Genomic DNA, 113,979 nt, shown 5'->3' on the forward strand with positions numbered 1-113,979 from the left:
TTGGATGAGCTGTATATTCGCATTCAGATCGTTAATGTTGAGGTTGCTCTCCCCTTCAACGATGCGTGTCTTGTTCACGATCAATTTGGTCGACGCTTCGTAATGCGGAACGAGAATGGCATAGCTGTAATAGGCTGATGCAAGAATCGCAATAAGCGCAACCGCCATAATGAATATCTTTCTCTTCCACAATGTACGAAGTATATGCTTCATATCCAGCTCCATTGTTCCATCCTCCTCGTAGTCTGCTGTTCATCGCTTTACAGGGCTACACCGTTGGCACTGGGGTTATCGGTTCATCATGAATGAGGCGCACCGCATTTTCTTGCATCTCTTGAACAAATGATGAACCATACGATTTCTATAGCAGCTCATAATCCTGCTTCCATTCAAAGCCTCTGCGATGTACATGTGCGCATCCGATGCCTGCTACATAGTGGTCAAGTCGAGCGCCTCTGCATCATGTCTTGATCCATCGTCTACTCGGGGCAGCAAATGGCAGTATATATCAATCAAAAAATTATTCCTCCGATTCGGATCTAGGACTAATTTCATAAGTGCGCAATACTCCGAGATATAGTAAAATATGAGAACGGATGTCATTGTGACGATTTGGTGATTATTTTTAAAGTCTGATCGCTTCGTTTTGTTTCGAGGAAACAATGCTTCCATTTTCAGATTTTTTGTTCTAATCAGTATGTAAGTTGAAATATAAGGAATTGACTACAAATTGCATGATTGATACACTTTGTCATAACTCCCTACGGAAAAAGATACATTTTGTATCAAAACTCCATTTTAAACTTACGATACATTTCGTATCATGTCAACTCATAATTCGGATTATTTTTGTGTCTATGTGACATTTTATTTCATCCAAGTTAGCATCGCGGAATTAGAAGGGGGCTCCATTAGCATGAATACGGGAAATCGAATATCGGATTTACGCGAGCAGAAGGGATGGACGCAGGAGGAATTAGCAGAAAAGCTGGGGATTACTCGGGCCGCGCTCTCTCATTATGAAAAAAATCGCAGAAAGCCTGATTTTGAAACCTTGACTACATTAGCTGATTTGTTCGAAGTGTCTATAGATTTTTTGGTTGGTCGCATAGCTGTTCCTGACCTGACACCTCGTGTACGGGAATTTGCAGATTCCTTGGAATTATCGGATGATGCGCTGCTCCAAAAATTCCGGCTTACGATCGATGGAAGAGAACTTACAGATGATGAAGCGCGTCGGTTCATTGCCTTTGTCCGCGCCGAGAGGGCGATGAGATAGCGAGTTCAGACCATCCTATTACAATCGAACATTCCTAGCGCAGGCTAGCTGTCATACAACCAAAACATCCCCCTAGAACGCTCAGGGTTCCAGGAGGATGTTTTTCATTTCTATATTTCTATTCTTCCATGTTTGCATTTTGCATTGCTTGTTCGATTCTATATGAAGAGATCAAGACTGCAGCCTCCTCACCTCTTGAAACCAGACAGTCTCGTTAATACCCAGTTGCTTCAACACGTCAATCACATCAAGCACCATCTTATCAACTGCCGTGGCTGGAGCATCCTCACATCTCTTTATACAGTCCAGCTTCTCTTTCTCCACCTTCTCCATCATTCACGGTCCCTCACTTCTATTATGATGCAAGCTGGCATGTCTTCGCATATTATGGATCATTATAGTCCAGATTGCTAAGGGATGCTGTCGGATATTGGAGCGTTAGTTTAAATATGCTGGTTCTATTTTTGTCGATATAAGGGTTTACGATATTGACTCTGTCGACGAGTACATTTTGCTCCCTGTTTGCTTGGTATCCTGCTTCTGAAGCCATGCATGGATGATGAAACTAATGACCGATAAAATAGCAATGACCATGGAAATGATGGCTACGCCAATAAGTCCGCTCTGATCGTAGGTAACGCCTAGCAAGTATGGCCCTATCATTCTTCCAATGGAGCTGATTCCGCCTGCAACCCCCATATAAAATGGCGCTTCACGCCCAGCCCTGGCTGACAGGAATGCTGGAACAGCAGGAGATACAAGCATTTCTCCGAGGGTTGCGAGCGCCATGCCGAGCACGAAGCCGGCATAATTCGGTACAATCCAGATGATAATGTAAGCTGCGCCATAGAAGATGCCGCTCCAAGTCAGCTGATCCGTAATCCGCTTCGCCACTGTGCGCTTCATCCATGTTGTAATCGGCTGTGCCGCAAAAATGAGTACGCCATTCAGCGTCCACAGCAAGCTGTACATGGAGAATCCCATACCTTGATCAGCTATATGCGGTGCAATGCCGCTTCCCCACAATGAGTTCGCCAGCCAAATGAACATAGCCCCCAAGGACATGAACAAATATATGCGGTAAGCAGCGAGTTTATTCCATATCGTCTGCTCCGGAAGAACCCCTGCTGCCGGCTGTGGTCTGCTGCTTGCATCTACCGCTGAAATTATATCCAACTGATCCGGCACACCGCTTGTCTTCTCGTCCGCAGTTACATCCCTTTCTTCCTTCATTCCCTGCAAGAAACGGTAGAAGAAGAACGCAAAGCCAGCTGACGTGACCCCGTTCAGCAGGAAGGTCAAATTAAATGAGATATCAGCCAGTACACCGCTGAGTGCAGTCCCCAGTGCAACTCCGATGTTGTTCGCGACATAGATGACATTGAACAATTCATCCCGCCGGTCAGACCAGCGGAAGCCAATGAACGATTGGATCGCAGGCATCGATACGGAATTCGTAAGCCCAATGACTCCCATTGTAATAACATAGCCCCACCAGCTCGCATATGCCGTGAATACAAGCGAGCACTGCAAAACAGAGGTAATCGCAAGCGCCCATACAAGCAAGCGCCGAACCCCAACCCGATAGTACAATCCGCCGCCAAGGAACTGTCCAAATACTCCACCAAGCATTTGCATGAGAATGACGAACCCTGCATCAGCCAAGGAACGATTTAACTGCGTGTGAACAAATAGCGTCGTGAGCGGCCACATCAATGCGCCGCCTGTTGAGTTAATCATGCTAGCCCAAATAAAAACATTCATCTCCCGCGTATAATTCCGGAACGCTCCTTTAGGCGAAAGCTTCATTGTATCACCAACAATTTCAGTAGAAGTTGTACAAAGCAAAAAAGCCATGGCCTGAGCCCGGATATTCCAAGCTGCAGACCATAGCTATCATACCATAATTTAGTTTCCGCTAGCACGTGACAAATCACGCATGTTCGCTTCAAATGCCGCAAGCAGCGCCGCTTCTCCGGTCATGCCTTGTGCCTCGACCTTTGCAATTTGCTGCATCATTCGTTTATAGTCCTTCGGAATAACACGGACGAAGCGCCCGCGCGCTCCATTATCCCATTGCTGCAAGATGCGGCCGCCAATTGCGCTGCCTGTCGCTTGCACATGACGTTCAATCATCTCATGAACCTGATGCGCCTCTGCTCCTTCGAGCGGTTCCAACAGCACCATTTCCAAGTTGCAGCGGTTCACGAATGTCTGATCCTCATCCCATACGTAAGCAATGCCTCCCGACATCCCTGCTGCGAAGTTGCGGCCTGTCTTGCCGAGTACGACTACACGGCCTCCGGTCATGTATTCACAGCCGTGATCGCCTACGCCTTCAACGACCACATGTACGCCTGAATTGCGGACGGCGAAGCGCTCGCCTGCTATGCCCCGGATGTAAGCCTCACCGCCAGTAGCTCCATAGAATGCCGTGTTGCCGATAATGACATTCTTTTCTGCCGCGAAGGTTGCAATTGCAGACGGCTTCACGATAATTTTGCCGCCTGAGAGCCCTTTCCCAACATAATCATTGCTGTCGCCTTCAACCGTTAACGTGATGCCGCGTGGAACAAATGCGCCGAAGCTCTGTCCAGCTGACCCAATAAACGTATAGCGAATCGTATCCTCCGGCAATCCTGCCGCTCCATATCGTCTCGTTACTTCACTGCCCAAAATCGTCCCCGTTGCACGGTTTACGTTGCTTATCGGGTAGGTTCCCTCAACAGGCGTTCCCGCTTCCAGCGCTGCTCGAGCTGCAGGAACGAGAGTCTTCATGTCCAGCGTCTCTTCTAGGCCATGATTCTGTTCGCGAACTTGAATACGCGAGGAGCCTTCCGGCATCTCCGGCTGATGCAGCAACGAAGACAGATCGAGATGCTTCGCCTTCCAGTGTTCAATCGCATTCTTCATATCCAAGCATTCTGTACGTCCGATCATGTCATTCAGCGTGCGGAACCCTAGCTCCGCCATCCATTCGCGAAGCTCTTCCGCAATGAACCGCATTAAATTTACAACATGCTGTGGATCGCCTGTGAAGTTTTTGCGCAGTTCTGGATTCTGTGTTGCCACACCGACAGGACATGTATCAAGCTGGCACACCCGCATCATGATACAGCCGACGGCTACAAGCGGCGCTGTGGAGAAACCATATTCCTCTGCACCGAGCAGGGTGGCGATGGCTAGATCGCGTCCTGTCATCATCTTCCCGTCCGTCTCTAAGACAATGCGGTCACGCAAATTGTTCAGGATCAGCGTCTGATGCGTCTCCGCCAATCCAAGCTCCCACGGCAGACCTGCATGGCGGATCGAGCCTTGCGGAGAAGCCCCCGTGCCTCCATCATAACCACTGACGAGGATTACATCTGCACGTCCCTTGGCAACACCGGCGGCAATGGTTCCGACACCGACTTCCGAGACGAGCTTCACGTTGATGCGCGCACGTGGATTCGCATTCTTCAAATCATAGATCAGTTCTGCCAAATCCTCGATTGAGTAAATATCATGGTGCGGTGGCGGCGAAATCAGTCCCACCCCAGGTGTTGAGCCGCGCACTTCAGCGACCCACGGATATACCTTGCGCCCAGGCAACTGTCCGCCTTCTCCCGGCTTCGCTCCCTGCGCCATCTTAATTTGGATCTCATCCGCATTGATTAGATAGTCTGATGTTACACCGAAGCGACCGGAAGCAACCTGCTTAATTGCGCTCCGTCTAGAATCGCCGTTCGCATCCTTCACATAGCGAGCCGGGTTCTCTCCGCCTTCACCGGAATTCGACTTGCCGCCGATGCGGTTCATCGCTATTGCCAAGCTCTCATGCGCTTCTTTCGAAATCGAGCCGAACGACATTGCTCCCGTCTTGAATCGCTTTACAATCGAGTCCACGGATTCTACTTCTTCAAGCGGAACCGCTGGCCCTATGGGTTTTAAGACGAATAAGGAGCGAAGCGTGCGGCTGCTATTGTATTCGCCCTGCACGAGCTTGGAATACTTCTTGAACAGTCGATAATCGTTCGTGCGCACCGCATGCTGGAGCGTATGAATCGTTTGCGGATTGAACAGATGTTCTTCCCCGTCATTGCGCCATTGATATTCGCCCCCGGAATCAAGCTCTGCGTCTCTTCCCGGCTGTGCGGAAAAGCCACGATAATGATGAGACAACGCCTCCTGCGCGACTTCCTCCAATCCAATGCCGCCAATTCGAGACGGCGTCCATGTAAAGTATTGATCGACAAAGTCCTGCTTCAATCCGATGGCTTCAAATATTTGAGCGCCACGGTACGACTGTACTGTGGATATACCCATTTTTGATAGTATTTTCACGACGCCCTTGGTCGCCGCCTTCATATAGTTCTTAACAGCCTTCTCATGGGTAATGCCATGCAATATGCCTTGGCGAATCATATCATCGAGCGTTTCGAATACAACGTACGGGTTCACCACACTGACGCCATAGCCGAGCAGCAGCGCATAATGATGAACCTCGCGCGGCTCGCCCGATTCCAGCAGCAGACTTACCTTCGTACGCGTGCCTTGACGAATTAGATGATGGTGAAGGCATGATACCGCGAGCAGCGCCGGGATTGCAGCCTGTTCCTCCTCTACGCCGCGGTCAGATAAGATAATCAAGTTATGTCCCTTGCCGATGACCCGATCAGCAGCCTCACACATCGTCTTTAAGGCAGCTTCAAGACCTGCCGCTCCCTCAGATGCCGTGAATAGAATCGGTATCGTAATCGATTTGAATCCCGGCCGGCGAATGTGGCGCAGCTTAGCGAAATCCTCATTTGAAAGCACCGGCGAATCCAACTTAATTTGTCGGCAGCTCTCCGGCTCGGGAAGTAGAAGATTTCGTTCAGGTCCAATCGTCGTGCTCGTCGCGGTCACGATTTCTTCCCGAATGGCGTCGATAGGCGGATTCGTAACTTGGGCGAATAATTGCTTGAAATAGTTGTACAGCCGCTGCGGGCGTTCGGATAGAACAGCCAGCGGCGCATCGTACCCCATTGATCCCAGCGGCTCTACACCTGTAGCCGCCATAGGCTCGATAATTTTGCGCAGCTCCTCGTACGTATAGCCGAACGCCTGCTGGCGTTGCTGCACATTTTCATGCTTCGGCTCCGGTACTTCCGGTGCATCCGGCAAATCTTCAAGCCCTACTAAATGCTCATCGAGCCAGGACTGATACGGGTTCTCTTCCGCAATCTGCGCCTTCACTTCCTCATCCGAAATGATGCAGCCCTTCTCCGTATCAACGACAAGCATCCGTCCCGGGCGCAGCCGATCCTTATATGCGATCTGCTCAGGTGGAATATCTAGCACGCCCGCTTCTGAACTGAGCACGATCATATTGTCCTTCGTCACATAATAACGGGATGGGCGCAATCCGTTCCGATCCAAGGTGGCGACAATTTGCACGCCGTCCGTGAACGCCATGGCGGCAGGACCATCCCAAGGCTCCATGAGACAGCTGTGGTATTCATAAAAAGCTCTCTTCGCAGGATCCATGCTGTCATGGTTGTTCCATGGCTCCGGCACCATCATCATAGCAACATGCGACAACGGGCGGCCCGCTAAATACAGAAATTCAAAGGTGTTGTCGAACATGCCTGTATCCGAGCCATCATCATTGATGACCGGTTTCACCTTCTCCAAATCAGCGCCGAAAACATCAGATGCGAACAGTGTCTGGCGGGCATGCATCCAGTTCACGTTGCCGCGCAGCGTGTTGATCTCACCGTTGTGGATCATATAACGATACGGATGTGCACGCTCCCAGCTCGGAAATGTATTTGTGCTGAAGCGCGAATGTATAAGAGCTATTGCTGATTCGAGCGAGTCATGCTGCAAATCGAGATAAAATTGACCGACTTGCTCGGTCGTCAGCATTCCTTTGTATACGACTTTCCGGCACGACATGCTCGAAATATAGAACGTACCCGCTTCTTCTTCGCCAGTATACCGAATTTCCTGCTCTGCCCGCTTGCGAATCATATACAGTTTACGCTCAAAGGCAAGCTCATTCTCGATATTTTCGCTCCGTGCAATGAACATCTGGCGTACATAAGGCTGGACGGCTTTCGCTGATTGACCAAGGCCCTCTCCATTCGTCGGAACGGTGCGGAACCCGAGCAAGGTCTGCCCCTCCTCCTCAACAATGCGGCGAAGACGAGCTTCATGCGCTTCACGCACGCGCTCATTTTGTGTCAGGAACAGCATGCCTACGCCATATAGACCTGCATCAGGAAGTGCAATTCCTTGCTGTTCCATCTCTCTGACAAAGAAACGATGCGGGATTTGCAGCATGATCCCTGCTCCATCCCCTGTATTCGGCTCGCTTCCCTGACCGCCGCGATGCTCCATATTTACCAGCATCTGCAGCGCCTGACGTACAATATCGTGAGACTTTTCCCCTTTAATATGAGCGATAAAGCCCATACCGCACGCATCTTTTTCATACCTTGGATCATATAATCCTTGCTTGGGAGGTAATCCGTTCAGTTTCATACGAAGCAACCTTTCTATAATAAAGTGATCGACATACGCTACATAGATTCGACAACATTTCACACGTCCACATGATGAATTCATAATTATTCATTTGTATTGATTCATTATTTTAACATCGTGCCAACTTGATGGCAATTTAATATTTTTATGCCCTTGATAAGATATAATAGTCGGTAATTTCTTTGTATAGAGCCAATAGAACCTATTCCCACCCCGTGCATAAATCATTATAAATGTTTATAAATTCTTGTTCTTTTTTGCATTTTTCGACACACATAATCCAATTTCTTCTTAAAAAAAGTATAGGTTGAACGAGTTTATATGTATTTATATTCATTGTATCGCATATTCATATAATTTATGGAACATTCATATGGACAGTACCGCACAGTCATTTGTCATATTTACAAATCTATAAATATAGATATAATAAAGCGTATGGATCCTTTACTCATTTGCAAAGCATTATCCAATGATACACGCCTCAATATTTTACAGTGGTTAAAGCACCCAGAGGAGCATTTCGACGAAGAGAAATATATTCAGTATGGAATTTCTTTTGCTACAGGCGTATGCGTTGGCGATATTCAGAAAAAAACAGGGCTTGCGCAATCGGTCATCTCAAGCTATCTGCTCTCCATGCAGCAGGCTGGATTATTGGAGTCTGAACGAGTCGGCAAATGGACGTACTATCGCCGTAATGAACAAACAATACGAGAATACGCCGAGTATGTTACCCATCATTTATAGGAAAGGAGGAAGTTCTTCTTTTTTTGTATCTTCAAATCTACATATATAGATATTTATTTATTAGGATTAGATTGAACATGCTTGAATCATTATGAGATGAAATGGAGTCACCTTGAAAATGAGTAAAACAAACCCTTTACTGCTTCTTATCCTGTCACTTGGAGTATTTGGCATTATTACGACGGAAATGGGTATTGTAGGCGTGCTGCCTCAAATTTCACAGAAATTTCAGATCACCGCTTCTGAAGCTGGATGGCTCGTAAGTTTATTTGCACTGATTGTAGCCATCAGCGGCCCGTTCCTAACCTTGATTGCTTCCCGATTTAATCGTAAGAGCGTTCTGCTCACGGCAATTTCCATGTTCGTGCTGTCTAATATCGTCTATGCTTTCACCTCGCATTTTGAGATTATGCTGCTCTTTCGGATATTGCCTGCTTTGTTCCATCCTGTATTCTTCTCCATTGCGCTCGTAGCTGCTGCAAGCCTGGTTCCCCCGGAACAAAGCGGCAAGGCAGTCGTACGCGTATTTGCTGGGATCACTGTAGGATTTGCATTCGGAGTGCCAATTACATCCTATTTAGCGGAGCGCATTTCGTTATCGGCCTCTTTCTTATTTGGAGCAGTGGTGAATGCTATCGCATTGATTGGTTTGCTCATTTGGCTGCCATCGATGCCAGTCAAGGAGAAAATGTCTTACGGCAAGCAGCTTGGCATTTTGCGCAAGCCAGGACTTTGGCTTAACATTGCAGCCGTTATCTTTATCTTCGCAGCTATGTTCTCCGTGTATAGTTATTTTGCCGAATATACGAGCCAGATTACTCGGATGAACGGCTCACTCATCAGTATTATGCTTATGGTATTCGGACTTGTCATGATAATCGGGAATTTTCTGTTCGGAACCTTACTGCAAAAGAATACAACAAAAACGATTTTGCTGTTCCCTCTTCTGTATTCGTTCGTGTATTTGCTTGTCTATTATGCAGGAACCTGTCTGTTTCTTATGATTGGGATGATATTCATTTGGGGAACCGTGCATTCTGGAGGGCTGATTGTCAGCCAAACCTGGTTGACGTCAGAAGCCAAGGAAGCACCTGAATTCGGCAACAGTCTATTCGTATCCTTCTCTAACTTGGGGATTACCATTGGTACTGCAGTTGCAGGCTTCATGATTTCCCAGCTCGGCATGCATCAGCTTATCTGGTGCGGAATCGGATTCTCTCTGCTCGCATTTGCCACGATTACAATCAAAATGAAGCTATTCAGTGCTGCTGCCCCAGAAGGTGCAAGTGCCTAGCGTGTAACCCTATTGCGAATTATCTGAACATTGATATCAAAAAAAGGGACTGCCCCAGCAGTCCCTTTTTACAGGCTGTCGTTCACCATATTCCACGAAAGTTGATTATTTCGCACTTACACGCATCGAAGTACTCTTTCCATCGAAGGTAAACTTCAGGGTTGCACTGCCCTTGGCAGCGGCCTGTACCGTACCTCTTGCTGCTTTGATCTTCAAGTTGGAAGGAACGAATGTCACGGAAGAAGTCACATCTACAACTTCACCCGTATCATAAATCGCTTGCACCTTCCACGAAGCAGACTGACCGATGCCCAGCTTTACACTCGTCGGATTCGACTCAAGCTTCAGCAAGCGAGGCTTGACATGTACGACCACTTCGAGCTTTCTGCCTTGATACTCTCCGACCAGCTTCGTGCTGCCGATCGCTACACCCTTCACTGTAGCGCCGCGCACGGTCGCTACCTTTTCATTCTCAACCGTCCACTTAATGCGTGAACCAAGAGCAATTGTCTTGCCATTTCTATATGTCCCTGTCACCTTAACAGATTGGGACTTATTCACGTTCGTGCGAACCTCGGAAGGTACGATAGCGTACTTCACGATTTCCTCTTCAACTGTCACCTTAATTGACAGTTTCACATTCGAGAACGTACCTGTCAGCGTTACACGCCCAGCAATAAGCCCCTTCATCTTCCCGTCGCGAACGAGCAGATTTGGAGAACTTGACTCCCATTTTACTTGAGTCGTTACATTCTCTTCTGTTCCATCTGCATAAATGACATTCACTTCAGGCAATGGCTGCTCGCGGCCGGTCACGACGCTAACATCCGTGTTGTTTGCCTGCAATAGGAGCGCCTTGCGCTGAACGGTTACTTCTAATAGAAGTGATTGATTGCGAACATTCGCAGTCAGAGTTGCCGTTCCCGCTGCTACTGCCTTCATTTTGCCGTCCTTAATGGAGACAACACTTTCATTCGAGGACGTCCAGTGCACCAATTCCGATACATCCAGCGTATTGCCGCTCAGAGCAACACCGCTGATTTTAGGCATAGGCTTCACATCTTCCAAGATCAAGTTCTGCTTGCGATTATCGCCTGGCTTCGCATCCTTATCTTCTTCTGTCCACTTTAGCTTCTCGATCGTTGGATATACCGTAATTTCAACGGATTTAGTCAAGCCTTTGTAAGAAGCAGTTATCGTTGCTGTGCCCTCACTCTTCGCATACACCTTGCCGTGATCTACAGTTGCAGCCATCAGGTTGCTGGAAGTCCATTCCGCAAGGTCTGTCACTTCCTGCTGATTGTCCGCAGAGTTAAGCACGAAGGTCTGCACTTGAAGCGTTCCATCCCCAAGCATAACATGCTGCTTCTGATCCGGTGTAATGCGCATTGCTTGGTAAGAAGCGCGCACGACTACTGTAATGGACTGCGAGGAGCCCAAGTAGCTAGCGGTTACGGTTGCTGTTCCCACATTAATTGGCTTGACGACCCCGTTTTTCACTTCAGCGATATTCGCATCGCTCGTTGTCCAATCCGCCTTATCAGTTACATCTTCAAGCTTTCCATCTGTTGTCTTCGCCTTAGCTGTTACCGTTTGGGACGCCGCGCCATATTCAAATTCAATCAGCTTCTCCGGCGACAGTTCCAGCTTGTCATAAGGCTGTTCGACCTTCAGCTCGATTTTTTTGCTCAAGCCTTTATGCTTGATGGTAATGTCCGTCTTCCCTTTAGACTTCAGTGTGATTACACCTTTATTCACGTCAGCAACATCCGTACTGGAGGAAGTCCAGGAAGCCTCCGACGTGACATCATTATTCGTACTCGTCGACTGGTCGAGGGCGAATACCTTCCAAGTGAGCTTATCTCCAAGCTTAGCTGACACTTCATTCCCAACTTCTTGAGAAGTGTCTCCTACTTTAACAACCAATTGATCAAATAAATATTCAGATACAACCGTTTTCTTCAACGTATATCCTTGGTACTTAACTGTAATTTCTGAAGTGCCCTTGCCTACACCACTCACCCAACCTGCATCCACCTTAACCGCACTTGGATTCGATGTGGTCCATGTAGCCAAGCTTGTAACATCCTTCTTGTCAGTCTTGCCGCTGACTGTGCCCAGCACCTTCAGCTGCACGGAGGATCCCTCTACCGTGACGTATACAGGGGATACATTTGATTCAAAAGCAATACCTGTAATCGTATCTTCCGCATTTGCGATGCCTTGCAGCGGCAGCATGCCAATGAGCAGCGCCAATACAAGCGTTAGGCTGAGCCATGTCGATTTTCTTCTTGATGGGTACACCTTATCTTCTCCCTTCCCGTTCTGCTCGTATGAGTTCCCATAGGAACAAAAAAGTACATATCTACTATAACGGTAAAATGGAGAAAAATTATTATCTTATGCGGATAACTTCTTGTCAGAGGAAGCCATTTTGATACTATAGTCCTATTTCTTACGAGATTGAAAGAGTGCTGTCATCTAAACCAATGGCAACGATATCTGCCCTCCTGTATCGTTAACGATGTAATCATTACTACTGGCAATTGAGGTGCATCGAATGAAAAAGAAACTTGGAATATTGGCAACAATGATGCTTGTACTTGTTATGGCAACAGGATGCAGTCTATTTGGAACGAAGGCAAACGGACTGATTATGTATGGCTCGGAGGAGCAAATCAAGAAAGCGCTTGAAAACACAAAGAATGATGTCACGAAGACAGAGGATTTTGTGTTGAAGTACGATGCAAAACAGGCGGATGACCGCGTCATTGCCATCAGCAAGACAACCGCGCAGGGCTTGTTCAATGATGGACTGCTTCAGCAAGTGAAGGATAAAGATACAACCGAAATCATTTCCAAATTACCTGAAGTGACAGGTGATCAAGCAGTTATTTTTGCGAAGACGAGTAAAACAGTGGCAGAGCTGAAGAGCGTGAAGTTAGCTGGGCAATACGGCGGTGATATTGTGATTGGAGAATCGCGCGGATTTGCCAAAACGATTGTACTGTTGGATGATGCAGCGTGGGAGAAGCTGAAGGCAGACAAGCTTGGCTTGACGGTTGCTCATTTCAGCAAGGATCCGAAGCATAACATAGCGGCTTTATCTGAAATCCTAGAAAAGGCTCAGATGGTCGTAATTAAAAAATAAATCACAAATATGAAGATACACCCTTCCGCAGTCTGCTTCATTTCAGTCTGCCAGAAGGGTGTTGCTCTATCTGTATCGTCCTCGCTTACTAAGTCTCCCGTATCGTTAAGCCTTCCATAAAGTGAAGACGAAAATAAGATTTGATGGCTTCCTTATCGAGCGGCTCATTCAGCTTGTTCCATTCGGTCGTAAGAGCCTTATACAATTGCAGCATAACAAAGCTGACTACCTTCGGGTCGCCTTGCTTCACCTCACCACGCTCCATAGCGACGCGAACTTCACGCTCTATGTATTCAAGCAATTCTTGCTCCATCTTGGCGAGCGCTTCCTTCGCCATTGGGGTACCGAAGTCGCGCAGTTCTTGAGACAGCTTCATTGCCAGCTCGTGGCGGCTTCGATAATCAAGTACGCGATCCAGTACGCGGTACAGTTTATCAATAAACGGTCTGTCCTCGGCAATTTCCCGATCCGCGATCTCCTTCATCTCATGAATGAGCTGCTGTAAAATCTCATCGAACAGCTCTTCTTTATTCGTAAAGAACGTGTAAATCGTCCCCTTGCCTACCTTGGCAATCTTCGCTACTTGATCCATCGTTGTCGCTTTGTACCCGAACAAAGCAAAGGATTGCGCTGCCGCTTCTACGATTTGTTTTCGGCGGTCAATGGTCATTCCCCCGCCTCCTTTCTCCTGGCACACATTTGACTGAATGACCAATTAAAGATTATAGTCATATGCCGTTATTTGAACCATATCATACCTGCCCTTGAAATTCAACTAAACTGAAGGAAAATGACCGCCTAGTTTCGTCGTATTTGGCTGATGCTTCCTTTCACGATTCCGGTTATAATGATTGTGGGTGAGAACATGCGAAAAAAGAGAATTATCCTTCTCTCGGAAGGATTCGGTACAGGCCATACGCAAGCGGCCTATGCCTTGTCGGATGGAATGCGGCAATTGGAGCCCGATGTGCAAACCCGCGTCCTTGAGCTGGGTAAATTCCTGAATCCGACGGTCGGCCCGCTGATCTTCGCTGCTTATCGCAAGACGGTAAGCACGCAGCCAAAGCTAGTTGGACTCTTGTATCGAAAAAAGTACAAAAAATCGCTGAACCGTGTCACGCAGCTCGCACTGCATCGCATTTTCTACACACAAGCTTCTCACGTGCTCGAACAATTGCGCCCTGATGCGATTGTGTGTACCCATCCGTTTCCGAATATCATCGTATCGCGCTTGAAGCGTTCCGGACTTCATCTTCCTTTATATACATTGATTACGGACTACGATGCGCACGGCACATGGATTAACCCAGAAGTTACGAAATACCTCGTTTCCGCTCCAGAAGTACGTGGCAAGCTGCTGGAACGCGGAATTGATGATAGCCGCATCGTCGTTACTGGCATTCCCGTTCACCCGAAGTTCTGGGAGCGCTGTCCGCAATCGGAAGCGCAGCATGAGCTCGGATTGCGTCCACTCCCGACTGTGATGGTAATGGGCGGCGGCTGGGGATTGTCACTGAATGAGGAGCTGCTCCAATACATGACGACCTGGCGCGATCACATTCAGCTTCTGTTCTGCATGGGGAGCAATCAGAAGGCGATCGCACGCATGGAACAGGATCCACTGTTCCAGCATCCGAACATACATATATTCGGCTATACGCAAGAAGTGTCGCGTCTAATGGATGCTTCCGATTTATTGGTAACGAAACCTGGGGGAATGACTTGTACAGAAGGAATGATGAAGGGCATCCCGATGCTCTTCTATGATCCGATACCTGGACAAGAAGAAGAGAACTGCGAATATTTCACAGAGCATGGCATGGGTGAAAAAATTGAATCGCCCGAGACCATTACACGTTGGTTCAACGAATTGAAGCATCACTATGACAGGCTGCGCGAGAAGCGGCAGCTTGGCGCTCTTGCAATGACGGATCCAGAGGCCTGTGCCCGTACCGTGTTGCAATTGCTGACGTAATCATCTACGATTAGGATCTTAGCCAAGGAGTTGAGTGCAACATGTTGTTTACTGGAGTAGGCTTCGTCGGATACGCCCTAATCACGCTTGCTCTTCTCATGAGAGCTCTCGGCTGGATTAGCGGCACATTCCTGTTCGCTGCCATTATTGTTGCCGGGTTTTTCTGCTTCGGTATCGTTGAGAATCGCCTAGGCATCAGACATCGAATGGTTCGATATGTAGATTATGCGCCGCTTATGGTGCTTGTCATTGCTTACGTGCTGTATCAGGATAATACCGTACGCTACACTACAACTGCCCTGCTGCTTCCATTAAGCTTGCTTAGCTCATGGATCGCAGTTGCTATGGCGAAGACGAAGAGGTATCGTACAAGGCCGAAGATCGATGAGCAGCAAGGGCCTCCCAAATATCAATAATGAGGAACTTACATGTTCCACAACATATGGATGAGTACGGTGACCATGCGTGAGTATGTTTATTGCATTCTCATTCCTATGCAAAAAAGAAAGGGCTATCTCTCAGCAGCCTCGCTGCATGATGGATAGCCCTTTTCGTAGCTTTCAGCACCTATTTTCAGCAATGGGTACTCTCTATTTCACTACACTTCCACCAAACAGGAAGCGATATTCCCAGCTCGTATTGCGAATATCATCAACTCGAACGCCACCGGAATCTTTCGAGTACGTATGAATGATTTTGCCATTGCCCAAGTACATGCCGACATGCGTAATTCGCTCTTTTGATTTATCTACATTTTTATAACTGGACGCGCTCGATCCCTTATAAGTCATAAAGAACAGCAAATCCCCGCGCTCCAACTGGCTTATGCTCTTTTTCACGCCGCCTTGATCCTGAATATAAGCGCCCTGCTTGCGAGAATCTGCAGGCAGTACGATGCCTAGCGCTTCCTTATAAACATGACGTACAAAATCGGAGCAATCGAATGTTTTGGTAGAGTTCCGATCGGAACCGAATTCATAAGGAGTGCCCATGTATTTCTTCGCTACGCTTTCCACTTTGTCCATCTTTTCAGACTTGCTGGGGGAGGTCGATGAGGAATCATTGCTGCTGTTCGAATTTCCCGGGCTATTCGAGCCGGATGAAGCATTTCCTACTCGTATATATTTGCTCTGAGAGCTTATATACCCCGTGTTGCCTTTGGTATCCTTCACCTTGTACCAACTGCTGTTGGGCTTGTCCAAAATCGTAACGGATTCGCCTGTCTTCACCAATCGTATGATTGAGGATGAAGTGCTCGGCTTCGTTCTCAAATTAACAGATTGCACAATCTCTCCTTTATTCTGATTAGAGCTTGCTGTAGATGCGGCCTGCACCGCATTGCTTGCAGGCGCAGCTTGCAGTGACGGCACTATCATTTGACCTGCCATTGTGAACATCATTACGCCTAACAGTAATTTCTTCTTCATAGGAAAATCCTCCTCTAAGTTGTTGGTCATTACTGTAATCGCGAACCGAATGTTGAGTCGATGTTCATATGAACAAGATGTCAATTTTTTCTATTTTTAATTTTAAATTCTATATTTGTAATGACATCCCATTTCCCCTACGCCATAATTATATAGAGTCTTCTTTGCCGGTTACTATCGGTCTATTCTCTTAAAAAAGACAAATTTGTAACCTTTTAATAGGACTATTTGCCTAACACTTTCCAGTAATAGCAAAACTTTTTACAATATTTAGATAACCCTTATACTAGTTCTGCATCACCAATGCTTGAAGCCCGCTCCCCTTCTCTCTTGTTTATATAAAGAAAACACAAAAAAACGTGCCCTTGAGGACGACCATATCGCCACTCTTGGACACGTTTTTGTTTTCTATCATATGTTTTACACCAATTGCTGCTGTGCTGCGCTACTCGATTCAGCATCCATAGGCTCCACATGCACATGTACATGGGTAATATTATGCTTTCGCTTCATTCGATGCTCTATGTCATCACAAATATGGTGCCCCTCAATCAGACTTAGCTTCGGATCAACCTGTACAACAACATCAACAAGCACTAAGCTCCCGTGGAGGCGGGCCTTCACTTCCTTAATCATGCGTACGCCTTCCGTGCTTTCCACCGTCTTGCGCAGACGTTCCAACTGCGCCTCATCAAACCCATCCGTCAATGTATGGGTTGCATCCCGGAAGATGCCCCATGCTGTCTTGCATATAATGAAGCCAACCGTTAATGCGGCAAGCGGATCGAGCCAGCTAAGACCTAGCTGAGCGCCAAAAATACCAACGGCTGCGCCAATACTTACAAACGCATCGGAACGGTTGTCCTGTGCTGCCGCCATAAGCGCTTGATTGCGAATGCGCTCGGCCAGCCGCTTGTTATATAAATACACTACGTACATGACGATCGCGCAGCTTAGCGCCACCCATCCCGTGAGTGGGTTCGGCGTTGTGGATTCGCCATTGAACAAGGATTGTACTGTGGATAGGATCACTTGAATCCCGACAGTCGCCATAATAAAAGATGCAATTAAGGCAGCGATTGTCTCCGCCCGCAGGTGACCATAGGGATGGTCGCGATCCGGCGGCTTCTGCGAAATGCGCAGTCCGATAAGAACGGCAAGCGAGGCGACGATATCCGTTAAGTTGTTCCATCCATCTGCTTGCAGCGCCTTCGATTGGTAGAATAAGCCAATAGCTAGCTTGAATGCGGATAAGGCGATATAGGCAGCAATGCTAATCCATGCACCTTTTTCCCCTTGTTTCATATCTGCATATATGTCCGCGCTCACGCTGACCCCTCCCTGACTCCTTATTCCGAGGCATATTTTGGAATATGCCGTTCCAACCCGGAATCCTATCTTACCTCAACGATCCCGTGTGGGTCTATAGAAACAGTGTTGCCTCTTTTTACAACAATTGAACCGGCAACAACCTGTTGGAACCGGTAAGAAAAGTTGTACTCATTAAGGAAAGTTGTTCACGAGCAACAATGTCACATTATGTTAGAATGTGCAGTCAGATGGAAAAGTATTCTTTTCTGGCAGGCTAGAGCATGGACAGGCTTTTATAGCAATAGCTTTAACCGAAAATATGGTGGATGGACCGGATACAAAACAGGATCACGAGGCAGGATCTTCTCTAATCTGGGCTGGTCCGACATTAGAGGCTAAGCTCATGCCAGTCGCCTCATTCTATTTGCTGCTTGCGTTTGCGTGAACGACAACCTGCCTCTTCGCCGCTTCCCATTGCACGCGCAGTCCGCTGTGTTTCGCAACCTCGCGTACCGGGACATAGACCTTGTTGTCAATCAAGAAGCCTTGCGAGTTCTCTCCCATTGCGCCTTCCCAAATGACCTTTACCCGCTCAGCACGCAGTTGCTGTTCAGAATTCGGATCTGAAGCCGAATTCGTTGGCGGCTTCGTTTCACTGGGGGCACCTGACATTGCTTCTTTTGCCTGCGCCACCATCTCTATAAATTGCTGCCAATGCGGCAGCAGTCGGGATGGACAAGCCTTCCCGCTCCAATGGCGATGCGGCACGATGCGCTCAGGCGCAATGCTGTGCCGGATTGACAGCGTGGCCAGCAGTTCAGCTGCATTGCGCCATGCAACCTGCTCGTCGATTCCTGCGTACATGCACACCTCTACTCCAATGGACAAGGCATTCCCAGGGCCTGTCCCATCCCCTGCATGCCATCCCTGCTCATTATCTCGCAAATGTTGATAAACACCCTTATCGTCCACCGTGTAATGCCAGCTCTTCTTCGCACCTCCGCTGCCATTCAGCAAATATCTCGAATGCGCTTCTGCTGTTGCTCCGGCATCCGTATTGTCCGTATTGTGCACGGTAAGATACATCGGCTTCATGGCAAGGTTCGGCTTATTCCCTCTTCCATCTGGAAGTAAGCGCTGCTTAATGTCGATGCTCATCATGAATTCCCCCTTTTCCCTTCAGCACTTCCACCGCCTGCTTAATAACCGGCGGCAGCGGCACGCCTAGGCGCCCGCCATTTTCAATGATCGACAGCAATTCGTTCGCCATATAAAAAAAGACCGTCGCATCCCTTAATAGATGCTGCCCTCCAAGCACAACATCCACCTGATGCGCGATCGATACGATGACAAAAATGAACACCTTGCGCGCAATGCCGATAAGCCCCACGCTGCTGCGCAGTTTGCCTTCAGTTCCGGCTGCCATAATGCCGGTGATGTAGTCCGCTACGGTCATGATAAGCAGCACTTGCAGCAGCATCGGCCAGCCGCCAAATAGCAGCGCAGTGACACCTCCGCTGGCCGCAATACTTGATTTTAGCAGTACGTCCCATCTTTCCATGTAAATCCCCCTTTGAAATTAAAAGAGCCCTCGCGATAACGCGAGGACCTAATCAATATCCAAAAGCCTCCCAACTTTGGAAATTTAAAACCTGTTGATCAAAATGTCCATATCCTCTTCTTCCAGTAATCATAAATCCATTTGGCGCCCACTCAATGTCTGCGCTAAAATTTGCGTACTTTTCAGAGTTGACATAGCAATCTGTAGTTGTACCAGCACTATTGTTTTGTCCCTTTATGAAAACAAGTTCAACGTAACTTTTAATCCAGAACCCTGGATCACGTAGATAAAAAGTCGCCTTGGCAATAACTATAGATGGTTCAAAAGCCAAATTTTCAACATCTATTTTATCCCATGTTTCACTATTTCTACCTTCATGCTTCAACTCTGTTTTTATATGTCCGATTTTTGCAGCTAGCGTAGCAAAATCATCCGATGCGGATGCTGGTACTCCCTTGGCGTTGATTGCACCCGCTATGCGATTTTTCGCGTCAACGCCAGATTGAAAAAGATCTTGTGACCAAGCTCCCCATGAGCCGTTTCTCTTAGCTCTCGTATAATAACTATTTCTATTAAAACAATATGCATTTTGCACGCACCAAAGTTCATTGTGGCGAATATGTTCAACATAGTGCCATTCATTAGTTGGCGCACCAACCATGTCGGCACCCATATACCACCCAGTAAGTAAGTCTGTATTTAAGTCTGCTACAACCTTAGCATTAACCCCTTCGGTAACTTGATGTTTTTGCCAAGGTTTGCTGTCTGTATATACTTTTGCATTCGACTCAGCCTGATTAGCCTTAGCTTGAGCACCTTCTGGCGTCTCTTTTGCATTCCATGCATTACGTTCGGCTGCAGTGATATGCTTTGTAGCATCACCCGCATGTGTACCTAATTCCCCTACTTTTTGATCCGTGTACTTCTTCGTATCCTCGATTGCTGAAGCTACCTCAGTCTTCTCCGCTGCCTTCTCCTGCACTTCTTTTAAAGCTTCGTACGTCTTATTCATTTGCCAGTTCAGCCACGCTGCGGGAGGCTTGTCCTGTACTTTCCAGCCTTCGTCCAGCTTGCTTTGCGGGGGCTTGACCCCTTTTTCCTTCCATTGTGGAAGCTCTTTTTCAAACGCCATGAATCGTCACCTCATTTTTCATTCGTAATGGTTCCTAGTAAATTAAGAGCATGAACATGCTAATCCTAGTTGTTGAGATAGTTTCCTTAGTAAATAGAATTTTTCAATAACAAAGTCATTTATTTTAATATGGATGACTTTGAATAAATATTGATATGTTGTTAGCGAAAAAATTTCAACTACTCTATTGAACTATCACTCTACACGGGCAACGTATAGTCATTCCCCGGCACATAAAAATCACCCAGCGTGCCACCTACGGTCATTGTCTCATCAGCAAGGCCGTACTCGGATTGTTCAAGCGCATCGTAGGCAGAGGCCAGCTCGAACGAACCGGTCAGGCCGACCTGCGTCACGCGGACACCAGCCGCGACGAGACTCTCAACGAGTGAAACGAATTGCGATGGACTTAGTCCGACCCCATTCAACTTCTCATAAGGCACTTCCGTAACCTGAATCGCTGCGGGCTCCGGTTGAATCGGGTCATCGTACTGCTCCGCGATGCGGAACTCGTCCGGTGCTGCTTGAAGAGCTAGGGCGAGCACCTCGATGACAGAATCCAAGCTGCCGCTTGAATTCATGCGAGCGAGCTTAGAGCGCAGGAGCAAACGATACACCTCGTCGGTCGCTTGACCGCGCGCTTGTCCCAAATTGCCGCCGATTTCATCCAGCGCGGCACCTTCTGCCTGTTCGATGCTTCTCCATTCCGATATTCGCTGGATCGTACTGCTTAGCTCATTCATTTGCTTCAGCCATACATTTACAAGCTGAGCGAAGCGGCTGCCTTCCTTCGCAATGACATCCGGCAGCAGCTCCATTACCTCTGGCAGCTTAAACATAGCTCACCGCCACCTTTATCCGTTCAGGCGCCACTCTTGCCACTTCATACAGTGGAATGCTCACGTTTCCGCTGACGAATTCGCCATCGCCGAGCTTCACCTTCAGCTCAATAACTTCCTCGACGCCAGCCACATTCTGAATGGCTGCCAGCAAACGACTGTACACGATGCGTGAGCCTTGCGGAAGCCCCGTATAATCCTGCTGATCCGCGCCAACGCCGCCAATATACTGTGCAATCGCCGTGACGATGTCCTCCTTCCCACGAGAAGAAAAACTCGATGTTGCCTTTACTTCGGCCTCAATATGAGCATCGAGCAGCTTCATGCGGCTGAAGCGCACATCGTGCTCACCACCGCTGACATCGCGCACCTTTACGGTTTTCGTTCCGTCTGTTCCAATACCCGCTGCTTTTTTCTCAAAAATCGTCTGCGCGATCCGCTCATCCTGACCCCCATACACATACGTACGAATCGACTTCGCTGGAATGCCTTCGTCGTTCGTCTGCATCGTATCATTCACGCGTACAGCCGCTGATTTCACGTCTGGAATTTGCAGCAGAGCGGATACAATTGCGTCCACGGTTGCAGCATGGCTGCCATCACGCGCGGCGCGCAATCGGTCGCGGAATTCGACGTCATTTTCCCGCTCACGTCCCTCTGCCATACTGGCCGGATTTGTAATACTCGTAATCTCCTTCACGGAAGTGAGCATTTCCGTAATGGAGCCAGCAGGCACATTGCCGATAATGCCCGGCACAATTGCTACAACAGCAACTTCTCCATTGCCTGAATCGTCCAGTACGCAATCATCCGCCGTCATGAACCACACGCCTGATTTGGTACCAACCTGTAGTCCTGCTGGAACGGTATACTTCGGAATGCCTGTCAGCTTGATTTCCCCGTAGGCCGCCTGTTCCAGCTTGCGGCGCAGCCCATAAAATACGGCCAGGGCATCCAACTGAACTCCTGTTGCATATTGAATGTACGACTCGTGGTATACCTGCTCGACATCCTCCCACAGCACAGACAAATGCCATGCAAAGAGCTGCATCATCATGCCAAGCGGCGATGTTTCCGATGTATTGATGTCCTGTCCGAGCTGCTTGCCCAGATCCTCCACCATTTCCTCATAAATTTCGTGATAGGTTTTACGCTTCAATCCCGCTGCCGTCAGCATAGATAAGCTCAACCTCCTCTCCTTCAGAGCTTGTCATGACTAGGCGTACTTGAGCCGTACGCGAATGCTTATCTAACGTCACTTCAACATCCTCAACCGATTGAATGCGGGGTTCATCCATAAGGCTGCGCATAATTGCCTCGCGAATGGTATCCTCATCTGCCTGCTTGCCTACCATTCGCTCCTGATCCAGCCCCATATCCGGCGCAAAAAAATACTCGCCCAAGCGAGTACCTAATCGGATGCGAACCGCTTGCGCCAGTTCCTCACGCCCATCGATCCAAGCAATTTGTCCATCTGATAGTTGAAGATCTCCATCATGAAGCGCCCAAGTCCTCATCCTCCAGCCACCTTTCCGACAATGACGCCGCCCCCCTTATTAGCCTCTGTAAATACAACCAGTACGCGGCTTCCGCTTTCGATTACGATGTCTGCTGCCTGCTCTAAAATCGGCAATTGATAACGAATAAGGCCGGTCTCGCCTTCCAGCTCCACATCAGCCGTCCCCGTTCCCATGCTTACAATCGTGCCTAGCTGTGCCCCTGCCGTTCCCGACATTTTATGATCCATCCAGGCTTCCAACGCACTAACTGCTCGATTCGCGCCCATAGCGTCACCTCCTCGTCGCTTTTTATTCGCTAGTCCTATATCAACTGGAACCTCGAAACTAAATTTTGACTAAATCCACTTCCGTCACGAATTGATCCATCGAAATGATATGCTTGCCCCGCTTCACTCGATACACGCCGTCAAAATCCTCACTAACTAATCGAAGCTGCGCATCTGCATACAACCGATAATTCAAGAGTGACGTCACGCGAACACCTTTAACCTTGTCCTCTTCATATGATTGCGGGCTGTCAATTAACCCGCTGTCTGCGGATAAGAGAACAATACCAGTTACCTCTAATCCGGCACCTGCAAGCGGTTTGAAATACAGCTTGCCTTGCCGTGTAAATACCTCTGTGTTGCAGTCACGAGCTGCCCGGCGTATCGACGCAACTGGATCGCCTTTCACAACGAATCCCTTCATATAAGAATGATTAGAACCGAGCTGCACAGCTCCATGCGGAATTTGCACCCGACTTAGCAAATCATGAATGATCTCACTAGCCTTCGTGCCCGGCCGATACGTATGTGCCATCTCGTATACGGACACCGTCAAATCATCCTTCACTTGAATCGTCGTCACCCGATCCATCTGCTCCCGTTTCGTTCGCACCTCAACAATGTTGCCCTGAAGCACAGTGCCTAGATCCTTGCCGTACCCCGCATTTACAATGACTCGCATCCCCGTGCGAATGTTCGCCAGCGTATGCTTGGACAAGTTATACAGCTCCACGGTGGATTCATTTGGTTCATGGTTATCATCAAAATCCACGTGAACGTTCATCGTCAGATCACCGTAGTTGAATCGATAGCCGCCAATTAAAATTTCACACCCGCGATTAAATAAGTATTCCATCGTCATCCCCCAAGTGCAGATGAACAGACCTTCCAAGCGTATCCCACGTAATCTGTTCTTCCGGATTATCCCCATAAGGGACGATGAGCTCGAGCGGGAACTCCCGCGTCTCCATACTGACGAACAGCGGCACTCCCCAGACCAGCTTTACGCCAAGCGCCAACGGAGTATCCCCTTCCGATAAATCCACCGTAAAATAATCATGGGTGGAGTTGTAGCGCACTTCGAACGTATAGGTTCGATCGCCCAAATCCATATCAAATGAGTAAGGAACAAGATCTTTGTCGATCCCGATGATCGCCATCCTTCTCCTCCTTTCTGAAGCTTCCTAGCCTTACCGATCCTGTATATATTGCCTGCCGCCACCGCCTGATGCAAAGGTCTTTTTCTTCGTCTTCTGGGCAGCACTAAGCATAATAGACATTCCTGGCATCAATGGCACCCCTGGAATGACAAGCTGGTTGACTGCCCGAATGATCGTTTCACTAACACTATAATAAGTTGCAATATCTTTTACGGATTGCCCGTTGCGTACTGTATGCGATTCCGGCTTCGGACGATAGGATGTATTCCGCTTGCCGGAACGACTCTTCGGCTTCACGGCCGCCTTTTTCTTTGGTGGCAGCTTACTATACGCTGGTTTGACGATGTTGACCTGCTTCAATGACATCGTGAAGGACATGCCATTGGCAATCGAGCTGTCATGGGAGGTGCGCAAGCTGGTGATAACACAGTTCAGCATCATATTGCGGCCTGTATATTGCAGCAGCTTGCCCTCATTCATTGCCTTCACCAAACGCTGCTTGAAATTGGCTGCCTGCGGCCCGATCAGCAACCCTTCCAGATGCAGACTTGCTGTATCCCTCTGGATGTGATCCGTAATGGTGCCGCCCTTCTCCACATTGTGACTGCTCACCTGCACCGAATATTCCGGTTCCTCCGAGATGACGAACAGTTCTACTCCGCCTAATTTGCTTTTTCGCGTATTAATAGGACATCATTCCTCCTTCCGCCACCTGCGGCCTCGGGAATGGCTTCGGTTTCGGCAGCTTGTCTTCAATGCTCCGCTGGAACGCTCGGAAAGAAGCATCGTATTGCTCGCGCGCGATCCGTTTAATCTCTTCTATCATGCGGTTATCAATGTAGCCGTTCACATTCAAGTTCATCGTGACATTGCTGTTCGCGCTGACTTCCATACTGCCGCTTGCTGCTGGGCTAGTCCCAGGCATATTTAGCGTTTGGTCATTTGATGCAGAGGAAGTCAATGTCATTGTTCCGGATGGGTCTGAATCTGGTGCCGGCCCGAAACTTCCACGTGATCCAGAAAACGGATGTGAAGTTGAAGATGTAGAAGCAGCTAGCACACGGTTCTTTGCAAATATGTTGGATCTCACCATGGCAGAAGTTTTCTTCTTGTCATCCTCAATGTTCTCGTTGTCTTGGTTCTCTTCGTCCTTGGGGAGTAAAAACTTCTCTGCTGCCCATAGGCCAGCATCTACTGCTAGTCCGCCCAGAAATCCAACAGGATTCCATCTCAAAAATCTTGTTGCCTTGCTTACTGTACGAGCGCCTTTTAACAACTTTCCTAGCCAGCCAACCTTTTTCGTTGCAGAGGCTACCTTACTCGCGTTGGAAGCAGAGGAGGCTGCCTTAGCTGCTTCGGATATAGATTGAACGGTTTGAACGGTTTCAGCCGTTGATTGAATAACAGCCGATGTCTGGACAGTAGTGGAATCTGAGTTCCCCTCTTCCTCCGCTTTCTCTCCCCCTCCGAACAATCTCATCGATACACTCCCGACTGCCGCCCCAAGTATCCCCCATTTACGATACTTTTTTGCTTTACCCAACAATCCGCCGCCAGCGTTCTTCCCAGGTGCTGATCCGGATTTACTGCCGCTTGTTTGCGGATTGTTCTGTGGAGTACCTTGCCCTTGCGTACCTGTTCCTGAGACAGCCTTGCCAAGATCCTGTTGAGGGTTAAGTGCCGGGGACGCTGACAGCTTCTGTCCTGCAGATGATCCCGCAGCGGGAGATCCTTTTCCTCCATTTCCTGCATTCGCGGCTTGTCCAAGATTCTTATGCGGGGAATTTCCAACGGCTCTATTCTGGCCTTGAGATGCCCTCCCCAGTTCTCTGAAATCATTTTTCTTCTTATATGTCGGTCTTTCAAAGTTCTTACTTTTTGATCTGCTTATCGTTTTATTCGCACGTCTTTTGCCATACTTCGCTTGACTTAATCTTCTGTTTGTTCCTCTTTTCTTTTTCCGTTTATCCTTCTTCTTCTCGGAAGTTTCGTCCGCAGCTGAAACGTCGCTTCCTTCCCCACTGCCGGTACCGCCAGAATCTCCAGTACAGCAGCACTTCGAAGAATCTCCACTCTTCTCATTTTTTCTTTCTGGAGGAATTCTTTTACAAGCTTCGTATTCTCTTTCGCATCCCTAATCTTCGTGACCTCATCATTCAATTGGTACACAAAATTGAAACCAGACTGCACCCAATCCAGCAAGGACTTCGATTTGTTCTCTTCTTTCTTCCCCGACTTGCCATTTACCGTGGTGCTGACCTGCACCAAGGCAGATATGCTTTGGGACTGCACGGAAGCAAGGGTTGCCGACAGCTGCTGCGACAGCGAAGAGGACAACTGCTGAGCGATGGACACAGCAAGCTCATTCGTGTTCTCAATCTTAACCTCGCCGGAAAGTGATGCATCCACATTCGTCGTTACCGAAACGGTAGGTGAATTCGTTACACTTAAAGACATCACTTGTCTTTGCAAGGCAGTGATCATCGTGCTCATTTTGGCAGAAAAATTGCTTTCTGCAGAAGCGGAAGCAGAGGAAGAGGCCGAAGCTACAGCGAGCCCCCCTATCTTCGGCGTCTTCTGTCTTGCTTTTCGCTTCATCTCCGCAGTTTGTTCCTTAATGCTGTCCGTCAATATGCGGGAGACAACGCCCATCTCATCGAGCTTCCCGTTCATTGTGCGCAGTTCGCGGTGAATATTTTTGGAGATCCGATCATCCATTGGGTTAACTCCCTCCTTTCCCGTACATCCATTCCACAGCGGCGGCGGCTTCGCACAATTCCTCAATGCTCATGCCGCTCGCTTCTGCATACGTAATGCCGCCCCGGCTGTTCAGGACGACACGCCAGAACAATTGCCGGAGCGGATTGCGGGAGATGGATTGCTTATACGTCGGATGATTCGGATTCCAAGGGTGTATCGACCATGCCCAAGAAGCGCGCACACTCGAGCCAGAGCGGCGTCATCAGATCGGTCTTCTCTTCAAGACCTTCCCAGCTTAGGCGCGGAGACACGATGACATGTTGGAGGAAAAAGTCCATCGACGCTTCCAGCTTCCACCCCCCGTCTGCCTTCAATGCTGCATCATACAATCGCATGAGCGCCCGCGCGCCCGGATGCTGCAGCACATATTCCTCAGTTTCGATCGTTACTGTCTTTTGCTTGCTCACAAGTAGCCACCCTTTCCGAATCCTTTTTTATTGAAAATTAAAATTCACTATTCTGTTCGATGCGTATAGTCGAGCACTTGGATTTCAAATTCTCAGGTATTGTACATCGATGGACAAGGTTACCCAAAATGCTGTAAAGACGCGGCTTTACTGGGTTTCTGTTTGGTCAGAGTTGGACAACGTGATCCTATGTTTGACATCATTTTTGTGGGTAGAGTGTGGGTAATGCGGGAAAAGAAAAAAGCCCTAGCGTAATTGCCGGGGCTTTTACCTATGTTTCAATTGATCATATGTTCCGGATCAAAACAATAAAGAGCCAAGGAACTATTCCTTTGGCTCTTCTTCAACGTATTCCAATAAATCATCTATAGATTCCAAATTTAATGCCTTGTATATCTTTGTAAGGTTTTCGGGTGACCAAGCTTTCGCTTTATTATCCACAAGATCGTTTATTGTATTGGGTCTAATACCTGTAAGCTGATGAAGTTTATAATTAGACCACCCTAATTCTTTTAACTTTTTATCAATTATTAGTCTTATCATGTTCGCCACCTCTATAACAACATTAACAAATAAAGTTTAACGAATCAAGATAAACCCATTGACTATTAACGAAATTCGTTATATACTGGTATTAACGATAAACGTTTAACGAATTATGTTTATCGTGGGAGGTGAAGGGGAGTGAAGGATTTGGTTCAACTGCTTACGGCGATCATTCAATGCTATACCGCTTTCTTGATTTTTCGTTCAAGCCGTAAAAAGTAAAAAGGTACTTATCGTTGCGCCCCACGCAAAGTAAGTACCAGAGAGGTCAGTCGGCATGATGGCCTCTCTCCAAATCTTATCACTACCCTCACCTCAGATCAATATGTGCAGGAGGATGGACAAGCTATGAATTTCATCGTCTGGGTACTCATCATTGGGGCATTGGTTCTTAGTATCGCCGGGCTGATTAGGGCCCAACGTAACCGTAGGTAAATATCCTGAAGGAGGTTTTACCGTGGACAAGAAGGAAGTAAGTGATATCAAAGTTATTTATCAGTTCGTAGATACACTGCTTAGTGTGGTCATTCTCCTGGTACTTCTCAGCAAGTGACATGAGGGGCTTTTGCCCCTCTATTGGTTTATATACGAACAACATTGTATACTAATCTTAATTTATAAAAAGGAGGGGAACATAATGTTTAATCCTGATGGATCTATCGAGAAATTAAAAGCATTAATTGAAGTCTCCAAAAGCAAAGGGTCTGAAACTGTAGAAATTCCGCTTGATGAAGCTAGGCAGATTCTTAATCATTTTACGATCTTGAATCGTCAAGCGAATCGAATGAGTCGGTCGCTTGGTGAATTGAAGGATATGGCGGATCAAGGACGTTTGATAAGAATAGAGGATTGATATACAAACACGAGCCGCAGGGATGCCCTCCCATACAGCTCGTGTTTTTGTGTGGGCAAGCCCAACACATTTCCAGTATATCACATAATTGAGATAATGGAATGAACCGTTCGACCATCACCTCGGAGACTAACTGAGTCGTAGCGGAGTTGTGATGACCCACTTCCATCCAGGAAGATGCCATCTGTGAGCGCGCCACTGCCGATCTTCTGCTTGATGGCCGTCCTAAAAGATTCTACCGTACAGGGTGAATTCGTGACGACCATCCAAAGGCTCAAGCTGGATCCATATACGAGTGCCGTCCGAAACACCTTCCCACTCATAGTCGGCATGTTCTGCTGGCGGGCAATCTGCTGCCAACGCGCATCGTCCTGCAACGACATGGATATGCCGCCCTGCGCCCAATATTGGCTACGGTCAGACACCTGCAGCTCGGCAGCAGAACGAACCACCTGGATGCTATAACGGCGTGCAGCAGCGTCCCATACCAATGTACCTCGGGCATACTTTGCATTGAACCACCCGCTGCCGTAACCGCCTCGGCTACCCTTAACAGGAACATCGTTTTGGACTGTTATCGAAAGCACTGCCCCACTATCAAAATCGAAAAAACCGCCATTTACGGCGGCTAATGGCTGACTATATACATTTGTCCGGCATGGCCGTAACTGTATATCATTGGGCGAAGTTTTGAGAGTGTGCAGCACTACGCCGTTTGACGCAGTGCATTTTGAGTATGTTGCTTTGCTCAATCCCTCGCCCCCTTAGTGAGGGACACTATCTTATGTACCTGATCCCATCCCACATGGAGACCGCAAGCTTCGGCAATGGAACGAACAGGAGCATAGGTAACGCCATTGATAAGGATGCCGTCTTTCACTTGTTCTCCTTCTAATTCGATCGTTACATTGCCCGGTTGTGTATCCGGCTTTGGTGCAGGTTGCGGATTGTTCTGACTGATCATTTCACGATCAATCATGTTCAAAAACTTCGACCAGTGAGGAAGGATTCGGCTCGGACAGTTCTTTTTCGTCCAGTGGCCGTGAGGCACTACCCGTTGAAGCGTCAGGCCATGTCGTTTCAATAGCTTCGCCACAAGCCAAGCGGCGTTCTTCCAAGCAACCTCTTCGTTCATTTCATCGTACATACATATTTCAATGCCGATGCTCGTCGAGTTACCAGGCCCATTGCCATCTGTGCAATGCCAACCCTGCTCGTTGTCGCGCAAATGCTGGTAAACCTCATTATCATCCACTGTGTAGTGCCATGAAGCTTGTCTTCCGCCGCTTCCGTTCAATACATAACGAGAATGTGATTCAGCGGTTGCATCCGGCTTCGTGTTATCGGTGTTGTGTATCGTGATATATTGCGGATTTTCCATAGGTTTGTCTGGCTTGTTCGGACGTCCGTCCGGAAGAAGCCGTTGTTTAATTTCGATTGTCATGATTATCTACTTCCTTTCCCTTCTCGTTCAATTGTTCAAGAAATGCAACTAACTTCGGTGGTAAGTCCACGCCGTAAACTCCCAAGTTTTCAACGACAGATAGCCCCTCACGTCCGGCATAAAAGAATATCGCGATGGTTCGGAATAGGAGTGAACCAGGTTGGATCCAAGAATCGATGAGAGCGGCCAGACCAATCACGAACAGAATCGTAATTTTTCGAATACCACCCCAGAACATAACCTCGCTGTTCAATGTTTTTGTTTTAATAGCGCCAAGAACACCGGTAACGTAATCAGCGGCCATAAGTGCAAGTAAAAAAATCAGAGGCTTATCCCAACCACCTAACAAAGATCCGAGTGTTCCGATAAATGCAGCGCCTGCCCCCAAGGAAGCCTCTTTTGCATTAGCTCCTGCAGCGGCAGTCCATACTGTAAGTCCTAACTCTTTAAAGCGATCCATACTTATCCCCCTTTAGGTGAAATATAAATAGCCCCCGACATTAGCCGAGGGCATAATAAAAGCGCCACCTATGCGGTAGCGCCTTATTGTGCTGTGCCGTTGATTACTTCGTTAACGGCGTCTCTGAGATTGTATAGTTTCGGAACTTGCTCCATTTTGTAAACTCCAACCATGACCAGTCCAACCCATACCTTCACAAGCCCACTATCTTTCGTAAAATTCATTCAAATCACCCCTTCTTATTGCGGTGGTGCAATCATGATAGTCAACTCTGCAACCGACTGTTTAAGCTCGTCCACTTCTTCGCTCAAAGGCTTTTGATAGGTTGGTTTCTCTGGCTCTGGCTGATTCGGATCAGGATACGAAAATTCAATTTCTTTTGTGATTGGATTGACTCGGTAGCCATTACTCACCGCAAAGTCTTTGGCGTACTGTTTATATTCCAGTTCAATGTAATCAAAAAACTCTCGATTGCGTTCAGACAGGGCTGTATACACTTTAATGTCGTGTTCGATGGTTGTCACGAACACATCCCCCGAACGCTCACCAGTATCAACCAGTTTTTCGCCTGTTACTATGTCATAAAAGATTCTACGACCGATTTTCAACCGTATCCCTCCTAACCATAGACTATTACGCTTGCTGGTTTATTGCTGTCATCTTCATAACGCGATACGGGTACTACAAAACTGGTAGGTGTTATTGTAGCCAATACAGATCCATTTAGTTCAGGTAGTGTATCCCGGAAAACTACTTGATGATTATACGATGCTCCGTTCACTGATATAGCTGGGTTGGTATACAGATCAAAAGCTGCTAGTTGACTATAGTATTTGGAGAAAACGACAATGCCTTTTGCTTGGAAACTCAGTCCGGTGACTACAATGTAATAAAGTCCCCACGTAGTTGTGTCACCTTCTGAGATAAGGAAATTCTTAGGCCACTCAGATACGGACGTCGTAATCCTTGCCATTGGCACGCCCGTAGTAATCTGGCTAATTTTCTGCGCCAATACCGGATAAGTGTCACTGCCCGATGCTGGTATTCCTTTGCCAGTGATAGCGGCAGCGACTTGATTTTTCCCGTCACTGGCTGATTGAAAAGCCTCGTTTGCTCTGTCATATGCGGCTTTTACCGCACTTTCTGTTGCAGCCACATTAGCACGCGTGCCATTTGTTGCTGTGGATAGCTGTACAATTCCAGCGGCAGAAGTAGTCGCACCTGGTAATCTAGCGGCCGCCATTGTGCCCGTTGTAATATCGCTTGCATCGTGTTTATGTGATCCTGCAGCCTTACTGTTCCAATCGTTTCGTTCGGATACAGTAATGTGCTTCGTATTATCCTGAAGGTGTGCAGTAAAATCCGTCTGTTTGGCAGCTCCGATTGATTCCGGCGTTATCTTGGACAAGTCGATGTCCTTTACCTTCTGATCGGTGTATGCCTTTGCCCTTGCTTCCGCTGCATCTACATCATCTTGTGATGCAAAAATAAGAGAGCTATCGATAATCGCCGAAACATTTTGGGCTTGGCCAACTATGATAATGGCATCTATAGACTTTTCGATTATATCGGCACCGCCTGCAGGTGGAATATATTCAGCATTTGCCCCGCTATTCCCATAGCCGTATAATATTTCGCCCTCGTCAGGATCCTGGGCGAACACCCCCACTTCCCGAAAATAGAAACCCGTCGTTACCTCTTGGTTAGATAGAACAGCTCCTAAAACTGCTTTACCCTGCCCTTGAAGCTTCAACTTCGTGAGCGGCAATGATTTTTTCTCATTTATTAGCTTTGTCAATGTTGGAATGCTCTGTCCTACTAATTGTCCATCACCAATGCCGATCCGGGTATACTTTAGTTCGATACCCGTTTGAGCTTTGGCCTGCAAATTACGGCCTTTATTTGTGAGGACGATCCCTCCGAACGCTCCCATCTATATCACCATCTCTACTGTCATTTTTTCGCCCATATGCAGTACTCCAGCGTAGTAGAGCGGCATGTCCTCTATTTGCCCAAGTATGACTTTTTCAAGCTTGGCAGACAGTCTTTTTACTGATTCAACCGCTCTAATAAATTCCTGCGCTCTCTTTTGTGTCACTTCTGGATTGCTTGTCTTAACCTGGAACCTATATGGCTGCCCGTCGTACTCCCACCATTCTTCCACTTGGCCATCACCAAATAGAGTCGTAATCAACTCTTCTATTGCGCTCGGCGTTCCCTTCCGTCTATGCCAAGCAATTGAGTTTTTCACCAGCTCCCGCCGCTGCTCAAGTGGCAAGGCTGGGTCATAGAAATCTACATGATACTGCCATGCTAACTCGTCCGTTTCCTCATTAGTCCATTCATTGAAACGATCATAGATAGATAGTTTACGAATATCTTCTGTCACTGCGCGCAATTCCGAATTAATTGCCTGCGCAGCTGCCGCGATATTTGGATCTGATCTCAAATTAGAAGGCAAGATATCAAGTAAGTTGACTTGTTGAATGTTAATCATCTTCAAACCCTCCGAACGTGATGTTAACCGTACCATCCTTAGCTACCTGTGTTGTTCCTACCTCAAGGTATACGGGCGTGGCTACATCGACGCGCAATGCTCCGGCGGCCATCACGCGCCAGACAAGCTCCGATTGGTTTATAGCTCTGCCTAACTTCGACTTTTGCCATGTTCTATACTGATTCACTGCCTCGATTACTGCAGCTTGAATAGTAGTTGATTCTGCTGCTCTATCTCTGTTAATCCAGTACTTAATATTGATGTCATAGGAAACCTGAGTAGGTTTAGCAACTGTGACTTTATCGGTTAGCGGCCTGCGCTTCCGATCGTTCACTGACTCATTTACAGATTCAAGTATGTCAGATGACGGCAGCTCGCCACCCTGCATTAAGGGTACAACCACAACCTCCCCCTCAGCTGGAGAATGAACAGCCACATCAATGATAGATGAGCTCGCGGCCTTGGCCCAATACTGATAGGCTCCGTATGGCCCTGCTGTGCTAAACTGTTCCGGTGCAGTGCGTATTCTCTCTCTATACGAATTGTCTACCTCTTCGGCTGCACCACCGGTGCTTGTCGTCGTATTTTTAACGGACTGAATGAACGGTAGCGGATCAATCAAGACGTTTAATTGACCAGGCAAAAAACCATTGCCAACTATACCAGCGATAGAACATTTACAAACTACACTACCTGACTGTACTCCTGCAGGTATCTCGAAAACTTCTGTCGTTGAAAAGTATAGTTGGCCATCTCCTCCTTGCGGCCCAATTCGTGTTCCCGCAGGAATAATTGTGGCTGATACAAGCGGCATCGATAACCGGAATTCTACGGTTGTCATCGCTGCTGCAGCTTGCAAACGACTTGTTTCAGTGAACTCCCCCATTGCATCCAATTGTTCGCCCTGGGCATAACGTAAGAGATTGCTTGAAGCCGTCTGATTAATTAAAACTCGCTGCTGCACAATGATAGATGCAAGAGACATTAAAAAAAGCCTGATCGGATCCGCAGGGTATAATGCGCGTCCAGTCAAGCCTTCATAAACTGTTATGATGTCATTTGATACAGAAGTAACATCATCTTCTACAAATTTAAGAGTACTCAAATTTGCACCTCCTCAGCCAAAACAAACTTTACAAGCGGCTCCATTCGACCGGAAGCAGGGTCTTCAAAAATCTCCACTTCTGTTACTATCGCTCTCGGTTCTTGCTCCAGGACAGCTGCCATTATTTCACCGGTTAATCTCGCCTTTAATATTGGGCCAGGCTCATCCATTATATCTTGATTAAGTCCGATGCTTCGTGCTAAAGGTGCCGAACCTGCATATGTGGATAGGATAGTTCTTATATTCTGGGACACCTCAGCAATTAGATCAGCAGGAGCAAAATCGATTGCGAATTGTTGTCTCATGTCAACGGAATATATCATTTCACATATTCCTCCAATGAAATATTGGCTGTTGCAAATAGGATATTCCCCTTACCATCAATCGTCTTCCATGATTGTTCCAATGACGTGATTGTCCAGAGTCCAACTCCTACCGCTTTCCCCCCTACGATAAGCGGCATCGCCTTCCCCTTCCTATCCAATTCTACGAGCCTATCCAATTCCTTTCGCGGATTCAATCGGCGTTGCACGTCGAACCACATGGTAAAAGATATTGTATCAAGTCCCGGACCTATCCATTGGGAAAGAGGCTTTTTCCCTAACACCTCATGTTTTGCCCATCTGCCTGCACTGCTTCGTGTGAATTCATTGAAAGTCCGTATAGCTTCAGGAGACACCACAAATACAACTGGCCCGAGGCTGCCTATCTTATTCATAACTTCTCACCTGCTCTCGTGATCGAACCAGTAACCAGTAAATCTCCTTCAATTTTAACACCGCCTGCAGCCTTTACATTCAACGTGCCGGTAGACCTATCAAAATAAACATAACTCCCATCCTCATGCCATACCCCTAGCTGATTACTTGACGACGGAACAGCATCTGATTCGCCGTAGTATGTCCCAACCACAAAACCGTCATTTCCCGAAAAAGCACAAACAACCGAATCGCCAACTTTCGGCACGGCATATGTCTGTTCGCCCGTAGGCAGATACAAAATTGGGAGCTCATCCGACACCATATCATCCTGGTCAAAGAACGCAACACGGGCAGATGCTTTCTGTTCATTCACGCTCGATACAACACCAATCCTAATCGCGTTACGCATGATCACCACCCCAATACTTGTCTGATTTCTATGTCTGTTGTGTAACCACTGCTGCCTATTTTGTGAGATGCCTGCTCAATTAAATACTTACCGTCAAACCACCCAAACCCCTCAATCATTATGGTGGTACCGGCTGCAAGCCGTGTATCTCCCATTAGAGAGAAACTTGCCTTTCCGGTTTCTTTATTCTTTTCCCTTAGCATCTTTTTTGCTTTTCGAAGGGCTTCAGCTTCTGAATTGACTTGTTCTTTCACTTTCAAAACAGGCCCTATCTTCGGTGCTTTCGGCGGCCGATAAACAGCTTTTAACGTCTTCTTCTGTTTCGGTTGGGTATAACTTACCTCGCACGCTATGTAAGAGGCATACGAGGTAGACCATGAGAACTTATAAGATGTTAAATTGTCTTTCCCGCGAGTTAGAGTAAGAGCAGGCGATTTTTTCTCGAAATCAAACTCGTCGAAAAGCACAAGCTGCTTCGAAGCAATCTTAACGGCAATACCTTCCCCAGCAGCTGTATCATTCAGAAATTGTAAATCTGAAATTTCCGTTTGATCTAAACGATCATATGAAGGATTATCTGGCGCCAGATATACAAGCTTCAGACCGGAGCGCTTCGCTACATCTGCCGCAATAGTGCGCAATGATACCTTTTCCCATGCCTTTGTCCGTTTCTCCTGACGCCCTGTAGAACTGATTGGTAAGCTAATGGCTTTGATGGATACCACATCAGGTGGGCCAGAGTATTCAAGTGTGTCTACTTCAAAATCACCAAGTACAAGCTTTTTTATCTCCCCATCCTTTAACCAATTGTAAGTTCGGATTTCTGCTTTCACTTTATCCCCTTGCATTGGGATCCAATCAGGACTCTGCCAGTTTCGACCACGATCCTGTAAGCTTATTTGAATATCATCCAAGCTGCCTGGAGCTGCATCGTTATAGGTGAAATCCAAGAGCGAATCCGCGATATCAATAGAAAGATCATAACCGTTGTAATTCAAAATTAGCTCGGCACGTCTGCTATCATATACCTGCTTCATGATTCACCACGCTTCCAGGGCGGCAGTGTATCAGATATTTCAGGGGCTAACTCTGGTATATAAAGTTCAATACCGCCCGAAAATACTGTAACCTGTGTGTGTTTTGGATTTGCCATCATTATGGTACTCATATACTTTTCAGTCTCAAAAAGTTTGAAGGAGATACTATTCCAAGTATCTCCTTGCAGAGTAAAATACGTCATGCAAAACTCACCCTTTGCTGTTGTTTTTTCCAAGCTCGCATGCGATTTTCAAAATCATCATTTGAGGCCTTTGCCACTCGCTCAGCATCTTGTTGTGTTGCAGCTCCACTTAAATAGATGTTGGTTGTGTGCTCGTAATAATTTGCATTACTGCTGCTCGAGTTGTTATATGATGGTGATCCTAATATCCCCTCTAGTTTTGATAACGGCAGAATTGCCTCGTCTTCCTTACCTTCCCCTATCATCGCGAGAGTCGGCCCCGTTGCTATGCCGCCCTTAGCTAACATAGGGATGTCCGGGATTGAGAAGCCAAGCGTTTTGCCTCCGCCAGCCCATTCAGGCACCCAATCAGGAATATCTACGCTTACTGTATTAATGCTACTGATTGCCTGGTTAATCAGTCCAATCACTGCGTTAATTGGGGCCTTAATCAGGGAAGCCAGACTGTCGAAAATACCCCCAAAGATATCCTTGACTCCCTGCCACGCCTGTGTCCAGTTCCCAGTAAATACGCCAGTAATAAAGTCGAGTACACCACCAAGTGCCGTCATTAATCCGTTAAATACGCCAGAAACGGCATCGATCGCGCCTACTACAACCGCCCTTATGACAGGGAAAGCAAAATTAAAAGCATCAACCAAGCCATCAATGATCGGCTTTATGAAATTGAAAACTGCGGACATTGTCTGTCCAATTTTACCTGCAACACTCATGAAGACTGGGAGCATAGAAGAAAATGCACGACTTATGGCAGGCACTATATCATTAGCAATGAAACCAAACACCTTGGAAAAAACCGGATATAGTTTCCCTGCCAGATAAGATGCAATCGGAATAAATGCTTGATATATTTTTAATGCAGCTTGAGAGACAGCTGCAGATACCCTTAAGAATATTGGGACAATTTGTTTAATCGTTTTCCCAATCGAATTGAAAATACTCAACATATGTGGCAGCAACGGCTTTAGTGCATTAAAGTAATCATCCTTGAGACTCGTAAAACTGCCTGCCAGTTCTTCTACCATTGGCGCTATCAGTTGCTTTAATTGATTCAACCCTGACATAACCGGCTGCATAAAAGTACCGATGTACTGAAAACCTTTCTCCATCATGTTCATAGCTGCTGGTAAGTATTTTGATATTGTATCAGCCACAAAGCGGATCGCTGGTGCCATTTTTTCGCCTAGATTTATTTTTGCGCTTTCGATCGCAGAATCTAATAATTTCAACGACCCTGATACAGTATTAAGTTGGACATCTGCCATTTCTTTGGCTGCACCTTCCGAATTCCGAATAGCATTTTCGAGTTCGTAATACCTTTTTGTTCCTGTCGAAAGCATGATATTAGCACCACGAATAGCCTCTTCTCCAAACACAGAAGCCATAGCTGCATCTCTTTGCTGAGTCGTCATGCCTTGAGTAGCTTTTTCCACTTCAGCCATAACGGATCCCAAATCACGCATCGCCCCGTGTTGGTCATAAAGTGAAATAGTAGTTTTACCAACCGAAAATCTACCGTTATCAGAATTCTTTTTCAAATCCCGAAGCATTGCATTGAATGTAGTGCCCGCCATTGATCCCTTTATTCCTGAGTCAGCTAAGACACCAAGAACGGCGTTTGTTTGTACCAAATCCATTTTTGCGGCGTTTGCTGATGAAGCGGCGTATTTCATAGCCTCGCCTAACATCAAAACGTCAGTATTTGATCTTGCTTGCGTTCTCGCAAAAATGTCAGCAGCTTTAGATGCATCAGTAGCATCCATTCTGAATGCTTGCATAGTGTCTGAAACAATGTCTGCAGATTTAGCGAGATCCATATTAGCGGCTGCAGCTAAATTCAACATACCAGGCATCGCACCAATAATTGCATCCGTATCAAAACCAGCAAGAGCCAAGTATTGCATTCCGTCGGCAGCTTCTTTAGCTGAGAACGACGTCGTTTCACCGAGCATCCGTGCAGTTTCAGTTAGCTTCTTAAACTGCTCATCATTGGCTCCTGATATCGCTCTTACATTTGCCATTCCTTGTTCAAAATCGGCGAAGGTTTGAGCAATATCCTTTCCAAATGAAATAACTGACGAAACCGCAAAAGCACCTGCAATAATACCGCCTGCCTTTTTTATAGTGCTAGACATTTTGTTTGCGGCATCTACTGATCTTTGCATCTCGTTAGTTGTTTTTGATACATCTGTTCTTGCTTGCTTAAAAGCCTTATTGAATGTCGAGTCCAATTGGCCGCCAAGTTCGAAGACCGTTTTATATGTCCTACTCATTTACGTCTTCTCCCCCTTTTATGGCTTGTGCTCTCCTGCGCTTTCTTTCTACGTTTTTGGACGGACTCATTTGCATCAATCCAATGTCTAAACTCATATAAAGGCATCGCAAGCCAATATTTTAATGAAGAGCCAGGAATGGACGAGGAAAGGATAATCGCCGATTCACGAATACCCTTTCCTATGTCTTCGCCTATTCCTGTGTGGTTAAAAAATTCTGAGCCCGTTGAGTTACCTGTGTAAAATCCTTCGCTTTAAGCGACTGAATTAATTCCGCCGCCACGCCAGCTGCCTTTGCCGCGACAACAACTTGATACGTCAAGGATAATGCTCGAACAAGATTAACCTCATTCGGTGCCATCACCTGTGCTTGTCTGGCGCAGGCCAACAAATCCTGACCAGTCAATTCATCAAAATCAAGAACAAGTTCCTTTACCTCTTCTCCATCAAAAGAAATAGGCCGAATGAGTTTATAAACGAACTCGTCGGCCATTGTTTGCTCTGTATGCTGTTCTTTTGTCATATATATACCCCTCTCTTACATTCCAAGATTAGCGCGAATTTTCGCAGAATAATCCACGCCATCGATGATACAGATATAGTTGAATTTATCAATTTCAACAACCGTTTGATTATCATAAATAACCTTCAGATAATGAATTTCCATTTCATTTGAGCTATCCATGGCCGATTGTGGTGCCAAACTACCAAGTGACGTGGTTTTAGGCAGGCTTCGTATAGAAACCTTAACAGGGACATTTGTTGTTTTCCCTGAACCAACATCATAGGACTGAATGGATCCACGGAAATCAATTTGATGTGATTCTTGTCGCGAAAGTTTAAACACCGAACTTTCAAGCACGCGCCAATTAATGGTTACAGACATTGCCCCGTACTGCCCAAAGATTGGCATATCAAGTTCACCGGCAATCCCCGCGCCGCTAATTGTTTCCGTCGCAAGTTCCAAATCAGGCAAGTCCACATCGCCAGCACCAAGGTATTCATTTCCGTTTCGATATGCTGAGAAGTTCGTTAAAACGGATGGTATTTGTTTTGGCATTCTCGCTTTCCTCCTTATCCGCCGATTGCGCTCAACATCTGAGCGTCATACTCGACTGTAAATGAAAGTTCTTGCCCTGGAGACGGCGGGGTAAGAGCAGTTCTGAATACTAATTTTCCGTCCATGGTTGCTGTATCTGGATTGTCTTCTTTCGCGAACTTAATCCATCCACCAAGAATGTACTCAGAGGATTGCAAGCCATTTAGACGAATTCCAAGATCATCAACTACAGCTTCAACCAATCGCTTATTAGCAGGGTCATCCACCTTAGACCACTGAGTTAGAATGATAGTGTTATTCCACCAATTAAACATGCGTCGAACTGGGATGAACGCGGACTGCGGATCCGTAGCATCTGGATATGCTCCAGTTCGATTTCCCCAAGTCTTCCATCCACCAATAAAGTTCAACGCCGTAACAATACCGAGACTATTGATATACTTACCTTCATCCGGCCCGATGGCAACGATCGTTCCATCCTCCTGGACTGCTCCATCAATTTCTAACTGCTTGTTAGATGGAGAACGATAAGGAATACCGCCGCTTTCTGCATCCTGTTTGCAGACAACACCAGCCAGGTGAGTAGAAAGATGATACACCTTCCCTCTCTTAGTCACTTTTGGCCATGTATTGATCTGCTGAGGAGAAGTGTAATTGTTCTTCTGCTTCCACTCTTCCAGCTCGGCATATTTCAATGATGCTGGAATATCTGTAATCGCAGTCGCCTTGAAGTTCCCGTTAATTAGCGAAGCCTTTGCATTCATTACTGCACCCACAACTGGGTCGTGTGAGAAGCCAGGAGCCAATATCAGACCGGTTATCAGTTGGAACCGTGGGAAAACCTGTTTGATAAGCTCCAGCCCTGATAATTTGCCTGTGTTTGCATCTATACCGCCTATAATATCAACCGCTTTTACGGCATCAGGATCGAGTTTGTCGTACCCTATTTTTAATGACGTTTCCTTTGCTGCAGCTCCACTTTGTTTGATAGCCACAATCACACGGCCTGATTCATCGTAAGCGAGCGAGTAATCCTTATTTAACTCATAGGTGGTAGTACCATCGTTAGATTTAACTACCACAGACTTCTGAATTACTCCGTCTTCATTGATGATTGCAATATTTTTTAAAACCGCTACGTCTTTCGGATCAATTTTTGTCTTATGCTTTTCTGGATCCAAGACATTAATAAAAACAACCGGTGATTGCTTGTAAAGTTGAAAATGAGAGAACATGAATTCACTCAAAGTGAACGATTTCCAATCATCTGAATAACCGATCGCATTCACTCCATTGTCCCAGCTTGTCACTAAAATCGGGACATTTACCGGAATATCTGCTAGTTTAGAAAGATTGACTGGTGCAGTTCCAACCACGACAGGAACCGTTATATTATCTCGTTCACTTGTCGGTGGAGTATATGCTTTCTCATTTACATAAACACCATGATTTTCAGCCATCCTCTTATACTCCTTTCATCTGAAGCACTGTTTCATAAGCCATGTTTAGTTCGGATCCAACTTGAGACAATTCACTTTGTCTCGCAGCGAAATCCTCAACAGGCAAAAATAAAGAACGCAGCTCTGGGCAACGTTCGAACTTGGATTCAATGTATTTTGGTATACCGTTTGTAAATGTCGAATATTGCACAAAGTTCGGCAGCGTAGGGCCGATGTAAATTAGACTCTGACTTTCTAGCTTTTTCTCGTTCACCTGCTTTTTAACTGCACTCAAAGTACCACCTCCTGTTTAATCGCTGGTAATGACCATTTCGTTTGAGCTCCGCCAAAATAGTAAGGATAAATATCCTCGTCGTACACTGACCAATCGAACGGTAGCGAAATAACATATCTATCATCAATAATTCGCTTGGCTAAAAAATGTTGTTCCATACGACTCAGGATATTAAGCACATCTTTATATCCCTGGTGATTTGTGTCCTCATCGAAAATACCAATATATAACCCAATGGTACATGTCGCAGCATCTTCTTCTGACAATGTTCCGCCATCTAGGATGCGAACTATGATGTAAGGGAAATGTTCAAGATCGTCCTCCGATGATTTGGCTGGCAGGAACTGAGGATAAATGTTCAGTTTGGCTTGATCGCCATCGAGCCCCTTCAACTCGAAGTCCTTGAATAGCTCCTGTAGTTCACGAACGATTGCATCTTGCAACAGATATGGAGTAGCCATTTAATTGCCCTCCAATGTACGGTTAATTTCATGCTCAAGCCTTTGATCGAATACTGTCGCAGCCTCGCGTTCAACAAACTCCCTAATGGATTTGTTGCCGACCATCTCAGGAATCGGTGGGCCAAACAATCTTTTAACCGGCAACTCTGTCCATCTCCCTGACTTACCCTTTAGGTGGCGACTGTTTGCTTCACGGCTGAAAACCTTATTGCCGTTCACGCTGGCCACAAATGCCCCGACTATTTGCTTTGCTCCGCCTGCTTTTTTAACTTGAACCTTTAGCGCCTTAGGAGGTTTGGAATGTCGCGGTTCCGCCGGTCGAACCCGAAACTTATCGAGTCCGATCGACGTCCCTTCAGATGTCACGTTTGCTGATAAATTGTTTCTACTCGCCTTTTTCACTGACATCGTGGTACTTACATCTTTAGCTTTAACGACGTATGATTCACGAACCCTCTTAACGGCGTTCGTCTTTACATTCGCTGCAGCTCGATTCAAGGCGCGGGAAATAACAAGCGGCGCCTTTTTCGGATATTCTCCTAAGCGCCGCTCAACATCTTTTAAGGTATTGGCATCTACAGTAATCATGACGCATTCCGTTCCAGCGTAATGGTGTAGCAAATCGAATCCTCTTGAACATCTGCAATTCGATAAATACGCTTCTCCACTCGCATGGGTTGCCCTGGAATTGGCCGGCTATCGAAGCATGATTTCTTGACATAGAACAATAGCTGCGCATTATACACTCCGTCCGTCGGGTTAGAAGCGCTTGATTTACGCCGCTGAAGCTCATCTTCATCAATCACAATGTCCATCTCTTTACCATCGATTATTTTCTTCTCAGCAAACTCATCCAGGTTAAAAAAGACGGCATCAATATCACGCTCGACCATCTCGTGGAAACCACTCATTATTGCACCGCCTCAGACGGATCATAGCTAGGTGGCTGTTCGTCTTCGTCAACAGGTTCAACGTGATCGTTATGCTCTTCCAAATATTTATCGATCGCTTCAACCATGTCTTCCTTGCTAGTTCCACCCTTAAACGAAAGGCCTAGCTTCTTAGCAATTGCGCGTAATTCCTCTACCTTCATGTCAATATTGTATTCTGGTACGCCGATCCAGTCTTCAGGCTCCATGCTTGGTTCCCCGTCCACGTATTCGGCAATCCCTCGTTTGACCAGGCGTTCTTCCTCTTGCGGTGGCAATGAAAAAGGTGCATCGTTAGCCGTTTTTGGCTTTATTGATGCACCTTCTCGGTATCCGTATACTCCCGAAATGATTTTAATCATTCAACTTTTCCCCTTTCCTTATTTAACTTTTGCAGTAACCCATGGATTGCGGTTACGCGGAATAAACAACGGCCGGCTCGAAACCTTCAATTCGCGTACTTCATTTTTAGAGTCAGCAATATATTTTGGAACACGCGTACCCATGTAAGTATGGAATTGGCCGTCTGTTTGCTCCAATTGTGTAACTGCGCCATACAACGCGCGCCCAGCTGCTGGAGCCGTAAGAATGACCTGTCCATTTGGAATGAAATATTGAAGTTGACCATCCTCATCTTCGTACTGCTCATCATAGCTAATGATTTCGATGACGCGACCTTGTACATTGATTTTGCCAATCGAGGCAGCACCTTCAGGCAAAATAGTCGGCGCGATGCTCCCGATATTGATTCTTTGATTATCAAGCAGTTTTTGAATGGCTGGATTGTTCACCATAATATCAGCGATATCAGGATTAACAATCAAGTCAGTTGCAGGCAGTCCCTTACCGGTTAGCATCCGAATCATTGTTGTTAAGTCTCCGATGATGTTTGCGTTCGAAGCGTCCCAATCTGCTGCAGGCGTGTATACCGATGGATTGTTTTGTTCATTGTAGAAACGAATTTCATATTCTTCGTAATTGCCGCTACCGTATTCGTCTGCATACTGTTTCAGCAAGTATCCGTTATGAATCATACATTGAGCAGCAATATATTCTTCACGGGTTGAATGCATAACGTCAAAGTCAGACAAATCATCACCTAGAATTTCTGCTTGACGCTGTGCAGGCGTTTTATTACTGAACAGATTTTCTCCAAATCCCTTTTTGTTCAAGTCGTCAATGGTCAATGGGCGCTGCGGAGCAACCAATGGCGGCGTATATCGTCCTGTTGAGTATCCAGCACGTTCAATGGTGATACCGCCTTTGCGAGGCATCACCACTGGAGCCATTTTTTTATTGCCGTCTTTATATTCAACCAACACTTCTTCAGTCGGAAAAATATCCTTGCTTTCGTCCGTTGGGAAATAACGATCACGCAAGAACGTTCGGTGCGGTAGCATCTGCTTAATAGCTGCCAGCATTGTATAAGTCGAATAAATATTAATTGCCATAGTGTAAATCCCCCTTATTTCATCATGTTGTCAAGGAAAATACCGCCCTTGCGGAAATCCTCAACATCTGTATTTTTAATGGTGTAGCCGTCTTTAGCAATCAACGCATTCTTATTAAAATGACCTGACAAATAAACTTCTGCTTTCACTTCGTTTGTTGCATCCACATCATCACAAAGGATGCAATTAGCTGCCAGTGTTTCATCTGTTCCCGCTGTACTACCGAGAATTTTCAGAGTTCCTGTGCCGCCAGTGCCTCCACTTAGTGCTAAGGCTGTGCCTCTTTTCAATTTACCTTGTCCTGCAGCAATCGTTCGCATGGCAGTGATAAGCGTTACAGCGGAACTATTGATCAAATTGTCGTTTTTCATTGATCCAAGGTTCTCATTGTATAATGGCATCTTAGTTACCCTCCTTCTTGCGGTTGCCCACAATCATATTAATTGCTGCAGCTTCTTCCGCCTTATCATCAGCACCGCTTTCAATTCCGGAGTTAGGTGCTGCAGAAACATTGTTAGCTCCTGATGTTTTTGCATCTTCAGACAAACTATTTAGAACAGATGCACCAATAGACGCTTGTGCCTGCATTGCCTTAAATGCCAATTGTTCGGCTGTCATGACCTGTTCACCAAATTTTGCATCTCTAATCAAATCCGTATTTCCGATTGCATTTTGAATTTCTTCAATTCCTTGAATTCGTGCGCGTTCGGACGCTGCACCTTCTGCATGTGCAACTGCTTTTACAGACGCTTCAATTTGTGCTACAAATTCTGGATACGCTGTACGCAGCTCATCAACATTTTTGATTTCCATCTTGCTACCTCCATTATTTTTATTTAAGGCAACCTGCGGCGTTGCTGCGCTTGCTAGGGTGTTACTAACCGGTATTCCTTGAGGGATGTTCCCTAAACTGCGCGCAGACATAGCCACGCCATTCACCATCAAATACGCTCTATCTGGCGACATAGACATTACTACTGGATCTCCGGTTGAAATCACTTCATCTGCAAAACTAGCGTCAACGGCCTCCTGTCCTGCAAACCAGGTTGTCTTCTCCATTAACGATTTTATCTCGTCAGCGCTTCGCCCAGTGGATTCAACGTAAGCATTGATAGCAGCTTTGTTGTGCGCTTCAAGTGTTTTCTTTCCACTCATGAGATCCTGAACATTATAAAAGCCATATAAAAAACTGCTAGCCCCGTGAATCATTACATTACTACCTGAGTTCACTTTACGAGTATTTCCAGCTTGGAAAATCAGACTAGCAGCACTGGCAGCCAACCCATCTACGATAGTCGTTACATGGCCTTTCAACCCTTTTAAACGGTTGTATATAGATAAACCACCGTACAAATCACCACCCACTGAATTGATATGGACGGTGATGTCTGATTTGTCCTTAATGGATTCAAGATCCGCCAAGAATTCATCGACGACAATGAAGTTACCTGGAATCGGCTCCCCAGTCCACCAGTCCACTGGCCGAGTAGCAACGACCTCCCCATACATTGTTATCTCAGCGGCATCATCCCCAACAGCCGATATATTATAAGCCTTAGTTAGATTCATTCCTCTGAAAAGCGCTCTGCTCATTCTCTTTTAATGCCTCCTTTATTGCATTCATCACCACACTAGTGATGCTGTTTGTAATCTGCTGTTGCTGATTTCCCTCGCCGTTTGCATGACGTAACTTTTCATTTTCTACAGCCAACTGATCTACATTAGACGAAAATTGGCTGCCATTAAGTTTAATAGTTTCTTGCTCTCTCGTGCTTAGTCCATTATCGATGGCCATTACAGCTGCAGCGATTTCCTTCACTGGATCCAGCTGGCCTTGTGACGGCCCAATCCATTCACTACCAAGGTAAGCTTGTCTAATAATAGGATCAGTCAAAAAGCCAGGCGCAGATATACGGCCAAGCGCAACGGCTTCCGTTAACCATATTTCATAAGTTGGCCGACAGAAATCATTCGTTAGCCACACGCGCCGCATACGAAATGCTTTCCAGGCTTCCAAAAGAGCTGCGCGGCTGGCAGAGTAGGATGAATTGAAAGCTTTAAGTAACAAATCGGCAGGCACTTCAAGTGCTGCTCCAACCTGTTCCGCTAAAGCACGCATAAATGTGTCGAAACCAGTTTGTGGATGCGTAGGACTTGCGAATTTAACATCTTCGCCTGGTTCCATGATATTAACCGTACCGGGGCCCAATTCGTATTCATTGGGATCGTCGCTAACATCCGGCTGTTCGTTCCCCACTTCGTTGAATGGAAATTCAGAGCTGTCAGATTTAGTTGTTACGAATGCCGTATAAAAGCTTTGCACAAGAGCTGCCATTATTTCGGCTTCAGTGTACCGCCTCATCTGCAAAAGTGGTTCAATCACCTGCGCAAGATATGGCACACCACGATACTGCTCCGGTCGCTCACTCTCCATGACATGCAAGACATTTGGTAACCCTGTTTTTTCACCATACGCAGAAACGCGAGAGAAATTAGTTGAATTACTTGACAGCTCAAAAGGGTGAGTATTAGCAATATGGTAGGCAACAATAGCACCGTTACTATCCACTTCAACGCCGTCATATATCATATTTCCGTTATCGGCCTTACCAGTCGTTTGGTATACCGAAATACCAGTTTTATCACTCGGAGTTCGAACGCGATCAGCTTCGATAAGATGTAGGCGCAACCCATACGGCAGCAGCTGTGTTCTGGAAAACTGTTTAGTTAAAGCGAATACATCACCAGAACCTAGCCACGAAACAACTGCAAGCTGTTGCATACTGTAAAAATCGTTTATCCCCGTTGCATCACACGCTTGTTTCCGACTGGCCCATAGCTCGAATTCCGCCTCTGTTTTCTTTTGCCACTCTTCAGCAGCTTCTTGTGTAAGTCCTAATGTCTGCCGGTTTATTGTACTTTTAAGTCGTAACCCGTTACCGACAACGTTAGTCCGGTTCGTTCGGATTGCAGATGTCGCTATGGGAGCTGCCATGTAGAGCATTCGGGAGCGCTGACGTAAGGTGAAATTATTGGCGTCAATGTCTTCCCGCGGGCTGCCGCTGTTAGGCACCATTCCCTTTAATGCCTTTTTGCTGTAACTCGCGCCCGCGTCGCTATATCCTTTATTTTGAACACAGCCACCAGTAATCAAATTCCATTGCTTATCGTTATACTGGGTACCCTGTAACGCTGCAGTAAGAGCAGGTTGTAATACTGAGTTGTTCTGACTCGCCTTAATTTCATTCACCCCCCTTCCGGCATGATAAATTACCAGTCACGCGGCACAATTCCAATCGCCTTACGTCGGCCACTTCCCGATAGTTGCCCCTCTAAAGACGATATTTCCTTTTCTAAATTAGCAATCGTATTCTCTAACTGTGGCAAATCAAGCTTAGTAAGGTTCTTACCTCCGAATGCATACGACTTTACCCCGCCTTTTAGCAAGGTTAAATACGCATTCCTAGCTTGTGTAAGAGCAAGCTTTCTGAATTCCAAGCGCTCTTGAATTTCACTCTTTGACATCAATCGGCTCCCTCCTTACCATTCAGAATTAACAGCTGTATTTTTTGACCTTTTGCCTCTTCTTTTTTGGAGGCTGCCGCTGTTGTTGTTGCTCGGTCAATCCCCGCAATCGTCTTTCAACAGCTTCTAAATCAGGATCCAGTGACCGGAAGGCTGCAAGAGCATAGTTTCGACAGTCCAATGCCTCATTTCGCTCATGTCCGGCAAGCTTTTCCCAAGCCCATCGGGTACGCCCTTTTACGGTGCGCTGCACTAGTTTTTCAGATAGGAGCCCATTAAAAAAGGTGCCGTCGTACCCCTGATTTTCCCCTAAAGGGAAATGGCAGTACTTCGCACCTGGTTCCTGTACCTTTATGTTATTCATGATATCTGATTTACCTGCATCAACACCGATAGAATAGAGCCATGTTTGGCCGATGACACGACCGTTAACGACGATCTTAGCCTTTCCTGGCGGTCTGGTATATGGAACGCCATCACCACCCACACCTTTGATTGCAAAGACTCGCTTATTCATGCGCTCACGACATTCACGGTATACATCTTGTGTTTTATGGCCGCCTGAATCGACAAACGTCTGTGATATCGTCAATCCTCTTGATGGATTCTCGAATTTATACACATGATTAACTACTTCGTCTAGCCGCTCCCACACATCCGATTCATGCGGATCACCCATGATAATACCCTTTTTAATTCCCCATGTCTCTCCAAAATGTCCATGGCCAACAACTTCATATTCCAACCGATCATTTTGGGTATCTACTCCACAGGTAAGCACAAGCACGCCTTCCGGCAGCTCAATAGGTGAACCATCCGAACGGTGGCCATAATCTTCTCGCCGCGCTAACATCGTATCTTCGTCGGCGATTTCGCCCCGATCCTCCCACAGCTCACCTAACATTGTGTTATATACAACCTTGAGCCTTGCGGGATCATCCTTTGCTGCTAGGAATGCATATACAACTTTATGCCATGGCTGCCATGGGGAAGCAAATGCGTTGAGCCAAAAGGAACGATGTCCTTTGTCAATCGCATTTGGATTCTCAGCTATCCATTTAGCCGGCTGCCGGCGCATGGCTTCCTCACTCGAAAGGCAACCACACGATGGACAACACCATTCAATTGAATTAATAACATAATCTTTTTTCTTACCTACTACAATCGTATCAAAATCAAAATTTATATTTTTAAAAACGATGTTGTGCCAATCCCCACACTCTGGACATTGATTACACCATCGCTCTCGTGTACCGGCATTAAACGATTTTTCAATTTGACTCGCACCTTTTATCGTAGGTGTTGATACATCTACCATTTTGCTGTTATAGAATGTTGTCGTCCTGGCTTCCGCGAGTGCCCAAGGATCTCCCTCAGTACCTGCAGACAACGCCCAGCGATCCCTTTCATCACCTAGCACATAACGCGCAGGAGTGGATGCAAGTCCGCTCGCACTATTTGAACCAACGATCGTCAACATCCCACCAGGAAAAGACTTCTGCAAAATCGTATTTCCGCTATCTCTGTTCTTCACATCTGAAACTTTTTTACGGAGTTGATTACTGTCTCTAATCATGGGAGCAATCCGCAAACGGCTAAATTTCTTTGCATCTCCCTCGGTAGGTTGCACATAAAGTACGCTGCCAGGATCCTGATCTATGATGTATCCGATTATGTTCAATTCAAGTTCTGATTTACCGACCTGGCTTGAAGCAACGAGTGTGATTTTCTCAATTCTATAATCCGTAAAAGCATCCATCACTTCAACAAGATAAGGCGTTCTATCGTTATTCCATGGTCCAGCCTCTGCGCTATTCTCGCGTGACAGAATCCGGTGTTTCCCTGCCCATTCTGATACAGTTAAATCTTCCGGCGGCGTGTAGTTTTGAAATGCTCGTGAGATTGTTCGATTTAGATCCCTAAAACGATTGTCATTCTCCTTCATTATCTCCATGCCTTTCACTCCAACCACGCCGTTCCCTTACACGCTTCTTAAAGTCATCAGGCTCATATTGATAACCGGAGAGATGATCAATAATGCGATATACTTCTTGCTTCACTCGTTCAGATGCTTCGGCTGCCGTCTTCGTCTTTGCTAAATCAATAGCAAGTTTACCTGGCATAGCCATCAACAAGGATCGAACTGACATCACATGATCAGTAAGTACCGCCTCGACATCATCAGCCAGATGCATATTGCCTTCTAATTCAGCAAGTTCCAGTTCAGACATTCTCGCTTTAGCCAGCTTTATCTTCGTTTCGGCTTCTAGTTTTTGCGTTTCAAGATCAGAATCTGTCTCTTTCTTTTCTCGACCGTTAGCCTTATCAGATAGATACTTAATATAATCCTGAATGGTGGGCAGAAGGTCATACTTGCGTGGCCTTTTTTGAACGGGTGTGATAACGCCTTCCGCCGTCAATTGCTCGATGCGTCTTGTCGTCAACCCAAACGCTTTAGCGATGTATTGAGTGCCTTTCAAATCTACCCCTTCGCTCACCTCTTCCACCCCTTCCGTAACGAAATGCTCAAATTTTTATTTTTCGTAACTAGCTAGAATTTGGGGTCGTTAGCACCCGCAGGGTTCATTATCTTCTGGAAGTACCTACGGAGATCCCTGTGCCCACTGTAAGCCATCCAATCAGGCTAGGCAATGTTATCATACCATCACAATGTTTCACGCTTCTACGAGCCTGTGAGCAAGTGTAGCGACGTGCTTCCTAATCACGTTCGTTTCCCTTGATACTTCTCCTTACTTCACCAATAGGTAAGTTCATCAATGCCTTGTACATGTTCTCTATTTCTTTGTGCATGCTGCGTTGCTTCTTGCGATATCGATAGTCACATGCGACTGTGATGATTAGCAATGTTAACACGCATATGCTTAGCAGTTGTGTGAATGATTCCGGCAGTACTACGAGGACATAACTCATAGCTCACTCCCTTCTAGAAATAAAAAAGCCACTGAGTAATCAGCAGCTTTCTCTCCTATTTCATTGCGCCCCTTATGATTTCCGCTTGTTGTCTCATGCGCTTGTTTGCCTTGCTTTCGTTCACAACCATGATAGCGTGAATTACTCCTGGTACAAATAAGCATAAGCATAATACGAAATTAACTAATGCTTGGATTGGTTTGCCACAAAACAGAACCGCGACAGGAGGAAGAAGAATTGCGAGTAGATACATGGTTTACCCCTCTTTCTTTACTTTGTCATTCCATTATTCGACAAGAGTTTTAGTAATCCTTTCCTACCCGTAAATAATTTTCTATGGCTCTATGCCTCCCGCCGATTGCGTACTTCAAATACAAATTAAAAACCGCCTCGCAAAGAGACGGCTTTAAGAGAAGGAAAAAATAATGCGAATGACAGGATTCGAACCTGTGACCTCATGCTCGTGCTACCACTGCCCCATCCGTTTATTAAGTACCAGCGCTAGGAATCGAACCTAGGACATCCAGAGCCATGTTATCGACGTCTTCTCTGTGCTTCTACCACTGAGCTACACTGGTGTAAAAAGAGATGTGACCGCTTGTTTGCAGAGTAACAAACGACCACATCTCTAACTCTTCCGACACTATCATATTAACACGGAATTCAGCACATATGTTCCCGTATTTTTCCCTCGTTTTTCCCGACTTTTTCCCACCCTGCTAAGATTGCGTATTGGGCTAAGGCAGAACGCCTCATTCTGTAGTACACACTTCTTGCTAGATGCATTCTCTGCAACACTTCACCCCAAGGTAAACTTTCGATGAAGCTCAAGCGAAGCAGTTCCTCGTATTCCGGCTTTTTCTCTTTAATAATTTGCAGTATGTCATCAATCCGCTGCTTCTCAGCCAGCAAATCTTGATATTCAGCAAGCTGCGCCAGAATCGCCTCGAAGCCTACCGGTGTACCAGTACGCGCCTCGATAACCTTCACGATCTTTCGTTGCAGTTCCTCAAGCATCGCCCCGTCCTCATCGTCCGCTGGTTCGCAGTCCTGGACGGCTCTCAGTTGCGCCTTGGTGCCAGTCGGATACCGTTCAAGATAAGCATGAGCTGCCGCCTCCAAACGCTGCTCCTTCTGTGAAAGGTACATGTAGCTCGGCATACGTCGGAGTTTTGCATGCAACTCCTGCAGGTGATCGTCCTCGTTAAGCCGACTCACTGTAATGCCGTTGCCTACGCTGTACGTTTCCAAGACACGGAGACGGCCAATGATGTCACGATATCCCGTCAGCTGATCAATTACCTTTTGCTCTACTGTCTTTACCATCAGCCCCCCGCCTCCCTATTCACTCGTCTTCATCGTCCTCTTCATCAGGGATCATGAGATCGCAATCCTTACATTCAAAAATCCCCATATGCCAGTGTTTCATTTCATCTCCGCAAAATGGACAAATCATTCGTCATCCCCCTCCTCGTCGTATACTGCGTCACACTCAAGCATCTTGCAATCTGGGCAAAAGTTAGTACCACAACACGGGCACTGTTCCCACCAAGTACCACATGTAGGGCATTTGTCTTGGTCACACATCCATTTCATCATCCTCTGTTTCAGCGTCGTATTCTTTTTCGCTAATCGGCGTTACACATTCCACTTTTATTTCAATCTGCTTGGCCAATGCAGCCGCCATTCTCTTATGCAATGCGTCATAGTCATTCGGTGTATTCTTGCATTTCAGCTTAATCTGTGAATAGCATTCTGCTGGATTCCCGTCTTCATCATGAGCCATTTCAGCTTCTGGACTTATCCGGAAACAAAATCTTAGATCCAACAACGCTTCTTCCTCATTTTCACAAACCATTCCATGTTCATCTACTTTCATGACTGCTTCCCCTCCTGATTCATGTTTTTGGCGTAATGACGTGCAATGGTATTCACGAAATAGCTGTGTTTAACGGTACAGACATGGAAAGCGATGAACCCCAGTCTTATTCCCTTCGTATGCTTATACCAGTCGATACCTACTGTCCATTTCCGATCAATTTCGATTAGGATAAACATCCAGACTTCTTCCCCTCCTGTATGCGTTGTATGGAGGCTACCAACGACTTTAAATCGTCCTTTAGCCAACGGTAATGTTCTTCGTATCCGAAACCTTCACCAAATACGGCAATTGGTTTATTCGCGAGATGCTCCATTTGCATGAGGATTCTTTCTTTCTCTTCTTTCAGCCGTTCTACTTCTTCCTCCGCTGCAATGGCCCTTTTTAAAGCGTGTGGTGCGACTACATCACGAATAAAGTCACCTGTAGGTTCAGGGATTAACTTGTTTATCTTTTCAAAGTTCTCAAGATCAGCTTGAAGGTCACGATTATTCATTCTGTTCACCATCCTCTCCTTGGAATATCTCCGGAATAATTTACGTTGATTTTGACAAGGAGGGTGGTATAACCCTCCCTATCGCTTCGCTATTCCATCGCTGGATGATCAGCAATGAAGAAGTTGCCGAACTTGTCACGCTCAGGAATCATTTTGTCAAAGTCCTCATATTCACCAGTAGCTAGACGTACAGCAAGCTTTTGGCCACAGCTGTGACATTTAACCTCTGATTCATCCAAACGGATATATACATTTCTTTTGTCCTGGCATCCTGGATTCTGGCAGTAGTACCGGCAGCGGTGGCGAGCTACGCCGTCCTTATACTTAATGCCTGTCGTCCACCACTCGGGTTTTTCCTTGGCAGTTTCCGCAGCTGCAGCAAGTTTCTCACCAACCTGCACCGATAAATTTCGTTCTGAGTTGATGAGTGGTGGTTTCATAACTTCTTTCATTCGTTGTGCTATCGGGGAAAGAGATGCAACGAGTTTGGCCGATGCTTCATTCATGTGTGTAACTATATCTTTCATGGGAATGATTCTTTCACGATCAGATGTCTCAAACTTGGCGGGAGAAACGTTCACGGTCGCATCCGCTTTTGAAACATTTGACTTCACTTCATCAACCCCAAATGCCTTGAAAAACCCATTTATCAAAGCTGCCTTGTTTTCATTGCTGAGTTTATCCAATTCCAAAACGCCATTCATTTCACCGTTATTGATACTCAACTTAATCCAATTCATTGGAATACCCCTCCAAATTAAGAATGTATGTTCGGTTCAAAGGCGCAGCAATTTCCCGTCTTTGCTTCTGCCGACGCCGTGGTGGCGGATCGTGCGGAAGCAAGTACACCGCGCCTATTTCATTGCCGTTCTCGTCAGTGACAAACTCCCAAGGTACATCATCAAAGATTGGGTCATGCATGGCTTTCGAGCTCAATGTAATACATGCCCTGATTTTCATAGAGCTTATAGCGTTTCTGCTCGACCGTTTTCTGCTGCAGCCAACCAACCAATTGTTTATTGACCAGCTGAAGCCCGCCGCTCTTATCCCACTTCCGTAACTTCAGACCATTCTCCCCACGTTGGATGACCAGGCGATTTGTTGTGGAATCGAAGCCAACACGCAAGCACTGGCCAGCTGCACATTTCATCATGTCTGTTGCCCGACGGTTAAAATGAATTCCGTGTTTGTTTAGTCCAATCGTTGGATTGGAAGTGAGCTTTTCATCGATAAACCATTCAATGGACGACATCTGACTTTCACGAATCTTGTTACTCATGACAAATTCCTCCCTAGTCAATTCTCCAGATTGAAAACGTGAATACTTGTCTTTGATTCGATTGAGTACCCGACTAACATAGACTTGAGATTTATGAACATGCTTAGCTATTTGGCCTTGCGTCAAGCCTTCCATCCGTAATGTGAGGATGGTTCGTTCTGTCAATGCTAATACGTCAAGGAACTCCTGGACATGGATCCCTGAATAATCCGCTAAACTTGGCAGCACGTCCAACATCGTAAGCTCTTTATCATCCTGAAAAATCACTTGATCCAGTGACGACACCGACCATCCTTCGAGATGTTTCAGAAGATCTTGAACGTCCGCAAGCTTCCATCCAGTTTTCAAGACGATTTCCTCAGCCGAATCATCAGCCCATCCCTGTTTGCGAATGAATGATAGGCGATCTAAGATCAACCTTGGAACCCGCACAGTATAGCGATTGCTCCTCAAATACTTTTGAATGCTCCACCGGATCATTGGGAATGCATACGTTGAAAAAGCTGTCACCCTCCCGTTGAATCGAGATGGATCATAATTCCGAAAAGCCTCAATGAGTCCAAATGTTCCAATCGATACAAGGTCTTCGTAGTCCAAACCATTTCCGATGACTACGGTATACTTCTTGGCTACGGCATGAACCATCCTCATGTTGTTTTGGATCACTTCTCCCTCGTATCCAAGATGAGGATTATATGCTTCCAAGGGATCACCCCTTCTGCTTTTCGTAAACTTCCTCAAGCCAATTTGCTAGCATCATCATTTGTTTAACAACTAATGGATTCTCTTGATATTTATCGCAGAGGGCAGCGCTTGAGTCGGCCACCCATGCCCAAAACTGTTCGCTTGTCATTCCATACTGAGCTGCAACCTGGTTAGCCATGCTGATCCAGTTCACCACTTCATCGTAGAAAGCCCTGTAGTTCATGGTTATAGCTCCTCGATTTTGATATAGATCCCTGGCAGCTTAGCCCAAAACTTTTCGATAATCTCGCTGGCCACAATAGCATCATCCGTCCAATATCCCAAATCTGTCATGATGTCGAATGGAAGCTTGTTCATGTTGTGTGTATCCGGCTTCGTCGTCTTCCACTCTCCGTCATAATGCTTGCTGCCTTCTGGAATCGGGAATAGCCATTTCACGATCACTCGCAGGGCCCCGGTGTATTTTTGCTTCGGCACATACTGCCCAAGATGAGCCGTTAATTTTGCTCGAGCCGCTTTAAGATCGTCAGGTTCATAGAAAACCGGTTTGCCATTCTTCACGGATACCTGTTTCTCCTGGTGCGTAGCGGTAGGCGGAATCATCGGCATAAAAAATTCAGTCGTCATCGCTCTGCTCCTCGATCATCTCTTCCCAGTCATTTATCAACTGCCGTAAATAACTTGCTGCATTATCGTTGGAGAACAACTCTTTTCGATCAATGACATATTTGACGATATAGTTCCCGTTTAATTTAATTCCGAATTGAAGCTTTCCAGCCTTGTCATAACAGCGCATGAAGTTATTTCCGAATTCGATTGTTTCTGGCGTTTCTACTTCCCAATATTTTTTGCCCACTTTTATCATCCTCTTTTCTCTTCTCTCTTTTTCTCTCGCGCAACCGTTAAGGACGTGGGAGGGAAGGGGGTGCCGCAAAATCAGTAGCGGCAACCTTCTCTCTCCCTTACGGTTACCTTAATAGATTAGTCATTATGTCTATACATATAATCGCGTGTATATATAAGGGATGCGGCAAGCACCATGAAATTATGATCATTGCCGTTCGGCATAATGTACATCGACCATGATCGTTACCGCTCGGCAACAACCATAAAAATTATGATCATTGCCGATCATCGGCAAGTTTTGTATTCGGCATCAATCATGGTCGTTGCCGTTATCTTCATCCGACTTGATGACAACATTGCCGTTGTTTCGATCGATTTTGAAACCGTATTTTGTGATCCAGCTCCGAATAGTGCGATCAGGGACTTCTTTGCCGGTTGATGAGAACCAGTCCTGCAAATCTTTGACCGTCGGTGGCTCTCCCATGTTGCAGTTTGCTACAGCGTCTGCAAACTCCTCAGCCTTGCTGCGACGCTCTTCCTTTGCCTTTTCTTTTCGTTTTCCGGTCGCTTTCTGCCATGGTGGTTTCGATTCACCCTCCGGCTCGATGTCTTTCAGGCTGCCGACGTCGTCCACACGGTGAATAGGATACTGGAACCACATGTTTACGGGCGGAAACTTGGCGTATTCCCGCAGCGTCCCCTCGACGCGCCAAGCGGATCGATTACGGACAGCCTCCAAAGCGCGTTTAATCTCCACCTGCGCTGCCTCTTGCTCTGTGTTGTAGATTGCGCGCTTGGCATGCTCCTCCATCGCCTTGGCGCTCAATTCGTCATCCTGGGAGACATGATCCTGCAAATAGGTAGGGTTGTGCTTTTCAAAGAACCTTTTATAAATGGCACAGATGGCCTTGTTCTCTTCCTGTTTTAGCAGAGCCTCGGTTAAATCTAGCTCTACCAAGTCAATCAGTGCGTCTGGATCCCGAGCAAATACACCGGAGCCACTGGCTCTATCCATCGATTTCTTGCCGCCCTGAGAACCCTTAGAATGGTGATGGCAATAGATGACGCTTGCGCCGAGCTCGGTCGCTATCTTGTCAAATTGGTTCGTGAAATGAGCCATTTGATCTGCGCTGTTCTCGTCGCCGGTAAGCACCTTATAGATCGGGTCAATTATGATAGCAATGTAGCCTTTCTTGGCCGCTCGCCGGATTAGCTTCGGTGCCAGTTTGTCCATCGGCACCGACTTACCCCGCAAATTCCAGATATCGATATTGCCAATATACCTAGGCGGTATCCCCAGAGCCTTGTACACGTCTTTGAATCGATGCAAGCAACTAGGCCGGTCGAGTTCCAAATTGACGTATAGCACCCTACCCTGTGAGCATTGCCAAATCAGCCACTTGATGCCTTCCGCTATGGCTATAGTGAGCTCAATCAAGCTGAAAGACTTCCCAGCTTTTGACGGCCCTGCGATTAGCATTTTATGTCCCTGCCGTAGTACGCCATCGATAAGCGGCGGAGCCAGTTTCGGCATGTCGTTCCAATAATCTGTCAGTCCTTCTGGATCCGGCAGATCGTCGTTCACATCTTCGATCCAGTTCTGCCATTCATCCCAGCTGCTCTTACCGATATTAGTATCGATGATAAATTGCTTTTTCTCTTTACGTTCAACGCCTGGCATACGGGACAGCCTGGATGGATTCCGGTTCTGATTATCAATGTTTAAGCCGTTCTTTTTACAAACGTTGTATAGGTAGTCAACGCGCTTCCGGTATTCGTCATAGTTGGCCGCATCGATGCGAACAATTGCGTGGATACTCTTGCCGCCGCTGTATACCATTACGGCAATTGGTAGATCCAGCTCGCGCATAATGGCGTTCTGCTTTTCGATGTCCATTGTGTCTGACTCAACCAACGCATAGCGGAAATCGCTGACGTTCTCGTTTTTGACGCCCTTACCATCAAGAGGATTAAATCGGATCCATGCACCTGCTGCCGAATTGTAGTCACCTAGGACAGCTCCAACATCGCCATTACATTCATTCAGAGCCTGGATCAGCTCACCGGCTGTCCGATCCCATGCACCCTTGGTGGGCAGATATTTTCCATCGTCATTCTGCCAGGTATCAACGACATAGCCGACATTCTCGGACGCCTCAAATAATGTTGCCAGATAGGTAGTGAGCTGCTGGACAGGGTTCCAATCTACTGGTTCATGAATCTCCTTGCCCTCAATCCAATTTTTATCAACGACAACATACTCATCGTTGCCAGCAATCTCATCGTTCCAATCCAGTTCATGATCGTCTCTAGCCCTGCGAGGCATCCATCCGTTGTCCTTGGCCAACTGAGTAATCGTGGCGCCTGTCACCGGCAAGCCGGATCCCTCAAACGTCGTCCATTTCTTGAAGCATTCTCCAGGATGATACCTGCCGCCGTCCCGTTTACTCCAGTCGTCCCAATCACTGGCTGTATAGCCTTCATATTTTAGCGCCATGCCGACGTTGATCCATTCTTGATAACTTAGAAAGGCCGGATCAATGTAGGTCAGCAGGGCAATCAGATCCAATTTATGTTCCATATTTTCCACCTGCAATTAATGTACTTATTTCTGTGCCTTTCCGCGCTTACTCCGCTTTCGTTCGCCGACTTTGCGGTAAATGTCCGCTATAATAATTCCAGTTCGAGTGAGCTCGGCGTTCTCTCGTACCAAACCATTTTTATTCATTACAGCGAGTTGAGCTCGGGATACCAAAATCAAATTATCCGGTTCAAAATTGCGTCGGTTCCCATCTCCAAAGATAACAACATGCCCTTTTGGTACAGTACGGCCATTATGCTTTTCCCAAATTATTAAGTGCTTACCACGCCATCGATTAGGATCCGCAATCTTAATGTCAACATACTCGTCACCATTGACCCTTTCCGAGCCGACAGGCACATAGTTGTGAGGCTTATGACCTTTTTTGAATTGCGTATCTACCCCACCTTGACATAATCCCTTTTTCCTTTGTTGAAAGGAACACTGCCTTGTTTGAATCTCGCGTCAATACCGCTCTTGAACCCATTGTTTTTAATGAAAGCGCGAATTTGTGAATGTTTAAGTTCTACACCGAACCTCGTATTGAATAATGTGGTTAATTCGGGAACCAAACGACCATTAACATTATCGCGAATAAACTCTTTTTGTTCTGGAGAGTACCGGAACATCTATTAACCCTCCAGCATTCTAGGAATAGTTGTATCTGCATTCATTCTGTCATCAACGAGCTTCTTAGCTTCTAACACAAGAGTCCCGTTTGCGATAATTTGAGAGGCGACACTGGTTACAGCCTTTGCTCTATTAATTTCGTCAGCCAACTTTTCTCCGGTCATTTCTTCATCACTCAAGCGTTCAAGTTGAGCGAATAAATGGTTGTTCAGATCACCCAAAGTGTTTCGCATGTTCAACCTCCGGTTAATTTGTTTTGACTATCGCGGCAATCTAGCAGGAGTAACCTTCAATGCCCAGTCGCGGCCTTCTGTGGTGTTTAACCACTCTTCAAATTTCGCCGAATGATTAACACGTTTTACTCCAGATAGCTCCTTAAGTTCATTCAGAGGCAGCATTTTATGTCCTTGACCATGAATAGACACTTCATAAATACCTGTTGTCTTACCTTTCGACTTATAAGTTGCGTATGCACAGCATTTGATTCTGCGATCAACGACCACTTTCCAGCCACACTTGCAGCTGCGAGTAAAAACCTCATCCTCAATAATTAAGGATCCTTCGGATGGTGTTCCGCCGATTTTGTCATTTCCGCATTCAGGGCAATTGTTATATTTTTTCATTAATGCGCTTGATTCTCGAATGTCCAATTTTGCTTCCTCCTAGACTTTTTTGTCCGATGATTTACGCTTGATTCCTGGTATCGGATCGTAATATCCAGCAAGCTCAAGCTGGCGCTGCGCCTTGCGGAAAACATAATCAATGTTCTCGCCTGATCTAATGGTTCCGTCATTTTCAAGATGCTTGCAAGGAATCCAGACGTTTTGGTTTGTACCGCCAAGCGTAAAACGTCTGGCGGCACACCCTTTATAATTGCGATTGATCAGTCCGAGTCGTATCCCTTTATAAAACTGAATCTTTAGCTCCATTTATTCCCCACGGTACTCTTTAGGATTGATTCCATCTGGAACGCGCCATCCATTGCCAGCAATGCGATCAATCAAGCGCTTGGCCGAATCAAAGGCCCAGGTTCCAACGTGTTCAAATCCACGTTGCTCCAAGAAACGGATTTGCTTCGGAGTGGTCAGACCTTCTTCACGACGTTTATCCAATCGTTCGAGCAGCTTCGTAGCTTTACCAGCGTTATGAATGTCGTCAGGCATAATACCCAGCTTCTCAAGCGTCTTTATTTGTGCATCACTAGGTGGTGCCATTTCCCAACCGAACGATGGAACATAGCTTGCCAGATCCTCGGCTTGAATGCTCATTTCGAACTGCAGCGGATCCACGAGCTTACGCTTGCGGCGTTTCATCTCTTCTAGTTGCTTGGCCAATGCTTCCTCGCGCTGAGCAATGACATCTTCGGCAGCCTGTTTCTCCACCGTCTCAAGATCCAGCGGAATGCCTGCCTCTTCGATCTGCTTGGTCATGGCCTTGGCAATCTCTTCGTTCTCAGCAATCAAATGAGCCGGATGGCAGAGCTCGTGACGCTCGGTGTGCCACAAGAAATCTAGTAATAGTAATTCAGTTTTGCTAGGGAACAGTCGGGTACCACGCCCAATCATCTGGCTATATAAGCTGCGAACCTTTGTTGGCCGCAAGACCACAACACAATCCACACTAGGGCAGTCCCAGCCTTCTGTGAGCAGCATGGAATTGCACAGGACGTTATACTTCCCGCTGTCAAAGTCGGCCAGCACTTCCGCCCTATCCTGCGATTCACCATTTACTTCAGCTGCCTTGAATCCAATCTCGTTCAGGATCCGTGTAAACTTCTGTGAAGTCTTGACGAGCGGAAGGAACACGACGATTTTCCTATCCTTGGCCACTTTCCACATTTCAGCAGCAATTGAATCAAGATACGGATCCAATGCTGTGCCCAAGTCGCTACTTTTGAAGTCACCCGCCTGCTGGCCAACAGCAGATAGATCCAGCTTGAGAGGAATAGTCATGGCCTTGATTGGGCTAAGATACCCTTCCTTGATAGCCTTGGGCAGCGTATACTCATAAGCCAAACTTTCGAAGTAAGCGCCCAGGTTGCGCATGTCGCCGCGATCCGGCGTAGCCGTCACGCCCAGCACATTGGCTCCCTCGAAGTATTGCAAGACACGTTGATAACTGTCAGATATACAATGGTGCGCTTCGTCTATGATGATCGTGTCAAAAAAGTCCTTATTGAATTGCTGCAGCCGTTTTTCTCGCATCATCGTCTGCACGCTGCCAACAACAACACGGTACCAGCTGCCGATCGATGTCTGTTCAGCTTTCTCAGTTGCTGTCTTTAATCCAGTTGATTTCTCCAACTTGTCAGAAGCCTGGTCAAGCAGCTCACTCCGGTGGGCAAGGACGAGCACACGCTCGCCCAGCCTTACCCGATCCTCTATCACCTTTGAAAATACAATCGTCTTCCCGCAATTATGAGTAATTGTAAAGTCATCCAGTAAGTATCGATTGTCACCATCGACAGTTATCCCAACATAGTTTCCTGCATCCACTTTTTCAATTTGAAACCCTGTACGAAGGACATCTTTTTTCTGTTTTCTCGTTGCTGATTGTTTCTTTTTCACTCGACATGGGATGAATGAACAGTCACCACTGATTGAAACTCGATAATAAATTCCGGAAAAACCATCCTGACACCGTTTTGTTGTTTCTGTAAGATAGGCCGCCAAACCAACTGACCGACACATAAAAACCAAATCAGAAGCTAATTCATGTGATTTTGAAACAAAATCATATCCGCCTACTGTATAATGACCGTCTGTGTCCAAAAGCCCCGCAATAACTTCTAAGCGATAATCTATAGGTAAGGTTTTATATTTTTGAGGAACAAACTTATCACCTGATCCACATCTTCGTAACCCTAAATCAGATAAGACCTGATGTAGCTTTCCTCCTTTGCAGCCGACACTACCACCTTTAAAGACATACGTTGATGCTTTGCCCGCTGGTTTTTTTTCTAACCACATTCCCCAGTGCTGGGCTTCACGCTCTAACTCTTCTGCAATTTCTTCATGAGGCGTTGTTACATTTATTGAATGTTTTAGTCCACCATCACCAAGCATGACCCCAAGAATATAAGGTGATAGAGGTAACTTATTCTTTTCAGCTTCTGGGAAGCTTTTAATAGCCGAACTGCGAATCAATTTATGCAAATGTTTCTTATTGTTGCTCCATAGTTGCCATTCTTCAACTGTTACATCACATAATTCACCAGTCGTTGTATGGATCAGGGTCAGTTTATGATCAGCAGTTACGACGAAAGCTTTTCCCTTAACAGGGGTCACTCGATATAAATCAGAGTGACCTTTTTGAATATGAAGAACATTTCTAAGACCTCCGTCTGCCCCTAGCAAATGATCCCCTAGTCGAATATCTTGGACTTTAATGCTCTCACCATTTGCTAGTAATAGCTGCTCATCTTCTGCATGACATCCTGTCGGAAGGACAAGTAACGTTCGTTGAACACCCTTTTCCCACTCGCTTTGAATCGACTGACGCGCCTCCTGCTGATAGTTTCTAAGTTCCATGACGCCCTCCTAAAACTGGCCAGGCGTGAAGCCTCCACCCTGCTGGTTCGTTGGGAATGGGGCTTGATATTGCGCCTGCTGTTGAGGAGGTTGGTTATATTGTTGCTGTGGTTGTTGCTGATAGCTCTGTTGCGTTTGCTGTGGCTGGATAGCGTTTCCTTGCACTTGCTTCAAGTATTCATCGTATGGATAAAATCGTTTGACTTGATTGTTTACAAGTTCTCGGCCATCCTTCTTGTACTTGTGATGTTCGATTTGGCAACGACCTTTTGCACCAATCACAGCATTCCAGTTCATGCGCAATGGCTCGCCCTTCTTCTTCTGCCCAATCGCGCTAAAGAATGCGGACAACAGCCCTTCTGTTTTGGTGTGAAGGAAGAGGTTGTGGAAGATTGTTACATCACCATTTTGCGGGCAATGTATCTTCAATTCCAACTTAGCCTGGTTGCAGGCTGGCATCTTGTCGCTACCCGTAAAACGACCACGTTCAAACTTTGTGACTGTGAAGTTATAATCCCCTTCTGGCAAGAGAACAAAATCCCCGCCGTCCTTGACAATTTCGTCATCCCATCCAAGTTCACGTTCAATATTTTGGCTCATGTATAATTCCTCCCGTTGTTATTAATTAAATGGAATCTGATTTCTAGCTTCCTGAATCATCCCGAATACTTGAGGCCATGCCCCTACCAGTACGCCCTCAATAAAACCTGAGTCATAGTTGGCAATAGGCGTATCAACTGGATAGTATCCTTTTTGACTCACAACAATCTGAATCTCATACTCTTTCACCTGGTGTTGAATCATCAGATCCCGTAGAGACGGTGGTATATTAGGATTCAACTCGTATCCTTCGGCAACTGGCTGTTGTGCCTGTTGCGGCTGCTGCACTTCCGTCTGGATAGAGGGTTGCTGCACAGGCTGTGTCGGCGTATTTACTACAGGCGGCGGTGTCACCGGTACTGCAGACGCTGCTGCCTGTACAGAACCGGTGAAAATATGTGCAATATGTGCATAGTCCAATGGGAACTCATCCGGTAGTCCGTGACGATTTTTCGCATCCCATGCAGGGTGATGAGTAGCGTAGACCGTGCGGGCACCTCCCTGCGCCTTGTGCTTGCGACCTTTGTCATCTGCGGCAACGCTGAATGTCTTGTAATTGATAAACAGCACCATATCCGCCCATTCCTTAACCAGCGGCGCCGTTCGGGAGCTGGTCTTTTGTCCAAGTTTGAGCTGATAGCGGTCATACGACCCCATCTCGTCCGGCTGCTCAAATTTCACGATTTGGGCATGCGCAACGAGAACGACATTGATACCTGCTTCAACAACATCGCTGAGCAGATTCAGGAAACGGCCGAATTCTTCGGATACATAAACATATCCCTTTCCGTATCCAAAATCTTCGACGCCCTTTTTCCCGTGCTGGGCGCAGATACTTTCCACGCACATCATTTCAGCCCAGTCAATCGTATCGATAACCAACGTCCCGAACCTGCCAGCCTGCTGCTTCACCCAGCCGACTTGTTGATTGATCATTTCCCAACTTGAAGGCTTCTTAACACGTTGAACGTCCATCTCTGTGGTGGATCCTTCTGTATCAATAAAGATCGGATTGGGAAACTGTGCCGCTAAGCAAGATTTCCCGATCCCCTCCGGACCGTAAAGAACAACCTTCTTTGCCTTCTTTACTTTTCCGCTGATCACTTCCATTAGAATTCACCTGCTTTCCAAGTAGTCTTTGTTTCTTGATGTACAGGAGGCTGCACAATGTTCGGCTGTTCCTGGCCGACAACATAACCATCCTCGATAATGATGGAACATTCGTTGCCGGTACTGACTCGAGTCGCAATGGCTTGCAGTCCTTCTTGCTCCAACCATTGGCCAAACTCTTGAAGCGTGTCTAAATCCATTTGTTCCAATTTGTCTAATAGGATAAATCCGCAGTCTGGTTTCAGCTTGCGAACAATTGCTGTGGAAACCTGCAACTGATCCGCGCCACTCATGTTATCCCACTTCTGGCCGTTATAGATGAGCTCCCCATCCTCTACAGACAGACCAGGAAGCGGCAGATTAGCATTGGTAAGCAAGTCTGTTTTTTGCTGGCGGATCGCATTGATCTCAGCAGTCAGCTTGTCGTATTGGACGCGATAGTCACTGGCGTCCGTCTCTGCCTTGTCTTTGTCCAAGTTCGCCCGAACTTTCCGGTTGATTTCATCAATTTGCCGGATGTTGTTCTCAAGCGCCTCTGTTGATTCGTCGTGTAGATCCAAGGCATCCCTTTGAGCGATTGCTAAATCCTCCTGCAGCTGCGTGTATTTGGCTTGAGCTTCATTCAGCATTGCTGTTAAACGGTTAAGTTCGCGGCCTTGGCTCTCGAACTCCGCTTGTATCTGTACCACACGCTGCCGCTTGCGTTGATTCTCTCCATTCTTGGCCAAAATCTCCTGTTGCTGCCGAATCAGCTCCGATGCTGAAATAGGCTCCTTCGGGGCATCCGTAAAATACGGTTGTTCCTTGGCGAACTTCTCCTTTTGATCGGCAATCTGTCCAATGGCGTGGCGTCGGTTATAAATCTCCTGTTCCTGCTGCTCCAACTCGTGCAGTTGGCTTCCAACTCCAATGATGCGCAGCAGGATGTTGGCTTTCTCCTTATTGGAAGAATTCATGAATTTAGGCAAGTCAATGGCCAACTCTTCTACGAAACTATCAAGCAGCTGCTGCCCGCCTTTCTGGCCATTCGGATCAATGACCTTCAAATCGGAGTTTTTGCCTTTCCGCTCAACAATCAATCCGTTAGACATCACAATGTGCAAGTTAGGCGGGATAACGCTGCCTTCTCTTGTTGCCTGTGACGGCCGATATTTATTGCCGCCCAATCCCCACGCAATCGCATCCAGTACACTCGTTTTACCTTGTTTATTCTTACCGCCAACAATGGTGAGTCCCGAAGCAGTCGGCTCTATCTTGACGGCTTTAACCCGTTTGACATTCTCAATCTCAAGCTTGTTAATCTTGATCACTTTGTTCCCCATCCCTTTCTTTTTTCGAAGTATCGCCGAATGATAGAATCTATAGATTCAGCAGCCATTACGAAAATGACTTTCCCGTCATTCGTCTTCAATTTGCACCAAAGACGAGCGACTCCCCAAACATCTATAACTACCGCAGTTTCTCCGGACTTGAGTTTGACTTCATCGCCTTTTAAAACGATCATTAGTTGTCAAACCAGAATACAATTCGGACACTCTCAAGATCATTACCAGCTAATTCTTTAATTTTTGGGATAGACCATGTATAAAAGGAACCTACACAATCTCTGTATGACTTCTCCCATTGAACAAGTGTGTACGGTGTACTTCCAAACGAAAAATAATTATCATCTTTTGCAATGAAGCTTTCCATGTCATAGTGCGTAACGTGATCCGCACTTCCGCCACCAACTGAACGGCTCCACATAAAAGGTGAACCTTTTTCCTTAAACTCTTTGTAGTTGTTAGCGTCAACCCAGCCTTCCAACTTAATGAATTGATTCCAATCGAATTGTACTAGCTCGGTCGCAGATAAATATGAGTGGCTGTGGCCGTCACTGCCCCATTCATCTGAAATAGATTCAACCTTTTCTGTAACATCATCAGGCAAGCCTCTCGGCTCAGAAATTGCACTAATTCTATGGTTGTTACGTACACCTGCCAAAATTGAAAAGAGATTATAATTGCGACCGTCATGTAAGAAGTTGAACGTACCCGCCTCTTCCTCTTGCAAACGAGTTTCCCAATAAACTGTTGTTACTCCTCGTTCTTTGTCTTTTTGGATATATGAGCGAAGTTCCTCGATTTTTGGTTCGTTTACACCCATAACTGCACGCCAAAGCCCGTCGTCGCCTTTACGCTCTACAAACAAATGGATATCGCAACCCATATCTAGACCTCCTCTCCAACGTTCGGTTGCTCAAGGATCTGCTGTCGGCGATCAGCAATTAGATTGATGCAATCGACACAGAGTCGGCCTTGCGCCGCGTATTTTTTCAGGCTCTTTTCCTTCGATCCACAAAGGCTGCAACCTGCCCCGTGTTTCTGGAGAACGATTCGCTCTCCATCGGTAAATATTTCGATTGCATCCTTCTGTCCGATTTGCAATGTTTTACGCAGCTCCACCGGAATGACAAGACGGCCAAGATTATCAAGATTACGTACAATACCAGTTGATTTCATTGATTTCTCCTTCTGCCAGTGATACACTGGCTGTAGAATTCTTGGATTGATTAGCTCCTTGCGGCTCCTACCCCGCTTGGAGCTGTTTCTTTTTCAGCCTGCTTGCAACCATTCGAAACTGCCGCAGGTACACATCACGCGTCCGATAAGATTCTGATTCAATGGCGAGCAACAACAAGTTGATACATACCAGCAGTCGTTTCTCTCGCGACAACACATATCACCTCCTTGTTAGAATCTAAAGCCTAACTTCTCAGCCTCTACTGCAGCCCATCTAGCAAATGGATAGCGCGCTGGATCAATGCATTCACGAACGTAACGATCTGCCAGATGGTCCAGGAGACTATCATTAATAGGCATGAGACGGCCCCACTTCCTGTCCTGCAATTACAATAACCACCTTTGCCTGCTTGAGCATGTGATCTACCGAGCAGCACAGTTCAGGGCCTACTTTCCACGCTACCTGCCCGAAGAAGATTTCTTCCTGACATACGGGGCAGTGGTCAATGACTTCCTTTGTATCCATGCGGATTCCCCTTTCCTTTTTATGGCTGTAATCTATTACTCATCCCTATTACAATAGAGTTGTCCCATTGAAGGGGAGGAGGTGGAAACTATGGGTTTTGGTTTAAACAAGTTGCAAATTGAAAGCAATATCAAGCGTACGATTGACTTGCATCTGAGTGGCTTGAGTATCCCTGAAAAAGACGTCGATATACTCACAAAAGCCATTTCTAAGGTGATCGATGAAAATAACGCTGCAATCGAGAAGAGCATCAAAGAACTTCTCAAATAAGTCCTTATAAGTCGCTGCCACCACAGCGGCTTATTATTTTTCTTCTAACTTTTTGAACTTCTCATTGAACTCATCTTGAAGCATTTCAATAATGGAGTCAGCCTTATTCACCAGTCGGTCTCTTTCAGACTCCAGAGCGCTTACTCGTTTTTCTAATTCCGATACTCGTTTATTCTTAAAGAATGAAAACATAGTGGTACCTCCCTTTTTGATTTGGCTATCAAGACGAATAGAACAATTACTACCTAGCAACACTGGTCGCTCATTCTTGGCGGCCTTTTCCCTATCATCAATAAAAACAACTGCCCCAGGTTCCAGGTGAACCTGTTCATTTCCGCATTGCTTCATGTTCATATCCTCATTCCTGGGATGTGACAAGTTTTGTACACGACATTGAGATTCAGCAAGGGCAGCTTGTGAATTAGCATGAATCTGAACTCGTTCTATACAACAAGCGTTTAAATATCCCTCGACAGCATCCTGAATCTTTATAGCGCCGTCTACATCGCCAATTATGCCTTCATAGATTTCTTCACAGGTGTCGCTTATCTCATTCCATAAGGCCGTCCTTATATCCACCTTTTTAACAGGCCGTTCTACCGATGCGTATAGCCCAGCATAGATTGGCCACCCTGCCGAATCCACCTTTTCGATAATCCGTGAATACGGCGCTGGCTCGAATCTATTGCCGTTCATGACCTCGATGCGATCCGACTTGCTTAATTCAACCAGGCTGCCGTCTTCTCGCTGCAGCGATACCTTTCCTTCCTCAACAACCAATTGGCCAGTTATGACCTCCTGCTTTTTCTGAGACGCCATCCAACCTTGCATTGCTGAGTTCATTCGATCTCTGTTCATGCCGCTTCGCTTCCCCTTTCTATTAAGCATGCTTCTCATAAATTGTCTTACTTACTGATAGATCAAGTTTGAAGTGATCCACCATGGACATTAGACTCACCGTATCCTCTAGGATCGGCTGCCGAGCTACCAACATGTCAGGAGTCATCTGGTTCTTTTTCAGCATCTTCGGATGACCAAACTTAGACGATACTGCCTTGTCTGCTATGGTGTTGGCTTTGATAAAGTCTCGTCTAACCGGTTGCCGCAAAGAACCACTTAGATTACGCATTGCTTCTCGCTGGTGATCCTTGTCCAACATGCGGAAGATTTGGAACCCTTCCAAACCAGTGGATTGGCGGAGCGCTTTAATGATGTCGAATACCCAATCCTGAAAAGCTTCAGCTTCCTTCTTCTTGCTTTTGAACACGAGCTTGTAAATCGACTTTTCGTTGATGATATTCATGTCAATTTCTTGCATCGCAGGCGAACCGTCACGCTTCTCGCCAGTCTTTACCCCTACCTTACTTGTAGTAACCCCGTCCTTAAGTCCGCTAAGAGCTCTTGTTACTTGCTTAAGCCCTAAAGCTTTTGTCACATCGGCAGCCACTGCCCACCAGTCATTAGGTTCCTTTTCGATAAACCGGATATCACAACCGTTCCAGTTCTCTACACGAATGTTCATGCTGGTTTATCTCCTTCCCACGATTTCTCTCCATTCCTTTCAAGTGATTCGATCCACTCCAAGAATGCCTCTTTTCGAATGCGCCGACTGTTCCGTTTCAATACTCGCGAATTGACTAATCATTCCGGTTCCCTCCTGCTGGCAAGCAAGCGGCGCTATTCCAGCCCTCAAGCATTGCCAGTCGTTCGATTGTCTCTTGCTTCTTTCGCTCTGCGTTTACACTACCTGACGAAGCCGAAACCTCGGCAATCGTAGGCGGATATTTTGAATTTTGAATATGGTTAGTAAGGTTATTGATAGCTACATCAAAACGAACGTTGCGCATCATCATTTCCCAAAGCTTGATATATTCATCCGTTAGGGTTACCGTCGGGTACGCCGTTGAGAGCAAGGAAAGGATTTGAAGTGTCTCCTTCGGACTCATTCTGTACCTCCTCCATTCTGCGCCGTAATAAATCTTTGTTGGCATCTGTCCGGTTCGCTGTATTTGAACTAGGCTTTCGCTTCATCTGCAAGCCAAGTTCCGTGTATTTCTCCCTGAGCTTCTTGGGGCTTAGAACAACAGAACTCCAAAATGAATTTGTTGTACACCAGTCGATAACGGTTTGAAGCTCCTTGGTATCACGTTTATCTAATTCGATTATCTTTCTGAAATCATCCGACCAATTTTGCATATTGGGTTTTCTTATCAAATGAGCAACCTTGTTTGCTTCTGCATGCTCCATCACTTTCCGATGAAAATATAATGCCATTTGAAAGTAGACATTTCCCTCATCATATTTTTGATGAGATAAGGTATTATCTTTTTCTATATCTATATCTATATCTATATCTGTTGCGTGACTGTCACGATTTGTCACGTCTGATTCTGTGACTTGTCCCGTGACTGTCACGTGACTATTTCCACTCTCTTGAAGAAGTAGCGCGCGTTGCTTTTCACGTTGCTTCCTCTTTCGATTCCGGTCTAGCTCTCTAATGCGCTCCATACCGTCAACATTTTGGTGTTTCTCCCAACTAGATAAGTAAACCCGACCATCTTCCCAAATCTCGATCATTCCGTATTGTTTGAACAGATTGAACGCAGCCCTTACGGTTGTGATTGGTCTGTTCATCAATGAAATGAGTTGGTCTTCTGTATAAGGAATGGTGTCGGTAAGCATGATTGAACCGCCAGCGTTAGACTTTCCAGCCATAGTAAGGAGCTTTAGCCAAATAACGATGAGCGTATCTGCTTCTGGAAGGGTTTCTATAACCTCTATTTTCTTGTTGTCAAATAACCCGACACTTAACTTAATCCACTTGATTTCTGACACGTGATTTCTCCCTCCTATTGCAAAGGAGCAAAATTTTGTATACAATTGCCGTAACTTTTGTTTTCAAGCTGACCCTCTGCAAAGGGTCTTTTTTCTTTCTTCTCGCAGATATTGCGAACGATGATTGCATGTTGCAGCGGACTACGGTAGAACCATAGGCGAGCAAGTTCGGGTAAAGTCATGACTCTTTACCGTTGATGTATCCAACAGTTAAAATCTGTTCGCCGCCGCCCAATACTTTAGCATTCTTGATAACTCTACCTTCCTCAATCAGTTGCTTCATGTAGTCTAGTTCTTCATAAAAATTTGGCGATATTACATTCAATTTGATTACTTTGTCTTCAAATTCACCGCAGGTACCATCGTAATCTTTCGCCAACTCAACGCCTTCTTGGGGCAATTCTGTGCTGTTGAACCATGCAGCATATTTGTCGCTCATAATAGCAATTAAAATCTGACAGTCGGTTACTTTTTTTGCGAATGAGTGTGAAGCAAGGTCAAATGCAAATTCACATCCGCCCAGATGAATGACTACCGTATCCCCTTCATCTCCACCTTGGATGTATTCTGTAGTTACAGATTCCTGCGCAATTCCGATTAAAGGTTGACAAAAGTTGTCCATATTTAATTCCAGACTGCACTTTGCATTGTGCTGTTTCATTACCTCAAACAAGTGCATAATTTCGCTGGCATTTGATTCTTCCAATTGGATAGTTGACATATGAAAGCCTCCTTCTTTTTTTGTTAAATATAGTCCTTAGGATCGAACGACTTTGCGAACTCAATAGCATTTTCAAAGTCAATCCTCTTGATATGGATATACTTACTCACACCGAAATGTTTGTTCATTTTTCGCCATATCAATTTCCGGTACTTACCTACATATTGCGTGAATTGTGATTCTTCGACGCCAGGAGTCATCTTGGTAAGTTCAATGGAACGACTAACAGTTGCCTGAAATAATTCATCGATCTCAGACGGAAGCAGTCTGTTCTCGTCACGGATTTCCTTTGCCAAAACTTCAACTTTCGCCGCTGTCTCCAAAACATTTGCCTCAACCTTTTTCATCTGAGACAACATCATTTGCATTGCGGTTCCTTGTTCTTGTTGCCGTGCAAGCGAGCTTTCCAAAAACGAATAGACATCATTGTTACTTTGTACCAAAGCATTATTCATGCAAATTACCTCCCATTATCCGGCCGTTCAGCGCCGCCTTTATTTGAGTTGTGAAATTCTCCAGCATCTCAATGCTTTCGAACATCATTTCTTTTACTGTAGGTTCTGCCTTGGCTAACGCCCCTTGCATATACCCTGTTATAGCTGCCTTTTCAAGCAAGCGTGTGATGTGTACGCGAAGTTCCAAAACGTTGTAATCGGCCTCGTGTTGCAGCTTCTGACGCTGACGCTTTGCCTCTTCTTCGTCGAATTCAACAGTGTCACGAGCAATGTATCTTCGAAGTTCTTCCTTTGCTTCCTTATGACATTGGCTCAGTAGCCGAATCTGTTCTTCCTGATTGTGTAATTTCTGTTGAATCTCATCTGGAACGGTTTCTACCGTCTTTTCAATGACCTTCGGTGGCTTGCTGCGCTCCGCTTGTAGTTCCCTTTCAAGCTTACGCTTGGTGTCTTCGGCTGCTTTGAGAGCTGCTTTTACTTCCCTAAGCTCTCGAACTGTCATTTCGTCAACAGTCTTTGTCTCACCAGATGAAGGTACGATATGTTTTTGAATAATGAACTCCGATCGGTCGATTGATTCAGGCAATGAAAGCATTTCGAAGATCTTACCTGTTGGTAAATGCGCAGACGTTGTCGTATTTCCAAACTGTGTATAGGCTGCGATCATTCGTTGTGCTGTTCTCGGCTCTATTTCTATAGATTTAAGCCAATCAAGAAACTGACCGTGCACCAAGTTATTTTCTTTAACATGTTTCAATCGCCTTCCAATTTCAAACATCGCTTGTCCTGCTGTTTGCTTGAAAGTGTTTATCTCTGCTGTAATAACCGTTATATCCGTTGATAGTACGATATCGTTCATGATTTCCTCCCTCCCTCGTAATCCGCTGTCGGTATGGTCGACTGCGGTTTCTTGTATCACTATCCATCAAAAGGATGGCGGATTAACCGCGTTACAGAGTAGATACCTATCATGACGATTCCTCCATCAATCGTTGCTCGTATTCGAGTAGCCATTCTCGACGAATACGATGTTCTTGACCCTCCTTATAGCTGCGAATCTCTCCAGATTTAATCCGGCGTCTAATTGTCTTTGTTGATCGTTGGAAATATTCCGCTGCGTCTTTAATGGTAAGAACTGGTGGTAGTGTGATAATTTGAAGCTCATTCATTTCTATACCTCACTTTCCATCCCAAGCATTTTAGAAATTGCTGGTTTTTGTTTTTCCCCCTTTCTGGTACCTTTGAAGATTTCTGAGACATAGGTAACGGAGACGCCTAACTCCCTTGCAATGTGAACCATCTTAATGTTTTTTTGGAGCATGATCTTTCTGGCTTCTGCTCCAAACTCAGTGTAATGAGACATTTTTCCATTTCCTCCTCCTAAAGACTGTAAAAACAACAGCTTAATTGTTGACAATCGTCTGAAAATATTCTAATATCAGTAAAGAAGGCATAATCAAATAAAGGTCGTTGGGGAACGATTTTTTTAAATGGGTCATATACCCTCTGTTTTTTTGTTGCCTTTTTTGCCAAGAATTAAGCTGTTGACTGTAGTTTATCTGATTATTTTCAGAGTGTCAATGCTTATTCTGATTATTTTCTAATGATTTTATATAGGAGGGGTATCTACCTTGTTAGAAGTAATTCAGAATCTATGTAAAGACAGGGATATTTCCATCTTTAAACTTGAAAAAGAATTGGGATTTGGGAATGGAACAATTTACAAATGGGAGAAGAGTTCACCCGCTGTAGATAAGTTGAAAAAAGTAGCTGATTATTTTGGTGTGACAGTAGACTACATCTTAGCAGCAGAATCAATAAAGAAATTACCAAAGTTTTTAAAACCAGTAAGTCAACTTGAAAGTGAATTCGCAAGGTATGGGTTGCGTGTAGATATCGATGATGGTCCTTTTTTCAAAACAGTTCTAATCAGCCATAATGTCTACGGAGAGATAGCCAATATGTCCGTTGCAGAATTTCATGAAAACGGTGAGTTTTTGCTCAGTGATTTGATAAAGGAATTTGAGTTGAAGTATGAACCTGAGACCATCGCCGCCCACCATGATGGGGAAGGATGGACTGAGGTAGAATTGGAGACAATCAGAAAATTTAAAGAATTCGTAAAATCCCAACGTAAATCGCAGGAGTGATTGCATGCATGTTATATGACAAACTTCTCAGTGAAACTAAAGCAAAAGTTTATGAAGTGGACATGCCACTCACTATAAAAGGACTTTATTCGGACGGAAACATTTGGATTAACAAACACATTGAAACAAGAGCTGAAAAAGTATGTGTGCTTGCTGAAGAAAACGGACACGATTACACATCCTTTGGTGACATTTTGAATCTGCAGGACTCAGTTATGAACCAAAAACAAGAACTGCTGGCTAGGCAATGGGGATATGAATACTTAATCCCGTTAGATTCCTTTATAAAGGCGCATCAAGCAGGCGTAAGAACTAGGTATGAATTAGCTGAATTCTTAGGGATTACTGAGGAATATTTGATGGCTTCTATAGAGCGCTACCACCAGCGCTATGGACTATACGTTGACTTAGGGGATCATTTTTTACACTTTGATCCCCTCGATATCACATACTGCTTTAGGGCAGTTGATTGACACTTATGCGCTTGCCAGCCGTAAGGCTGTTTATTATACACATTAAACAGAACGTACGTTCTTTATGGAGGGAATGAGATGGAAAAAAAGGCGCCAAAAAAAAGAAGCTCCCGCCTGGTGTCCGAGAACGGGACGGTCGATATACTTATCGATACAGCGTCCCTGTTATTGTGGATGGGAAAAAGAAACGGAAGCAAAAAGAAACGGAAGCATATCCAACAGCCCAAGAAGCGTATGAGGCTGGGATATTAATAAAAGCGGATCAACTGCGCGGTAAGTTTGTCGACCAAAAGGATATAACTCTTGGGAGTTGGGGGAAACAATGGTTAGGAAATTATACCATCGAAAAAGAGCCGGCTATTCACACAATTCGGAGCAAGGAGAATGTTATACAAGCGTTAAAAAAAGGCCTTGGTGAGAATACGAAGATGAAAGATATAACCAACGATGATTACCAACAATGGTTAAAACTCCCTCAAACAAAAAAAGAGCAAAGATGGAACGATAAAAAAGAGGAAAGAAGGAACGTTAAAAGAGTATCATGCTATTGCACGTATGATATTCCGCGATGCTTTCCGAAAAAAATAATCGTTGTTGACCCAACAGAAGAGGCAAGAGTCCCGGCATTTAGACAGACGCTTGAAGAAATTGAGAACGGAGGGAATGATCTACCGAAATACTTAGAAAAAAACAGTTGAAACATTTTCTAAGTATCGCCCGTTTTCGGGGAATGCCGCAAGACTACAACTTCTTCGTTGCTCTTGCTTACACAGGGCTACGAATTGGAGAGTTATTGGCACTTAAGGTAGATGACTTTAACGAAAAGGAACGTTACATTTCAGTCACCAAAACACTAACCATTGTCGGCAGTGTTCGAGATTATAAAATCGGGCCACCAAAAAACAAGTCATCGATCCGCAAGGTAAGTATAGGAGACACTGTTATAAAGGCTTTAAAATCCCAATTGGCATGGTGCAAGGAGAAAGCCGGAGAAGTTATTCACGACGCAGGCTTTATCTTTTGGAGTGTGAAGTACCTAGGCTATCCAAGTAGTGAAACTTTAGTTGATTATCGTTTTAAGCGTTTACTAAAACTCGCTGAGCTTTCTAACACTTTCGCCCCGCACAGTTTAAGGCATACGCATGTAACATTGCTCGCTGAGGCAGGAGTGGATTTAGCCGTCATACAAGACAGGTTAGGACATAAGAATGATAAGATCACTACTCAGGTCTATCTTCACGTTACCCAATCGCGGAAAAAGCTTGTCCCAGATAAGTTCGAGCGGGTCATGAATTCCTAGTTGTGGGTAATGTGTGGGTAAATTACCCACACACATCTCATAAAACCCGCTCTATCAATGCTATTTCGACTTCTTAAAGTATTTTATAACAAAATATATCGTGAGACCGGCAAGTGCAATCAAAATAAATGGCTGTACATAAGGTGCCGCCTTCTCATTAATATGTTCCCACTGGTCTCCAAGCGCGTATCCCAAGTATACGAAAAGGATAGTCCACGGGATTACAGCCAGTGTTGTCAGGAACGTAAATCTTCCTACCGGCATCTTGGATATCCCTGCTGGTATGGAAATCGCGTGACGAACAACCGGTACGAAGCGTGCAGAAAAGATAACGCCTGTTCCGTACTTTTCGAACCACTCTTCTGACTTCTCGATATGATGCTTGCGGATCAGGATGTACTTCCCGAACTTCTCCAAAAAAGGACGTCCGCCATATCTGCCGATCGCATATACAATCAGCTGCGCCAGTACCCCGCCAATTGTACCGAAAATGACAGCGCCAATGAAGCTCACCTTACCAATCGAAACTAGATACCCACCGTAGGCTAACACGATTTCGCTCGGTATGACTTCAATCATGAGCCCCAGCATTATTCCCCATTCCCCTAGCTGCTGCACCCAGTGAAGCAGCGAACTTACCACATCATGTATCCATGCCATAGCTCGTCTCTCTCCTTTTTAATTCCCAGCTTATTCTATCATACGGTTCATCATGACTCCAATCGTCGACTTTGGCTTTTTCGATCTTGGTGTTCCTTTTACCCGGAACAAACCAAGTCATGCGCCAATCTAATCATGCATACACATAGACTAAGCTTAAGCTTGTACTCTCAATCATTTTCAATAGTCATGAATGCTCCCCCAATATAACTGCCCGAGCAAGCACTAATATGTGATACTCATTTAGTTAAAAGGAGGTTTCAAAAATTGACACGCTTTTGGATCGTTTCTCGCAAGCAATTGCGAATTGGTGCAATTGTATTCTCTGCCATACTGGTCGCCGCAGCGTTCTGGCGATATGAATCCGTTCGTTCGGAGCAGGCCGTAGAAGCCGATCCCCAATCGACCCGAATTGTTTACATGGTGACCGGAGAAGTGAAATCCAAGCTGGAAAATGGCAGTGAAATCGAAATGTATCAATTCATACCCGGAACGGTTCATGCTAAAGCCGGTGAGCGTGTAGAACTGCGCATACGAGGGGGTAACGGCATAAAACATGATTTCGAAATCGAAAGCATGAATCTAAAAGGAAGCATCGAGAAGGACAAGGAAACCGTAATCACCTTCACTGCAAAGGAAGGCGTCCATCGCATCGTCTGCCTAACCCATCCGGATATGAAGCATGAGGGCCCGATGGTAGGCTATATCGTAGTAGATTCCAAATAGCGTGTAACAAGGCACCTAGGTCGGAGACCTGCATATGATGAACATAAATATGCAGGAAAGGAGTCGTCATCGATTGAAAGCCCCGAAGGAGCGCCATGCAAGGCCTCTTCCTACCGCCAGAAGAATCCGCCGTGCCTGCAATAATGAATTGTATCGAACCATTAAGCGAATGAACGTCTGGATTCCCGAGGATCTTGTCCAGCAAGGAGAACAATTATATTACCGCAAGGTAATCGAGAATTTGATCTGGATTCATGAGAATGGAGCCAACCGCAAGAAGCTGTCCGATTGGTGGGACGAGAATGTATCCGCCGAGTTAGCTGCGCTGTGGAATGTGGATCAGGCCAAATTATCCGCAAGCTTCCGGAAATCATTCGGAGGCTAGCTTTTTCTAATTTACCCAAACTGTCGGCTGCCCTCCGTGCAGCCTATTTCTATTGTCTTTGTTCCACCGGAGCTCTCGTAGACGTGCCAATTGGATTCAGTATATGATGATAAGAAATAGACGCTAAGGAGGACTTCATCTTGAGAAATATCGTATGTGCACTAGATTTGCCGCCTGAACTTCTGGAGCACGTTCGGATCACTGCACCAGGCTTCAATATCATTGCTGGACGAGCTAAAGAACTGGATCGTGACGTGTTCCGCCAAGCTGAGGTCATATTCGGATGGTCACCCGCCGTCAAGGAAGAATGTTTCTATGATGATTCCCCGCTTCGCTGGATTCAGCTATGGACTGCCGGGGCGGATTATGTACCGATGGACGCGCTTCGCAAACACGATATCACACTCACAACTGCTGGAGGCGTGCACCCGATTCCGATGATGGAGACGGTATTCGCTATGCTGCTTGGCTTTACACGTAATCTTCCGCAAGCGATTCGCAATCAAGCTCGCCATAACTGGGACACGAAAGGAAAGTTTACGGAGCTGCACGGCAAGACGATGGGGATTATCGGTGTCGGTCAAATCGGTACAGAGGTTGCACGAATCGCCCAAGCTTTCGGTATGCGTGTCCTAGGTGTCCGCCGCTCTATTCGGTCGACTGATCATGTAGATAGCCTGTATACAATTGAGCAGTTGAATGAAGTCCTGCCTGATTGCGACGTAGTTGTAAATATATTGCCGAAAACCTCACAGACGGTGAACTTGTATGATGAAGCTGCGTTTGCCGCCATGAAGCAAGGAGCGCTGTTCATTAACGTTGGCCGCGGGGCATCCGTGAAGACAAGCGCACTTACCGACGCTTTGAAAAATGGCCATCTTGCAGGTGCAGGCCTTGATGTGTTCGACATCGAACCGCTGCCGGAGGATCATCCATTATGGTCCATGGATAATGTTATCATCACCCCTCATATCGGGGGCAATACCGATCAACTGAAGGAACGTGCTGTAAGGCTGTTCCTTGAAAATTTGAAGGCCTATGTTGAACATGGACAGCCTGCCCGCAGTATTGTCGATTACGATAAGGAATACTAAGAATAAGTGAAATCAAGCTTCTCACGAACAAAGACCGATCCAAAAGCGGTAATGGCTCAAGGATCGGTCTTTGGGCTATGTTAGGGAGATTAGCCGATAACGGGAAATGCTTCGACACCTGCCGGTACGCTGCGCATTCGGAACAATATTCCTCATAGTCGAAGATTTGTATCCGAAGCCTGCATTCGTTAAGGTTTACATTTTGTTAAAAGCGAACGACTCCAAATCTGTCGAAGGGACTTGTTTCGAGCACCCTGCCGTTCACAAAGACACGGGCAAAAAATCCATTCGTTCTGAAAGGAACTCCATGAGACTGAACCTACAATACCGTGAAACAATGTAAAATCGGCCCAAGTATTCGCGTCCTGTTGACATACTTTACGCGCCTAGACAAGCGTGTTGTCGAGCGTTTTGGATCCTTCTGCGGCGGTTGGATTCACGGTAGCTTCTTCATCATCGTCTCCTCTTTCGTCCATGAGTTACTTCCCTAGTAACGTATGTTCGCAGAGAGGTGTGCGTGTGGGCATGTATGTCAGCCGCCTATAAACTACTGAATCATCCTGTATGAAGCAATGGAGCCATATGCACGCTTCGCTTCCTCTGTCAGCGCAAAGCGTTTATCGTTGGCAGGCTTGTGCATTCGCTGAACCAGCAGCACTTCCGATTCGTAGCGGCGATACAGTCTGCTCGCCGCGGTCGCATATAAAGCTGCTTGTTCGCGATTCGCATCGAGATGCGCCGCGAGAGCCAGCTTCTCAACCGCTTCGGTCTGCAGCGTGCGATCGAAGCGGTCGCTGCTTACTGCCGCCTCCCACCAAGCGGCGGCGTCATTAGCGCGGCCCAGGCGTATGCTTGCCAGGGCGAGCGCACGATAGAGCCCCTTGCCGTCGCGTTCATAGCGCAGCCCTTCCTCCAGAAGGGCAAGCGCTTCCCGCGGAGGCAAGGTGCGGCTCACGGCGATGCGAAGCGCCGTGTTCGCAGGCGCCCAGCGCAGCGCGGCCTCTTGCTGCGCATGCGCACGGGCTAGGCCGGCAGCGCCGGTGGCCCTGTCGGCAGCAGCGCTGGCTGCCGCGGCGAGCTGTTGTGCCACAAGGTGGCACGAGGCGAGCACAACTGCGGCTGCCAATGGCACGGCGAGCAGCAGTGCAACGAACTGCTTGCTGCGATTCGTGTCCGTATGCCGAGCCATAAAGCATAGTCTTACCGCTTTGCTGTTCATGTTCGCTGCGTCGTCATACATGCCAAGCGTTAGAAATGCAGCGAGCAGCAGTCCGACAAGCCCATAAGCCATGTCAAAATCAAGCAGACTATGTGCCAGCACCATTGCTGCTGCCATTCCCCACCCAGCATGCCGACGCCATACCATAATCCATGCTGCAATCAATAGACTGACGACAGCCAGAGTCCATACCAGCCCGACATCAAGCAGCATATCCAGGAGGCTGCTATGCACTTCCTTCCCCACATATGGCTGGCTCTGTATGCGGCTGAACTGCTGCCGCCATGCATCCCCCCCTGACCCGAACCATGGATGTTCCCTCCACAGCACTAGCGCATCTTTGTAGAACATCGTGCGTGCACCAGCAGTGGCATAATGATCCGTAATCCGGCTGCTTGCCCCTGTAGGCAGCAAGTAGCTACTGCATAGGAGCAACAGCAGCATGATCGCTGCAAATAATCCGCTTTGCAGCCAGCGAATCCGACTCCGATACAGCAACACCCCTCCAAACAACATAATCGAGGCAATCCAAGCAACCAATAGAGGAAGCGGCAGCCAGCCTTTTCCGCTTTGCCATATGGAAGCACTCCAGGAGGCAGCCGCGAATGACCATGCCCCAAACCAGAGAAATGTCAGCACATAGGCAATGCGATGCCCTTGCGCCCTCCATATTCCGACTGCCCATACTATACTGAACACGATCCAAGATCCTCTCGATTCACTAAGACCAAGGACGGCTAGATGAGGAACAAGCGGGACAGCTATGATCAGCCATTGCTTGAAAGAACGACGTGTCAGCCCGTTCACCGATGCTCGAGCTTGAAGCGCTATGTATGCCGTTTCGTTCAGATGATATAGTGCAAATGCCCCCGCAAGCACGCCAAGTGTATTCGGATATTGGACGATCCCGCCTAAACGAAATCCCAACGCCGATAATTCCGAATTTCCACTCACCATCACACCGGATTCATTCGGCACCCATCCGTACAGCATGCTAAGCGCGCTGATACTGATCAGAAATCCGACAAACAGCAATATACCTGTAATATTCCTTTTGGCCTGATTCCCCCCTCTGTTCAGTACAATGGCCAGCAGCACAATCCATGCCAACAACATGGCGTTTCGAATAAATTGCATCTGCGTGCCATATACGGTCGCAGGCCCTAGGGCCCAGTTTACGGAATATCCAATCATGAGGAGAAGCGGATACATGAGCGGAAGTGGAAGTGCCGCTTCCCAATTCGATTTCCATTTGACAAGCATGCCTGCCGATACCGCACATAGAAGGAGCGACAACACAAGCACATCGCGATCATAGAACAAGCCCTGCCGCCACAACGCAACAAGCAGTACAGCAAATAGGATTCCGATTCCTATATACAAGATAACTAAATTGCTGTCTCCGTCTCGTTGAAAGCCCGCCTTCATCAACACCCTCCCTCCTTTCTCGATTCTACCAATTCTATATCTATTATGATGGACAATCAAAAAGAAGGCCAACCCTATAGTTGACCTTCTGTCTATAACACTTCTAATTCGTCAGCAGTGCCATTACAATCTTGGCACGGACGAAATTATTATCACCCTTCGTGAACAGCCATTGCTGAGCGTCCACTATATTATAGTTCGATTCCCCTCTAGCAGCAGCCAGCTCCTTCAGTTCCCGAATGACCTTTTCTTTTCCTGTCAGTTCAATGGCATGTTCCAGCTTTACCGTGGATCCATCATATTGATAGAGACCGTATTTGCCCGCTTTAAGCTCCTTAGATTGACCACCTTGTTGATCAATAACGAACTTTAGGCTGCCCGCATTTGTAAGCTCCGCCTTCCGTGCGTCCCCCACAGTCACTTGCTGTTCAAGCTCTGCTTGCGTAGGGAGATATGTCGTGAATGGCGCCATATAATATTCCCCGTTATTAGCTAGCATCATTTCAACTTGGTTATCCACTTCAGGATATGTACCGGCAATCCCTACAGCAAGCGGCTTGCTGATATGTAGTGCAAGTTTGCCATGAACGGTGCCTCCCCGTTTATCATCAGCATCTATGATAAGTTCGTCTTCTCCCTCTGCGGAAAGCATTGGGCTAATCAAGATCTGATCACCGCCCAGCAGACTAACTTGCACCTTGCCATTCTTAGACCGTATAGAATAGAATAGCTCATCATTATCCGGATCAGTAAATAGATGCTCTATTGAAATATTTGTCTCTACACCTTGCAAAAGCTGCAATGGAGCCTTGGGATCCGGCGTAAATGCAGGTTCTTGGTTCACTTTAAAATCTTTATAATAGGTCGCTGTTACGGACTCAGTACCGACCTTTGTCGTCAACTTGAATACCCATCTCTCATCCCCAGCCTTCATAGCTATAGCTGAAAATGGACTGCCCGGTTTACTTGTATCTTCACTTACTGGACTGAAGACACCGTTGTTAGACGCGTATTGAATCTGTCGATCGTTGGTTTGGCTCCAATCAGCATCAAATAAATCTCTAAAACTAATGATCTCAGCAGAATAAAGCTGCTTATAGCTATCTTTATAGTCATATTCATTAATAAATTTGACCGTTGGAATCTGGATCGGTATTGCCGGATCCGTTACCGTTACCGTAAATTTATGATAGATATCTTTCCCATTGGGCTGAGTCCATTTGTATTCGACTGTGGTTGTACCTGCCTTGTGAGGATGAATGACATACTGCTGCTGCGGCAAATCAACATCAACAAGCGCAATCCCGGGATCAATATTCGTAACTTGCTGATACGTAACTCCTACAACAGTTGCCGGAATGTCCCTTCTATCCTCTTTATCCTTCACCAATGGCTGGTACGGAATTTTTTGAATCACTTTATCCGGAAAACGATTATTTACCCTCGCCGCAGAAGTTACTGATGGAAAGGCGCTTACTAGGAGCGCGATGCCGATACACCAGGCTAATATAATTCGTAAATGACGAGAAGCAAGCTTCAAGCATCTCCATCTCCTTTCTCTCCTACCATTTCATATCTATGTACCTGAGAAAGTATACACTATTCTGGCACGTTATGGGCGAGCTATTTTTGAATTATTTGATTTACGATCAATATGAAGCTTGATCTGTTCCCGCATAATAAATGCACGCAGCGAACGGAACGCAGAATCACTGGTCACCTGCAACTTAGCGCCATAGAAAGTATCCTCTTCGCGCATCATCGTGCGAATAATTTTCAATCGGCAAGGCACAGCAAAGCCAAGCTGCAATTCAGCTTCTGCTTCGCTCCCCTCCTCTAATGGAAATGCTCCTGTCATATAAAATCCGACGCCATTCAGGCTAATATCTTCAATTTGAATCGGTATCGGCGTCGGCGTAATTGCTATCCCCTCTGTCGGTCGTGGCGGCAATACATATCCATGCTTCCGTACCTCAATCCGCGGATACAGGCGTTGATCTGTAAATTTACGCTGCTGATGCGGCGGATGAATAAGCAGCAAAGAGCCTTCATGCCGCGCTACCGCCTGGGTATGAAAATTGAAGATGCCCACCGCTGAATAAATGGTCACCTTCAGTGATTCTCCAAGTTCAAACCGCTCGAACTCAGGCAGTTCTACCTCCATGACATCACCTTCTAAATAAGACAATACTCCCGTAGCAATACAATTATCTCCCTCAAGCACTGTACGACTGTGCAAAAGCGACATTAGCAAGTACTCCGGAGTATCTGTGACATAAGCTCCCGTCATTGACTGTCAACCTCCTAGGTTTTTCGTTTGCAGTACAGCCTATTGTTCCGCTTTGTCCCCGCTCTGTTCGTCCATCCTGCTCATGCTGTTCGGATCGAGCGGACATAGGCGTCCTGCATATTCTATTGCGACAACGTAATCTGCCCTGATCGATTACCGATGTATTTCCCTATGACGGGCATTGACATGTTATGTTGCCTAATCCAATTCTCCTATTCCTCTATATCGTCCGATTTCAATGGAATTTGAAGAGAAACATGTTGTTAGTTGTCCCAGGAGACGCCTTAAGTACGCAAGTGTGAACCTGTCTTCCTTTCCCTTACACCACTGCCCGCTCCATGTAAAATGGAAATGAAAAAGAACCCTCTAGAAGACTAGAAGGTTCTTTGGATTTGAATGATCGATATTTACATCGTTCGCTGACAGCCTCGTACTGCGAGCAGATCTTCCAGCGCATGCTCTAAATAAGGATCTGCCTTTAAAAACTGTCTGAACGTCTCATATTCACGCCACATCTGTGGATCGGTCTTTGACTCTTGCCCATCAGATTCTTCTGTACGAACAGCACGAATAAGAATATTTTTTGGTGTATGCTCCATGTCTATGAACTCGAGCAGTTGCGTCCGGTAGCCAATACAATCAAGCAACTTAGCCCGCAGCCCATCTGTCGCGAGTGCACTGAACCGCTCCTTTAAAATACCGTGTCTTAACAAAGGCTCCAATACACTCTGCTCAACCTGACGGTTCAGTTCATGCTGACAGCAAGGCACGGATAGAATCACCCGCGCTCCCCAGCGGACGGCCTTGTTCAACGCTGCATCTGTTGCCGTGTCGCATGCATGCAGTGTAACCACCATATCGACCTCATCGGTTCCTTCATATTGGGCAATATCACCCATCAGGAAGGATAGTCCTTCATAGCCTAGACGTCTTGCAAGCGCCTCGCACCGTTCAATAACGTCCCGCTTCAGATCCAATCCGACAATGTGAACGGGAAGCTTGGATTCTACATGCAAAAAATGATACAACGCAAATGTCAAATATGATTTACCACAGCCAAAATCAATAATGCGCACTGTGCGGTTACGCGGAAGATGCGGCAACACATCTGCCACCATTTCTAAGAAGCGGTTAATCTGCCGGAACTTATCGTATTTCGCTGCGATAACATTGCCTTCCTTGCCCATAATGCCCAGTTCCACCAAGAAGGGAACCGGAACACCCTCATTCAGTACATATTGCTTCTTCCGGTTATGCGACACATCTACCTTGCGCACAACTGCAGCTTGCTTGCGAATCGTAACCTTGAATTTCTTGCTGATCAATACCTGGTAGTCGCCCTCTGTTGTCCGCAGCAGCCCCTGCTTGAATGTGGTCTCAAACAAAGACATCATCTTTACAGCCGCTTCTGTTAATGGTACATTATCGTGCGTTACCTTGTTAGCATAATGGTATTCGAATTGAATCTGAATTTGCCCGCGCAGCCGCACTGGTTTGACCAACACCTTGGTGTAACCTTCTTCCGGCTTGCGCCGCAGCTGGCTGAGCACCGCACTGCTCAATATTTGTTCCTGTACCACTCGTTCGACTAGCTTTGTTAATTGTTCCATTTTGTTAACCCCTACCGTTCCATATGCAATGCTGTAATCTTGCTAATATCCTCTATGCCAGTATGAATCTCCTCCCGGCTTAAACCGCCCTCTAGCAGCAATTCATCTGACATTGCATCCAGCCGTTCGTAAAATTGCAAGGCTTGTGCACAGCGATTTACTACCTGTTCTGGTTGATGCATCTCTGCACGACGCAGCCATATGAACAGAGAGTCCTCCGCGTCAGCCAAACGCCCTTCCCGTTCGAACCAGCGCCACATCTTTTCTCGCAGACGATCATCGATATGATAGCCCTTGATTGCCTGATAAATCGAATCCATCGCCTCCTGTACGGGAAGCAGCCTTCGATCACTGCCATGTGCAGTTGCCTCTATCAGCAGCTCGTAAGACTTCATCAATCTTCTTATATATAACGTCTCTTCCGTCCCAGCTTCCAACGTACTTTCTCCATACCGCGGCACTTCGGTAGCCCCATACGGCAATGCTGCTTCATTATTTCTGCTGCGTTCCCACTCCAGCTTAGCCCGCTCATACAGCACGATTGCCAAGGCTTGTATCTCATCCGCATGCAGGCGTTCTCCTGTCCGGAACAGCCGCATAATGTCCTCTGCCTGGAGCTTATCAGCAAGTTCTCCGCTCATACGGAAACGGCGCTGCAGCAATTCATCCCACTCGACAATCAGTTGTTCACGCTTTTTCTTCTCCCTAAGTCCAAGCGCTTGGCCAATCATGCGAGTCATCTCTTCAATTAATCGGAGCAAATAATCCCTTTGGTGCATGACAGTCACCTCGGTTGTGAATTAGATCGAAAGACAATATAGGAATAAATCGTCGGGACGAAAACCGATGTCGCTACTGCTAGTAAACCAATATATCCGTCCCAACGAACAGGCATCAGCCAGGCCCCTGTACATGCAAGTAAGCCTGATAAAAACCAGACCTTTCCTGCCAGCCGATGCGTACTGCGCCATACCTGCTCGTTGGCAAGCGTCCACGGTGTACGGATACCAATAAAATAGTTGAAGCGAACGCGCCCAAGCATATTGCCAAGGAACATCCACAGCAATCCAAGCGCAGTCAAAATCAGGGATTGGACTGGAATATCGCTAACGAAATAATAGCCGATCATGATGCCAAATATGGCCTGCAGAAATACAGACAATGCCCACCCGAACCATATGTATGTCGATTCGAATTTCTTGTAATTGTGCTGCTGCGGATCTGCTCGTCGAAGTAGCGGCATAAGTACGGGGACAAGAATTAAGATGGCAGAGAAGATCGTAAACGCTATCGTCTTCTCCGTTGTGCCGTCAGGCTCGCCATGGAAGTTAAAATGGGATACGACCCTGTCCGGAAGCTTTGGATATGCCAACCACATCAATCCAGTTACGATCACATTGTACACTAACAATACAAGGAATGCCTTTCTCTCCGGATTTTGATTAGGCAGCTTCATTGGTCATCACTCCCTCTTTTATCCTGATATGAAATAATATCAAGAAACCAGCCAAGAGCCTCCTGCAATACGGTTGTGTTGAGCGAGTACCATATATGCTGGCCCCGCCGCTCATCGATAATGAGTTTAGCCTGCTTCAGCCCATTCAAATGATGAGACACGCTTGGCTTCGTCATACTGAAGTGTTCAGCGATATCGCCTGCCGTCATGTCCTTATCCTTCAGCAGGGTAATAATCTTCCGCCTCGTCGGATCCGCAAGTGCTTTAAACGCCTCATTCATGCCAAAGCCTCGCTTCATGTCAATATTTTCGTGAATGCAACATCCAAAAAGTAAGTCAAGTATAGCGAAAAAGGGCATCTTCCTCAAGTGAAGATGCCCTTAACGCCTTATCGCCCATTTATTCTGCATCTACCGGTACATTTTCCGATCGTTTAACGAAATACCTTCGTCAAATACGCATGCAGCGCATCCGCTAGCGCCATTGGTGTCTCCATCATGCTCATATGGCCCGCCTTCTCCAGTGTGACTTGAGAAATATGTTCACCGCTGGCCGTAAATGCTTTCTCTTGCGTTACAACTTGATCATTCTCCCCTGCTAATAATAGTACAGGAATACGGGAAGCCTCCAGTACTGCAGTCCGGTCAGGGCGTTCTTTCATCGCCAGTGCTGCCCCAGCAGCCCCTTGCGGTGGAGTGCCGTAACCAATTTCCTTCGCCTTGTTCACTTGTATCGCATACTCATCGAAATGCTGCGGTGCGAACAGCTTCGGAACCAGCCCATCTACAACAGGAACAATGCCTTGTGATCGCAATGTCTCAACAACAGACAAGCGGTTCTTCTTTCCTTCTTCGGTATCAGGCAAGCTGGTGGAATGAACGAGCCCAGATCCCTTTAATCGGCTGCTAAAGCGCTGAGCGAATGACAGCGCAATATATCCGCCAAGGGAATGACCAAGCAGCACAAATTCTGTAAGCTCAAGCTTATCGGCAAGTGCAAGCACATCATCTGCCATTTGCTCAATCGTATATGCGCCTACTGGTGAATCTGACTTGCCATGCCCCCGCAAATCAGGTGCAATGACGCGATAGCTCGTCGCCAGCATCGGCATAAGTTCTTCCCAGTATTGCGAGCTTCCGCAATAGCCGTGAAGCAAAATTACAGCAGGCCCTTCTCCTTGCTGCTCCACATTCATCGTAAAATTAGGATCTACCTGAATTCTTGCCATGTCTCATCCCTCTTTCATATAGGCGCACTCACTAAAAACGCAAATTTTCATTTTACGCAGAACACACCGAATTATGCGCCTTTTATTACCATTACATAAAATTTTCAAAAAAGCTTGTCCAAAGCATTCTTTCATTCCAAAAACATCCATACATATATAGTATATTACACTACCCATATATACCCGAATCAGCAGCCAGTTCAAAGCATCGCTCATACCAGTAATCTGCGACTTCATACAGATGGGGGGTGAACGATATGCAAGGGTTCGAAATTTTCTTCGCCACGAGTGCATTTATTCTCGGGTTAGTTCAGCTCATTATTAAGCTGACGGACCGGGAAACCAAAAAATGATCCGTTCCCCTAGAACGGATCGGTACAGCATCTAAACATACATGCATATGAACCACATGATGGAGGCGGCGGGTGATCCGGCTCCATCTTTTTTTGCCCACGACATCATTTGTATGGAAGATGATTCGGATTTATGCTTGGCTGTGGAAGAAATGATTCGATGATCGCCCCCGCTACATCGTCTGCCATCTTCATAACGTGATGCAAGGATGTGGTCTGTAGGGTCCAGTATGGCTTCGGTCCGTTCACATTCACGACACAGGCTATGCTGTACTGCCCTACTGCCGGCATATCCGCACCTACCGATTCTGCTGGCTGTAAGGAGGAATAACTAACTAGATATTGTCCAACAGAGCCCGGATGCCCTAGACAAGCGTCGATTGCAATCGTCACTTCCTCCTTACGCAAAGAAGAAATACGGAATTCCAGATTTGTGGCATCGCATGGCTCCTCCATGGTTCCAATCACCTTCAAGCCGCTTTGTGCAAGGCGCGATCCAACCAAGGGTCCGAGCGCATCACCTGTAGACCGATCTGTACCGATACAGATGAACACAACTTCCTCTCCTTGATGCTCGCTGGCAACCTGGCGCAGCCATTCACGAAGCCGTTCAATGGTGCAGCGAATTTTTTGCCCGCTCTGTTCATATACCTTATTCATCTTTCCATTGACTTGCATGGGCAAAGGCTCCTTCTAATCATTGTACTTAATGATTCATTCTACTGTACATCCCCACTGATGCCAAGCGGTGTGCGAACACAAGAAAAAAGCAAGCGCATCAAGAGAAGCCGCATTGAAATAAGCAAGAACATGCATTTTGTTTCCTCTTCTTTCGTGATACAATACGGACATGTTGAATAGGACGTTATCGAGCATAGCGTCTAAGGAGGAGAACCATGATTACCAATGAAAGAACGCAAGCCAATGTAGAGATGATGATTGATGTGATCAAGGATAAATTAAAGATGGCTACAGCAGCAGCTATGCAGTCCTCTGCGTTCTCCGTAGAGCAATATGATGACATTAAGGACATTTACGATATCATTATGAGCAAGCCTGCCTTCAGCATAAGCGAAGTTGAGGCGATTGTGTCCGAGCTTGGCAAATTGCGCCGCTCTTAATCCACTAACCTGATCGCACCACCGATTATCGGATGAATGTAAAAAACAGCTCCCAGCACGGACTGCTTAGCAGAGCGGATTGGGAGCTATTTCTTATTTTACACCGTTATCGTATTAAGAGACGCTCGCAATGCACGCAAGCGCTCAGGATCGATTGGCGCTAAGGCATGACCGCCAATGCGTACATTCGAGCCGAAGTGAACCTGCTTCACTCCAGCCTTTCTTACAAAATCAACTACCGACTCTGCTGTAAGGCCGCTTCCGGCCAATATTTCAAGCGATGAACCGGCTGCTTGGACCATTGCCTGGATACATGCAAGTCCTTGCAGCGCACTTGGCTCGCCACCGGAGGTCAGCACGGTTGTTACCTGCGGATAAGCCAGCAGCACATCCAAGGCTTGAAGCAGGTCGCTGGATTGGTCGATCGCACGATGGAAGGTCAGCGGTATCTCGCCGGCTGCATCCAATACCCGTTCTAGCAGTTCAGCGTCTACTTTGCCCTCTGGTGTCAATGCGCCAAACACGATGGCATTCGCTCCCGTCTCTCGTATTAAGCGAATATCACGCAAAATCGTTGCTTGATCATCCTTATCATATACGAATGAGCGGCTGTGCGGTCGCACCATCACATTAACCGGAATGCTGACAGAGGCGACCGCCTCTTCAATAAGCCCAAGACTGGGGGTCAATCCCCCTTCTGAAAATGCAGTTATCAGCTCAATGCGATCCGCTCCATGCAGTGCTGCTTCCTTCACTTCTTGCACAGTTGTTCCGATAACCTCTAACAGTATGGAATTCATAAGCTCACCTCTTCTGCAATGTCATGCTGCAACCGATTGTGCGTCATCTCGATCACTTTAATGCTTGGAGCTGGAATACCGCCTTCTGCTCACCGACTATGCGACCGTTGTCGTTCAGAATTGTACCTGGGAACACTTGACGGATACGCTCTATCGTTGACTTTTCTTGATACCCGATCTGCTCAAGTATGGAACTGACAATAAGTGACCATTCCTCATCTGATCCATCCGATACCTTGAACGCGAATCCTAATCCTTCATTGCGCAGCCCGAAAGCGAATATTCCTTTGAAGCCGCCTTTGGCAACGATATTCTTGTCCTCCATAAGCAGCGAGTCAATTCGATTCGTACCGCCAACTAATAATGGATGCTCCTGCATCGCGTTTCGAATCCGCTCAGCAGCCGTACGAGTCGCTTTATCCGCAATGAGTTCAGGACAGGCCATCTTCATATATGCGGTTGCCAACCCTTGAAGTGGAAGTGCATATACGGGGAAGCCGCAGCCATCGGTACCTGCATGCATCTGTTCAGGAGCAATGCCAGCCATCTCACTAATTGTACGCGTAATTTCCAGCTGTGCCGGATGGCTTGGCTCCGCATACGTATTCAGATCCCAGCCCATCATATGGCTCCATGCAAGTACGCCAAAATGCTTCCCGGCACAATTATGGTACGCTCTTCGGCGCTCTCCGCCATTGCGCAAATACTGCTCTTTCACTTCTTCGTTCAGTGGATAAGAGGGGGAGCAAATCAGATGCTTCTCTTCAAGCCCTGCACATTGCATAATGTGCTCCATCGTATCAATATGAATGGATTCTCCCCGATGAGAAGCCGTCATGAGTGCCAAATCCCGAGATGCCAAACCATAATGCTCGAGTGTTCCGCTTCGCACAACAGGGATAGCCTGCAACGGCTTTCCTGCTGAACGCAGGAACATCGGTGTATGTATATCCCCAAGCGCATATTGAGGCTGCATTTGGCGATCAACACCACAAATTGCTCCGCGATGCTCACACTCCAACCAGCCGTTACGTGTTTCCTCCACTAAACGTTCATTCATGGTCGTCTTCCTTTCATTCTTCCAGTTGCAACAAAGCATGGAAATATGTTATTGATATTACATATTTACCTTTTGTCCCTATTTCGTACATTAAGAAAGATTATCGGACATCTTGTAATGTAAACATACACCCAAAGGAGAAGTGTTGACAACTGTGAATCAACAATATCGAGGCATTACGCCAGAAGCAAAGCGCAAGTTTGCGCTAAATCTTCTTGGGGGAGCAGCCGCGACGCTTATCTTGGCTATCGTTTTCTTTTTATAACTAGAAGTGTGCTTCTGAATCAAACGACTGATTTCGACCGTTACGTAACCGAAACGGTTCGCCAAGCAGCCTCCCCGACATTAACTTCTATCGTCACCTGGATTACCCATATAGGCTCCAGCCGTGTCGTTGTGCCATTGGCTGGCATACTCATTATACTCCTTGCCTTTGTGTTCAAGCGCAGATGGGATGCCATGAGCCTGCTGACTGCCTCGCTCGGAGGCGCTTTAGTCAATGAAGGACTGAAGCTCTGCTTCCGGCGGGCAAGACCAGACTGGGAGCATTGGGTTGTTGAGCATGGGTACAGCTTCCCAAGCGGACACTCCATGGTCAGTACCGCCTTTTTCGGCATGATTGGATATTTGATATGGGTGCATCTGAAAGAACAAGGAAAGCCTGCCGGATATGTTCTTGTGCTTACCGCTCTACTTATTATATGCATCGGGCTTAGCCGCATTTATCTAGGCGTTCATTATGTCACAGATGTGCTGGGCGGCTTCACGGCTGGTGCTATCTGGCTTCTATTCACGATCATGGCGATGCAATGGTTGAGGGATCGCAAATAAGGAATACGATAAGCGGCACCTCTGTTTCAAACTTCCCAAATATGTGTAATCCACTAGTAAGACAATGGACTACGCGTAAAGGAGAGGTTATCATGAGCCAAAATACAGAATGCAACAACGCACAAACAAATTGCAGTACATTCGTAAAGGGGCTTCTAATCGGGAGCGCTATAGGTGCTGCTGCCGCTCTGCTTCTAGCACCGAAATCTGGACGTGAGCTACGCGCGGATATTGGAGATAAGGCGCAGCAAGTAGGGGGTAAAACAAAAGAACTGGCAACAGATCTTGGATCCCGCACAGCCGAAACGGTAAAAAACGTCGGTTCAAAAGCAGGAGCCGTCGTGAGCAGCGTAAAAGAAGCATCCAAGGAATTCGCTGCAACAGTTAAGGAAGCAACAGCAGGCACTGCGGATCAATTGAAAGAAGCAACAGCAGATGTAGCTGAGGAAGTTGCAGAAGAACTGAAGAAGGAAGAATAGAAGGAAATCCTTCATTAAATGGAGTTCAAGAAATTGAATATCACACAAAATGAAGATGCTGTCTATACAGACAAGCATCTTCTTCTATTCTACGAAGCGTCATTCGCAGTCAATATTTTTTAAGCTTTTCCGTTGCACGACGCTGAATGCGAGATACGCTCATCTGAGAAATGCCAAGGCGATCCGCTGCGGTGCGTTGTGATAATCCTTCATTATAAATAAGTGCCAACACATTTTGTTCTTCCGGTTTGAGCTCTTTTATGGCTTCCATAAGATCCATCTTGCGTTCCACTGACTCGAAATCATCGGCCTCAGAGCGAATCAGCTCCCCTAATGTAGCAGCACTCTCATCCTGAGATAGAGGCGTATCTAGGGAGACATAATGATAGCATTCGCGTCCTGCCAACACCTCGACAGTTTCCTCGACGGACAATTCCAGCTTCTCCGAAATCTCATTTACATTCGGCGATCGTTCGAGCTTCATCGTCAGTTCGTCAATGGTTTGCTGAACGAGCGCGCCTTTTTCCTTAATGCGGCGTGGCACTTGGATATACCATGATTTGTCACGCAAAAAATTCTTCATATGGCCGATCATACTTTTCATTGCATAAGCTTCGAAAGGAACGCCTAATGAACTGTCAAACTGCTTCAATAAGCGTATTAATGCCATATTGCCAACTTGCATCAAGTCTTCATACAAATCTGGTCGGTTGCGCGATATCTTGCCAGCAGCCATTTTTACCATTGGATCATACTTCTGAATGAGGATAGTAGCGATCTCATTATCATTTGTTGCTTGGTATTCGTGGATAAGCCGGATTGCTTTATCGGATGAATGATGTTGAGGGGCAGCACTCATAGAAGTTCCCCGCTTTGTTGCAGCCGCTTCTTCATCTTTACTACGGTGCCATGACCATCGACACTTTTCACTTCGACCTCATCCATCAACGCCTGCATTAAATAGAATCCAAGTCCACCGGCCTGAATATCTTCGAGCTGCTTATCGTGCAAAGCCTCCAACCCATTGGTCTTGCTTGCTGCGTCAAAGCTCGCTCCCTCATCCTGCACGATGATCTCAATCTCATCCTCAGCAACCTCAAACAATACTTCAACGACTCCACCATGCGAATCATACGCATACAGCACCGCATTGTTACAAGCCTCCGAAATCGCTACCTTCATATCCTCAATATCTTCATAGGAAAATCCGATACGGCTTGCGATACCGTACAACGTTAATCGTGCCAACTCCACATATTCGGCCTGTGCCGGCAATGATAATTTAACGCGCTTCAGCTCTCTTGCGTGTTCCATAATTCTGATTCATTCCCTTTCATCGTTCATTTGTTTAGGCTTGCGGGGTCAGAAATTTCGAAATGCCAGTCATATCAAATAGTTTTTGGACATGTGTCGGTACATTCGTAATACGGAAAGCAGACTTCTGCTCATGACGCATCTTCAATATCGAGATCAAAATTCCAATCCCTGTACTATCTATATACGTCAATTCATTCAAATCTAATGTAAGCTCTGTCTTCGCATCGTTCACAATCGGTTCCATCGTGGAACGGAACTCCTTGGCTGCTGCCAAGTCCAAATCTCCACAAGGTTGAACAATTACTTGCCCCTCTTGCTGGATTGTCTTCACTGCAAACTTCTTTCCGCTCATAACTTTTTTCTCCTAACACAGGTAAACTAGTAAAGTGTACTTTAATTGGTAAATAACCTTCATTCACTGAATCGAAACAAATGGGAAAAGAATGTGGCAATTACTCGCCACATTCCTTAAGCCATACGTCAAATGTAAATAATGCTCCCTCCGGAACCGGAGTAGCACGAATATCTCCATTCATCAGTTGCACGAGCGACTTGCATATCGCAAGCCCCAATCCACTTCCGCCATATTTGCGGTTCATAGACGAATCCAGCTGTGCAAATGGCTGGAACAGCCCTTCCATTTTATCTACCGGAATACCGATGCCCGTATCTCGCACATCGAATTGAACGTGGAACTGCTTCCCTTGTTCAGTCTGCTTCGTGTCGATAATAGACACATGGATACCAATATTTCCGTTATTTGTAAATTTAACTGCATTCCCTACGAGATTAATGAGAATTTGTCTTACACGCAGCATATCTCCATACAATAATGCAGGCACATTCTCATCCATCGAATAGGATAAGGTCAAATCTCTTTTATTCGCCTCGACCATGAACAGCTCGTACACTTCTGTAATGAGCGAGTTCGTATCAAACGGGAATTCTTCCAGCTCCAGCTTCCCCGATTCCATCTTGGTGAAATCGAGAATATTGTTAATGGTGCGGATGAGCGTATCAGCGCTCTTACGGATCAGTTCCGCATAGTTCAATTGATCGCTGTTCAGCTCTGTATCGAGCAACAGATCAACCATGCCGAGCACTCCATTCATCGGCGTGCGAATCTCATGGCTCATCATCGCTAAAAATTGCGTTCTGGCCAGCGCAGCACGTTCTGCAGCTTCCTTGGCTGCGGCCAGCTCGCTATTCATCCGCTCCAGTTCTTTCGTCTTCTGATGAAGAAGCATTTTCTGCGCTTGCAGCCGTTTCTGTGCCTGAAATATGCCTACAAAGCTGTGAATCTTTGATTTCAAAATATGAGGAACGAACGGCTTCACCATATAATCAACCCCGCCGGCTGAATAACCAGCGAATAAATGCTCGGTTTCTTTATAATTAGCAGACACGAATATAATCGGGATATTTTTAGTCTTTTCTCGCGCCTTAATCCATTTTGCCGTCTCAATCCCATCCATGCCCGGCATTTGCACATCAAGCACAATAACGGCAAATTCTTCTTTCATCAAGTGGCGCAAAGCTTCCTCTCCAGAAGTAGCCTTGACCAAGCGATAGCTTTCCTCGGACAATACGGCTTCAAGCGCAAGTAAGTTCTCGTGCCTGTCATCAACGAGCAAAATATTGATTGGTTCCAAGGTGTTCACAATCGTGCCTCCTATCGTATTTTACGATAAATCTTCTCGTTACGATCAATCTCCTCGTATTGAGATTCTCTTCCTGTAAAATGCAAGGACTCCTTGCCTCCGACAATAAGCACACCTAGTGGCGCCAAGCTCTCATAGAAAAGATCATGAACCCGGTTGCGCAGCGGCTCATTAAAATAAATCATGACATTTCGGCATAAGATGACGTTAAATTCATTAAAGGAACGATCCGTTGCCAAGTTATGCTCCGCAAAAATGACATTTTTACGTAAGTACGGATGAATGACGACTCCCTCTCCAGAAGCCGTATAATATTCGGAGAAGGAGCTCGTTCCACCCGCATCCAAATAATTTTTCGTATACGTACGCATCTTGTCCATCGGGCAGACGCCTTCTTTGGCTTTCTGCAGCGATTGCGGATTCATATCGGTTGCATACAGCCTCGTCTTCTCATACAGCCCTTCCTCGTGCAGCAAAATCGCCATGGAGTAGACTTCCTCTCCAGTTGAGCAGCCTGCATGCCATATCCGAATATATGGATAAGTACGCAGCATAGGGACAACCTGAGTACGAAAGGCCAAGAACATCGACGGATCGCGGAACATCTCTGTAACGGGGATCGACAAGCTGCGGACAAACCGCTGCAAGCAATCTCGGTTATAGAGCACTCGGCTCTGCAGCTCCGATATTGTTGCCACATTCTCGGCATGTACCTGATGCCAGATGCGCCGTTTGAGCGAAGGATATGCATAGTCCCGGAAATCGTAGCCGTAAACTCGAAAAACACCTTCAAGCAGCAATTCTATTTCAATGCGTTCTCGGTCCGCATCCTGGGGTCTTCTTCTCTCATCATGTAAACCGAGTCCGTTTCCGTTCATGTCTCATCCTTGCTCCTTCATTCATCGTATCAACATTGATTCTCTGTTATTTATATAACCATACTCGCATCAATGAAAGCAGCTGCTCTGTTTGGAACGGCTTGCTTACATAATCAGACGCTCCTGCTTCAATGCACTTATTGCGATCTTCCTTCATAGCCTTTGCCGTCAGCGCAATGATCGGCAGCTTCTCAAACCGCGGCTGCTCGCGAATGCGCCGCATCGCTTCGTAGCCATCCATCTCCGGCATCATCATATCCATAAGAATAAGATCGAAATTCGTTTCCTTATCCAATGCTTCTAGCGCTTCACGACCATTTTCGGCGTACACGATGTTCATGTCATATTGTTCAAGCACACTGGATAGTGCAAATACATTGCGGACATCATCATCTACAAGCAGCACGCGCTTGCCTGACAGCAGCAAATCACTTGGCCCTCGGCTATCCTCTTCAGCGCCTGACTGAGATTCCTCCGAGCGCTTCAAAAGAATCATCGTTTCCTGCAGCAGACGTTCAGGAGATTTCACATCTTTTATAATGATACTCTGCGCCCGCTTCTTTAGCTCCGTCTCTTCCTTTGCGTCCAACAGCTTGCCTGTATAGACGATAATTGGAATGCGGCGTAGACGAGAATGATTGCTAATCTTGTCCATTAATTCGAATCCCGTCATGTCAGGAAGCAGCAGATCGAGAACCATACCGTCGAACTTTTCTTCCCCTAGTACCTTGAGTGCTTCGGTTCCCGTCGAAACAGCCGTAACTGCTACATCTGCTCCTTCGATCAAAGCAATCAAGGATTGGCGCTGCGGCCCGTCATCTTCGACGATGAGCAGCTTCCTCTGTCCAAACGGCCACCCATGTCCTTCCTCTTCTTCACCAGCAGCAACTTCTTTAAGCAACGTTTCTTCCCATTCTGTAAGTGCAATTGCCTCATTAGTCATAGATGTTAATGGCATATGCGGCTTGCCAAGCTTACTATTCTCCAGTTCTGCATGCTCATGCTCCTTCTCTCCAGATAGAGAGGCCTGAGCTTCAGCAATTGCCCTTTCATACAGGGCAACCGAGGAATTGACCGGAATAGAAGACGGCTCAATTGCCTTCATAGGAAGGAAGAATGTAAAGGTGCTTCCTTCATTCTCTCGGCTCACTAATTGCAGCTTGCCGCCAAGCAGCCTTGCCAGCTCGCGGCTGATAGACAGTCCGAGTCCTGCACCGCCATAGTTGCGGCTTGTTGTCCCATCCAGCTGCTGGAACGCTTCAAAGATCAATTCCTGCTTATTTCGCGGAATGCCAATTCCTGTATCTATCACATGTATAGCCAAATAAGATTCTTGACTTTCCTGAAGCGAAGAAGGAAGTTGATCCTGTTTCGCCTTCGTGATTTGCAGGGTGACAGAGCCTTTCGTTGTGAACTTGAACGCATTGCCAAGCAAATTGCGAACGACCTGCTTAACCCGATGTCCATCTGTGACAAGGGAATCTGGCAAATCGGGTTCCATTTCTACATGGAACTTTAAGCCTTTTTGTGCCGCAATCGTCTCAAAGCTGTCGCGCATAAAGGATGCCAGTTCACTCAAGTAGATCTTTTCAAAATTCAATTGCATCTTTCCTGCATCTATCTTGGACAAATCCAGAATTTCATCGATCATCTTCAGCAAATCAGAGCCAGACATATTAATGGTTCGCGCATATTCGACCTGCTTCTGTTCCAAGTTGCCTTCCTTATTTTCCGCTAGCAGTTGGGACAGTACGAGCAGACTGTTCAGTGGAGTGCGCAGCTCATGGGACATATTAGCCAAAAACTCCGATTTATACTTCGACGCCAAGGCCAATTGCAGCGTCTGGCGCTCCAATATCGTCCGTGCACCCTCAAGCTCTTCATTCTTCTCTTGAGTTGCCAACATCTGCTCTTCCAGCGCACGCGTCTTGGCGATCAGTTCGGTATTAAAATGCTCCAGCTCCTCCTGCTGACGCTGAAGCATTTCCTCTGAGCGCTTCAGGGCCTCGGTATGAGATTCCAAATGTTCATTCGAACGCTTCAATTCTTCTTGCTGTGTCAACAGCTCTTCAGACTGGGCCTGCAGTTCCTCAGTAAGCGCCTGTGATTCACGCAGCAATTCTTCTACACGCAGGCGTCCTGAGATGGTATGCACGATTACGCCAAGCTTCTGCGCGAGCTGCTCGAGCAGTTGATGCTGAACAGGAGACATCTTGGTCAGCGATGCCATCTCCAGCACAGCAATTACTCGTTGTTCGAATGTAATTGGGAACAAGATCAGCTCAATCGGCTGAGATTGGCATACGCCTGATTCAATGCGAATGGAGCAATCCTTCATGTCGCTTATTATGATTGGCTTCTCATCGGCCACGCATTGCCCAAGCAAGCCTTGGCCAACAACCATTTTGTTCTGGGCCTTCAGCTCTTCTGTCGCCGCATACGTGCCGAACAATTCAAACTCATCCGGATGGTTTGCATCATTTCGAATGTACAAAGCTCCATACTGCGCACCAAGAGTAGGCACAAACTCACTGATGAACATCTGCCCTACTTGATTCAGAGTGGCAGCTCCGTTGAGCAACTCCGTAACGCGCGCAGCGTTGCCGTCAATCCATGCTTGCTCCTCTTGTACCTTGCGATATAATTCTTCATTCTTCTTGCGCGCTTCCAAATCTTCAGCCATGCGCTTGAATACTTGAATGACTTCCCCGATCTCGTCGTTCGTATGCGGTTCAAGCTTGCGTACAATACGAAGCCGGCCACGCGCTAGGCTGCGCATCATGATCGACATTGTGTTCAAGTTGCGTGTAACGCTAGGAATAACCCACATCATAATTGCAAATGAAAGAACAAGACCAGTAGCCATAATTCCTGCAGTCCAAGTAATCGATTGGTCATAATGCTTTCTCGCATCCAGCACTTGATTGTCAATGCTCATTTCATGATAATTCGCGAGGTCATTCATACTGTTCAGCAAATTTTGTTGATAGTCCAAGCCTTCGCTGTTGCGCAGCTTGTTGGCTTCCTCATAATTATTCTTATCAGCTAATCCCACTGTCTTCTGAACGTAATTATCGTACTTCACCCAATCGCGCTTCGCTTGATCGATAAGCCTTTGCTCTTGAGCCGTCGAATAGTCTTCTGTAAGCTCTTGAAATGCGGTAATGATGTTCTCATGATACATCTTCCCCTTTTTCATTAGCTCATGACCGCTGTTCACACCAACTGTCGGGTTTAGCATTTCTGTTACTAGCTCACGCGAAATGTTATTCATATTGTCACGGATCATAAAGGACAATTCTACTTTGCGGAAGCTTTTCGAATAGATTTCATCCAGATCCTGCTGCAAGCTGCTCATGCGATCATAAGACACCCAGCCAAGTCCGGATATGATAAGCATGAACAGAACGAAGCCAGCAATCAATTTCGTGCGTAACTTCACTGTCTGCTCCTCCTTCTATATCAATGAACGTCCACCCAAATCAGACACTTGTCATCTTCGCTGTCCTCTTCAGATCCATGGGCAAACAACTCATCCCACGCGCTTCTATCCAGCGTCTCCTCTTGACGGAGAATATTGGCGATGCGCTCCATCGCTTCCTCCACGCTGCCCCCTGCTGACTCCATCAGACCATCGGTATACATCGCAATTCGAGCACGCGAATGGCATTGTACCTCTTTGGTTTCTACCTCTAGATCCGGGAACATGCCTACCGGATATCCGGTAGATTCCAAAGATACAAGTTTACCGTCCTCCATCAATACAACGCCTGGCGGATGCCCTGCATTCGCATACTGAATGCAGCCCTTGTCCGTATCTACAACAACGTATAATGCAGTCATATAATAGAGCATTAAATTCCCGTTCATATGAAGCTGATGAAACTTCGTATTCAACCTCTTCAATACAAGATCCGGCTGTTCAATCTGCATTACGGCATCCCGAAGGACAGATGCAATGAACATGCAAAGCAGGGCAGAGGATACTCCATGCCCCATGACATCGATAATAATAATTCCGTATCTTCCCTTCCCTAATGGGAACCAGGCATATAGATCTCCGGCAAGCTCCTCAGAAGGCTGATACAGTGCATTGATCGCAATATGCTCATCCTGATAAGGCTCTGTCAGTACAGAGTTCTGCACCTTCGCTGCTAAGCTTAACTCATCGCGAATATGGCGATCCCGCTCCTTATGCCAATCCTTCTCCCGCTTCAGTCGAAGCGCCAGCCGAATGCGAGCCAACAACTCTACCCGGTTGATCGGCTTCGTTACATAATCAACTGCACCCGCATCCAGCGCTTCAGCGAGCATATTAGAATCCCCAATCGCTGTTACGATAATGATCGGAATATCTCGAAGCTCGGAGTATTGCTGGATCGTGCGACAGGCTTCCAAGCCATCAATCTCCGGCATCATCATATCCAATAAAATAAGATCAATATCGGGTACATACATCGGTCCAAGCGGTCCATCCATTCCAAGCACTTCGTACATTTCATGGGCTGACGAAGCCGTCTGCACTCCGTCATAGCCGGCTTTACGAAGGATTTCCCGAATGAGCATGACATTCGTCGGATTGTCATCAACGACGAGAACGTTCATCATACTCTCCTCCCCTCATCGATTATGATATAGTTCGTTTCTATTCGACATAGTCCCCCATAATTCCCAACTACCACTATACCGGAAAAAGCCAAATAAGATCATCTTTTTTGTTACTTGCTTGTGAAAAAAAGTGAAAGCCGGCTAACTATACTGTTAACCGGCTTGGCTGCGCTAACCGCGCTGTCTCCATAATTGCCACAGCTTCGTTCCGATATCAATCCATTCCTTCCAATCCTGCTGATGGGCAGCTGATGCATGAGCTTGACCCTGTCCCTGTGGCAGTTGTTCCCGCAAATGATTATCCTCAATTGTACAAGGTACCTCCTGCGTTGCTGCAGCAACCTCTGGCTGCCTCTGCGGCGCTGCCGGAGCTGGCGCTGATACAGATGTTGCCCGGTTCATCTTAGGTTCCCGTTTGTCTATATCTGGCTTGCGTTCAAATCGGCCTGCTGCTCGGCGTACTCCCTTAACTAATCCGACCGAAACTTGCTTCGCAGCGATTGAGATTTCGTTCAATGCTTCACCTGCATGTTGAACGGAATCCATAACCGGCTCCATTTTCTTCAATTGCTCAGATAGATCCTGAGAGAGCTCATTTGCATTTTTGGCGACACCCTGCAAGTCTCCGCTCAATAAGCTCACGGTTTGCTGCACTTGTTCAAGCGTATCTGCAGCCCGCTCTAGGGAGCGCTTAGCTGACAACAACGTTTGAATCAAATAGAACACCAGCACTGCGAACGCTATTGCAGCAAGTAATGCACTAATCTCCAATATCATAGGTGAATACCGCCTTTCTCCGTGTTCCCAAGCATAACACATTTTCCGCATAGCAATTATGAATTAATACCCTGAAGAAGGGGCTTTGAAACAGAATTAGCCAATTGTTTGGTAATCCTAAGCTGTGGTTAATCAACATGCAAACACGAAAATTAGGCATCTGAAGTCATTATTTCGAAATCAAAATAAATCACAATGAAGGAGGAACACCTTATGCTTAAATGGTCAGCCGTATTTTTGCTTATTGCTATCATCGCAGGTGTGTTTGGTTTTTTTGGTATCGTCACAGCGGCGGCTTCTATAGCCAAAGCGCTGTTCTTTGTATTCCTTGTTCTCTTCGTTATCTCTCTAGTGACAGGAAAGCGTACATCCTAACTGTTATATACGTTACATGCAACCAACTGAAAAGAAAGAAAAAAGGCTCGTCTGCATGACGGGCCTTTTTGGCTGCAATTCATTTGAGTATGGCATTTTCTAAGACCCATCCTCGGTTGGATGTTTATTTCCGCGCATGAAAGATTCTTTATCCCACTGTCCAAGCCAGCGCGAAGACAACACCCCTGCGAGCATTGAACCATTCACATTTAATGCCGTGCGCCCCATATCAATGAGCGGCTCTACAGAAATGAGCAGTCCCGCCAGACCGACGGGCAGGTTCATCGAGGACAACACAATAAGCGCTGCAAATGTAGCACCTCCGCCAACGCCAGCTACACCAAAGGAACTGATTGCAACAACAGCAATGAGCTGAAGAATGAATCCCGCGCTTAACGGGTTAATCCCTACGGTAGGTGCAATCATAACGGCAAGCATGGCGGGGTAAATGCCGGCACATCCATTCTGGCCCATTGAAGCGCCAAACGAGGCGCTAAAATTTGCAAAGCTCTCCGGTACCCCCAGCTTATCCCGCTGCGTGTCCACATTGATCGGGATCGAACCAGCGCTTGTGCGCGATGTAAATGCGAAAACTAACGCAGGCGTTGCCATCTTCAAATAACGGGCAGGCGAGATGCCCGACAATCCAAGCAGCATAAGATGAATCAGGAACATGACAATGAGCGCGACATAGGAGGCTATCACGAACCGACCTAGCTTCCATATCTCCGCTGGTGCTGTCGTAGACACGACGCGGATCATAAGTGCCAGCACCCCATAGGGCGTCAATCTCAATACCAAAGTCACCATCCGCATGACGACGGCATGAAGCGCATCAATAATGGAGGTGAACATGCGCCCATGCTCTGGCTTTTTCCTCGCAACACCTAAGGCCGCAATACCGACAAAAGCGGAGAAAATGACAACTGCAATCGTAGACGTTCTTCTTGCCTCCGTCATATCAAGGAAGGGATTCGTTGGTATAAATTCCAGTACCTGCTGCGGAATGGTCATGTCGCGCACTTCACCGACCTTCTCATTCAAATCCCGTCCGCGTTCGGTCTCTTGCTGCCCTGCCTCCATGTTCACGGCCGACAAGTCAAAAGCCAGCGCAGATCCGATGCCCACAGCAGCTGCCACAGCAGTTGTCGCAATGAGAATGCTAATAATCACTACACTCATCTTGCCTACACCGGTCTTCGTCGTCACATGCAAAATCGCGGATATGATCGATACGATAATAAGTGGAATGACGACCATATGCAGCAGACTCACATAGCCGCCACCCACAATGTAGATCCAATCATTGAGCACGTGCACGGTGTCATGCTCAACCCCGTATAGCTGCTGAAGTAGCGCTCCATACACAATGCCTATACCGAGTCCGGCAAATACCCGCTTTGTAAAGGATACATGTTTCTTCTGCATCCTATAAAGCAAGTAAAGAAGTCCGATTATTACAACAGCATGAACCATCAACCACCAACCGTTACTCACGGCCATTTCACTCCTTGGTCGCAGGAGGCGCGGACATTCTGATGTCCATGATTCCATCCAGCATCATGTGATGCTTTTATTACTCCCCAACTTCTGAGATTTCATCCAGATTGAGGTTCACTTGCTGGCAAATGTGCAGAAAATGCAGTAAATCTTCATCCGGTATCCCTTCAAAGTAGCGGGCGAATACAAACTCACGCTGTATTTCCACTGCCTTGACCTTCTGCCGCCCTGCTTCCGTAAGCTCCAAATAATTGATGCGGCGGTCAAGTTTATCGCGATTGCGTGCAACATAATCCATTTGAGTAAGTTTATCGGTAATGCCCGTTACTGCGCCAGGTGTCAAACGAAGCTCCTTTGCAACATCGGTTACTTTCATCGAGCCATTCCGGAATAGTAAGTCCAGTACGGCAAATTGAGTCATATTTACATTCAAATTCTGCAGCTCCAAATGCCGCTCCCATTGCGTGCGCATCCCACGCAGCATTGAGCGGAAGTTCATCTGAAGTTGGAGCAGCTGTTCACGATTAGGCAAACCGTCACATCCTCTTCTATCATCCGTATTCTTCAAGGTACAAGTCCTTGACGCGTACGTCACTTATATACTCCTGTCCAGCAAGACCCGTAAACTCATTACTGCGTACGAAAAACGTACGGAGCAAAGTTACAGCTTCAATCCGAAGCGAAGCTTCCACCCATCTTCTAGGAATTTCACTTCCTTGACCTTGACCCATTCAGGGAGCTGTGATGATAACGAGAATTCCATCGGTTTTAGCGAGAACCACGAGAGCGGAAGTGAAATGTTCTTCACGCGGGCATCAACGGGCACTGCACGAATGGATTGACCGCTGTCGCTCCATTCCAATTCATATTTAATCTTTACTTCAGCCTGCACATGGGAGATGGGCTCCATTTGAATGGTCGCTTCCATTTCTCGATTTGCAAGCCTTGTCTTCATCCCAGTAATGTTCCACTTTTCCTTCAACGAACGATAAGGCTCAGTTTCCTGCATATGCTGAGAGCCCCATCCATTAATTTCTTCCTCGCTAATTTGTATCGTAAGTGAACGATTGTGTACCATTTGCTCCAAACGATCAGCCAAGGACACTTCAACTTGAGGAGGCCAGCCTATCGCAGTAGAAGGCTGAATGTAAAAATACGCCGCTCCAGCAAGCAAAATAAACAATATGATGACCGTTAACAATCCACGGCGCAGCCACTTCCACAATGTCTTCACCCTCATCATCCTTTCCAAATTATTGTTTCACTACCATGTAAACGGGTTACATACTGAACAAGGCAGGGAACATTCCTCATATCACTCCTATAATTCGACCTTCATGACCTCATCACGAAATTATACACCTAAGAAAAGGCTATACCATGCTGACTTATTCAGCAAGCCCAGCAATTGGAATGTTTATCTTAGTAGTAAACCATACCATTGTATAACCATGAGAGAGGAGAATTCAATAATGAAGAAATTAGTGGCAGTGATGGCTTTGTCTTTGGCGTTCAGTACGGTTGCTGCAACAGGCGCATTTGCTGAGCAAGCAGCGAATACAACTGGTGCCGTGACGAAAGAAACTGTATTCGTAGACCTGGAACAAAACACTACGCTCTATGATTCAGTTGGCGGCAAAAAAGTAGGACTCCTAGGCCCCCAAGTGATTTATGTGGAGGCAGCATCGAAGGATGAAAACAATATTACCTGGTACCGGGTATTTACATGGATAGGCACAGTGTGGATGAAGGATCCGAATGCTTACAACAAGCTTACACTAAGCTCCAATACACCGATATATAACAGTCCAAACGGCAAACAAGTCGGCAATCTTAGCGCACAAATCGCCCCAATCATCAATGAGCAAATCGATAATTCCGGATTGATTTGGTATCAGATTAATAGTTATAAAGGAAAAACATGGGTAAGGAATCCAGAGCAAAGCCAGCTTGTGAAGCTGACCAAAGCGACAGCAATATACCAATCCCTTAACGGCAAAAAGGCAGGCGAATTAAAACCTCAGACGGTCACTGTACATGCAGTTAAATATGATAAAAAAGGACAGCGATGGGCCAACATTCCGACCTGGAAGGGCAATATGTGGATGAAATGGTAATACCCTTTTCAAGTGAAAAGGATTGATTTACAGGTATTGACATAAATAATTGCCGTGCATATAATAGTCATAGCAACTAATATTGATAACGAAGAGGCATAACCATTGTATAGGATCCATACACGTCGGTTATGCCTCTCTTATCACTAAATAGTTGCTACGACCAATATCGTCAAAGCAATCTTTTTTTGAAAGGAGGTGTGTTGGTATCCCCCCCACTAACACTGGAATCTTTCAAGTCCCGTACCGTGCATTAACGATTGGCATCATACTTATTTTAACAACCGTCGCCTTCGAAGGCCTCGCCATTACGACAATTGCTCCCGCACTTGCACAAAGCCTGGAAGGCATCCATTTATACGGTTGGATATTCAGCACATTTTTATTGTTTCAAATTATCGGCTCAATGGTTGTAGGACAACAAATTGACAAACATGGTTTAATTGCATCCATACTAATTTCGTTCTCTATCTTTGTAGCTGGCATCGTTATTGCCGCACTTTCCTTTCATATGTATATGCTTATAGCAGGAAGGGCCCTGCAAGGGTTCGGCGCCGGTGCGCTTGTCACTTGTGTGTACTACATTGTAACTGTCCGTTATCCTGACTCATTGCGCACCGCCATATTGGCTGCCTTTTCTGCCGCCTATGTGCTTCCCGCACTAATTGGACCCTACATTGCAGGCCTAATTGCCGTTTATGTATCGTGGCGATTCGTGTTTTGGCTTGTGCTCCCCTTTATTGCGATCGCACTTATCATGACGCTGCCTTCCTTCCGGAGCATAACGAAGTCAGGTAGCTCTCGTGCACAAGATAGACACAAGGAAGCGTATGCCGTATTGCTCGCTGTCGGAACAGGGCTTCTACTGACAGGATTAGGCCGAATCGACGATTGGTTGGGCATTGCACTTACTGTAATTGGATTAGTCGTCATGGTATTACCGCTCCAAAAGTTGCTCCCGCATGGAACGTTTACTGTAGAACGCGGCTTACCTGCAATTATCGTATCAAGAGCCCTGTATATTTCCTGTTATTTCGCGACTGAAAGCTATGTGGTTCTCGGACTGACAAAGGTAAAAGGCATATCTGAAGAGAATGCAGGGCTACTCGTAGCGGCAGGAGCATTGAGCTGGTCAACCGCTGCATGGCTGCAAGCAAGACTGGACAGGCGCGACCAAGGCACTGGCCGAAAAAGGAGAATCACGCTCGGTTTATGTATTATGATCGTGGGAATTGGGCTCGTCATTACATCCATGCTGTTACCAGGCAGCAACATCGCGATGACACTGTTGTCGCAAATCATTACCGGTTTCGGTGTTGGGCTGGCTACTCCAACGATCGGTGCCATAGCCCTGCAGCAGGCAGAAGAAGGCAAGGAAGGCGAAGTGTCGGCCACGCTCCAATTCGTTGATTCATTCAGCATAGCCGTAAACATTGGCATTTGTGGGGCAATTGTAGCCTTAAGCGAAAGTTTTCACTGGGGAATTTACGCAGGTGTCATGATTGCATTATCTTTGCAGATTTGCTTTGTCTTATTGAGTCTGATTGCCTCTTCCCGCATTGCGAAGAAGTCAGTCCGCATTGCGAAGAAGTCAGTCCGCATCGCTCAGTCATCAATCACGCCTTAAGGCTTGTTATTTGGATTTTATCGGAACCTCATTTGAAATAAAACCGAAAGGTCGGCTCTGTGCCCAAAACTTGCTACTCCTGTGCTATGCTGACCTTTTCCAACCTGTACGCAATAGAGAAATGACATGAGGAAACAATCTTATTCATATTCATTATCGGAGGTGGACGATTTGGCACGAGCATTAGTTGTTATTACCCCTGCTGAGGGGCATGTTAACCCATCATTAGGCTTGGTGCAGCAGCTTGTGAAACAAGGCGAGGAAGTCACTTATGTATGTACGGAAGAATACCGCGAGCGGATTGAGGCAACAGGTGCGAAAGTGTTGACTTATACGTATGACATGGGATCCTTTGCCGAGGATCCTGTATTGAAGCCTATTATTTACAAACATCCTTATCAATTTATCCAGTTCATCCTGCGCGGCATGATCAAGCCGATCATCCCAGAGGTTCTTGCACTGACTGAGCAGGACACATATGACTATTTGATTTACGATTATTTATTGGGCTGGGGCGGGCAAATGATTGCCGAACGGCTTGGCATTCCAGCAGTATGCTCCATCACTTCATTCGTATTCACGAAACCACTTGGCTCGGAACAAAAAATGACCGCGCAGGAGGAGCAAGAGATGCAGGCGATTTATGATTCCTCGATGGAAATCGCCAAGCAATTAGCTGACCGTTATCAATTGTCTGTCCCTGAAATTTCAGATATCTTTAAGGCTTATGGGGAGCTAAAGGTCGTGCATCTCAGCCGTGATTTGCAGCCGGACGCAGAGCAACTGGATGACAGCTATGTGTTCACTGGCTCATCCATCGTACCTCGCATGGATGCACCAACTTTTAAAGCCCTATATTACAATGTTCCGCTCGTTATGATTCCATTAACATCCGATCAGCCTATGGTCGCTCAGCAAGTTCAGAAGCGAGGCGCTGGTGTTATCGTCGATCATCAAAGTCTTACGCCGGAAGTGCTGCGAAATGCGCTATTGGAAGTATTAAATCACCCTATCTACAAGGAGAATGCCCGCTCCATCGGCAAATCTCTGCGCGAAGCAGGAGGGTATGAACGTGCCGCCGAGATGGTTATGAAGGTTGTCGGCAAAACGGCTTCACAGCCCCTGTCGACACAGAAGTAACCCGATTTGCATTGCAGCCGACCACCAACCAGCTTCATTGACACGTTATTTGTCCTTACCTATAATGGTCATAACAACTATAGGGGTTGTTCAAAGCAAGCGCTTTGAGCAATATAATAACGATGTGAATGAACCTGGGGGTCCACATTTGGAATTAGAAAAGTATATCGGAGTCATTGTTCATCGGGCGGATCTGAAGCTTAATAATTATTATCAGAAGGTCGTAAACCCTTTCGACATCACCGTAGACCAATGGGAAATCCTAGTGGTGTTGTGGGAGCAGGAAGGAATTACACAGAAGGAACTTGCAGAGCGACTTCATAAAGACCAGACGAATGTAGCCCGCATGCTGTTCAAGCTAGAAAAGAAGGGCTTCATTTATCGGGTAACGCATGAATCGGATCGACGATCACTTCGTGTATTCTTAACCGTCAAAGGCCGAGAGATCAAAGAGGAAATACTAGCCCCATCAATCGAGGCTTATCGGAAAACAATCGAAGGATTGACGGAGGAAGAAGTAGAAACATTCCGCAGAATCTTAGCCGTCATGCACGACAATGTGAAGGATTTATAAGAAAGAGGCCGTCCCTATGTGGCGGCCTCTTTGTCATGAATCTTCCAAAACAGACGACGGACACAGGTACAACCATCCCACCTGTTCTGCCATCTGTTACAATTCCGGTGAACGATCAAATATGCGGCGTACCTGAAATACTAGCCAAATGACCGTGAATACGATCATAATATCAAAGCTCACATTGAACAAAAACAAATGCTTGCCCAAATCCGCTTCTCCATCGCCGACTAGCGGCACCGCGACAGAAATGATAGCAACCAACGCTACAATGATCGTAACATCAAGTACATGCCGCTTATATTTATTGCGGATATATTCCTTTAATATAACGCCAAAGTAAAGTAAAAAGAAGATAAAGAAGAAGATGAAGTTCTTAGGAATCAAATTCTTTTTGCCCTCACTCCAAGTGCTGTAGGTGTACGCTATTGCACCGCGAGGCTGACCCAGTTCCTTCTCATAGCTCCCTAAGTAATAAGGACGAATGAATGTTGCCTGTGCAGATGCAGCCTCAAGCTTGTCGATGATTCGACTAGGATGGCGCAAATAGTAACCGACAATGTCCATATGTCCAAGCCTAGAGTATACATGCTCCGTCAGTTCAGGCGCATCCTGCTTAATCGGCACATCGGTCTGAAAATAATTTGTTCCAGCAAGTACGGCATATTTCTGAGGGATGCCCAGCGCATCCAAGTCCTCTGAGACGTGAGGAGAATCTTTTAAAATGCCGAAAAATATCGTCTGGTACAAATTAATCTGCTTCAATTCCTTCGGTGCGAAAACATAGATGAGCCCCGTCGTCGCGATCATGAAGGCGACCCCACCGGCAATTACCCGTTTCCAAGATCGGTCTGACCGCTTTCTATACAATCGAAGCCCGTACAAAGCGAATACCAATCCTACCGGTGCATTCTGAATTTTGGAAGCCGCCAGTATAAACGCACAAACAAACAACAGTACGAGCCAGGTAATCGAAGGTTGCTGCTGCCTTGCTAGAATGACGGAAATTGCTGTGGATAGCAGTAAAAACAGGAGTGAGACTGATTCTCCGAAAAAAGAATGAAAATAGGCAACATAGCCAATATCGAAAAAGACGAGCAGTACACACAGTGCTGCAGTTATCTGCAGCCACCGCTTGCCAGCGCATGCGTAACGAATAATGACGAATAATGTACTTAGCAGCAGCAACGAATATACGATGCCCATTGCCTGCATCGGGAAATAAGATGAATTCAGCACTCTCCCAAGCAGACCTGCAATGAAGACAAACAGCACTTGCGAGGAGGCATAATTGATCGCAAATGGACCATACTCATATTTGGAATGGCTATATCCGAAATATTTGTCATCATAAGTAAATGTATCGGGCAGAGGCGATATTCCCCCACTGCGTACAATCCGGTCAAAGTCCCCGTTATCCGCGACTCCGATATATGGCGATGTAAACAGGATGCTGATTAAAATGATAGCTCCAATGAATACGGATCCCCAAGCTACCCAATCTTTTCGTCTCATGCAAAAATCACTCTCCTCATAAGAAAAACGGCACTTCCCCAAAGAGGAAGTGCATCATCCCATTATTGGCGTTCTGCTCTACGGTAATTGTCATAGTCTTCTCTGAGGTGTTCATCATTCGCTTGCCTCGAACGGGCAGTATTGTCTGATACAGATGATGATGCAGCGAAGGTAATTAGACGATGAAGAACGAACGAAGTCACTGTATATGCTCCCGCTTCACCTAGCACAATCAGCGATTGCTGCCATGACAGCGGCAATGAACCAAATAATGACGTAACCAACGCTGAAAATGCAGGATGGAGCAGCACGTATGCTGCTGCATAGCACAAAAGGGAAATCACAAGGAAGCGTATGAAGCTGCGCAACTGCGCCCCCTCATACTGAAACGTAAAGCGCCGATTCAGGATGTAACTGCACAGCACCCCAATGGTATTCCCGACAAATGTCGCTTCGAAGTGAGCCCATCCTGCTAGATGCATCAATGCGTAGATTAATCCCAAACCGATGCACGTATTGATCACGCCTACAATGGCGTAACGGCTGAACAGTCCAAGCCAGCCTGCTTGCTTCTGGCTCAATGGGACCACCCCTGTGCATCTGATTTGGCGCCTGGCCAAGACGGCTTGACTTCGTCTTTCGACACGTTTTTGTCCGACAATACAGTCTCCACAATATATGGCGGTCTGCGTTTTACTTCATTATATATCTTCCCAATATATTCACCGATAACGCCCAACGCCAGCAATTGAATGCTGCCGATGAACCAGACCGAGAACATCAACGAAGCCCAGCCAGATACGGTATGACCCGTCAGTTTCGACACAAGTGTGTATCCTCCTGCAGCAATACTCGCTCCTAAGCTGATGAAACCGAGTGTCGTAACTAGCCGCATCGGCTTAATGCTGAACGACGTAATGCCATCCCAGGCAAATGACAGCATCTTGCGAAGCGGGTATTTGGATTCGCCGGCAACGCGCTCCATGCGGTCATAGGACACCGTGGTGGAACGAAATCCAATCAAGGGAACTATCCCCCGCAAGAACAAGTTCACTTCCTGGAATTCACCTAAATGCTCAACCGCACGTCGGCTCATCAATCGATAGTCCGCATGGTTATAGACCAAAGGAATCCCCATCTTACGCATCAGCTTATAGAAAGATTCAGCACTCCAGCGCTTGAACCAGGTGTCTGTCGCTCGGCTGTTGCGAACGCCATACACCACTTCATAGCCTTCATGGAACTTGAGAACAAACTCTCGAATCGCCCCTGTATCATCTTGAAGATCAGCATCAAGCGACACGATGCAGTCTGCATGCTCCTTCGCATACATCAACCCAGCAAGCAGCGCCTTTTGATGACCTGCATTGCGAGCAAGCTTCAATCCGCAGATGGCAGGATGAGCGGCGCGAGCCTTCTCGATCTGCTGCCACGTGCCGTCGCGGCTTCCGTCATCAACAAGCACAATTCGACTGTCGGCGGATACCAGCTTGTCCCGTTCAAGTCCTTCAAGCAGCTCTACCAGCACCGGTGTCGTAATCGGCAAGGCCTCCTCCTCGTTATAGCAAGGAATGACCATATAAAGAATTGGTAATGTCATCAAAATGCTCCTTTAATAATGAAAATGCGACATGTTTCCACAACACAGATGATTTCCATTATATCCTATTACATGCAAATATGCATAACCAAAAATAACAATTCGGCTCATCTATTATACCGAAAGACAAAAACGCCTGCTGTTCACTCATGGCGAATAACAAGCGTAAATGGATGGAAATCATGAAAAAGAAGTCACTATACCTCAATATAAAGCTGTAAAATCAGCTTTTTCTGTCTATTGCTTCAAAAACCGCTTCGTGAAATTGTTGGCGAAGCTCTACTACACTCTTCTCTCGGCCAAAGTGTACACGGTTTGTCAACAAGACAATGCTTGTATCCCATTCGGGATCAATCCATATACTTGTACCTGTGAAACCCGTATGACCAAAGCCGCGTAACGACCAGCCCTTCCCTGCAAAATCAGCAATATCGCCGCGCAGCACCCAGCCAAGCCCCCGCTTCGCACCCGGAATGGCAGTTGTCTGACAGCCAAGTGCATCTTGCATGATGCTGTCTGACAGCAATTGTGCCCCGTATCTATGCTCCGCTCTTCTTAGCCAGAGACTCGCATAGCGTGCAAGGTCACGCGCTGTGGTGAACAACCCCGCATTTCCCGCGATTCCGCCTAATGCAGCCGCGTTCTCATCGTGAACCCGTCCCCAGCAATACGCCCCCAGCCTCGCATCATATTCGGTTGCTGCAATCCGCAACCGCTTCTCTTGCGGCGGATTATAGCAGCTATCTGTCATGCCGAGCGGCTTTAACAGCATTTGTTCCACTGCATGAGCGAGCGACTGGCCGCATACATGCTCAATGATTCGCCCAAGGACAATATAACCGAGACAGCTGTATTGACACCCTTCACCCGGTCGATACTCCAATTTCATTCGATTAAGTGCTTGCGCGATTTTATCTTGTGACCACCCCTGTGAATACAAGTCTCGATGTGCAGGGAGTCCTGACGTGTGCGCAAGCAAATGGCGAATTGTAATCATTTCCTTTCCATAGTCATGGAATTCAGGGATATGTGAAGCTACAAGATCATCCAACCTAAGATCCCCAGATTCTACCAACATCAGTGTTAGCGGAAGCGTAGCTACGACCTTCGTCAAGGATGCGCAATCGTATAAAGTATCGATCGTAACGGGGAGCATATCGGTATCTGTCACAATTGCATTTCCACTGGCATACTCGAACGAACGGCCACCACACCGAATATGCACTACTGCTCCAGGAATAAGTTCGTTCGTAATCGCATTATCAATAAGAGCGAACGCGTTATGCAATCGTATACTGTCCATCTCGACATGCTTCTCCAACATCGTCCAATTCCCTCCACATTACAGTGATGAATCAAAGATCATAGAGTGCAAACGAAAAGCATGTATCTAGAAATAAGCCTCCGCTTCCATTTGAGTTGACAGCCATCATGATTGCATTTTACGGCATGGCCAGCTTGCCCATAACCGTCGGCCGTGCGGCTCCCGTAACACGAGGCAAATTATTCGGCAGCCCATGTATAAAATCATTTGCTAACAAAGCAAATGCGATTGCTTCTTTCGCATCTCCAGGCAAGCCCATTTCATCGGATGCCACAACCATCTGCTCTGGCAGCTCCTCTGCCAGCCACCGCATCAGCGTAGCATTTCGCGCTCCCCCTCCGCTTACAATGACATCGCGGACGGAATGATGAGGGAATA

The 113,979-nt window shown here is 46.5% G+C and carries 139 protein-coding genes and 1 tRNA gene (2 of these 140 running past the window's edge); 23 read left to right on the forward strand and 117 right to left on the reverse strand.

What is annotated here, in order from left to right; all coding sequences use genetic code 11:
* Positions 1-225, reverse strand: partial view of a YveK family protein gene (locus PAV_RS00300; protein ID WP_005542606.1) — the start only. It extends 546 nt beyond the left edge of the window; 225 of the gene's 771 nt are visible here — the first part of the coding sequence; its start codon is at positions 223-225; its stop codon lies off the left edge, out of view.
* Positions 226-916: 691 nt separating this feature from the next.
* Between PAV_RS00300 and PAV_RS00305 the strand changes: the two genes are divergently transcribed.
* Entirely contained in the window at positions 917-1,279 is a 363-nt protein-coding gene (locus PAV_RS00305; RefSeq protein ID WP_005542607.1) for a helix-turn-helix domain-containing protein, read from the forward strand.
* Positions 1,280-1,450: 171 nt separating this feature from the next.
* On the opposite strand, the gene PAV_RS34335 is transcribed toward PAV_RS00305, so the two are convergent.
* The 3 genes from PAV_RS34335 to gltB form a co-directional block, all read right to left on the reverse strand.
* Positions 1,451-1,615 carry a hypothetical protein gene (locus PAV_RS34335; RefSeq protein ID WP_005542608.1) on the reverse strand — a complete coding sequence of 55 codons (165 nt, stop codon included), beginning with the start codon at positions 1,613-1,615 and terminating at the stop codon, positions 1,451-1,453.
* A 144-nt stretch (positions 1,616-1,759) separates the two neighbouring features.
* Entirely contained in the window at positions 1,760-3,088 is a 1,329-nt protein-coding gene (locus tag PAV_RS00310; protein WP_040735054.1) for an MFS transporter, read from the reverse strand.
* 99 nt (positions 3,089-3,187) lie between these two features.
* A complete protein-coding gene (gltB, locus tag PAV_RS00315) occupies positions 3,188-7,786 on the reverse strand; it encodes a glutamate synthase large subunit (RefSeq protein WP_005542610.1) in 4,599 nt (1,532 codons plus the stop codon).
* 441 nt (positions 7,787-8,227) lie between these two features.
* Between gltB and PAV_RS00320 the strand changes: the two genes are divergently transcribed.
* Positions 8,228-8,539, forward strand: coding sequence for an ArsR/SmtB family transcription factor (locus PAV_RS00320; RefSeq protein WP_040734812.1), 312 nt, complete (start codon positions 8,228-8,230; stop codon positions 8,537-8,539).
* A gap of 118 nt (positions 8,540-8,657) precedes the next feature.
* Complete coding sequence (locus tag PAV_RS00325) at positions 8,658-9,833, forward strand: MFS transporter (RefSeq protein ID WP_005542612.1); 1,176 nt, start codon at positions 8,658-8,660, stop codon at positions 9,831-9,833.
* 105 nt (positions 9,834-9,938) lie between these two features.
* Here PAV_RS00325 and PAV_RS00330 read toward each other — a convergent pair whose 3' ends face one another.
* Positions 9,939-12,137 (reverse strand): Ig-like domain-containing protein, encoded by a 2,199-nt coding sequence (locus PAV_RS00330; RefSeq protein WP_005542613.1) that lies wholly within the window; start codon positions 12,135-12,137, stop codon positions 9,939-9,941.
* Positions 12,138-12,393: 256 nt separating this feature from the next.
* Here PAV_RS00330 and PAV_RS00335 point away from each other — a divergent pair, with 256 nt between their 5' ends.
* The gene (locus PAV_RS00335; protein ID WP_005542615.1) at positions 12,394-12,984 is read left to right on the forward strand and encodes a lipoprotein BA_5634 family protein; all 591 of its coding nucleotides are present in this window, start codon (positions 12,394-12,396) and stop codon (positions 12,982-12,984) included.
* A gap of 88 nt (positions 12,985-13,072) precedes the next feature.
* Here the strand turns inward: PAV_RS00335 and PAV_RS00340 are convergent, their stop codons facing one another.
* The gene (locus tag PAV_RS00340) at positions 13,073-13,654 is read right to left on the reverse strand and encodes a TetR/AcrR family transcriptional regulator (protein WP_005542617.1); all 582 of its coding nucleotides are present in this window, start codon (positions 13,652-13,654) and stop codon (positions 13,073-13,075) included.
* Positions 13,655-13,849: 195 nt separating this feature from the next.
* Here PAV_RS00340 and PAV_RS00345 point away from each other — a divergent pair, with 195 nt between their 5' ends.
* Positions 13,850-14,959: a UDP-N-acetylglucosamine--LPS N-acetylglucosamine transferase gene (locus PAV_RS00345; RefSeq protein WP_040735056.1), complete on the forward strand. Its 1,110-nt coding sequence runs from the start codon at positions 13,850-13,852 to the stop codon at positions 14,957-14,959.
* Between the two features lie 41 nt (positions 14,960-15,000).
* The gene (locus PAV_RS00350) at positions 15,001-15,375 is read left to right on the forward strand and encodes a hypothetical protein (RefSeq protein ID WP_005542620.1); all 375 of its coding nucleotides are present in this window, start codon (positions 15,001-15,003) and stop codon (positions 15,373-15,375) included.
* Positions 15,376-15,549: 174 nt separating this feature from the next.
* Here PAV_RS00350 and PAV_RS00355 read toward each other — a convergent pair whose 3' ends face one another.
* The 18 genes from PAV_RS00355 to PAV_RS00435 form a co-directional block, all read right to left on the reverse strand.
* Positions 15,550-16,386 (reverse strand): C40 family peptidase, encoded by an 837-nt coding sequence (locus PAV_RS00355; RefSeq protein ID WP_005542622.1) that lies wholly within the window; start codon positions 16,384-16,386, stop codon positions 15,550-15,552.
* Between the two features lie 420 nt (positions 16,387-16,806).
* On the reverse strand, positions 16,807-17,691 hold the full coding sequence (locus PAV_RS00360) for a cation diffusion facilitator family transporter (protein WP_051135058.1): 885 nt from the start codon (positions 17,689-17,691) through the stop codon (positions 16,807-16,809).
* A 426-nt stretch (positions 17,692-18,117) separates the two neighbouring features.
* The gene (locus PAV_RS00365; RefSeq protein WP_005542627.1) at positions 18,118-18,855 is read right to left on the reverse strand and encodes an N-acetylmuramoyl-L-alanine amidase; all 738 of its coding nucleotides are present in this window, start codon (positions 18,853-18,855) and stop codon (positions 18,118-18,120) included.
* Entirely contained in the window at positions 18,839-19,258 is a 420-nt protein-coding gene (locus PAV_RS00370) for a phage holin family protein (protein WP_005542628.1), read from the reverse strand. Before PAV_RS00370 ends, PAV_RS00365 begins: the two co-directional genes overlap by 17 nt.
* A 52-nt stretch (positions 19,259-19,310) precedes the next feature.
* Positions 19,311-20,390 carry a pyocin knob domain-containing protein gene (locus tag PAV_RS35715; RefSeq protein ID WP_005542631.1) on the reverse strand — a complete coding sequence of 360 codons (1,080 nt, stop codon included), beginning with the start codon at positions 20,388-20,390 and terminating at the stop codon, positions 19,311-19,313.
* A 200-nt stretch (positions 20,391-20,590) separates the two neighbouring features.
* Positions 20,591-21,229 (reverse strand): hypothetical protein, encoded by a 639-nt coding sequence (locus PAV_RS00380; RefSeq protein ID WP_005542634.1) that lies wholly within the window; start codon positions 21,227-21,229, stop codon positions 20,591-20,593.
* The gene (locus PAV_RS00385) at positions 21,222-22,406 is read right to left on the reverse strand and encodes a baseplate J/gp47 family protein (RefSeq protein ID WP_005542636.1); all 1,185 of its coding nucleotides are present in this window, start codon (positions 22,404-22,406) and stop codon (positions 21,222-21,224) included. Before PAV_RS00385 ends, PAV_RS00380 begins: the two co-directional genes overlap by 8 nt.
* Positions 22,378-22,746, reverse strand: coding sequence for a contractile injection system sheath initiator (locus tag PAV_RS00390; RefSeq protein ID WP_005542637.1), 369 nt, complete (start codon positions 22,744-22,746; stop codon positions 22,378-22,380). Before PAV_RS00390 ends, PAV_RS00385 begins: the two co-directional genes overlap by 29 nt.
* Complete coding sequence (locus PAV_RS00395) at positions 22,743-23,015, reverse strand: hypothetical protein (RefSeq protein ID WP_005542638.1); 273 nt, start codon at positions 23,013-23,015, stop codon at positions 22,743-22,745. The genes PAV_RS00390 and PAV_RS00395 overlap by 4 nt, the downstream gene beginning before the upstream one ends.
* A gap of 58 nt (positions 23,016-23,073) precedes the next feature.
* Positions 23,074-23,871: a phage protein gene (locus tag PAV_RS00400; protein WP_005542639.1), complete on the reverse strand. Its 798-nt coding sequence runs from the start codon at positions 23,869-23,871 to the stop codon at positions 23,074-23,076.
* On the reverse strand, positions 23,855-24,175 hold the full coding sequence (locus tag PAV_RS00405) for a phage baseplate plug family protein (RefSeq protein WP_005542640.1): 321 nt from the start codon (positions 24,173-24,175) through the stop codon (positions 23,855-23,857). Before PAV_RS00405 ends, PAV_RS00400 begins: the two co-directional genes overlap by 17 nt.
* A gap of 30 nt (positions 24,176-24,205) precedes the next feature.
* On the reverse strand, positions 24,206-24,862 hold the full coding sequence (locus PAV_RS00410) for a LysM peptidoglycan-binding domain-containing protein (RefSeq protein ID WP_326847689.1): 657 nt from the start codon (positions 24,860-24,862) through the stop codon (positions 24,206-24,208).
* Positions 24,858-25,655 (reverse strand): hypothetical protein, encoded by a 798-nt coding sequence (locus PAV_RS00415; protein WP_005542642.1) that lies wholly within the window; start codon positions 25,653-25,655, stop codon positions 24,858-24,860. Before PAV_RS00415 ends, PAV_RS00410 begins: the two co-directional genes overlap by 5 nt.
* On the reverse strand, positions 25,652-26,014 hold the full coding sequence (locus PAV_RS00420) for a hypothetical protein (RefSeq protein WP_005542651.1): 363 nt from the start codon (positions 26,012-26,014) through the stop codon (positions 25,652-25,654). The genes PAV_RS00415 and PAV_RS00420 overlap by 4 nt, the downstream gene beginning before the upstream one ends.
* A 90-nt stretch (positions 26,015-26,104) precedes the next feature.
* Complete coding sequence (locus PAV_RS00425) at positions 26,105-26,893, reverse strand: hypothetical protein (RefSeq protein WP_005542652.1); 789 nt, start codon at positions 26,891-26,893, stop codon at positions 26,105-26,107.
* Between the two features lie 4 nt (positions 26,894-26,897).
* Positions 26,898-27,116 carry a hypothetical protein gene (locus PAV_RS34350; RefSeq protein WP_157266525.1) on the reverse strand — a complete coding sequence of 73 codons (219 nt, stop codon included), beginning with the start codon at positions 27,114-27,116 and terminating at the stop codon, positions 26,898-26,900.
* Complete coding sequence (locus tag PAV_RS00430; protein WP_005542653.1) at positions 27,058-27,342, reverse strand: hypothetical protein; 285 nt, start codon at positions 27,340-27,342, stop codon at positions 27,058-27,060. The genes PAV_RS34350 and PAV_RS00430 overlap by 59 nt, the downstream gene beginning before the upstream one ends.
* A gap of 324 nt (positions 27,343-27,666) precedes the next feature.
* Positions 27,667-27,885 carry a helix-turn-helix domain-containing protein gene (locus PAV_RS00435; protein ID WP_005542654.1) on the reverse strand — a complete coding sequence of 73 codons (219 nt, stop codon included), beginning with the start codon at positions 27,883-27,885 and terminating at the stop codon, positions 27,667-27,669.
* Positions 27,886-28,525: 640 nt separating this feature from the next.
* Here PAV_RS00435 and PAV_RS00440 point away from each other — a divergent pair.
* Positions 28,526-28,741 carry a hypothetical protein gene (locus PAV_RS00440; RefSeq protein ID WP_005542655.1) on the forward strand — a complete coding sequence of 72 codons (216 nt, stop codon included), beginning with the start codon at positions 28,526-28,528 and terminating at the stop codon, positions 28,739-28,741.
* Positions 28,742-28,821: 80 nt separating this feature from the next.
* On the opposite strand, the gene PAV_RS00445 is transcribed toward PAV_RS00440, so the two are convergent.
* The 56 genes from PAV_RS00445 to PAV_RS35190 all read right to left on the reverse strand — a co-directional run bounded on the left by PAV_RS00445 (position 28,822) and on the right by PAV_RS35190 (position 67,644).
* On the reverse strand, positions 28,822-29,493 hold the full coding sequence (locus tag PAV_RS00445; RefSeq protein ID WP_005542656.1) for a phosphodiester glycosidase family protein: 672 nt from the start codon (positions 29,491-29,493) through the stop codon (positions 28,822-28,824).
* Positions 29,490-30,185: an N-acetylmuramoyl-L-alanine amidase gene (locus PAV_RS00450; protein WP_005542657.1), complete on the reverse strand. Its 696-nt coding sequence runs from the start codon at positions 30,183-30,185 to the stop codon at positions 29,490-29,492. Before PAV_RS00450 ends, PAV_RS00445 begins: the two co-directional genes overlap by 4 nt.
* Complete coding sequence (locus PAV_RS00455; RefSeq protein WP_005542658.1) at positions 30,169-30,645, reverse strand: phage holin family protein; 477 nt, start codon at positions 30,643-30,645, stop codon at positions 30,169-30,171. Before PAV_RS00455 ends, PAV_RS00450 begins: the two co-directional genes overlap by 17 nt.
* An 83-nt stretch (positions 30,646-30,728) precedes the next feature.
* On the reverse strand, positions 30,729-30,869 hold the full coding sequence (locus PAV_RS35185; RefSeq protein ID WP_005542660.1) for a hypothetical protein: 141 nt from the start codon (positions 30,867-30,869) through the stop codon (positions 30,729-30,731).
* A gap of 15 nt (positions 30,870-30,884) precedes the next feature.
* Positions 30,885-31,253, reverse strand: coding sequence for a hypothetical protein (locus tag PAV_RS00460; RefSeq protein WP_005542662.1), 369 nt, complete (start codon positions 31,251-31,253; stop codon positions 30,885-30,887).
* A gap of 11 nt (positions 31,254-31,264) precedes the next feature.
* On the reverse strand, positions 31,265-32,578 hold the full coding sequence (locus PAV_RS32025; RefSeq protein ID WP_005542663.1) for a tail fiber protein: 1,314 nt from the start codon (positions 32,576-32,578) through the stop codon (positions 31,265-31,267).
* The gene (locus tag PAV_RS00470; protein ID WP_005542665.1) at positions 32,579-33,142 is read right to left on the reverse strand and encodes a phage tail protein I; all 564 of its coding nucleotides are present in this window, start codon (positions 33,140-33,142) and stop codon (positions 32,579-32,581) included.
* Positions 33,135-34,247, reverse strand: a complete 1,113-nt coding sequence (locus PAV_RS00475) for a baseplate assembly protein (RefSeq protein WP_005542667.1) — start codon at positions 34,245-34,247, stop codon at positions 33,135-33,137. The genes PAV_RS00470 and PAV_RS00475 overlap by 8 nt, the downstream gene beginning before the upstream one ends.
* Positions 34,244-34,570: a GPW/gp25 family protein gene (locus tag PAV_RS00480; protein ID WP_005542669.1), complete on the reverse strand. Its 327-nt coding sequence runs from the start codon at positions 34,568-34,570 to the stop codon at positions 34,244-34,246. The genes PAV_RS00475 and PAV_RS00480 overlap by 4 nt, the downstream gene beginning before the upstream one ends.
* On the reverse strand, positions 34,567-34,965 hold the full coding sequence (locus PAV_RS00485; RefSeq protein ID WP_005542671.1) for a phage tail protein: 399 nt from the start codon (positions 34,963-34,965) through the stop codon (positions 34,567-34,569). The genes PAV_RS00480 and PAV_RS00485 overlap by 4 nt, the downstream gene beginning before the upstream one ends.
* A complete protein-coding gene (locus PAV_RS00490; protein ID WP_005542673.1) occupies positions 34,962-35,357 on the reverse strand; it encodes a phage baseplate assembly protein V in 396 nt (131 codons plus the stop codon). The genes PAV_RS00485 and PAV_RS00490 overlap by 4 nt, the downstream gene beginning before the upstream one ends.
* Before the next feature lie 2 nt (positions 35,358-35,359).
* The gene (locus PAV_RS00495; RefSeq protein WP_005542675.1) at positions 35,360-36,394 is read right to left on the reverse strand and encodes a phage late control D family protein; all 1,035 of its coding nucleotides are present in this window, start codon (positions 36,392-36,394) and stop codon (positions 35,360-35,362) included.
* Positions 36,391-36,597 (reverse strand): tail protein X, encoded by a 207-nt coding sequence (locus tag PAV_RS00500; RefSeq protein ID WP_005542677.1) that lies wholly within the window; start codon positions 36,595-36,597, stop codon positions 36,391-36,393. The genes PAV_RS00495 and PAV_RS00500 overlap by 4 nt, the downstream gene beginning before the upstream one ends.
* Positions 36,594-38,870: a phage tail tape measure protein gene (locus PAV_RS32030; RefSeq protein ID WP_005542680.1), complete on the reverse strand. Its 2,277-nt coding sequence runs from the start codon at positions 38,868-38,870 to the stop codon at positions 36,594-36,596. The genes PAV_RS00500 and PAV_RS32030 overlap by 4 nt, the downstream gene beginning before the upstream one ends.
* A gap of 193 nt (positions 38,871-39,063) precedes the next feature.
* The gene (locus PAV_RS00510; protein ID WP_005542682.1) at positions 39,064-39,393 is read right to left on the reverse strand and encodes a phage tail assembly protein; all 330 of its coding nucleotides are present in this window, start codon (positions 39,391-39,393) and stop codon (positions 39,064-39,066) included.
* Between the two features lie 15 nt (positions 39,394-39,408).
* Complete coding sequence (locus PAV_RS00515) at positions 39,409-39,930, reverse strand: phage major tail tube protein (RefSeq protein ID WP_005542683.1); 522 nt, start codon at positions 39,928-39,930, stop codon at positions 39,409-39,411.
* 14 nt (positions 39,931-39,944) lie between these two features.
* Positions 39,945-41,390, reverse strand: a complete 1,446-nt coding sequence (locus PAV_RS00520; RefSeq protein ID WP_005542684.1) for a phage tail sheath family protein — start codon at positions 41,388-41,390, stop codon at positions 39,945-39,947.
* Positions 41,391-41,394: 4 nt separating this feature from the next.
* Complete coding sequence (locus PAV_RS00525) at positions 41,395-41,664, reverse strand: hypothetical protein (RefSeq protein WP_005542685.1); 270 nt, start codon at positions 41,662-41,664, stop codon at positions 41,395-41,397.
* Positions 41,661-42,125, reverse strand: a complete 465-nt coding sequence (locus PAV_RS00530; RefSeq protein WP_005542686.1) for a hypothetical protein — start codon at positions 42,123-42,125, stop codon at positions 41,661-41,663. The genes PAV_RS00525 and PAV_RS00530 overlap by 4 nt, the downstream gene beginning before the upstream one ends.
* Positions 42,126-42,746, reverse strand: coding sequence for a phage tail protein (locus PAV_RS00535; RefSeq protein WP_005542687.1), 621 nt, complete (start codon positions 42,744-42,746; stop codon positions 42,126-42,128).
* Positions 42,710-43,036 (reverse strand): hypothetical protein, encoded by a 327-nt coding sequence (locus tag PAV_RS00540; RefSeq protein ID WP_005542688.1) that lies wholly within the window; start codon positions 43,034-43,036, stop codon positions 42,710-42,712. Before PAV_RS00540 ends, PAV_RS00535 begins: the two co-directional genes overlap by 37 nt.
* Positions 43,036-43,416 (reverse strand): SAP domain-containing protein, encoded by a 381-nt coding sequence (locus tag PAV_RS00545; protein ID WP_005542690.1) that lies wholly within the window; start codon positions 43,414-43,416, stop codon positions 43,036-43,038. Before PAV_RS00545 ends, PAV_RS00540 begins: the two co-directional genes overlap by 1 nt.
* A gap of 18 nt (positions 43,417-43,434) precedes the next feature.
* Positions 43,435-44,505 (reverse strand): major capsid protein, encoded by a 1,071-nt coding sequence (locus PAV_RS00550; protein ID WP_005542698.1) that lies wholly within the window; start codon positions 44,503-44,505, stop codon positions 43,435-43,437.
* A gap of 14 nt (positions 44,506-44,519) precedes the next feature.
* Positions 44,520-44,906 carry a head decoration protein gene (locus tag PAV_RS00555; RefSeq protein WP_005542700.1) on the reverse strand — a complete coding sequence of 129 codons (387 nt, stop codon included), beginning with the start codon at positions 44,904-44,906 and terminating at the stop codon, positions 44,520-44,522.
* A 1-nt stretch (position 44,907) separates the two neighbouring features.
* On the reverse strand, positions 44,908-46,098 hold the full coding sequence (locus PAV_RS00560) for a head maturation protease, ClpP-related (protein WP_005542702.1): 1,191 nt from the start codon (positions 46,096-46,098) through the stop codon (positions 44,908-44,910).
* A complete protein-coding gene (locus PAV_RS00565; protein ID WP_005542704.1) occupies positions 46,061-47,755 on the reverse strand; it encodes a phage portal protein in 1,695 nt (564 codons plus the stop codon). Before PAV_RS00565 ends, PAV_RS00560 begins: the two co-directional genes overlap by 38 nt.
* Before the next feature lie 20 nt (positions 47,756-47,775).
* A complete protein-coding gene (locus PAV_RS00570) occupies positions 47,776-48,030 on the reverse strand; it encodes a hypothetical protein (RefSeq protein ID WP_005542706.1) in 255 nt (84 codons plus the stop codon).
* 28 nt (positions 48,031-48,058) lie between these two features.
* Positions 48,059-49,984, reverse strand: a complete 1,926-nt coding sequence (locus PAV_RS00575) for a phage terminase large subunit family protein (RefSeq protein ID WP_005542707.1) — start codon at positions 49,982-49,984, stop codon at positions 48,059-48,061.
* Positions 49,962-50,528 carry a hypothetical protein gene (locus PAV_RS00580; protein ID WP_005542708.1) on the reverse strand — a complete coding sequence of 189 codons (567 nt, stop codon included), beginning with the start codon at positions 50,526-50,528 and terminating at the stop codon, positions 49,962-49,964. Before PAV_RS00580 ends, PAV_RS00575 begins: the two co-directional genes overlap by 23 nt.
* A 220-nt stretch (positions 50,529-50,748) precedes the next feature.
* On the reverse strand, positions 50,749-50,961 hold the full coding sequence (locus PAV_RS00585) for a hypothetical protein (protein WP_005542709.1): 213 nt from the start codon (positions 50,959-50,961) through the stop codon (positions 50,749-50,751).
* Positions 50,962-51,016: 55 nt separating this feature from the next.
* Positions 51,017-51,214, reverse strand: coding sequence for a YqaE/Pmp3 family membrane protein (locus PAV_RS00590; RefSeq protein WP_005542710.1), 198 nt, complete (start codon positions 51,212-51,214; stop codon positions 51,017-51,019).
* Positions 51,215-51,454: 240 nt separating this feature from the next.
* A tRNA-OTHER gene (locus tag PAV_RS34355) sits at positions 51,455-51,539 on the reverse strand.
* Between the two features lie 85 nt (positions 51,540-51,624).
* The gene (locus tag PAV_RS00595; RefSeq protein WP_005542711.1) at positions 51,625-52,287 is read right to left on the reverse strand and encodes a hypothetical protein; all 663 of its coding nucleotides are present in this window, start codon (positions 52,285-52,287) and stop codon (positions 51,625-51,627) included.
* 253 nt (positions 52,288-52,540) lie between these two features.
* A complete protein-coding gene (locus PAV_RS00600; protein WP_005542715.1) occupies positions 52,541-52,840 on the reverse strand; it encodes a hypothetical protein in 300 nt (99 codons plus the stop codon).
* Entirely contained in the window at positions 52,837-53,019 is a 183-nt protein-coding gene (locus PAV_RS00605; protein WP_005542717.1) for a hypothetical protein, read from the reverse strand. Before PAV_RS00605 ends, PAV_RS00600 begins: the two co-directional genes overlap by 4 nt.
* Positions 53,007-53,336, reverse strand: a complete 330-nt coding sequence (locus PAV_RS00610; protein ID WP_040734821.1) for a hypothetical protein — start codon at positions 53,334-53,336, stop codon at positions 53,007-53,009. The genes PAV_RS00605 and PAV_RS00610 overlap by 13 nt, the downstream gene beginning before the upstream one ends.
* 89 nt (positions 53,337-53,425) lie before the next feature.
* Positions 53,426-54,076, reverse strand: a complete 651-nt coding sequence (locus tag PAV_RS00615; RefSeq protein ID WP_005542721.1) for an Rcat domain-containing protein — start codon at positions 54,074-54,076, stop codon at positions 53,426-53,428.
* Positions 54,063-54,257 (reverse strand): hypothetical protein, encoded by a 195-nt coding sequence (locus PAV_RS00620; protein ID WP_005542723.1) that lies wholly within the window; start codon positions 54,255-54,257, stop codon positions 54,063-54,065. The genes PAV_RS00615 and PAV_RS00620 overlap by 14 nt, the downstream gene beginning before the upstream one ends.
* Positions 54,250-55,320 (reverse strand): sigma-70 family RNA polymerase sigma factor, encoded by a 1,071-nt coding sequence (locus PAV_RS00625; RefSeq protein WP_005542725.1) that lies wholly within the window; start codon positions 55,318-55,320, stop codon positions 54,250-54,252. Before PAV_RS00625 ends, PAV_RS00620 begins: the two co-directional genes overlap by 8 nt.
* A 4-nt stretch (positions 55,321-55,324) precedes the next feature.
* Positions 55,325-55,543 carry a hypothetical protein gene (locus PAV_RS00630; protein WP_005542727.1) on the reverse strand — a complete coding sequence of 73 codons (219 nt, stop codon included), beginning with the start codon at positions 55,541-55,543 and terminating at the stop codon, positions 55,325-55,327.
* A 2-nt stretch (positions 55,544-55,545) separates the two neighbouring features.
* Positions 55,546-55,947 (reverse strand): RusA family crossover junction endodeoxyribonuclease, encoded by a 402-nt coding sequence (locus tag PAV_RS00635; protein ID WP_005542728.1) that lies wholly within the window; start codon positions 55,945-55,947, stop codon positions 55,546-55,548.
* Positions 55,937-56,176, reverse strand: coding sequence for a hypothetical protein (locus PAV_RS00640; RefSeq protein WP_005542729.1), 240 nt, complete (start codon positions 56,174-56,176; stop codon positions 55,937-55,939). The genes PAV_RS00635 and PAV_RS00640 overlap by 11 nt, the downstream gene beginning before the upstream one ends.
* Positions 56,177-56,476: 300 nt before the next feature.
* On the reverse strand, positions 56,477-58,747 hold the full coding sequence (locus PAV_RS00645; protein WP_005542730.1) for an AAA family ATPase: 2,271 nt from the start codon (positions 58,745-58,747) through the stop codon (positions 56,477-56,479).
* Between the two features lie 24 nt (positions 58,748-58,771).
* Positions 58,772-59,107 (reverse strand): HNH endonuclease signature motif containing protein, encoded by a 336-nt coding sequence (locus PAV_RS35720; protein WP_005542731.1) that lies wholly within the window; start codon positions 59,105-59,107, stop codon positions 58,772-58,774.
* Between the two features lie 38 nt (positions 59,108-59,145).
* Positions 59,146-59,376: a hypothetical protein gene (locus PAV_RS35725; RefSeq protein WP_005542732.1), complete on the reverse strand. Its 231-nt coding sequence runs from the start codon at positions 59,374-59,376 to the stop codon at positions 59,146-59,148.
* Between the two features lie 3 nt (positions 59,377-59,379).
* Positions 59,380-59,610, reverse strand: a complete 231-nt coding sequence (locus PAV_RS00655) for a hypothetical protein (protein ID WP_005542733.1) — start codon at positions 59,608-59,610, stop codon at positions 59,380-59,382.
* A 27-nt stretch (positions 59,611-59,637) separates the two neighbouring features.
* Positions 59,638-60,027, reverse strand: a complete 390-nt coding sequence (locus PAV_RS34360; protein ID WP_005542735.1) for a DUF3797 domain-containing protein — start codon at positions 60,025-60,027, stop codon at positions 59,638-59,640.
* A gap of 12 nt (positions 60,028-60,039) precedes the next feature.
* A complete protein-coding gene (locus tag PAV_RS00665; protein WP_005542736.1) occupies positions 60,040-60,306 on the reverse strand; it encodes a hypothetical protein in 267 nt (88 codons plus the stop codon).
* Positions 60,307-62,907, reverse strand: a complete 2,601-nt coding sequence (locus tag PAV_RS33025; protein ID WP_005542737.1) for a DEAD/DEAH box helicase family protein — start codon at positions 62,905-62,907, stop codon at positions 60,307-60,309. It lies immediately after the preceding gene.
* 9 nt (positions 62,908-62,916) lie between these two features.
* Entirely contained in the window at positions 62,917-63,507 is a 591-nt protein-coding gene (locus tag PAV_RS00675; RefSeq protein WP_005542738.1) for a hypothetical protein, read from the reverse strand.
* A 21-nt stretch (positions 63,508-63,528) separates the two neighbouring features.
* Positions 63,529-64,617 (reverse strand): ATP-binding protein, encoded by a 1,089-nt coding sequence (locus PAV_RS00680; RefSeq protein WP_005542739.1) that lies wholly within the window; start codon positions 64,615-64,617, stop codon positions 63,529-63,531.
* On the reverse strand, positions 64,617-65,927 hold the full coding sequence (locus PAV_RS00685) for an AAA family ATPase (RefSeq protein ID WP_005542740.1): 1,311 nt from the start codon (positions 65,925-65,927) through the stop codon (positions 64,617-64,619). Before PAV_RS00685 ends, PAV_RS00680 begins: the two co-directional genes overlap by 1 nt.
* A gap of 193 nt (positions 65,928-66,120) precedes the next feature.
* Positions 66,121-66,825: a hypothetical protein gene (locus PAV_RS32040; RefSeq protein WP_005542743.1), complete on the reverse strand. Its 705-nt coding sequence runs from the start codon at positions 66,823-66,825 to the stop codon at positions 66,121-66,123.
* Positions 66,826-66,827: 2 nt separating this feature from the next.
* On the reverse strand, positions 66,828-67,118 hold the full coding sequence (locus tag PAV_RS00700; protein ID WP_005542745.1) for an AbrB/MazE/SpoVT family DNA-binding domain-containing protein: 291 nt from the start codon (positions 67,116-67,118) through the stop codon (positions 66,828-66,830).
* Between the two features lie 67 nt (positions 67,119-67,185).
* Positions 67,186-67,332, reverse strand: a complete 147-nt coding sequence (locus tag PAV_RS34365; RefSeq protein WP_156159914.1) for a hypothetical protein — start codon at positions 67,330-67,332, stop codon at positions 67,186-67,188.
* Positions 67,333-67,467: 135 nt separating this feature from the next.
* On the reverse strand, positions 67,468-67,644 hold the full coding sequence (locus tag PAV_RS35190) for a hypothetical protein (RefSeq protein ID WP_005542749.1): 177 nt from the start codon (positions 67,642-67,644) through the stop codon (positions 67,468-67,470).
* Between the two features lie 90 nt (positions 67,645-67,734).
* On the opposite strand from PAV_RS35190, the gene PAV_RS00705 reads away from it, so the two are divergent.
* Positions 67,735-67,914 (forward strand): hypothetical protein, encoded by a 180-nt coding sequence (locus PAV_RS00705; protein WP_005542753.1) that lies wholly within the window; start codon positions 67,735-67,737, stop codon positions 67,912-67,914.
* Positions 67,915-67,947: 33 nt separating this feature from the next.
* On the opposite strand, the gene PAV_RS35730 is transcribed toward PAV_RS00705, so the two are convergent.
* The 9 genes from PAV_RS35730 to PAV_RS00750 all read right to left on the reverse strand — a co-directional run bounded on the left by PAV_RS35730 (position 67,948) and on the right by PAV_RS00750 (position 73,288).
* Positions 67,948-68,772 (reverse strand): hypothetical protein, encoded by an 825-nt coding sequence (locus tag PAV_RS35730; RefSeq protein WP_005542754.1) that lies wholly within the window; start codon positions 68,770-68,772, stop codon positions 67,948-67,950.
* 22 nt (positions 68,773-68,794) lie between these two features.
* Positions 68,795-69,436, reverse strand: coding sequence for a BRO-N domain-containing protein (locus PAV_RS00715; RefSeq protein ID WP_005542755.1), 642 nt, complete (start codon positions 69,434-69,436; stop codon positions 68,795-68,797).
* Between the two features lie 115 nt (positions 69,437-69,551).
* A complete protein-coding gene (locus PAV_RS00720; protein ID WP_081505648.1) occupies positions 69,552-69,860 on the reverse strand; it encodes a replicative helicase loader/inhibitor in 309 nt (102 codons plus the stop codon).
* Positions 69,787-70,749: a phage replisome organizer N-terminal domain-containing protein gene (locus PAV_RS32045; protein ID WP_005542756.1), complete on the reverse strand. Its 963-nt coding sequence runs from the start codon at positions 70,747-70,749 to the stop codon at positions 69,787-69,789. Before PAV_RS32045 ends, PAV_RS00720 begins: the two co-directional genes overlap by 74 nt.
* A gap of 178 nt (positions 70,750-70,927) precedes the next feature.
* Positions 70,928-71,470 carry a hypothetical protein gene (locus tag PAV_RS00730; protein ID WP_005542757.1) on the reverse strand — a complete coding sequence of 181 codons (543 nt, stop codon included), beginning with the start codon at positions 71,468-71,470 and terminating at the stop codon, positions 70,928-70,930.
* Positions 71,471-71,493: 23 nt separating this feature from the next.
* Positions 71,494-71,925, reverse strand: a complete 432-nt coding sequence (locus PAV_RS00735; RefSeq protein WP_005542758.1) for an ORF6C domain-containing protein — start codon at positions 71,923-71,925, stop codon at positions 71,494-71,496.
* Positions 71,918-72,784 carry a DUF3102 domain-containing protein gene (locus PAV_RS33035; protein WP_005542761.1) on the reverse strand — a complete coding sequence of 289 codons (867 nt, stop codon included), beginning with the start codon at positions 72,782-72,784 and terminating at the stop codon, positions 71,918-71,920. Before PAV_RS33035 ends, PAV_RS00735 begins: the two co-directional genes overlap by 8 nt.
* A gap of 109 nt (positions 72,785-72,893) precedes the next feature.
* Positions 72,894-73,094, reverse strand: a complete 201-nt coding sequence (locus tag PAV_RS00745; RefSeq protein ID WP_005542762.1) for a helix-turn-helix domain-containing protein — start codon at positions 73,092-73,094, stop codon at positions 72,894-72,896.
* Between the two features lie 2 nt (positions 73,095-73,096).
* Positions 73,097-73,288, reverse strand: coding sequence for a helix-turn-helix domain-containing protein (locus PAV_RS00750; protein ID WP_005542763.1), 192 nt, complete (start codon positions 73,286-73,288; stop codon positions 73,097-73,099).
* A 268-nt stretch (positions 73,289-73,556) separates the two neighbouring features.
* Here PAV_RS00750 and PAV_RS35735 point away from each other — a divergent pair, with 268 nt between their 5' ends.
* The 4 genes from PAV_RS35735 to PAV_RS35745 all read left to right on the forward strand — a co-directional run bounded on the left by PAV_RS35735 (position 73,557) and on the right by PAV_RS35745 (position 75,848).
* Positions 73,557-74,075 (forward strand): helix-turn-helix domain-containing protein, encoded by a 519-nt coding sequence (locus PAV_RS35735; protein ID WP_005542764.1) that lies wholly within the window; start codon positions 73,557-73,559, stop codon positions 74,073-74,075.
* Between the two features lie 8 nt (positions 74,076-74,083).
* A complete protein-coding gene (locus PAV_RS00760) occupies positions 74,084-74,548 on the forward strand; it encodes an ImmA/IrrE family metallo-endopeptidase (protein WP_005542765.1) in 465 nt (154 codons plus the stop codon).
* A 170-nt stretch (positions 74,549-74,718) separates the two neighbouring features.
* A complete protein-coding gene (locus tag PAV_RS35740) occupies positions 74,719-75,246 on the forward strand; it encodes a hypothetical protein (protein WP_005542766.1) in 528 nt (175 codons plus the stop codon).
* Positions 75,243-75,848 (forward strand): site-specific integrase, encoded by a 606-nt coding sequence (locus PAV_RS35745; protein WP_005542768.1) that lies wholly within the window; start codon positions 75,243-75,245, stop codon positions 75,846-75,848. Before PAV_RS35740 ends, PAV_RS35745 begins: the two co-directional genes overlap by 4 nt.
* Before the next feature lie 60 nt (positions 75,849-75,908).
* Here PAV_RS35745 and uptA read toward each other — a convergent pair whose 3' ends face one another.
* Positions 75,909-76,508, reverse strand: a complete 600-nt coding sequence (gene uptA, locus PAV_RS00775; protein ID WP_005542770.1) for an undecaprenyl phosphate transporter UptA — start codon at positions 76,506-76,508, stop codon at positions 75,909-75,911.
* 267 nt (positions 76,509-76,775) lie between these two features.
* Here uptA and PAV_RS00780 point away from each other — a divergent pair, with 267 nt between their 5' ends.
* From PAV_RS00780 to PAV_RS00790, 3 genes are all read left to right on the forward strand, one after another.
* On the forward strand, positions 76,776-77,234 hold the full coding sequence (locus PAV_RS00780; RefSeq protein WP_005542771.1) for a cupredoxin domain-containing protein: 459 nt from the start codon (positions 76,776-76,778) through the stop codon (positions 77,232-77,234).
* A 73-nt stretch (positions 77,235-77,307) separates the two neighbouring features.
* A complete protein-coding gene (locus PAV_RS00785; protein ID WP_040735083.1) occupies positions 77,308-77,619 on the forward strand; it encodes a hypothetical protein in 312 nt (103 codons plus the stop codon).
* A 140-nt stretch (positions 77,620-77,759) separates the two neighbouring features.
* Positions 77,760-78,713 (forward strand): D-2-hydroxyacid dehydrogenase, encoded by a 954-nt coding sequence (locus tag PAV_RS00790; RefSeq protein ID WP_005542775.1) that lies wholly within the window; start codon positions 77,760-77,762, stop codon positions 78,711-78,713.
* 547 nt (positions 78,714-79,260) lie between these two features.
* On the opposite strand, the gene PAV_RS00800 is transcribed toward PAV_RS00790, so the two are convergent.
* The 9 genes from PAV_RS00800 to yyaC form a co-directional block, all read right to left on the reverse strand.
* A complete protein-coding gene (locus PAV_RS00800; protein WP_005542776.1) occupies positions 79,261-81,360 on the reverse strand; it encodes an O-antigen ligase family protein in 2,100 nt (699 codons plus the stop codon).
* 103 nt (positions 81,361-81,463) lie between these two features.
* Entirely contained in the window at positions 81,464-82,900 is a 1,437-nt protein-coding gene (locus PAV_RS00805; RefSeq protein WP_005542777.1) for a hypothetical protein, read from the reverse strand.
* 72 nt (positions 82,901-82,972) lie between these two features.
* Entirely contained in the window at positions 82,973-83,650 is a 678-nt protein-coding gene (locus PAV_RS00810; protein WP_005542778.1) for a PilZ domain-containing protein, read from the reverse strand.
* A gap of 407 nt (positions 83,651-84,057) precedes the next feature.
* Positions 84,058-85,260, reverse strand: a complete 1,203-nt coding sequence (locus PAV_RS00815) for a class I SAM-dependent methyltransferase (RefSeq protein WP_005542779.1) — start codon at positions 85,258-85,260, stop codon at positions 84,058-84,060.
* A gap of 11 nt (positions 85,261-85,271) precedes the next feature.
* Positions 85,272-86,039, reverse strand: a complete 768-nt coding sequence (locus tag PAV_RS00820; protein WP_005542780.1) for a DUF6483 family protein — start codon at positions 86,037-86,039, stop codon at positions 85,272-85,274.
* Between the two features lie 5 nt (positions 86,040-86,044).
* Entirely contained in the window at positions 86,045-86,716 is a 672-nt protein-coding gene (locus tag PAV_RS00825; protein WP_005542781.1) for an SdpI family protein, read from the reverse strand.
* Complete coding sequence (locus tag PAV_RS00830; RefSeq protein ID WP_005542789.1) at positions 86,713-86,997, reverse strand: autorepressor SdpR family transcription factor; 285 nt, start codon at positions 86,995-86,997, stop codon at positions 86,713-86,715. Before PAV_RS00830 ends, PAV_RS00825 begins: the two co-directional genes overlap by 4 nt.
* A gap of 152 nt (positions 86,998-87,149) precedes the next feature.
* On the reverse strand, positions 87,150-87,944 hold the full coding sequence (locus PAV_RS00835) for an alpha/beta fold hydrolase (RefSeq protein ID WP_005542800.1): 795 nt from the start codon (positions 87,942-87,944) through the stop codon (positions 87,150-87,152).
* Positions 87,945-88,402: 458 nt separating this feature from the next.
* Entirely contained in the window at positions 88,403-88,975 is a 573-nt protein-coding gene (gene yyaC, locus PAV_RS00840; protein ID WP_005542804.1) for a spore protease YyaC, read from the reverse strand.
* 218 nt (positions 88,976-89,193) lie between these two features.
* On the opposite strand from yyaC, the gene PAV_RS00845 reads away from it, so the two are divergent.
* Positions 89,194-89,418, forward strand: a complete 225-nt coding sequence (locus tag PAV_RS00845) for a DUF1128 family protein (protein ID WP_005542806.1) — start codon at positions 89,194-89,196, stop codon at positions 89,416-89,418.
* A 98-nt stretch (positions 89,419-89,516) separates the two neighbouring features.
* On the opposite strand, the gene PAV_RS00850 is transcribed toward PAV_RS00845, so the two are convergent.
* Positions 89,517-90,218: a copper homeostasis protein CutC gene (locus tag PAV_RS00850; RefSeq protein WP_005542809.1), complete on the reverse strand. Its 702-nt coding sequence runs from the start codon at positions 90,216-90,218 to the stop codon at positions 89,517-89,519.
* Positions 90,219-90,270: 52 nt separating this feature from the next.
* Positions 90,271-91,278, reverse strand: coding sequence for an asparaginase (locus PAV_RS00855; RefSeq protein WP_005542810.1), 1,008 nt, complete (start codon positions 91,276-91,278; stop codon positions 90,271-90,273).
* A 273-nt stretch (positions 91,279-91,551) separates the two neighbouring features.
* Here PAV_RS00855 and PAV_RS00860 point away from each other — a divergent pair, with 273 nt between their 5' ends.
* Positions 91,552-92,109, forward strand: a complete 558-nt coding sequence (locus tag PAV_RS00860; RefSeq protein ID WP_005542811.1) for a phosphatase PAP2 family protein — start codon at positions 91,552-91,554, stop codon at positions 92,107-92,109.
* A gap of 92 nt (positions 92,110-92,201) precedes the next feature.
* Positions 92,202-92,588 carry a YtxH domain-containing protein gene (locus PAV_RS00865; RefSeq protein WP_005542812.1) on the forward strand — a complete coding sequence of 129 codons (387 nt, stop codon included), beginning with the start codon at positions 92,202-92,204 and terminating at the stop codon, positions 92,586-92,588.
* A gap of 109 nt (positions 92,589-92,697) precedes the next feature.
* Here the strand turns inward: PAV_RS00865 and PAV_RS00870 are convergent, their stop codons facing one another.
* From PAV_RS00870 to PAV_RS00905, 8 genes are all read right to left on the reverse strand, one after another.
* Positions 92,698-93,447, reverse strand: coding sequence for a sigma-70 family RNA polymerase sigma factor (locus PAV_RS00870; RefSeq protein WP_005542813.1), 750 nt, complete (start codon positions 93,445-93,447; stop codon positions 92,698-92,700).
* Positions 93,444-93,902 (reverse strand): anti-sigma B factor RsbW, encoded by a 459-nt coding sequence (gene rsbW, locus PAV_RS00875; RefSeq protein WP_005542814.1) that lies wholly within the window; start codon positions 93,900-93,902, stop codon positions 93,444-93,446. Before rsbW ends, PAV_RS00870 begins: the two co-directional genes overlap by 4 nt.
* Before the next feature lie 34 nt (positions 93,903-93,936).
* Positions 93,937-94,257 (reverse strand): STAS domain-containing protein, encoded by a 321-nt coding sequence (locus PAV_RS00880; protein WP_005542815.1) that lies wholly within the window; start codon positions 94,255-94,257, stop codon positions 93,937-93,939.
* A 100-nt stretch (positions 94,258-94,357) separates the two neighbouring features.
* Complete coding sequence (locus PAV_RS00885) at positions 94,358-95,566, reverse strand: ATP-binding protein (RefSeq protein ID WP_005542816.1); 1,209 nt, start codon at positions 95,564-95,566, stop codon at positions 94,358-94,360.
* 11 nt (positions 95,567-95,577) lie between these two features.
* Positions 95,578-96,444 (reverse strand): CheR family methyltransferase, encoded by an 867-nt coding sequence (locus PAV_RS00890; RefSeq protein WP_005542818.1) that lies wholly within the window; start codon positions 96,442-96,444, stop codon positions 95,578-95,580.
* Between the two features lie 46 nt (positions 96,445-96,490).
* Positions 96,491-99,886, reverse strand: a complete 3,396-nt coding sequence (locus tag PAV_RS00895) for a response regulator (protein WP_005542819.1) — start codon at positions 99,884-99,886, stop codon at positions 96,491-96,493.
* A gap of 20 nt (positions 99,887-99,906) precedes the next feature.
* Complete coding sequence (locus PAV_RS00900; RefSeq protein WP_005542820.1) at positions 99,907-101,049, reverse strand: SpoIIE family protein phosphatase; 1,143 nt, start codon at positions 101,047-101,049, stop codon at positions 99,907-99,909.
* Between the two features lie 174 nt (positions 101,050-101,223).
* Positions 101,224-101,829: a DUF948 domain-containing protein gene (locus tag PAV_RS00905; RefSeq protein WP_005542821.1), complete on the reverse strand. Its 606-nt coding sequence runs from the start codon at positions 101,827-101,829 to the stop codon at positions 101,224-101,226.
* A 213-nt stretch (positions 101,830-102,042) separates the two neighbouring features.
* Here PAV_RS00905 and PAV_RS33045 point away from each other — a divergent pair, with 213 nt between their 5' ends.
* Entirely contained in the window at positions 102,043-102,204 is a 162-nt protein-coding gene (locus PAV_RS33045; protein WP_005542822.1) for a DUF1328 domain-containing protein, read from the forward strand.
* A gap of 99 nt (positions 102,205-102,303) precedes the next feature.
* Here the strand turns inward: PAV_RS33045 and PAV_RS00915 are convergent, their stop codons facing one another.
* From PAV_RS00915 to PAV_RS00925, 3 genes are all read right to left on the reverse strand, one after another.
* Entirely contained in the window at positions 102,304-103,680 is a 1,377-nt protein-coding gene (locus PAV_RS00915) for an L-cystine transporter (protein ID WP_238555751.1), read from the reverse strand.
* A gap of 100 nt (positions 103,681-103,780) precedes the next feature.
* Entirely contained in the window at positions 103,781-104,236 is a 456-nt protein-coding gene (locus tag PAV_RS00920) for a MarR family winged helix-turn-helix transcriptional regulator (protein ID WP_157266531.1), read from the reverse strand.
* A 129-nt stretch (positions 104,237-104,365) separates the two neighbouring features.
* Positions 104,366-104,938 (reverse strand): hypothetical protein, encoded by a 573-nt coding sequence (locus PAV_RS00925; protein ID WP_040734831.1) that lies wholly within the window; start codon positions 104,936-104,938, stop codon positions 104,366-104,368.
* Between the two features lie 238 nt (positions 104,939-105,176).
* Here PAV_RS00925 and PAV_RS00930 point away from each other — a divergent pair, with 238 nt between their 5' ends.
* From PAV_RS00930 to PAV_RS00945, 4 genes are all read left to right on the forward strand, one after another.
* Positions 105,177-105,821, forward strand: coding sequence for a hypothetical protein (locus tag PAV_RS00930; protein WP_005542827.1), 645 nt, complete (start codon positions 105,177-105,179; stop codon positions 105,819-105,821).
* Between the two features lie 208 nt (positions 105,822-106,029).
* Positions 106,030-107,448, forward strand: coding sequence for an MFS transporter (locus PAV_RS00935; protein WP_040735097.1), 1,419 nt, complete (start codon positions 106,030-106,032; stop codon positions 107,446-107,448).
* 171 nt (positions 107,449-107,619) lie between these two features.
* Positions 107,620-108,588 (forward strand): nucleotide disphospho-sugar-binding domain-containing protein, encoded by a 969-nt coding sequence (locus tag PAV_RS00940; RefSeq protein WP_005542829.1) that lies wholly within the window; start codon positions 107,620-107,622, stop codon positions 108,586-108,588.
* Positions 108,589-108,736: 148 nt separating this feature from the next.
* Positions 108,737-109,162 (forward strand): MarR family winged helix-turn-helix transcriptional regulator, encoded by a 426-nt coding sequence (locus tag PAV_RS00945; RefSeq protein WP_040734834.1) that lies wholly within the window; start codon positions 108,737-108,739, stop codon positions 109,160-109,162.
* A 96-nt stretch (positions 109,163-109,258) separates the two neighbouring features.
* Here PAV_RS00945 and wsfD read toward each other — a convergent pair whose 3' ends face one another.
* The 5 genes from wsfD to PAV_RS00970 form a co-directional block, all read right to left on the reverse strand.
* Positions 109,259-110,677, reverse strand: a complete 1,419-nt coding sequence (gene wsfD / locus PAV_RS00950; RefSeq protein WP_005542832.1) for a glycan biosynthesis hexose transferase WsfD — start codon at positions 110,675-110,677, stop codon at positions 109,259-109,261.
* 62 nt (positions 110,678-110,739) lie between these two features.
* On the reverse strand, positions 110,740-111,258 hold the full coding sequence (locus tag PAV_RS00955; RefSeq protein WP_005542833.1) for a GtrA family protein: 519 nt from the start codon (positions 111,256-111,258) through the stop codon (positions 110,740-110,742).
* Positions 111,255-112,277, reverse strand: coding sequence for a glycosyltransferase family 2 protein (locus tag PAV_RS00960; RefSeq protein ID WP_005542834.1), 1,023 nt, complete (start codon positions 112,275-112,277; stop codon positions 111,255-111,257). The genes PAV_RS00955 and PAV_RS00960 overlap by 4 nt, the downstream gene beginning before the upstream one ends.
* Positions 112,278-112,500: 223 nt before the next feature.
* A complete protein-coding gene (locus PAV_RS00965) occupies positions 112,501-113,601 on the reverse strand; it encodes a serine hydrolase domain-containing protein (protein ID WP_005542836.1) in 1,101 nt (366 codons plus the stop codon).
* Positions 113,602-113,719: 118 nt separating this feature from the next.
* Positions 113,720-113,979, reverse strand: partial view of an anhydro-N-acetylmuramic acid kinase gene (locus PAV_RS00970; protein WP_005542838.1) — the 3' end only. 931 nt of this gene lie beyond the right edge of the window; only the last 260 of its 1,191 coding nucleotides appear in the window; its start codon lies off the right edge, out of view; the stop codon is at positions 113,720-113,722.

Source organism: Paenibacillus alvei DSM 29, assembly GCF_000293805.1.
In the GTDB taxonomy this organism is placed as follows: domain Bacteria; phylum Bacillota; class Bacilli; order Paenibacillales; family Paenibacillaceae; genus Paenibacillus_B; species Paenibacillus_B alvei.

Bases quoted from the DNA above. Each gene is read 5' to 3' on its own strand.
- PAV_RS00435 (WP_005542654.1), bottom strand. From the start codon at position 27,885: ATGATAAGACTAATAATTGATAAAAAGTTAAAAGAATTAGGGTGGTCT.
- PAV_RS00815 (WP_005542779.1), bottom strand. From the start codon at position 85,260: ATGGAACAATTAACAAAGCTAGTCGAACGAGTGGTACAGGAACAAATA.
- PAV_RS00370 (WP_005542628.1), bottom strand. From the start codon at position 19,258: ATGGAAAGATGGGACGTACTGCTAAAATCAAGTATTGCGGCCAGCGGA.
- PAV_RS00900 (WP_005542820.1), bottom strand. From the start codon at position 101,049: ATGAACGTTCTCGTCGTTGATGACAATCCGACGAATGTCATGCTCATT.
- PAV_RS00550 (WP_005542698.1), bottom strand. From the start codon at position 44,505: ATGGCAATTAATATTTATTCGACTTATACAATGCTGGCAGCTATTAAG.
- PAV_RS33035 (WP_005542761.1), bottom strand. From the start codon at position 72,784: ATGAACGATATCGTACTATCAACGGATATAACGGTTATTACAGCAGAG.
- PAV_RS00835 (WP_005542800.1), bottom strand. From the start codon at position 87,944: ATGGCAAGAATTCAGGTAGATCCTAATTTTACGATGAATGTGGAGCAG.
- PAV_RS00360 (WP_051135058.1), bottom strand. From the start codon at position 17,691: ATGAAACAAGGGGAAAAAGGTGCATGGATTAGCATTGCTGCCTATATC.
- PAV_RS00865 (WP_005542812.1), top strand. From the start codon at position 92,202: ATGAGCCAAAATACAGAATGCAACAACGCACAAACAAATTGCAGTACA.
- PAV_RS32025 (WP_005542663.1), bottom strand. From the start codon at position 32,578: ATGGGAGCGTTCGGAGGGATCGTCCTCACAAATAAAGGCCGTAATTTG.
- PAV_RS00890 (WP_005542818.1), bottom strand. From the start codon at position 96,444: ATGAACGGAAACGGACTCGGTTTACATGATGAGAGAAGAAGACCCCAG.
- uptA (WP_005542770.1), bottom strand. From the start codon at position 76,508: ATGGCATGGATACATGATGTGGTAAGTTCGCTGCTTCACTGGGTGCAG.
- PAV_RS00800 (WP_005542776.1), bottom strand. From the start codon at position 81,360: ATGAAGGCGGGCTTTCAACGAGACGGAGACAGCAATTTAGTTATCTTG.
- PAV_RS00870 (WP_005542813.1), bottom strand. From the start codon at position 93,447: ATGAGTGCTGCCCCTCAACATCATTCATCCGATAAAGCAATCCGGCTT.
- PAV_RS00425 (WP_005542652.1), bottom strand. From the start codon at position 26,893: ATGGATGATCGGATCTCCAAAAATATTCACCGCGAACTGCGCACAATG.
- rsbW (WP_005542814.1), bottom strand. From the start codon at position 93,902: ATGGAACACGCAAGAGAGCTGAAGCGCGTTAAATTATCATTGCCGGCA.
- PAV_RS00720 (WP_081505648.1), bottom strand. From the start codon at position 69,860: ATGAGTCCGAAGGAGACACTTCAAATCCTTTCCTTGCTCTCAACGGCG.
- PAV_RS00830 (WP_005542789.1), bottom strand. From the start codon at position 86,997: ATGAATGAGGCGTTTAAAGCACTTGCGGATCCGACGAGGCGGAAGATT.
- PAV_RS00450 (WP_005542657.1), bottom strand. From the start codon at position 30,185: ATGACAATCGAAATTAAACAACGGCTTCTTCCGGACGGACGTCCGAAC.
- PAV_RS00520 (WP_005542684.1), bottom strand. From the start codon at position 41,390: ATGGCTGAAAATCATGGTGTTTATGTAAATGAGAAAGCATATACTCCA.
- PAV_RS35730 (WP_005542754.1), bottom strand. From the start codon at position 68,772: ATGAACAGAGATCGAATGAACTCAGCAATGCAAGGTTGGATGGCGTCT.
- PAV_RS00760 (WP_005542765.1), top strand. From the start codon at position 74,084: ATGTTATATGACAAACTTCTCAGTGAAACTAAAGCAAAAGTTTATGAA.
- PAV_RS00960 (WP_005542834.1), bottom strand. From the start codon at position 112,277: ATGACATTACCAATTCTTTATATGGTCATTCCTTGCTATAACGAGGAG.
- PAV_RS00825 (WP_005542781.1), bottom strand. From the start codon at position 86,716: ATGAAGCTGCCTAATCAAAATCCGGAGAGAAAGGCATTCCTTGTATTG.
- PAV_RS00495 (WP_005542675.1), bottom strand. From the start codon at position 36,394: ATGAAGCAGGTATATGATAGCAGACGTGCCGAGCTAATTTTGAATTAC.
- PAV_RS00395 (WP_005542638.1), bottom strand. From the start codon at position 23,015: ATGGGCGCGAATCGAGCAGTTAGTGCGTTGGAAGCCTGGATGGATCAT.
- PAV_RS00615 (WP_005542721.1), bottom strand. From the start codon at position 54,076: ATGAATTGGATTAAGTTGAGTATCAATAACGGTGAAATGAATGGCGTT.
- PAV_RS00930 (WP_005542827.1), top strand. From the start codon at position 105,177: ATGAAGAAATTAGTGGCAGTGATGGCTTTGTCTTTGGCGTTCAGTACG.
- PAV_RS00345 (WP_040735056.1), top strand. From the start codon at position 13,850: ATGCGAAAAAAGAGAATTATCCTTCTCTCGGAAGGATTCGGTACAGGC.
- PAV_RS00540 (WP_005542688.1), bottom strand. From the start codon at position 43,036: ATGAGTGGTTTCCACGAGATGGTCGAGCGTGATATTGATGCCGTCTTT.
- PAV_RS00415 (WP_005542642.1), bottom strand. From the start codon at position 25,655: ATGAGATTGTTCGGAGGGGGAGAGAAAGCGGAGGAAGAGGGGAACTCA.
- PAV_RS00530 (WP_005542686.1), bottom strand. From the start codon at position 42,125: ATGGCTACTCCATATCTGTTGCAAGATGCAATCGTTCGTGAACTACAG.
- gltB (WP_005542610.1), bottom strand. From the start codon at position 7,786: ATGAAACTGAACGGATTACCTCCCAAGCAAGGATTATATGATCCAAGG.
- PAV_RS00880 (WP_005542815.1), bottom strand. From the start codon at position 94,257: ATGAGCGGAAAGAAGTTTGCAGTGAAGACAATCCAGCAAGAGGGGCAA.
- PAV_RS00715 (WP_005542755.1), bottom strand. From the start codon at position 69,436: ATGAACATTCGTGTAGAGAACTGGAACGGTTGTGATATCCGGTTTATC.
- PAV_RS00385 (WP_005542636.1), bottom strand. From the start codon at position 22,406: ATGCTGACGGCAGCGGGATTGAAGCGTAAAACCTATCACGAAATTTAT.
- PAV_RS00485 (WP_005542671.1), bottom strand. From the start codon at position 34,965: ATGAATAAGATAGGCAGCCTCGGGCCAGTTGTATTTGTGGTGTCTCCT.
- PAV_RS00600 (WP_005542715.1), bottom strand. From the start codon at position 52,840: ATGAAAGTAGATGAACATGGAATGGTTTGTGAAAATGAGGAAGAAGCG.
- PAV_RS00400 (WP_005542639.1), bottom strand. From the start codon at position 23,871: ATGGAATACTTATTTAATCGCGGGTGTGAAATTTTAATTGGCGGCTAT.
- PAV_RS00620 (WP_005542723.1), bottom strand. From the start codon at position 54,257: ATGCATGACCCAATCTTTGATGATGTACCTTGGGAGTTTGTCACTGAC.
- PAV_RS00705 (WP_005542753.1), top strand. From the start codon at position 67,735: ATGGGTTTTGGTTTAAACAAGTTGCAAATTGAAAGCAATATCAAGCGT.
- PAV_RS35190 (WP_005542749.1), bottom strand. From the start codon at position 67,644: ATGGATACAAAGGAAGTCATTGACCACTGCCCCGTATGTCAGGAAGAA.
- PAV_RS00645 (WP_005542730.1), bottom strand. From the start codon at position 58,747: ATGGAACATAAATTGGATCTGATTGCCCTGCTGACCTACATTGATCCG.
- PAV_RS00655 (WP_005542733.1), bottom strand. From the start codon at position 59,610: ATGCGAAACACTTTGGGTGATCTGAACAACCATTTATTCGCTCAACTT.
- PAV_RS34335 (WP_005542608.1), bottom strand. From the start codon at position 1,615: ATGATGGAGAAGGTGGAGAAAGAGAAGCTGGACTGTATAAAGAGATGT.
- PAV_RS00595 (WP_005542711.1), bottom strand. From the start codon at position 52,287: ATGGTAAAGACAGTAGAGCAAAAGGTAATTGATCAGCTGACGGGATAT.
- PAV_RS00610 (WP_040734821.1), bottom strand. From the start codon at position 53,336: ATGAATAATCGTGACCTTCAAGCTGATCTTGAGAACTTTGAAAAGATA.
- PAV_RS00305 (WP_005542607.1), top strand. From the start codon at position 917: ATGAATACGGGAAATCGAATATCGGATTTACGCGAGCAGAAGGGATGG.
- PAV_RS00750 (WP_005542763.1), bottom strand. From the start codon at position 73,288: ATGTCTCATTACACTGAGTTTGGAGCAGAAGCCAGAAAGATCATGCTC.
- PAV_RS35725 (WP_005542732.1), bottom strand. From the start codon at position 59,376: ATGTTCCGGTACTCTCCAGAACAAAAAGAGTTTATTCGCGATAATGTT.
- PAV_RS00355 (WP_005542622.1), bottom strand. From the start codon at position 16,386: ATGAAGAAGAAATTACTGTTAGGCGTAATGATGTTCACAATGGCAGGT.
- PAV_RS00665 (WP_005542736.1), bottom strand. From the start codon at position 60,306: ATGGAGCTAAAGATTCAGTTTTATAAAGGGATACGACTCGGACTGATC.
- PAV_RS00735 (WP_005542758.1), bottom strand. From the start codon at position 71,925: ATGAATAATGCTTTGGTACAAAGTAACAATGATGTCTATTCGTTTTTG.
- PAV_RS00575 (WP_005542707.1), bottom strand. From the start codon at position 49,984: ATGGAGATAATGAAGGAGAATGACAATCGTTTTAGGGATCTAAATCGA.
- PAV_RS00850 (WP_005542809.1), bottom strand. From the start codon at position 90,218: ATGAATTCCATACTGTTAGAGGTTATCGGAACAACTGTGCAAGAAGTG.
- PAV_RS00455 (WP_005542658.1), bottom strand. From the start codon at position 30,645: ATGGATCGCTTTAAAGAGTTAGGACTTACAGTATGGACTGCCGCTGCA.
- PAV_RS00380 (WP_005542634.1), bottom strand. From the start codon at position 21,229: ATGTTTAAGCTGCCAGAGGTAATGGAGCTGCTGCCGGATGTCATTGCG.
- PAV_RS00365 (WP_005542627.1), bottom strand. From the start codon at position 18,855: ATGAGCATCGACATTAAGCAGCGCTTACTTCCAGATGGAAGAGGGAAT.
- PAV_RS00585 (WP_005542709.1), bottom strand. From the start codon at position 50,961: ATGAGTTATGTCCTCGTAGTACTGCCGGAATCATTCACACAACTGCTA.
- PAV_RS00635 (WP_005542728.1), bottom strand. From the start codon at position 55,947: ATGACGACTGAATTTTTTATGCCGATGATTCCGCCTACCGCTACGCAC.
- PAV_RS33025 (WP_005542737.1), bottom strand. From the start codon at position 62,907: ATGGAACTTAGAAACTATCAGCAGGAGGCGCGTCAGTCGATTCAAAGC.
- PAV_RS00590 (WP_005542710.1), bottom strand. From the start codon at position 51,214: ATGTATCTACTCGCAATTCTTCTTCCTCCTGTCGCGGTTCTGTTTTGT.
- PAV_RS00350 (WP_005542620.1), top strand. From the start codon at position 15,001: ATGTTGTTTACTGGAGTAGGCTTCGTCGGATACGCCCTAATCACGCTT.
- PAV_RS00570 (WP_005542706.1), bottom strand. From the start codon at position 48,030: ATGTCAAAGAGTGAAATTCAAGAGCGCTTGGAATTCAGAAAGCTTGCT.
- PAV_RS00605 (WP_005542717.1), bottom strand. From the start codon at position 53,019: ATGTTTATCCTAATCGAAATTGATCGGAAATGGACAGTAGGTATCGAC.
- PAV_RS00440 (WP_005542655.1), top strand. From the start codon at position 28,526: ATGTTTAATCCTGATGGATCTATCGAGAAATTAAAAGCATTAATTGAA.
- PAV_RS00510 (WP_005542682.1), bottom strand. From the start codon at position 39,393: ATGACAAAAGAACAGCATACAGAGCAAACAATGGCCGACGAGTTCGTT.
- PAV_RS00905 (WP_005542821.1), bottom strand. From the start codon at position 101,829: ATGATATTGGAGATTAGTGCATTACTTGCTGCAATAGCGTTCGCAGTG.
- PAV_RS00340 (WP_005542617.1), bottom strand. From the start codon at position 13,654: ATGACCATTGACCGCCGAAAACAAATCGTAGAAGCGGCAGCGCAATCC.
- PAV_RS00555 (WP_005542700.1), bottom strand. From the start codon at position 44,906: ATGCCATTATACAATGAGAACCTTGGATCAATGAAAAACGACAATTTG.
- PAV_RS00320 (WP_040734812.1), top strand. From the start codon at position 8,228: ATGGATCCTTTACTCATTTGCAAAGCATTATCCAATGATACACGCCTC.
- PAV_RS00810 (WP_005542778.1), bottom strand. From the start codon at position 83,650: ATGACGGGAGCTTATGTCACAGATACTCCGGAGTACTTGCTAATGTCG.
- PAV_RS00335 (WP_005542615.1), top strand. From the start codon at position 12,394: ATGAAAAAGAAACTTGGAATATTGGCAACAATGATGCTTGTACTTGTT.
- PAV_RS00700 (WP_005542745.1), bottom strand. From the start codon at position 67,118: ATGAAATCAACTGGTATTGTACGTAATCTTGATAATCTTGGCCGTCTT.
- PAV_RS00470 (WP_005542665.1), bottom strand. From the start codon at position 33,142: ATGATTAACATTCAACAAGTCAACTTACTTGATATCTTGCCTTCTAAT.
- PAV_RS00325 (WP_005542612.1), top strand. From the start codon at position 8,658: ATGAGTAAAACAAACCCTTTACTGCTTCTTATCCTGTCACTTGGAGTA.
- wsfD (WP_005542832.1), bottom strand. From the start codon at position 110,677: ATGAGACGAAAAGATTGGGTAGCTTGGGGATCCGTATTCATTGGAGCT.
- PAV_RS35715 (WP_005542631.1), bottom strand. From the start codon at position 20,390: ATGGCGTTTGAAAAAGAGCTTCCACAATGGAAGGAAAAAGGGGTCAAG.
- PAV_RS00745 (WP_005542762.1), bottom strand. From the start codon at position 73,094: ATGAATGAGCTTCAAATTATCACACTACCACCAGTTCTTACCATTAAA.
- PAV_RS00680 (WP_005542739.1), bottom strand. From the start codon at position 64,617: ATGGAAGTGATCAGCGGAAAAGTAAAGAAGGCAAAGAAGGTTGTTCTT.
- PAV_RS00965 (WP_005542836.1), bottom strand. From the start codon at position 113,601: ATGTTGGAGAAGCATGTCGAGATGGACAGTATACGATTGCATAACGCG.
- PAV_RS00500 (WP_005542677.1), bottom strand. From the start codon at position 36,597: ATGACGTATTTTACTCTGCAAGGAGATACTTGGAATAGTATCTCCTTC.
- PAV_RS00915 (WP_238555751.1), bottom strand. From the start codon at position 103,680: ATGGTTCATGCTGTTGTAATAATCGGACTTCTTTACTTGCTTTATAGG.
- yyaC (WP_005542804.1), bottom strand. From the start codon at position 88,975: ATGCAAGTCAATGGAAAGATGAATAAGGTATATGAACAGAGCGGGCAA.
- PAV_RS00730 (WP_005542757.1), bottom strand. From the start codon at position 71,470: ATGTCAACTATCCAATTGGAAGAATCAAATGCCAGCGAAATTATGCAC.
- PAV_RS00855 (WP_005542810.1), bottom strand. From the start codon at position 91,278: ATGAATGAACGTTTAGTGGAGGAAACACGTAACGGCTGGTTGGAGTGT.
- PAV_RS00845 (WP_005542806.1), top strand. From the start codon at position 89,194: ATGATTACCAATGAAAGAACGCAAGCCAATGTAGAGATGATGATTGAT.
- PAV_RS00515 (WP_005542683.1), bottom strand. From the start codon at position 39,930: ATGCCAAAACAAATACCATCCGTTTTAACGAACTTCTCAGCATATCGA.
- PAV_RS00420 (WP_005542651.1), bottom strand. From the start codon at position 26,014: ATGATTTCAGAGAACTGGGGAGGGCATCTCAAGGCCAGAATAGAGCCG.
- PAV_RS00390 (WP_005542637.1), bottom strand. From the start codon at position 22,746: ATGAGGACTTGGGCGCTTCATGATGGAGATCTTCAACTATCAGATGGA.
- PAV_RS00560 (WP_005542702.1), bottom strand. From the start codon at position 46,098: ATGAGCAGAGCGCTTTTCAGAGGAATGAATCTAACTAAGGCTTATAAT.
- PAV_RS00675 (WP_005542738.1), bottom strand. From the start codon at position 63,507: ATGAGCCAAAATATTGAACGTGAACTTGGATGGGATGACGAAATTGTC.
- PAV_RS33045 (WP_005542822.1), top strand. From the start codon at position 102,043: ATGCTTAAATGGTCAGCCGTATTTTTGCTTATTGCTATCATCGCAGGT.
- PAV_RS00545 (WP_005542690.1), bottom strand. From the start codon at position 43,416: ATGATTAAAATCATTTCGGGAGTATACGGATACCGAGAAGGTGCATCA.
- PAV_RS32030 (WP_005542680.1), bottom strand. From the start codon at position 38,870: ATGAGTAGGACATATAAAACGGTCTTCGAACTTGGCGGCCAATTGGAC.
- PAV_RS35185 (WP_005542660.1), bottom strand. From the start codon at position 30,869: ATGAATTTTACGAAAGATAGTGGGCTTGTGAAGGTATGGGTTGGACTG.
- PAV_RS32040 (WP_005542743.1), bottom strand. From the start codon at position 66,825: ATGGGTTGCGATATCCATTTGTTTGTAGAGCGTAAAGGCGACGACGGG.
- PAV_RS00310 (WP_040735054.1), bottom strand. From the start codon at position 3,088: ATGAAGCTTTCGCCTAAAGGAGCGTTCCGGAATTATACGCGGGAGATG.
- PAV_RS00630 (WP_005542727.1), bottom strand. From the start codon at position 55,543: ATGAACTACAGGGCTTTCTACGATGAAGTGGTGAACTGGATCAGCATG.
- PAV_RS00490 (WP_005542673.1), bottom strand. From the start codon at position 35,357: ATGCGTAACGCGATTAGGATTGGTGTTGTATCGAGCGTGAATGAACAG.
- PAV_RS00480 (WP_005542669.1), bottom strand. From the start codon at position 34,570: ATGATATATTCCGTTGACATGAGACAACAATTCGCAATCGATTTTGCT.
- PAV_RS00405 (WP_005542640.1), bottom strand. From the start codon at position 24,175: ATGGCGATCATCGGGATCGACAAAGATCTTGTTCCTTACTCATTTGAT.
- PAV_RS00820 (WP_005542780.1), bottom strand. From the start codon at position 86,039: ATGCACCAAAGGGATTATTTGCTCCGATTAATTGAAGAGATGACTCGC.